The organism is Stenotrophomonas testudinis, from assembly GCF_024499815.1.
Taxonomy (GTDB): Bacteria; Pseudomonadota; Gammaproteobacteria; order Xanthomonadales; family Xanthomonadaceae; genus Stenotrophomonas.
This window is the reverse complement of sequence record NZ_JAMOKY010000009.1, coordinates 1-114,769: the sequence shown is the minus strand read 5'-3', so window position 1 is coordinate 114,769 and position 114,769 is coordinate 1. Positions and strand designations below refer to the sequence as shown.

Below are 114,769 nucleotides of genomic sequence, written 5' to 3'. Positions count from 1 at the left end.
CCGTGGTCGAGCACTGGCTCGCGCATACACCGCTGCAGGCCGAATACACCCGTCGCGCGCGACCGCTCGGCGAAGTCGCCCACCTCGATGAAATGCTGCGCGCCTGCGAGGGACTGGACGTTGCCGTCCTCGCCCCGGACAGCGTGCCCGCGCCCGGTTGGCTGCAGCGGCTGCAGGCCGCGTTCGCCCGCGATGCCGCCATCGCCACCGCCACGCCCTGGTGCAATGCCGGCGAAACCGCCGCATGGCCGCGGCTGGGCGAAATCAATCCCGAGCCGGCCGATACCGCACTGCTGGCCCACACCTGTGCAAGCCTGCCGAACCTGCATCCGGAACTGCCCTCGGCGGTCACCCATGCCGTACTGGTGCGCGGCAACGCGCGGCGCCGTGCCGGTGGCCTCGACACCGACAGCTATCTCGGCTGGAACGCGGCACTGGTCGACCTCAGCCTGCGCATGGCGGGGCTGGGCTGGCGCAACGTGTTGTGCGAAAACGCCTTCGTCAGCCGCGCCGGCGAGGCGGTCAGCCGCGAGGGCGATCTGGAGGCCCTGGCCGCGCGCTGGCCGGGCTGGATGCCTCGGCTGGCCGATTTCCTCATGCACGACCCGCTGCATGCGCTGCGCGATGACCTGCAGCAGCGGTTGCAGCAGGCGATAATGCCGCGAGAGCAGGGCGACCTGTTCGCCACGCCATCGCCGCCGGAGTCGCCTGCTTGAACCCTGCCATCGCCGCCATCGTCGTCACCTACCAGAGCGGCAGCACCATCGATGCCTGCCTGTCGCGCCTGCGCCAGGCGCAGGACGTGGCCGAGATCCGGGTGGTCGACAACGGTTCGCAGGATGACACGCTGGAGATCGTGCAGCGCCACGCCAGTCACGACCCGCGGGTGCGCTTCATCGGCAACCCGGACAACCCCGGCTTTGCCGCCGCCAACAACCAGGGCGTGGCCGATTCAAGCGGCCCCTGGCTGGCCTTCATCAATCCTGACCTGCTGGTGGAGGAGGACACCCTGGCGGCGCTGCGCCTGCGCGCGCTGGAACTCGGTGACTGCCTGCTGGGCGTGGAGCAGGTGGACGAGCACGGCTTTGCCGACGACGCCGTGCGCCGCCGCGATCCCGATTTCCTGGCCATGCTGCGATCGCCCGGGCGCGGTGGACGGCTGGCCATTCCGCGCGACCCGGTGCAGGCGATGCAGCAGGTGCCGGCGCTGTCCGGTGCGTTGCTGCTGATGCCGCGGGCGCTGTTCGACCGCCTCGGTGGCTGGGATGCCGGCTACCGCCTGCACGCCGAGGACCTGGACCTGTGCCGCCGCGTGCGCGAGGCCGGCGGCGTGGTGGCCATCGCCAATGATCTGCGGGTGACGCACGTGCGCGGGGTGTCCAGCCGCTCGCGGCCGTTCTTCGTCGAGTGGCACAAGCACCGTGGACTGTGGCGCTACTTCAGCAAGTTCGAGGCGAAGCAGCGCTCGGCGCTGGTGCGGGTGCTGGTGTGGGGCGCGATATGGGCCCATGCGCTGATGCTGGTGCCGCGGCTGCTGCGCAAGGCGCTCTGACGGCGGGGTGGGGCGGGGCATCCACGCATGGCGTGGATCTACCCGCAGCCGGGCCCGGGAAACGCGGTTCACCCGAACGGGCGCATAATTGCCTCATGGCCATCATCCAGTCCCTGCTCGACACCGACCTGTACAAGTTCACCATGATGCAGGCGGTGCTGCACCAGCACCCCGGCGCCCTGGTCCAGTACCGGTTCAAGTGCCGCACCCCCGGTATCGATCTGGCGAGCTACATCGACCAGATCAACGAAGAAATCGACCACCTGTGCAGCCTGCGCTTCAGCAACGAAGAGCTGGACTACATGCGTGGCCTGCGCTTCGTGAAGCCCGACTTCGCCGATTTCCTCGGCCTGTTCCACCTGGATCGCAAGTACATCCAGCTGAAGCCGTCGACGACGGTGCCGGACGAGATCGATCTGGACATCACCGGCCCCTGGCTGCACACCATCCTGTTCGAAGTGCCGCTGCTGGCGATCATCAACGAAGTCTGGTTCCGCAACACCACCACCGCTGATTTCGCCGAGGGCGAACGCCGCCTGCAGGCCAAGGCCGCGCTGCTGCGCGATACCCCCGGGTTCGAACAGTGCCGCATCGCCGATTACGGCAGCCGCCGCCGCTACTCACGCGACTGGCATGCGCGCCTGCTGCCGCTGCTGCGCGATGCGCTCGGCCCGCAGCTGGTCGGCACCAGCAACGTGCACTTCGCCCGCCTGTACGGCATGACCCCGCACGGCACCATGGCCCACGAATACCTGCAGGCGTTCCAGGCCCTCGGCCCGCGCCTGCGTGATTCGCAGGTGGCCGCGCTCGAATCGTGGGCGCGCGAATACCGCGGCGACCTCGGCATCGCCCTGTCCGACGTGGTCGGCCTGGATGCGTTCCTGCGCGATTTCGACATGTACTTCTGCAAGCTGTTCGACGGCGTACGCCACGATTCGGGCGATCCTTTCGACTGGGGTGATCGCATGCTCGCCCACTTCCAGCAGCGCCGCGTCGATCCGCGCAGCAAGGTGCTGGTCTTCAGTGATGGCCTGGACATCACCAAGGTCATGCGCCTGTACGACTACTTCCGTGGGCGCTGCCAGGTGGCGTTCGGCGTCGGTACGCACCTGACCAACGATCTTGGCCCGACTCCGCTCAACATCGTCATCAAGATGGTCCGCTGCAACGGCCAGCCGGTGGCCAAGCTGAGCGATTCGCCGGGCAAGAGCATGTGCGATGACCCGGGCTATCTCAGCTACCTGCGGCAGGTCTTCGAGCTGCCGCCGGAAACGCCCCAGGGCTGATCCCCGGGTCGGTCTGCCTGGGCGGGAGGCTCAGGGGTAGTCGACGCGCACCAGGTAAGCCCCCTGCAGCGGCTGCTGCGTCGGGGCTTCCAGGCGGTAGCTTTCCGAGAACACCAGATCACCCGCGCGCAGGCTGCGTGCGGCCACGGCCAGCTGCTGGCCCTGGCGCTTGCCATCGCGCAGCACCGCGCCCTGGCCTTCATCCATCGCCACCAGTGCGACCGTCGCGCCCTTGGCCGACAGCGGGCAGCCTTCCAGGCGCAGCTGCTGTGCGTCCACGCGCGCCGAACAGCCCGGATCGACGATGCGACCGCTGAAGCGGATCGTGCCGCCATCGGCATGTGCCAGCGAACTGACACCCATCAGGGCCACGCAGAGCAGGATCGAGGTCTTCATGACGTTCTCTGGTTCGGTATGAGTCTGTTAACGACAGCCCCGAACGGTCTTTAAGGGTCAGAATTCCGATCTGGAAGGCGCGTCACTGAGCAATAGTGATGCGCGTCAAATATTGCGTTTTTGCCTCGAAAACAGCCTCCTCCTAGCTGCGTGACACGCGTGTAAACCACGTTCTTCAGGAGTGTGACGTGCGTCCGAGAGTCGTCGAACGCATGGCGGCGTATCACGCCAAATATTTGGCGTCAATGTGCGTTGCGGCACATCTAATGCGTGAACTGCATCACATTTGTGATCTATACTGTCGACTCGGACCCCAAGGATGGCTTCATCACGGGTCCGGCCACAGGTGAGACGCAAGGATGGGTCTGATGCCCGGCAGTGCTCCTTGCTTCCTCCTCTACGTCCACATTTCTCAGTAGGGTTAGAAAGCAAATGCGCAAGATCAATCTGTTCGCCGTCCTCCTGCTCGCCGCCGCACCGCTGGCCGCCAACGCTGCCGATGGCACGATCAACTTCACCGGCAAGGTCACCGCCAAGACCTGCGAGATCAACGCCGGCACCAGCAAGGACTTCACCGTTGCCCTGCCGCCGGTCGGTACCACCGCCCTGAAGACCGCCGGTGACGTCGCTGGTCGTACCGCCTTCTCGATCAACCTGACCAACTGCGCTGCCGGCAAGGTAGCCACCTACTTCGAGCCGGGCGTCACCGTCGACTCGAGCACCGGCAACCTGGTCAACACCCTCAGCGGCAGCACCAGCGCCACCAACGTGCAGCTGCAGCTGCTGACCGCCAACGGCAGCGCGGTGAAGGTGAGTGGCACCGGCACGCTGCAGGCCGGTACCTGGACCGATGTCGCCGACAAGGGCGCGGCCAAGCTGGACTACGCCGCCCAGTACTTCGCCACCGGTCAGTCGACCGCCGGCGACGTCGCCAGCAGCGTCAAGTACACGATCATCTACAACTGATCGTAGCTGCACCCTCCCTGCCCGATTCAGCCATCGGGCAGGGCTTTGTTCCATTTCCCGGGTCGTCCTTCCGATGAAAGCCATCCTTTCCCGGGCGCTGCTGCTGGCGGCGCTCTCGCTGCCGCTGTGCCAGAGCGCCCTGGCAGGTGTCGTCATCAACGGTACCCGGGTGATCTATCCGGCGCAGGCGCGCGAAGTGACCGTGCAGGTGGAGAACACCGGCGACACGCCGTCGCTGGTCCAGGCCTGGATTGATTCGGGTGATGCGGAGCAGACGCCGGAAACGAGCGACGCCCCGTTCGTGCTGACCCCGCCGATCAGCCGCGTGGAAGCCGGCCGCAGCCAGGCGCTGCGCATCATCTTCACCGGCAAGGCGCTGCCCAGCGACCGTGAGTCGGTGTTCTGGTTCAACGTGCTGGATGTGCCGCCCTCGCCGCAGGCCACCCCGGGTGAAGAACAGAACCTGCTGCAGGTTGCATTCCGCTCGCGCCTGAAGCTGTTCTATCGCCCGCAGGGGCTGGCCGGCACCGCCAACGATGCGCCCGCGCTGCTGCGCTGGAGCCGCACGGGCAACCGCCTGCGCGTGGAAAATCCGAGCCCGTTCCACGTCACCCTGGCCGAAGTGCGTGCGCTGGCAGGCACCCAGGATGCGGTGGTCGAGGAACAGGGAAAAATGCTGGCACCTGGCCAGCAGCTGGAGTTCACCGTGCCGGCCACCACCGCACAGGTGCGCTTCACCACCATCAATGATTTCGGCGGGCGCGTGGAGCGCACCGTCGCCGTCGGAAGCGGGAGCTGATCGGACGGCTGCATGCAGCCAGCGCCCCCCGTCATGGCTGCATCGCGGCCGTCGTCAAGGAATGTCAGTGTGATTGGAAACAGATTGACATTGTCGATTCAGCAGGCCGTGTGCCTGCTGGCTGCGGGTATCGCCTGCCCAGGATGGGCCGTGGCGGCGCCAGCCAACCTCGGCGAGCAGGCGCTGATGGCGCAGAGTGCTGCGGCCACCGCGCGCGTGCCGGAACAGGCCCAGTTCAATTCAAGTTTCCTTTCCGGGCAGGCCGGCAAGGTGGATCTGTCCTCCTTCGCCAACGGCAACCCGATGGTGGCCGGTACCTACCGCGTCGACATCTACGTCAATGGTGCCTGGCAGGGCCGCCGCGACCTGCAGTTCAAGGCTGACGCACAGGGCAAGGTGGACGCCTGCCTCGGCATGCCGCTGCTGGAGGAGTTCGGCGTGGACAGCGAAGCAGTGCTGGCCCAGCAGGATCCTGCACTGGCCATCGATGCCGCTGCCTGCGTGCCGGTACAGCAGCGCATGGCTGATGCCTTCGGCGCCTACGACGGCGGCAACCTGCGCTACGACCTGAGCATTCCGCAGGTGTTCCTGCGCCGCCAGGCGCGTGGCTACGTCAGCCCGGCGCTGTGGGACCGCGGCATCAACGCCGGCTTCGTCGGCTACAGCTTCAACGCCATCAACAGCGACCTGCGCACCGAAGACGGTGGCCGCAACCAGAGTGCCTATCTCGGCCTCAATGCAGGCCTGAACCTGGGGGGCTGGCAGTTCCGCCATGATTCCAACCTGACCTGGAACAGCGGCGATGGCCGTCACTGGCAGAGCATTGCCACCTACGCCCAGCGCGGTATCCCGCAGGTGCGCGGCCTGCTGACCGTGGGCGATGCCTACACCAGTGGAGAGCTGTTTGATTCGATCGGTTTCCGCGGCATCAGCCTGGTCACCGATGACCGCATGCTGCCCGATTCGCTGCGTGGCTACGCACCGGTGGTGCGCGGCATCGCCGAGACCAACGCGCGCATCGAAGTGCGGCAGAACCAGCAGCTGATCTACTCCTCCACCGTATCGCCGGGCAGCTTCGTCATTGATGACCTGTACCCGACCGGCTACGGCGGCGACCTGGAAGTGCTGGTGATCGAGGCGGACGGCCGCCGCCGCGCGTTCAAGGTGCCGTTCGGCTCGGTGCCGCAGATGCTGCGCCAGGGCGTTTCGCGTTACGCGCTCACCGCCGGCCAGGTGCGCAGCGCACAGCTGCTGGATGACCCGTGGATGCTGCAGGGCACCTACCAGCGCGGCCTCAGCAACCGGTTCACCGTGTATGGCGGCAGCGCGCTGGGCAAGGGCTACGGCTCGGTGCTGTATGGCGTTGGCCTGGCCACGCCGCTGGGTGCCTTCGCCGTCGATGTCACCCACGCGCGGACGGAGTTCGATCACATGGCCGGCCGTTCCGGTGCCAGTGTGCGCCTGAGCTACGCCAACCTCATCAGTGAGACCAATACCAACTTCGCGCTGGCCGCGTACCGCTATTCCACCGGCGGCTTCTACAGCCAGCAGGATGCGCTGCTGGCGCGCGAGGACGACGCGCGGGGCATCGATCCTGCCCTGCGTGGGCGCCAGCGCAGCCAGTTCCAGCTGACCCTGAACCAGCCGCTGGGCGAGCATGGCGGCGCGCTGTACCTCACTGGTGCGATGCGCGATTTCTATGATCGCCCCGGTACCAGCAAGCAGTACCAGCTGGGCTACAACAACGCATGGCGCTCGCTGAACTACGGCATCTCCGCGGTGCGGACCGAGCAGGGGGACGGCGGCACGGCCGACACCCAATACCTGTTGTCGCTCAGTGTTCCGCTGGGACGCCGCAGCGGCCAGCCGATGTCCTTCAGTGCCGACCTCGGTGTGCGCGACCGCAGCGGTTACGACAACAGCCGCATCGGCATGACCGGTGCGGCCGGCGCGGATGGCAACTTCACCTATGGCGCAGCGTTCTCGGACAGCCGCAACGGCGCATCCACCGCCACTGCCAACGCCGAGTACCGCAGCCGCTATGCCTCGCTCAGTGGCTCCTACGGCCAGTCCAGCGATTTCCGCCAGGCATCGGTGGGCGCCAATGGCAGCATGGTGGTCCACGCCGGCGGCGTTACCTTCACCCCGCAGCGTGGCGACACCATGGTGCTGGTCGAGGCCAAGGGCGCGCGCGACGCACGCGTCACCAACGCACCGGGCCTGCGCATCGACGGTCGTGGCTACGCGGTGGTGCCCTATGTTTCGCCGTACCGCCTCAATACGATCACCCTTGACCCGCAGGGCATGTCGCAGGACGTGGAGCTGGACGGCAGCAGCCAGTCGATCGCGCCGTATGCCGGTGCCATCAGCTACCTGCGCTTCGATACTCGCCAGGGCCGTGCGCTGCTCATCCAGGTCCGTAATGCCGATGGCAGCACGCTGCCGTTCGGCTCGCAGGTGAAGGACGAGCAGGGCCAGCCGGTGGGCATGGTCGGGCAGGGTGGCCGCGTCTATGTGCGCAGCGAACACGACCGCGGCCAGCTGCTGGTCGAGTGGGGCGTTGCCGCCGACCAGCGTTGTACCCTTGAATACACGGTGCCTGCGGGCACCACGGCCGGCCCTGCCGGATTGATTGCCGTGGAGGCAGCATGCCGATGAAGACGTTCCGCAGGGGCACCCTGGCGATGGGCCTGCTGGCCGCGGGCATTGGCCTGGGCTTGTCGGGGCAGGCGCTGGCGTCGTGCGGGCTCAACAACCCCCGCACCTTCGTGCCGCAGGATGTCCAGATGGATATGGGGCAGGTCGTCATCCTGCCCAGCACGCCCGTGGGCGGAATCATCAAGGAACTTGTGGTTGGCATTGACAGCCGCAACAGCATCGCCAGCTGCGATGGTTCCGGCGGCAGCGCGATCGGCATCTTCAACAACGCTGCCCAGCAACGCGCCGTGGCGAATTTTTCCAACGTCTATGCCACCGATGTGGCCGGCGTCGGCATCCGTGTCTATCGAAATTCAGGCGACATCCAGACCTACTATCCGCATACCCTGCAGCTCAGCCGCAACACGACCCTGTCGCTGAGTGGTGGCTCGTTCCGGGTGCAGCTGATCAAGACGGCCGCCCAGACCGGTTCGGGCAGCATTGCCCCTACCGGGCGCTTCACCACTTACTACTACAACGGCGATGGCGTGGGCCGGCCGGTGCTGACCTCGACATTCCGTGCCACAGGCACCACCGTCGTCAGCCCCACCTGCGAGGTGGATGCCGGCAGCCGCAACATCGTGGTGGATTTCGGCAGTGTGCCGAACTCGTCCTTCACCGGCGTGGGCTCGCGTGCCGTGGATCGTGATTTCAACATCACCCTGCGCTGCCAGGGCAGCAACGTGGCGCAGTACCAGAGCACCATCGGCATCCAGCTCGATGCCACGTCGGCCAGTGGCAACCAGCCCGGCACGCTGGCCATCACCAGCGGCATCAACAGCGCCACCCGCATCGGCATCCAGATCGTGCGCCGCAACGGCAGCAGCGAGCAGAACATCACCTTCGGCGACAGCCTGATGCTGGGTGACACCGTCAGTGGCACCTCGTCGATGAGCCTGCCGCTGCGCGCGCGTTACATCCAGACCCAGGCCGGTACGGTGGGAGCAGGCGAGGCCAACGGCACCGCGACGTTCACCATCACGTACAACTGACCTGCCGCCGGCGCCGCTCATTTTCCGGTAGCGCCGGGCCATGCCCGGCGAGCGCGCAGCGCGGTCGCCTTACTCCAACGCGTAACGCAGCACGAACAGCGTCGCCACCAGCCACACCGCCGGGTGCACCTCGCGCCAGCGGCCGGTGCCGGCCTTCAGCGCGGCATAGGCGATGAAGCCGAATGCCAGGCCATTGGCGATGGAATAGGTGAACGGCATCGCCAGCGCACACAGCGCGGCCGGCACCGATTCGGTCAGGTCGCTCCAGTCCACTTCCACCAGTTCGCGCAGCATCAGGCCGGCCACGAACAGCAACGCTGGCGAGGTGGCATAGGCGGGCACCATCGCTGCCAGCGGCGAGAACAGCAGCGCGGCCAGGAACAGCGCCGACACCACCAGTGCGGTCAGGCCGGTACGGCCGCCCACCTGCACGCCGGAGGCGCTTTCGGCGAAGGCGGTGGTGCTGCTGGTGCCCAGCAGCGAACCGGCCACGATGGCGGTGCTGTCGGCCAGCAGCGCACGGCCGAAGCGCTTCTGCGCGCCCGGCAGTTTCAGCAGGCCGGCACGACCGACCACGCCGTACAGCGTGCCGGTGGCATCGAACACCTCCACCAGCACGAACACCAGCACCACCTGCAGCAGCACCGCGATCGGCGCGCCGCCGTCGTGGTGCAGCAGGCCGGGCAGGTCCAGCTGAAGGAAGGTCGGTGCCAGGCTCGGCGGCAGCGAGACCAGGCCGTGGTACTGCACGTCACCCAGCGCCCAGCCGGCGCCGGTGACGGCGAGGATGCCGATCAGGATCGCACCGCGTACGCGGCGGGCTTCCAGCACCGCGATCAGCAGGAAGCCACCGAGCGCCAGCAGCGGCGGTGCCGTGTTCAGCGGGCCCAGCGCCACCAGGGTGTCTTCGTTGCCGACGATCACCCCGGATTTCTGCAGCGCGATGATCGCCAGGAACAGGCCGATGCCGGCCACGATGGCCGAGCGCAGCGACGACGGAATGCCGGCCACCAGCCACGCGCGCACGCCGGTCAGCGACAGCACCAGGAACACCAGGCCGGAGATGAACACCGCGCCCAGCGCCTGCTGCCACGGCAGGCCGGCCGCGCCCACTACCGTAAAAGCGAAGAACGCATTCAAGCCCATGCCCGGCGCCATGCCTACCGGAAAATTGGCTGCCAGTGCCATCACTGCCGAACCCAGCGCGGCGGCCAGGCAGGTGGCGACGAACACTGCGCCGGCATCCATGCCCGTGGTGCCCAGGATTTCCGGGTTGACGAAGACGATGTAGGACATCGTCAGGAAGGTGGTGACACCGGCCAGCAGCTCGGTGCGCACGGTGGTGCCGTGCTGCTGCAGCTGAAACAGGCGTTCGAACAGGGACATGGGGGATCTCACAACAATTGGGCGTCACCACCAACGGTGGTGACCTGCCGAAAGAGAAAGGCCGCGCGAGCGCGGCCTTTCCGGTTGCCTTATTTCAGCGCCTTGAAGCGCAGGCGCTTCGGCGCGGCGTCGTCGCCCATGCGGCGGCGCTTGTCTTCTTCGTACTCGCGATAGTTGCCCTGGAAGAACTCCACGTGCGAATCACCTTCGAACGCCAGGATGTGGGTCGCGATGCGATCCAGGAACCAGCGGTCATGCGAAATGACGAAGGTGTTGCCCGGGAACTCCAGCAGCGCATCTTCCAGCGCACGCAGGGTTTCGATGTCCAGATCGTTGGACGGTTCGTCCAGCAGCAGCACGTTGCCACCCTGCAGCAGGGTCTTGGCCATGTGCAGGCGGCCACGCTCACCACCGGACAGCGAACCGACCATCTTCTGCTGGTCCTGGCCCTTGAAGTTGAAGCGGCCGATGTAGGCGCGCGACTGGATCTCGATGCCGTTGATGTTGAGGATGTCCAGGCCGCCCGCGATTTCCTGGAAGACGTTGTGGTTGCCTTCCAGCGCGTCGCGGCTCTGGTCCACGTAGGACAGCTTCACGGTCGGGCCGACCACGATCTCGCCGGTATCCGGCTTTTCCTGGCCGGTGATCATCTTGAACAGGGTCGACTTACCGGCACCGTTCGGGCCGATGATGCCGACGATGGCGCCGGCCGGCACCAGGAAGCTCAGGTTGTCGAACAGCAGGCGGTCGCCGAACTTCTTCGAGACGTTCTTGAACTCCATCACCGCGTTGCCCAGGCGCTCGCCCGGCGGGATGAAGATTTCATTGGTCTCGTTGCGCTTCTGGTAATCGACCGACTGCAGCTCTTCCAGGCGGGCCAGACGGGCCTTGCCCTTGGTACGGCCACCCTTGGCGTTCTGGCGCGACCATTCCAGTTCCTTCTGGATCGCCTTCTGGCGGGCCTTTTCCTGGTTGTCTTCCTGCTTCAGGCGCTCATCCTTCTGGGTCAGCCAGTCGGTGTAGTTGCCCTTCCACGGAATGCCGCGGCCGCGGTCCAGTTCCAGGATCCACTCGGCGGCGTTGTCCAGGAAGTAGCGGTCATGGGTGACCGCCACGACGGTGCCGGTGTAGCGCGCCAGGAACTGTTCCAGCCATTCCACCGACTCGGCGTCGAGGTGGTTGGTCGGTTCGTCGAGCAGCAGCATGTCCGGCTTCTGCAGCAGCAGGCGGCACAGTGCTACGCGGCGCTTTTCACCACCGGACAGCTTGCCGACCACGGCATCCCACGGCGGCAGGCGCAGCGCATCGGCGGCCACGTCCAGCTGGTTTTCCAGGGTGTGCGCGTCGCCAGCGGCGAGGATCGCCTCCAGGCGCTCCTGTTCCTTGGCCAGCGCGTCGAAGTCGGCGCCTTCCTCGGCATAGGCCGTGTAGACCGCGTCCAGCGCAGCCTGGGCCTGCAGCACTTCGCCCACGCCTTCTTCTACCGCTTCACGCACGGTCTTGGTCGGGTCCAGTTCCGGTTCCTGCGCCAGGTAGCCGACCTTGATGCCGGCCTGCGGGCGGGCTTCGCCCTCGAAATCGGTGTCCACGCCGGCCATGATCTTCAGCACGGTGGACTTGCCAGCGCCGTTCAGGCCCAGCAGGCCGATCTTCGCGCCCGGGAAGAAGGACAGCGAGATGTCCTTGATGATCTGCCGCTTGGGCGGGACCACCTTGGACACGCGGTTCATGGTGTAGATGTATTGCGAGGACATGAGGTCTCCGTAGGGGCGCGGCCCTGCACCCGTCCGTCAGCGGGAAGATCCCGGACGACAGCGGGCACAGACTGAATGGAATACCGCCAATTATAGCCGGAACCGGTTCGCGGCCGCGCCTGCCGGGGCCCCGTGGGGCTGGCCGAAGGCTGAATACTGAGTTGAACGCGTCAGCGGGAAGCGTTTCCAGCCGGAAACGGTTCAGATCGGTTGCGCAATATGGACATCACCATCCACTTCAACAGAGGTCTGTCATGCGCATCACCCTTATCGTGGCCGGGGCCATGGCCTCTGTGCTGGCGCTGGGCGCAGTCACCCCGGCCTTTGCCGACAACGACCACCGTGACCGCCGCGAGTGGCGCGAAGACCGCCGCGATGATCGTCGCGAGTACCGCCACGACGTCCGCGAGGCGCGCCGCGACTATGAACGCGACCGCCGCGATGCGCGCCGTGACTGGCGCCGCGACCATGACCGCCGCTACTACCATCCGGCACCGCCGCCGCCGCGCGTGGTCTACCGCCCCGGCTATCGCCCGGGCCCGGGCTACGGCTGGCAGGTCGGCCACCGCTACCGCGATTACTACCGCGGCCCGGTCTACGTGGTGAACGACTACCCGCGCTACCATCTGCGCCGCCCGCCCTACGGCCACCAGTGGATCCGGGATGATCGCGGCAACATGCTGCTGGTGGCCATCGCCACCGGCGTCATCGCCCAGTACGTGCTCAGCCGCTGAGCCGGCAACGGGGTCGGATCCCTTCCCGCAGGGAAGGGATCCAAGCCCAGGCCCACCGGCAAAACCATACGGGGCCGGATCTCCTCCACGGGGATCCGGCCCCGTCCCTTTCGGCCCCGGCAGGCCGCCACGGGGCTACAATCAGGGGCTGTGCCGTACCCCCCTTTTCCCTGCCTGCCGGAGTAACCGATGTTCCCGCGTGACGTCCGCATCGAAACCTACGATCCCGAACTGGCCAAGGCCATCGCCGCCGAAACCCAGCGTCAGGAAGACCACGTCGAGCTGATCGCCAGCGAGAACTACACCAGCCCGGCCGTGATGGAGGCCCAGGGCAGCCAGCTGACCAACAAGTACGCCGAAGGCTACCCGGGCAAGCGCTACTACGGTGGCTGCGAATACGTCGACATCGCCGAGCAGCTGGCGATCGACCGCCTGAAGCAGCTGTTTGGCGCGGACTACGCCAACGTGCAGCCGCACAGCGGTTCGCAGGCCAACCAGGCCGTGTACTTCGCCCTGCTGCAGCCGGGTGACACCATCCTCGGCATGAGCCTGGCCCACGGCGGCCACCTCACCCACGGTGCCAAGGTCAACGCCTCGGGCAAGCTGTTCAACGCCGTGCAGTACGGCGTCAACGACCAGGGCCTGATCGATTACGACGAAGTCGAGCGCCTGGCCCTGGAGCACAAGCCGAAGATGGTCGTGGCTGGTTTCTCGGCCTATTCGCAGGTGATCGACTGGGCGCGCTTCCGCGCCATCGCCGACAAGGTCGGTGCCTACCTGTTCGTCGACATGGCCCACGTGGCCGGCCTGGTCGCCGCTGGTGTCTACCCGAGCCCGCTGGAACATGCCCACGTGGTCACCTCGACCACCCACAAGACCCTGCGCGGCCCGCGCGGCGGCATCATCGTCGCCAAGGGCGCCGACGAAGACCTGGTCAAGAAGCTGCAGTCGGTGGTGTTCCCGGGCATCCAGGGCGGCCCGCTGATGCACGTCATCGCCGCCAAGGCCGTGGCCTTCAAGGAAGCGCTGGAGCCGGGCTTCACCGCCTACCAGCAGCAGGTGGTGAAGAACGCCCAGGCGATGGCCAACACGCTCATCGCGCGTGGCTACAAGATCGTCTCCGGCGGCACCCAGAACCACCTGATGCTGGTCGACATGATCGGCAAGGACGTGTCCGGCAAGGACGCGGAAGCCGCGCTGGGCAAGGCCCACATCACCGTCAACAAGAACTCGGTGCCGAACGACCCGCGTTCGCCGTTTGTGACCTCGGGCCTGCGCTTGGGCACCCCGGCCGTGACCACCCGTGGTTACGTCGAACAGGACTGCATGGACCTGGCCAACTGGATCGCCGACGTGCTCGACGCCCCGGCCGATGACGCCGTCATCGCCCGCGTGCGCGACGCCGTCAGCGCGCAGTGCCGCAAGTACCCGGTCTACGGTTGATCGGGGAGTGGGGTCGGATCCCTTCCCGCAGGGAAGGGCTCTGACCCCAGCACCCAGGAAGCGACGCACATGGATGAGCGCCTGCACAAACGCCTGCACCTCGCACTGGTCCTGTTGTTTGGCCTGCCCGGCCTGCTGCTGGGCGGCACCGTGGCCCTTGTCGGCGTGTACTCCGGCCTGATGCAGGAAACCCGCCTGCTGAGCCGGTTGCTGCTGGTCTGCTGGGGCGTTGCCGGGGCACTGGGCATCGTCGTCTGGGTGCGCATCGGCGCCGATTTCCTGCTGCAGGGCCGATTGGGCATGCAGGTCATGGGCCGGGTCTGGTGGGCCCTGCTGCTGCTCGGCGCCTTCGCGGCCATTCCCGCCGTTGTGCTGGGCGTGGTGGTCGGGCTGACCGGACGCGCGCAGGGCTTTGCGCTGTTGCTGTACGGCCCGCCGCTGCTGCTGCCGGCTGCGCATCTGGCGTGGCTGCGCTGGCGGCAACCCCTTGCCGCACAAGGCTGAGCGCCGCCCGTATTTGCTGCAATAGCCCTTCTCAGGTACCTTTGCGACGCTGTCATGACGATGACAGATTGGTATTCCCCCTGAGCCAGGCGTTCCATGTATTGCCCCTTCTGCCAGCATGCCGATACACGGGTCATCGATTCGCGCGTCTCCGAAGACGGCGCGACGATCCGCCGTCGGCGTGAGTGCGAGGCCTGCAACGAACGTTTCAGCACCCTGGAAACGGTCGAGCTGAAGCTGCCGGCCATCGTCAAGAGTGATGGCACCCGCGAAGCCTTCGACCAGCGCAAGGTGCGCGCCGGCTTCGACCGCGCGCTGCAGAAGCGCGCCGTGCCCGAAGAGAAGATCGAAGCCGCCGTCCGCGCGGTCGTCCATCAGCTGCGCATCAGCGGTGAACGCGAAGTGCCCTCGATCAAGGTCGGCGAGTTCGTGATGAACGAACTGCGCAAGCTCGACCACGTCGGCTACGTGCGCTTCGCTTCGGTCTACCGCAGCTTCGAGGACGTGGCCGATTTCCGCGAGGAGATCGAGAAGCTGGAACGCGACCTGCCGTCCAGCACCGAACAGCTGCAGCTGCTGGGCGATGTCATCGCCCTGACCAAGAAAAAGAAGGGCTGACCCCCGGGTAGACGCCAACCTTGGTTGGCGCCGATGGCCCATCCATGGGTGGGTGCCAACCGTTGGTTGGCACGATGGCATGGATCCCCACCAGCGGCGTTACCATGGCCGCATGACCACGCCGTTCACCGTCCTCGACCACCTGCACATGGCCAACGCGCTGCGTCTGGCCGAACGTGCTGCCTACACCACCCGCCCCAATCCCATGGTCGGCTGCGTGATCGCCCATGGCGAACGCGTGGTCGGGCAGGGCTGGCACCAGCGTGCCGGCGGCCCGCATGCCGAAGTCTTCGCCCTGCGCGAGGCCGGCAGCGAAGCGCGGGGTGCCACCGCTTACGTGACCCTTGAACCCTGCGCGCATTTCGGCCGCACGCCACCGTGCGCGCTGGCGCTGATCGAAGCCGGTGTGTCGCGCGTCGTTGCGGCGCTGCGCGATCCGTTCCCGAAGGTCGACGGCGGTGGTTTCGACCTGCTGCGCGACGCGGGCATCGAGGTGTGCGAAGGCCTGATGGCGGCGCAGGCGCGCGAACTCAACAAGGGTTTCTTGTCGCGCGTGGAGCGCAACCGCCCGTGGCTGCGGGTGAAGCTGGCCGTCAGCCTGGACGGTCGCACGGCGATGGCCGATGGCAGCTCGAAGTGGATCACCGGCGCGGCGGCGCGCGAAGACGTGCAGCACTGGCGTGCGCGTGCCGGCGCGATCCTCACCGGTGCCGATACGGTACTGGCCGACGATCCGATGCTGACCGTACGCCTGGCCGACACCGAGGTGATGCCGCCGCTGCGTGTGGTGCTTGATTCCCGCCTGCGCTCGCTGGAATGCAGCCGCGTGCGCGAGGGAGGAGCGCCGACGTTGTATGTGCACGATGCCGCGGTGAGCGCACCGGATGCGGCCGATGCCGAATTCGCCAGCGTGCCGAGTATCGATGGTCGCCTGGATCTGGGCGCGGTGCTGGCACTGCTGGCCGAGCGCGGCATCAACGAAGTGCATACCGAAGCCGGTGCCACCCTGGCCGGCGCGCTGCTGCGTGGCGGCTGGGTGGATGAGCTGCTGCTGTACCAGGCGCCGACGCTGCTGGGGGATACCGGCCGCCCGCTGCTGGCTGGCCTCGGTATTGAAGCGATGGACCAGCAGCGCCGCCTGCGCGTGGTCGACCAGCGCCAGGTGGGCGACGACCTGCGGTTGCTGCTGCGCGCGTGATGCGGTGAAAGTCATCCACGCGTGGCGTGGATCTACCGTGCTCTGGTAGACGCCAACCTTGGTTGGCGCCTTGGCCTGCATCCACGCTGACGTGGATGCAGCTTGCCGTCACCGCCTCACGCGCACTCGTCGGTCCACATCATCTGCGCGATCGGGCGCAGGGCCTTGCATTCCTGCGTCATCTCGTCGGCCGACTTCACCTGCGCCTTGGCCTTCAGCTCGTCGGCCATCGCGTCCACGCCGCTGATCTGCTCCGGTGCGATCTTCGCCACGCAGCTGCGGTGCTGCTGCAGCAGCAGGTCGCAGCCCGGCACGCCGGTCACCTTCGGTGCGCTGGCCGCTTCGGCATCTTCCATCCACAGCTGGAACGGCGCGATGGATTCCAGCACCGCGGTGACCAGCTCATCGAAGCTGCCACTGAACCAGTACGCCTGCTCGGCGCCGGAGTACAGCTTCTGGCTGCCCTTCACCGTGCGCTGCGTGCCGCTCTTCAGCGCCTGCGTGTAGGCCTCGATGAAGCGCGTGCGGCTGGCCGGGTCTTCACTGGTCATGCTGTCGGTGAACAGCGGGCGCACGCTGGCCAGGTCCACCACCTTGCAGGTGAAATCGACCGTGGCGATCTTCTGGTCATCCACGTACTCGTTGTCTTCGATGCTGCTGCCGGTGGCGCGGCAGGTCGATGCCTTCAGCACCTTGGCGTACAGCGCTTCGGTCGCGGCCGCATCGGGCGTCCCGCCGACGCTGGCCTGCAGCGCCATCCACGGTTCGGCCAGCGCCTTGGCCAGTGCGCCCGGCGTGGGCGTCACCGCGTCCTTGCCATCGTGCGCGCTGCGCATGGCGTCGTTGAGCGTGCGTGCGGCAGCCGCATCGTCTTCAATCAGCACGCGCGCGTACAGGTCCAGCGTCTGTTCCGGCGTCAGTGCCGTCGCGGCGGTGGCGAACATAGGGGCGCACAGCAGGGGGGCACCCAGCAGGGCGCTGGCGAGCAGGGTGCGAAGGGGAGTCTTCATGACGGTGTTCCGTTTCCAGTGGGGTAGTGCACAGGCGCGAAAACCTAGCGCATCTGCACGCAGGTTCGATGGCAGGCCGTGCGCGCGCCCATGAAAAAACGGGCCCCTTGCGGAGCCCGTTCGATTACACGACGAGGATCGAGCAATCAGAAGCTGGCGCGGACGCCGGCCGAGAACTGGGTGACGTCGCGGTAGCCGGAGACCTCGCCCACCAGACCCCAAGTCTTGGTGAAGTTAACCTGGCCACCGAGGGTGCCGACCCAGGTGCCTTCGAAATTGTTGCCGCCATCCATGTAACCGGCCTTGATCCAGGCTTCGGTCATGCGCGAGGGCTTGCCACGCAGGCCCATGGTGGCGCGCACCAGGTTGGTGTGGTCCTTGAAGGTTTCATCAGCGAAACCGTCCAGGCGGTCGGTGACCTTGGCCTGCTGACGCACCCAGGCGATGTCGGCGGTGTAGTCGACGCGGTCGCTGAAGGGCATGTGGTAGCCGATGCCCAGCTCCGGCTGGTTCAGTTCCAGCTTCACCGAACCGTCGGAGTAGTGATAAGTCTTGCTGCCGTAGTTCCAGCCACCGAACACGTGCACCTGCTCGGCAAGGGCCACCGAACCGCGCACGTAGCCGCCGTCCAGCTTGGGATCGTTGAGGCCGTCGTCAGTGATCTTGGCCTGGGTCCAGCCACCTTCGACGTAGGTGTAGCTGAGGGCGTCGGCCGAGGCCGAGAACGGTGCGGCGGCCAGCAGAGCGGCCACGATCAGGATCTTGCGCATGGGAATTCCTGTGAATTGCAGTCCATTGGCGGGCCACCCTGTTGGCAGTCCGTGGCGACCTCATGTCGTCCGAGGCTTGAGTTTAATGAAACTTTTACAGATTACGAGCGACTTACGTCACAGCTGGCGCTCGGTTCAGCTGGGGGTCGGATCCGTGCAGGGCAGCGACCCGACCCCGTTCAGTCCGGGCTGGTACACTGGACAAGCCGGTTCGCCGGTACACAAACGTCTTCAGGGCGGGGTGCGATTCCCCACCGGCGGTAGGTGCGCAAGCACGAGCCCGCGAGCGCCCCGGCCCATGGCCGGGGGTCAGCAGATCCGGTCCAATGCCGGAGCCGACGGTCATAGTCCGGATGAAAGAAGACGGTGCCACAGGGCCTTTGCGGCCCTGCGCCCGCCTGTTTGCCTTGCGGCGTTTTTCGCTCACTTTCCGCGGAGAACGTTTCTTGTTTACTGGAATCATCGAAGGCGTCGGCCGTCTGGCCGCACGCGAAGCCATCGGCGGCGATGTCCGCTTCACCTTCAACGTCGGCAACCTGCCATTCGACCACGTGCAGATGGGCGAGAGCATCGCCATCAACGGTGTCTGCCTCACCGTCATCGCATTCGACGCCAGCAGCTTGCAGGCCGATGCGTCCACCGAGACCCTCGGCCTGACCACGCTCGGGCAGCTGGCTGAAGGGGCGGTCATCAACCTTGAACGCGCCATGCGCCCGACCGACCGCCTTGGCGGCCATCTGGTCAGCGGCCACGTCGATGGCCTCGGCCAGGTCCTGTCCATCCACGAAGATGCACGTGCCCAGCGCTGGCGATTCGCCGCGCCGGCCGCACTGCGCCGCTACATCGCCAAGAAGGGCTCGATCTGCGTGGACGGCGTCAGCCTCACCGTCAACGAAGTGGACGACGAAGGTTTCGAAGTCGCCCTCATCCCGCACACCGTGGCCAACACCGCTTTCTCCGCCACCGGCGTGGGCAGCGCGATCAATCTTGAAATCGACCTGGTCGCCCGGTATGTCGAGCGGTTGTTGGGTGAAGGAGCCCGCGCATGAATTTCGCCCCGATCCCCGAGATCCTCGAAGACATCCGCCAGGGCCGCATGGTCGTCATCGTCGATGACGAAGACCGCGAGAACGAAGGCGACCTGATCATGGCCGCCGAGCTGGTAAAGCCGTCGGACATCAACTTCATGGTTACTCACGGCCGTGGCCTGGTGTGCCTGCCGCTGACCCGCACCCGCGCCGCCGATCTCGGCCTGGCGCCGATGGTGCAGGCCAATACCGCGCAGTTCCAGACCAATTTCACCGTCAGCATCGAGGCGGCCGAAGGCGTGACCACGGGCATTTCCGCCCACGACCGCGCCCACACCATCCGCACCGCGGTGAAGCCGAACGCCAGGCCGGCCGACCTGCACCAGCCGGGCCACATCTTCCCGCTGATCGCCCAGCCGGGCGGCGTGCTGACCCGCGCCGGCCACACCGAGGCCGGCGTCGACCTGGCCATGCTGGCCGGGCTGGAACCGGCCGGCGTGCTGGTGGAGATCCTCAACCCCGACGGCAGCATGGCGCGCCGCCCGGAACTGGAAGTGTTCGCCCGCGAGCACGGCCTGAAGATGGGCTCCATCGCCGACCTGATCGCCTACCGCCTGGCCACCGAAAAGACCGTCGAGCGCGTGGACGAGCGCGACATCGACACCGAATTCGGCCCGTTCAAGCTGGTCACCTATCGCGACCGCATCGCCCACGATCTGCATTTCGCCTTGGTCCGTGGCACCCCGGCGGCCGACACCCCGACCCTGGTGCGCGTGCAGGTGGAAAACCCGCTGGCCGACCTGCTGCACTGGCGCCGCGATGATTTCGGCGTGGCCGCCACCGATGCCCTGCGCGCGATTGCCGCCGAAGGGGCGGGCGTGATGGTGGTGCTGTCGGCCCCGCGCGACGGCGAGGCCCTGCTGGCCCGCCTGCGCCAGCAGCCGGCGCCGGTGGTGCCGGGCAAGGACAAGGACGTGGGCCAGTGGCGTCGCAACGGTGCCGGCTCGCAGATCCTGTCCGACCTCGGCCTGGGCAAGCTGCGCGTGCTGGGCACCCCCCGCCGCCAGGTGGGCCTGGCCGGCTACGGCCTGGAAGTGGTGGAGACGGTGGGCTGCTGAGGCCCGCGCCCCGGCCATGAGGCCCCTGTAGAGCCGAGCCATGCTCGGCTTGCGCGCGCAGCGCGGAGGGCAGTCCGGCGGCAGAGAGCAGCCGAGCATGGCTCGGCTCTACAGAAGGCCCCTTGAAGGCCCCCGCCGGTCACGGCCGGGGCCCATCCACGGTAGAATCACCCCCTTATCGAACCCCCAAGCCGCATATGAGCCACTACGAAGGCGATCTTCGCACCCCCGAGTCGGCGCGCTTTGCCATCCTGGCCAGCCGCTGGAACGCCCGCATCACCGATACCCTGGTTGCTGGCGCCCGCCAGAGCCTGGCCGGCAACGGCATTGCCGAAGCCAACATCGACGTGATCCGCGTGCCGGGTGCCTGGGAACTGCCGCTGGTCGCCGCGCGCCTGGCCGCTGCCCATGAACACGCCGCCATCCTCACCCTGGGCTGCGTCATCCGTGGCGATACCCGCCACTACGAACACGTCGCCGACCGCTGCGCCGAAGGCCTGATGCGCGTGCAGCTGGATTTCGGCGTGCCGGTGCTGAACGGCGTGCTGGCGGTGGAACGGGCCGAGGATGCCGAGGCCCGTGCCGGTGGCAGCCACGGCAACAAGGGTGAAGAAGTCGCAATCGCTGCATTGGAAATGGTCAACCTGCTGGAGCAACTGCCATGAACAAGAACACCCAGGGCAAGCCCTCCGGTAAACCTGTCCGCCGTGATGGCATCGACCCGGTGCTGCGCTCGCGCGCCCGCCGTCGTGCCGTGCAGGCGCTGTACGCCTGGCAGATCTCCGGCGGCAACGCACAGTCGCTGATCGCCCAGTTCGCCCACGAGCAGGCCCGCGAAATCGCCGATCTGGCGTATTTCGAAGCGCTGGTGCACGGCGTGCTGGACAACCGCCGCGACATCGACGAAGCCCTCGGCCCTTACCTGGACCGTGGCATCGAAGAAGTGGACGCCATCGAACGCGCCGTGCTGCGCCTGGCCGGCTACGAGCTGCGCTACCGCCTGGACGTGCCGTACCGCGTGGTCATCAACGAAGCCATCGAATCGGCCAAGCGCTTCGGTTCCGAGCATGGCCACACCTACGTCAACGGCGTGCTGGATCGTGCCGCCGTCGAATGGCGCAAGGTCGAATCGGGTCACTGACCCGGTTTCTGTAGAGCCGAGCCATGCTCGGCTCACCGTGCAGCGCACGGTTGCGTCCGGCAGTGCGTCGCGTGATCGAACTGCAGCCGAGCATGGCTCGGCTCTACAAGAAAGCAGAACGCCCCATGTCCCTGGCCGAATTCGCCCTCATCGACCGCATCCGCGCCCGCACCAGCGAGCGCGACGACATCCTGCTCGGCATCGGCGATGACGCTGCACTGCTGCAGCCGCGCCCGAACGAACAGCTGGTGGTCACCGCCGATACGCTCAACAGCGGCGTGCATTTCCCGACCGAAACCCCGGCGTTCGACATTGGCTGGAAGACCCTGGCGGTCAACCTGTCCGACCTCGCCGCGATGGGCGCGCGCCCGGCATGGTGCACGCTGGCGCTCTCGCTGCCGGACACCAGCGAAGAGTGGATCGACGCTTTTGCCGAAGGCTTCTTCGCCCTGGCTGACCAGCACGACATCGCGCTGATCGGTGGCGACACCACGCGGGGTCCGCTGTCGCTGACTGTGACCGCGATGGGCCAGGTCGGCCGCGGCCAGGCCCTGCGCCGCGACCGCGCGCAGGTCGGCGACGATGTCTGGGTGAGTGGCACGATCGGTGATGCCGCCGGTGCGCTGAAGCTGTGGCAGCAGGGCGCGCTGGACGTGGCCACGGCCACCTTGCTGGGTGATTACGAGACCCTGCGCCTGCGGCTGCTGCGTCCCACCCCGCGCGTCACCCTCGGCCTGCGCCTGCGTGCCTTCGCGCATGCTGCCGTGGATCTGTCCGATGGCCTGGTGGCTGACCTGGGCCACATCGCAGCGCGCAGTGGCGTGGCCGCGCAGATCGATGCCGACGTGCTGCCGATCTCGCCGGAGCTGCGTGGCCTGCTGGGCCGCGACGGTGCCCGCGAGTGCGCGCTGCGCGGTGGTGATGACTACGAACTGTGCTTCACCGCCGCCGCCGACCAGCGCGATGCGCTGCTGTACCTTTCTGAGTCGCTGGATGTGCCGCTGACCCGCGTCGGCCGCATCACCGAAGGGCAGGGCGTGCAGGTGGATGGTGAAGCCGCCAGCGGCGGTTACCAGCACTTCGCCGGTTGAGTGCGCGGGCTCATGCCTGCTGCGCGGCGGCATGACGCTCGATGCTCGCCGCGATCATTCCGATAGCCTCAATGATGATCGCCTTCGACGTCGCATCTGTCGCGCCGATGCTGCGCAGGGCCTGCTCGGCCTGTTGGCAGCTGCGCGCCGCCTGGGTCTCTCCCAGAAATGCCAGCGCGCCGGCGAAGCTGTGCAGCTGATCGATCATGGCCGGTGCATCGGCACTGTCCAGCGCCTGGGTCAGCGCCGCGTAGTCGCGATGCGCGGTCTGCAGGAACGCCTCGCGCATCTGCCGCTGAACCGCCGCGCTCACCACCGGAGGTAAAGGTGGCTGTGCCGAGCGATCGAGGTCGAATCCATGCAATGCGGCCTCCAGCGAAGGCAGGTCGAGCGGCTTCAGCAGCAGCGTGGACATGTCGGCCTCGCGGACGCGTCGCGCATCCTCGGGCATCGCATTGGCGGTAAGCGCCACGATCGGAATGGAAGGGTTGTCAGCACGCAGTTTCCGGGCAAGCCCGTATCCGTCCAGGCCCGGCATGTTCAGATCGGTCAGCACGATATCGAACCGGCCTTCGCGCCAGCGCTGCAACGCCTCATCGCCGTCGGCCGCGAGGGTGACCTGCCAACCCAGCGCGTGCAGCTGCCCCAGTGTCACATCACGGCTGATCACGCTGTCATCCACCAGCAAGGCGTGGCCACGCGGGGAATGCGCACGCTCGACAGGCGCCGGCCGTGGCGGCGTGCCTGCCACGGCGGTGGTCCGGCGTGCCGGAATGTCCAGGTGGAAAACGCTGCCGGTACCCGGGGTGCTGCGCACGCCGAGGATGCCGCCGAGCAGTTCGGCGAAGCGCTGGCACAAGGCCAGCCCCAGGCCGCTGCCGCCGTGCTGCCGTGCCGATCCGGCACCGACCTGCACGAACGGCTTGAACAGCTTGTCCTGCGCCTCGGCATCGATGCCCGGGCCGGTATCGCGCACCTCCACGTGCAGCCACTCAGTGCCATCGGGCCGCAGCGAGGCATCAACGCTGACCGCCACCTCTCCGGATGCCGTGAACTTCACCGCATTGCCCACCAGGTTGTTGATCACCTGCGCCAAGCGGCCTGCGTCGGCCACGTAGGCCGGTCCCAGTGCATCGCCGGTGTGCAGCTCCAGGCGCAGGCCCTTCGCGGTGGCCTGTGGTTCGAACAGCGTCGCGGTCTGCTGCAGCAACACACGCGGGTCGAAAGGCGCCGGTTCCAGCGTCATCAGCCCGGCTTCGATACGGGAAAGATCCAAGGTGTCGTTCACCAGCCCCTGAAGCACATCAGCCGCGCTGCGCGCGCGCGTGACATGCGTATGCGACGCCGCCGGCATGGTCTGGCGGGCAAGCAGTTCAAGGTGGCCGAGCACGCCGCTCAGAGGCGTGCGTATTTCATGGCTGATCATCGCCACGAAGGCGGTCTTGGCCTGGTCCGCAGCCTCGGCATCGTGCTGGGCTTGTTCGGCATGCCGGCGTGCATCCAGCAGGCGCTGCTGGGTTTCCTTCTGCGCGGTCACATCGGTTACCGCGCAGACCCAGATCGCCCGCCGCTGGTAGCGCGAGGCGGCCACGATGGATTGCAGATAGCGCGATGGACCGCGCTCATCCGCGGACGGCGCCTCGAACAGCTGCCCGTGCACCTGGCCGTCAACGCGTTGCACCAGGCGGCCGACCAGCGCGTCCATCAGGTTGCCGGTGGTGTCGCCGATCAGCTGCTCCAGTGCCTGGTTGTGCAGGATCACCTGCCCGCTCTGCTGGTCAAGCAGGCACAGGCCGACCGGCGACGTTTCGATCAGCGTGCGGCTCAACGCTTCGCTTTCATGTACCCGTGCTGCTTCCTCCAGCGCCGGCCGCAGCACGCGCCGGTCCACCAGCAGCAACAGCGTCCACAGCGCGGCCAGCAGGCCGGCCAGGGCCAGCCCGCCGCCGAGCAGATAGATCCGCTGTGCCGCCCAGATGTCGCTCCAGCGGTAGAGCCGCAGCAGTGTCCAGTCGATGCCTTGCAAGGGTGTGGATACCACGAAGGCGCGGCCATCAGGCAGCGACACCGCCCTGCGCTGGGTGGAGGGCGCGGCCTGCGGTGCAGGCGCGGGAATGGTGCCTTCTGCAACGCTGCGCAGGACATCGTTTCCCTGCCGGTCAAGCACTTCCCAGGTGCCCGGGCTGGCCTCCTCCAACCGCTCGCGCAGGCCCTGGAGAGGTTCAAAGGTCAGCCGGTTGATGAAGGGGATACCGTTGCTGCGCAGGCGCATCTGGGTAACCAGTGCATCCTCGCCGGTGAAAGGATTGCGGCCAAAGTAGGCGCGCAGCCGGCCGCTGGCCAGTTGCAGTTCGGAGTCCGCCCCCGCCGACCGCCAGCCTTCATCGGCGACCTGGGTGAGCCTTGCCAATGCCTGCTCACGGCTCTGTACCTTCATGAGCCGCAGCAGCTGTGCTTCATCATGCAGCCCGGCAATCGCAAACAGGCGCCCTTCCGGTTCGAAGGCGAAGGAGATCAGTGAGGTGGGCGAATCCTGCGCCGCTACGGTTGCGGCCATGTACGCCGAATAGGTCTGCACCATGCCCAGATACGCGGCCTCCGCCCGGGGCGGAAGGTGGCCACCGCGCGGGGACAACGCCAGCCAAGGGACGGACAGGGCACCGGGTGCCACCACCCCGGTCTGGCCATCCTGCGCTGAAAAGCGGGCAGCAACAGGCGTGCCGCCCGCCACCAGCGCGGCCTGCTGGGTGGCCCATAACGTGGCGTTGGTGTTCAAGCTGGCCACGTAGGCCCGCCTGCGCTCGCCGATGTAGCGATCCACCGTCTGCTGGCCGCGTCGCAGCGCCTCGCGCTCGTTGAGGTGCACGGTCTCCAGCCGCAGCCACAATGCCGCGCAACCTGCGGCCAGCAGCAGCACGGTCAGGGTGGCGCCGCCCCCGAACAGCAGCCGGCGCTGCAACCGTTGCAGGGTGGCAAGCACGGAACCCGAGGGTGACGCCATGGCGCGAACCTGCGAAGTGAGGCTGTAGTCGGCAGCGTGCCGCGTCGGCCACCCTCAGTGCAAGTCGTTGCCGACGCGGTGCGTAAGCGCAGCTTGCGCCTATCCCCCAACGCGCGCTTCGGCGTCGCGGGGTGTGCCGTAATCATCCAGCCACTTGAACGCCACGGTTTCCGGCATCGCGGCGCCCTCCGGCAACGCATAACGCACCTGTGCACCCGGCGCGATCATGTCCACCTCCACGTTGCGGCCATCGGCCAGGGTCAACGAACTCAAGGTCACGTGGTACGCGCTGGGGTTCCGTACCTGCAGGGTATCGCCATCGGCAGACCATTGCAGCGTGGCCGCCGCATCCCGTGCGTTGCCCGGCAGCCCGGTCGGGCGATAAAACAGCTTCACCCGGGTGCGCACCGCGAACTGCAGCAGATTCTTGCCGGCCGCATCACTGGGCTTGGGCGGAATATCCAGCAAGTTGAAGTAGAACAGCGACTCGCGGTTGGCCGGCAGCGGCGCCTCGGACGGACGCGGTGCATAGGTGAGGCGATACGCCTGGCCCTGCTTGGGCTGCAGGAGGCGTGGCTCGGCCGGTGTCAGCCGGAACGGCGTGCGTACGTTCTCCGGACGCGACTGGCTGTCGCCGTCGTCGATCCAGACCTGGGTCATCGCTGGCAGCTCGCCCACGTTGGTGGCCTTGACCGTTACGTCGCGGCCCTTGCTGGCATCGTGCACGATACGCGTGCCCTGCAGCGTCACCGCAGCCGATGCCGGCAGCGCCGCCGACACCGCCAGCAGAGCGTGTATCCACGTCCTGGCACGGAGTTTCATGGTCGACCTCGTTGATAAGTGCAGGCCAGCACCACGTGGCACTGGCCTGCTGGAAGCGGGTTACTTGTAGAGCACGATGAAGTCACCCGAGGCATTGGCGGTGCCCGCCTGCGCGTTCTGGCCCGGGGAGGCATACCACGCGCTGTAGTCCAGCTGGCCGCTGCCACCAGCGGCGATGGTCACCCACACGGCCGGGTCCTCACCGATCTTCTGCTGGTTGCCCGCAGCGTCGTACAGGGCCACGCCAACATTGGCTGCAGAAGACGCCGCCGTCAGTGCCAGGTTACCGGTGCTGCCATCGGGCGTGCCGCCGAAGCGCACGCCCACATCCTGCGATGCACCCGAGCCGGAGCAGTCCAGGGCAATGGTGAAGTTCTTCTGGCCGGCACGGGTGCTGGCGTTGACCGAAGCCAGATCGACCTTGCCCATCGGCACGGTGATGGTGCCGCCGGTGGAGCCCACCGAACAGGTGGAGGTCATCAGTTCGCCGGTGATCTCCAGCGTTTCGGCAGACACCGACGGCGCGACGATGGCGAAGACGGAAAGGGACAGCAGGCGGAGCGTCAGGGACATGACAGTTCTCGGTTGTGGAATGAAGGCACGCAGTGGCCGCCCACGGCAGCCAGCGCGTCCAGTTTCGATGCGCGCGCCAGGCCACGGAATGCAACAAGTTGCAAAAGCGCGTTGACGTTCGCGAACTGCAATTAATCCGATAGGAAGTGACGGCGCCGCTGCCTAGACTGCGCGGCCTCGATCAGTTTCAGAAGACGTTGCCATGCGGATACCTCCGTCCCTTCAACGGCCGATACTTTTAGCCTTCGTGCTGATGGCCTCGCTGACACTGAGCACGAAAAGTGCTGTGGCTTGCCAGCGATTGGTCTTCAACGACATCAACGACAGTGTCGTGCGGGTTGCACAGAATCTTGATCAACCTGGCGTGCGCTTCTGGGGGGTCGGTGCATCGCAGGACCGGACGTATCAATGCCCGTCGGGCCAGGAGGCATTCCTGATCAACATGAATCTCGCCGGGCTGACCTATGAGGGCGAGATCCTGTCCGCCGGTGGGGTGATGGCTCCCGCTTACAGCTTCGGGCCTCGATCACCGCTGCTCACCTTTCTTTTCAGTGTTACTCCTGATGGGCAGACCGGATTGCTGCCCCGCATCGCGCTGCGCAATGGAGAAGTGAATCGCCACCCTGGTGTTGCCTTTACGAGCACCGGATGGGTTGATCACTTCCTGCAGATGCATATCCACTACCGCGGAGGAGCAATGGAGAGCGTACCGAGTACGTTCATAGGGACGATCGAGTTCTGGCCAGAGAATGACGCTTCGAATCCCTATCGTCACTCCTTCACGCTTGAACTCGACATTCCCGTAGTTACCTGCAACCTCGCAGACGTTTCGCATTCTCTGGATGACGCACGGATGGAGGATCTCGCCGCCAGCGGGAGCGACGCAAAGGAATCCAGCTTCGACGTCACGATGAACTGCCCGATGGACAACATCGACGTGCAGCTGTCGCTGGCCGACGCCAATGGCCCGGGCAGCCGCAACGGCCAGCTGGCGCCCGCTCCCGGTGCCACCGCTGGCGGCGTTCAAGTGCAGCTGCTGCGCGGTGGCCAGCCGGTGCAGTTCGGCCAGGCGTGGTCGCACGGCTGGTCCAGCAAGGGGCAACAGGCCATTCCGTTCAGTGCGCGCTATCTGCGTACGGCCGATCCGCTGGTGCCCGGCGACGTCAAAGGCGAGGCGGTGCTGACCGCCGACTACCGATGATGGCTGTCAATCGTACCCGTGCCGCCACGCGATCGTTCTGCGCCGCCATCGGTGGGGTGCTGTCGGCTGGATTCGCACTGGATGCCACGGCAGCCCCGGTCGAGTTCAGCGAAGGCTTCCTGATCGGCGGCGAAGCCATCGACATGGCGCGCTACGCCAACGGCAATCCGTTGCCGGCCGGCGACTACGCGGTGGACGTGCACGTGAATGGCGAGTACCTGCGCAGCCAGGACATCCGTTTCGTCATCCAGGACGACCCGCAGATTGCGGTGCCGTGCCTGTCACCGGCGCTGGTGCGCGGCCTGCCGTTGAAGCCTGCATTCCTGGAGGCACTGCCCGCCGAAGACAGCACCTGTGTGGATCTGCCAGCGCTGGTGGAGGGCGCTAGCACCACTTTCGACAGTGGCGAGCTGCAGTTGTCCCTCAGCATTCCGCAAGCGGCGCAGGCCATCGCCGCGCGCGGCTTCGTAGCGCCTGAACAACGCGATGACGGCATCACCGCTGCCTTCATCGACTACAGCGCCAACCACTACCGCAGCCAGGGCAGCGACAGCAGCCACCTAGGCCTTCAGGCGGGCCTGAACCTGGGCGCATGGCGCCTGCGCCACCGCGCGTCGTTCACCCATGGCAGCCAGGATACCCGTCACCAGGTCATCAGCAGCCACCTGCAGCGCGACATTCCGCGCTGGAACAGCCAGCTGCTGCTGGGCCAGGGCAACACCGGTGGCGAGCTGTTCGAAAGCGTGCCGTTCACCGGCGTGCGCGTGGCCAGCGACGAGCGCATGCTGCCCGACTCACTGCGCGGTTATGCACCGGTGGTGCAGGGCATTGCCGAAGGCAATGCGGTGGTCACCATCCGCCAGAACGGCAGCATCATCCACGAAAGCAATGTGGCGCCCGGTCCATTCACCATCGAGGATCTTTATCCCACCAACTTCGGCGGTGACCTGGACGTCAGCGTCACCGAAGCCGATGGCCGCGTGCAGCGCTTCAGTGTCAATTTCTCCGCCGTGCCGCAGGCGTTGCGTGCCGGGTCGTCGCGCTTTGCGGTCACCGCCGGCGAGCTTCGCGACACCGGCAACACGCTGCAGGCGCTGCGCTTCACCGAGGGCACCTACGCGCGCGGCCTGAACAACCGGCTTACCGTGCTGGGTGGCGCCCAGCTGGGTGAGGACTATCGCGCCCTGCTCGCCGGTGCTGCGGTCAACACGGCCATCGGTGCATTCGGTGCCGATGTCACCCATTCGCGCGCCCGCCTGCGCGGCAACGACACCGCCACCGGCAACAGCTTCCGCGTGAATTACCAACGTTACCTGGCGCGCACCGGTACCAACTTCGGCCTGGCCGCGTATCGCTACAGTACGCGCGGCTTCCTCAGCCTCAACGATGTGGCACGCGCGCAGAGCGACGACTGGGGTTACGGCCAGCGCGCCCGCCAGCGCTACCAGGTGAACTTCTCGCAGAAGGTCGGCCAGCGCAGCAACCTGTATCTCAGCGGCGGCCATGTGTCTTACTGGGACAGCGCCCGACGCCGCAACGATTTCCAGGTGGGCTTCCAGAGCACGCTGGGGCGGGTCAACTACGGTGTGTCCGCGCTGCGCTTCCGCGTGGGCGATGGCCGCCAGGACACCCGCTACGCGTTCACCCTCAGCGTGCCGCTGGGCCGTAGCGCCAACGCACCGCGTGCCAGCACCCAGCTCAGCCACGCCGATAGTGGCAGGCAGTCGCAGCTGGGCATCACCGGCAGCCTGGGTGAGTCACGTGCGCTGAGCTACAGCCTGTCCGGTGCACAAGGCAATGGACAGAACAGCCATAGTGCGTATGCCGCGTGGCAAGGCAGCCGTGGCAATCTCAATGCCGGCTATAGCCGCAGTGGCGACTACCGCAGCCTGTCGCTTGGCGCATCGGGCAGCGTGGCGCTGCACAGCGGTGGCCTGAACCTGGGCGCTCCCGTGGGCGACGGCTTCGTGCTGGTGCAGGCGCCGGGTGCGCAGGGCGCGCGCATCGGCAGCAGTACCGACCTGCGGGTGGCCAGTAACGGTTATGCGCTGCTGCCGCACATCAGCCCCTATCGCTGGAACACCATTGACCTGGATCCGTCCAGCCTGCCGATCGAGGTGGAGCTGCTGCAGACCTCGCAACGTGTGGCGCCCACCGCCGGTGGCATCGTGCGCGTGCCGTTCCAGGTGCGCCGCGAGCGCACGCTGTTCATCGACGCCACTGATGCCCTGGGTCAGCCGCTGCCGTTTGCGGCGGTTGTGCAGAGCGAAGACGGCGCGCCGGTCGGCGCGGTGGGGCAGGGTGGGGTGATCCAGTTGCGCGGTGCACAGGACAGCGGCAGTTTGATCGTCGACCCCGATGGCAAGCGACGCTGCCGCATCGACTACCGCATGCCCGATGCGCCGGATGCCTACGGGCTGTCGTGGAACCAGGCCGTGTGCTTACCGCAGCCGTTGCCGCCGGAGAGCCTGCAGGCGGGCACGCCGGAGCAGGAAGAGGGCACCGCCCCATGAGTTTCGTCTTTCCTTTCAACGTTCACAGGAGTTCAACCATGTCCCGTTCTCTTCTTCAAGTGATCGCGGTGCCGATGCTGTGCCTGATCGCGTCGGCCGCGGGTGCCCAGGCCACCCTCACCATCAGCGGCCGTGTGCTGCCGGGCACCTGCACGCTTGCAGCCCCGGCGATCGCGCTGGACCCTGTGAAGGCCGATGAGATGACGCCTGGTGCCGCCAACAGCGTGAAGGCAGGTGCGTTGAACTTTACCGGCTGCGTGGGCGTCAGCCGCGCGCGCCTGTCGTTCGATGGCACGGCCGCCGACGGCGACCCGGAGCGCTGGAAGAACACTGCCGCCGCCACGCCAGCAAAGGGTGTGACGATCGCGCTGTTGGCCGGCGCGAGCGGCAACACTTACCTGAAGAAAGGCGACGCCGACATTCCGGTGGCTGTCTCTGGTGCGACGGCCTCTTATCCGCTGCGCGCGGGTTACTTCATTCCCAACACCAGTGGTATCAACGCCGGCAATATCTCCACCGAGATCGTGGTGACTGCTGCCTACGATTGAGTGCCGATCAGGCCCTGTAGAGCCGAGCCATGCTCGGCTGCTCTTCGATCAGGATCCAGGCAGGCCGAGCATGGGCTCGGCTCTACAAGTGCCGCTAGGCAGCCCGCAACTGCACATCCACATACTCGGCCAGACCCCGGCACGCCAGCAGCAACCCCTCGCGCGCGTCATCGTTCACCTGCTGGCTGATCTCGCCATCCACGCGCACGCGCTCGGTGGCATGCAGCAGTTCAAGTAGAAATGTCAGCCCGGCATTGGCGCGGTCGATGCGTGCCAGTGCCAGCCGCTGCCCCGGCGTGCGGCCTTTGCCCGGCCACGGCTGCCCATCGGCGGCGTCGCCCTGGCGGATGTGCTGCAGGCAGTGCAGCAGCGTAATGGTGCCGGGCGCTTCGCCTTCCTGCAGTGCGGCGAAGGTGCTTTCCAGCGTGCGTGCCAGATCGTCAGGCAGGCGCGTGGCGGCCTCGCCCAAGGTGGCAAACAGATGGGGATAGTGTGACGTGGTCATGGCGGCGTCCTTGTGTGCGAAGCAAGGGGCCACCCCGCTTAACAGCGAGGGTGGCGGACGGTGCGTGGTTGCAATACCGGTGGTAACTACGCGAAACGCCGGCGGGCACGAGGCCCCCACACACCGCCCGCCATGTAAGCGCGGACAGAATGCCTGCCGACGCCGCCCGATGGATGAGCGACGCCGACAGACAAGCGTAAACAACGTAGTTACCAAACGGGATTGCAAGCCCGTGCCACCCGTTGTCGGTGGCGTTACATGATTTGCATGAAGCGCTAGTGATTCCAATGAGAATGATTTCAAATTTCGAAAGAATCAGAAATTGAGCTTAGTCTTGGAGCGCGGCGTGAAGAAGGGAGCAATGCGACAATTTGCGCGGCTCTGGTGGCGCACTGTACGGTTAGTACTGCGCTTCACGAACATTAATGTCGCATATGCGTCGGAACGTCGTATCTGACATTGCAACTAATTGAATGGTGGGCGTTCAACGCGACATACACTATGCCGGTCTCGACAAAAGGAGACCTCAATATGCGATCCCATCAGATCCAACACTCGGCGCTGGCCCTCGCATTGACGGCTGCACTTGCCGTTGGCATTCCCGTCAAGGCACTCGCACAGCAGGTCATCGCCGACGGTGATGGGCAGACCCCTGCAGCAGGTGATTACAGCGCAACCGGCGTGGGCAATCATGCCTTCCATGCGCTCAACGGCGGCAGCATCGTGCCGTTGGGTGCGGTCAACGTGAGTGCGGATGGCGACGGTGCATCTGCGGCCCGTGCCGAAGGCGCTGGTAGCCGTATCGAACTGAACGGCTCGACCTTGGTCACCACCGGCTTCGGTGCCACCGCAGCACTGGCGACTACGAGCGGTGAGCTGAATCTGACGGCTACCGACGTGATCAACAAGGGGACCGGCATGGGCGTTGTGGCCCATACCGGAAGTCAGGCCACGCTGCAGGATGTGAACATCCGCATGGAGGGCGTGTCGTCAGTTGGTCTCTCCGGCGGCGGTGACATCACGATGACCGGCGGCTCGATCTCGGCAATGGGGCTGGGGAGCCGGGCGGTGTCGGCCACCGGAGCGAACATGAGCCTGACCGGCGTTGAGATTGAGGGTGCGTCCGGCATCTGGCTGGCCGATAACAACCAGCTCGACCTTGCGGGGAGCACCGTGAGGGCCAGCGGCATCGCGCTGGACATCAATGGCCGCGGCAATGCAGTCACTGTGGTGGACTCCAGCTTCCGTAGCACCGGCGATGGGACGGGAACCGTCAAGATGTTCTCCGATTCAACCTTGGCGATGGCACGCAGTTCCGTCATCAGCGAGGGTGATCGCGCTGTCGGCATCGATGTGCGAACCGGTACGGTGGATCTGGACAGTGTGAATGTGACCACGTTGGGCGAGAGCAGCCATGGGTTGTATGCCGACTTCACTGGTATCGGTATCGATCCGACCATCAGCGCACGTGCGACCCAGGTTGTTACGTCTGGCGTCGGGGCCATTGGCGCCGTGGCACGCAAGGGCGGCAGCATCCACCTGGTCGACAGCATCATCCGCACCGAGGGTCGCGAGGCCCACGGTGTACTGGCCGGTGGCACCGGTGCCATGACGTTGACCGGGACCGATGTCCGTACCGAGGGTGAGGGCGCATGGGCCGCCGTCATCAATGACAACGGCAGCCTGGGCATCGACGGTAGTTCGCTGGTGAGCGCCCAGCATGGTGGTGTCTGGGTACGCAGCAGCCGTGACCCTGGTTTGACGCTGTCCAACAACGCTTACGTATCCGGTGGCAACGGCATCGCCATCGCGCTGGATGCGGCGGTGGCCGGTCGCTTCGACGTGGTCGTCCAGGGGGGCTCGCAGATGGTCGGCGATATCGTCATCACGCCCGAAGACGAGGATACCGGTCTGGTGCCGCAGTCTGATGTACACGTGCGCCTGGCAGACGGATCGCTGTGGCAGGGGTCTTCCGGCCTGGTGCAGACCATGGCGATTGAAAGCGGTAGTCAGTGGACACTGACCAGCGACGCCACGGTGGGCGAGCTGGATGTGCGCAACAGCGGCGTGGCGTTGTCCGATGGCAGTGGCCGCTTCAACACGCTCACCGTGGAGGGCGACCTGCACAGCGAAGGCGCCACGTTCCTGTTCCAAGGCGCATTGGGGGGCGATGACAGCGCCTTTGATCGCCTGCATGTGCGTGGCGATACGTCGGGCGATGCAAGCATCGCGGTGAAGAATATTGGCGGCGTTGGCGCTCAGACCACCGATGGCATCCAGCTGATCGAAGTGGACGGTGCATCGCTGGCAACCTATGCGCTGGCCGGCCGCGCCGTGGGCGGCTCCTATGAGTACTTCCTGTTCAAGGGGGGCGTGACTGATCCCACCGATGGCAACTGGTATCTGCGTTCGCAATGGTTTGATGTCTGCAAGGACAATCCGGCCGCGCCGGGCTGTGTGGTGGACCCGGTTGATCCGGTTGACCCCATCGATCCGGTTGACCCGGTTGACCCGGTTGACCCGGTTGACCCGGTTGACCCCGTGGATCCTGTGGACCCGGTGCCGGTGCTGCGTCCCGAAGCCGGGGCGTACCTGGCCAACCAGTCGGCAGCCATCAACATGTTTTCCCATCGCCTGAACGACCGCATCGGTGCCGTTTCGCTGGATGAAGGGCGTGCCGCGTGGGCGCGCGTGGGCCGGCAGCAGGCGGACTTCAGCGCGGTCGGTGGTCAGCTGTCGATTGATGGCAACACCTCGGTGCTGCAGATCGGCAGTGATCTGGTTCGCCGAGGCAATGCAGCGTTCGGCGTGATGCTGGGCACGGGGCGCGCTGACAGCAGTGCAGTGTCCGATCTGACCGGTTACAGCGCCAAGGGTCGGGTGCGCGGCAGCGCGGTGGGCGTGTACGGCACCTGGTTGCAGGTCGCTGACGGCACGCAGGGTGCGTACATGGATGCAAACCTGCAGCACGGCCGTTTCGATAACCGGGTGCAGGGCATCGGCCTGGAGCCGGAGCACTACGATTCGCGCATGACCAGTGCGTCGCTGGAGGCCGGCTACACCTTCAATGTGTGGCAGGGCGCTTCCAGTGCGCTGTATGTGCAGCCTCAGCTGCAGCTGTCCCATGTCAACTATCGTGGTGATCGACACGTGGAAACGAACGGCACGGTGATCGACCACGCCGATGCCGGTGGCCTTACCGGGCGCCTGGGCGTGCGTGTGTTCGGCCATGGCACTGCGGCCGGCAACACCGTGCAGCCATACCTGGGTGTGAACTGGCTGCGTGGCAGCGGTACCAGCACGTTGCAGTTCAACGGTGACACGCTGGGCGCGGATGTACCGCGCAACCGCTACGAGGTGCAGGCCGGCGCCGAGTTGAAGCTGGGCCAGCGCTGGGGCGCATGGGGTGGCCTGACCGTGCAGCGGGGTGATCATGGCTATCGCAACGTGGGTGGCCAGGTCGGCCTGCGCATGGCCTGGTAAGCGACAGTGCCGGGGTCGCCACGCGGACCTCTGGTGAGCCGAGCCCATGCTCGGCTCACCGCGCGAAGCGCGGGTGCATCGTGATCTGGACGGAGAGCAGCCGAGCGTGGGCTCGGCTCTACAGGTGCACGCCTTGGTAGCGCCGGTTTATGCCCGGCGCGCATCACACCGGTGGCAACACCTTGCCCGGGTTGAGAATGCCGTCCGGATCGAGCGCGGCCTTGATCGCGCGCATCGTCGCCAGCGTGGCCGGGGTGAATGCCTGCGCCATGAAATCGCGCTTGGCCAGGCCGATGCCGTGTTCGCCCGACAACGTGCCGCCCAACGCCAGCGTCAGTTCGAAGATCTTCGGCAGCGCCGCATGTGCACGTGCGTTCTCGTCGGCGTCTTCGGGGTGGTAGAGGATGTTGACGTGCAGGTTGCCGTTGCCGGCGTGGCCGAAGGTGACGATGGTGAGCGCGTAGTCACGCGCCAACGCCTGCACGCCAGCCACCAGGTCGGGGATGCGCGACACCGGTACCACCACGTCTTCATTGATCTTGCCGGGCGCGACGGTCCGCAGTGCGGGTGAAAGCGCCTTGCGTGCGGCCCACAGCTGGTCGCGTGCGCGGCCTTCCATTGCCACGTCCAGCTCGATCATGCCTTCACCTTCGGCGGCGCTGGCCAGCGCCTGCAGCAGGTAGGGCAGGGTGTCGTGGTCGCCATCGGCCTCGACCAGCAGCATCGCGCCAGCCTCGGGTACTTCGGCACCATTGAGGCGCAACAGCTCCAGGCTGCGCGCATCCATGAATTCCAGTCGCGTGGGTACCACCGGTTGCGACATCAGGCGCGACACCGCTGCAGCGGCCGCATCGGCATCGCGGTACAGCACGCGCAGTCCGGCCTGGCTGACCGGCAGCGGGGTCAGCTTGAGGGTGGCCTCCACGATCAGTGCCAGCGTGCCTTCGCTGCCCACCAGCAGGTGGGTGAGGTCGTAGCCGGTGGCATCCTTGGTGTAAGCGCCGCCGCAGCGGATCACTTCACCGGTGCCGGTGACCGCCACCAGGCCCAGCACGTTGTCGCGGCTGGTACCGTACTTCACCGCACGTGGGCCACCGGCGTTGCAGGCCAGGTTGCCGCCGATGCTGCAGATCTCGGCACTTGATGGGTCCGGTGCCCAGAACAGGCCGTGCGGCGCCAGCGCCTGCTGCAGCGTGCCGTTCAACACGCCCGGCTGCACCACGGCGCAGCGGTCGCCGGCGCGGATCTCGACGATGCGGTCCATGCGGGTGAACGACAGCACGATGCTGCCCGGCTGCGGTACCGCCGCGCCGGTGGTGCCGGTGCCGGCGCCGCGAGCGACCAGTGCGACGCCCTGTGCACGGCACGCGCGCACCAGCGCCTGTACCTGTTCGATGCTGGCGGGCAGCGCGACGGCGGCAGGACGTTGATGACGCCAGGAATTGTCCTGCGCGTTTGCCTCCAGTGCGTTGTCATCCATGCGCCAGCCCTCCGTGCCCAGCAGGGCGGACAGTTCGGCAACGAGGGCGGTAGGCAGGGCAGTACTCATGAGGGTTCCCGGGGAACGGCAGGGGCAGGTTGGATCAGTTTCCAGGCGACAACGGCGCCGGCCAGCGGCAGCCACACCCAGCGCAGCTCGGACAGCAGCGTGGCCACGCCGCGTGCACTGAAGAACTGAGGAGCGAAGGGCGAGACGCGGATCGGCCGCCACGGCGCGAAGAAGCGATGCTCACTCCACGGCCAGGCCAGGGCAACGCCCAGACCACCGGAGGTCATCGCATCGAGCAGCGGATGGCTGGCCGAGCAGATGAAGACGAACACCGCGGCCTGCACGGTGGATGTCGTAGATGCCAACCTTGGTTGGCTCGAAACCGCCGACCAAGGTCGGCGACTACCAAAGAACGCCAGCACCGCCGCCAACGCGGCCAGCACGCCGGCAAACAACAACGAATGGCTGGCGCCGCGGTGCCCGAACGCATCGGCATAGCGAATATGCAGGGCAAACGCCAGCACATCGGCGTCGGGCAGCATCGCGGCAATCACGCCGGCGGCCAGCACGCGCGGCGGAATGCGGCCGCGGTCAGCGGCACACCACAGCGCCAGTGGCACGGCGGCATGGGTGATGATCGAAGGCATCAGCAGTCATCCAACCGGAACGCATCACGCAGCCAACGCAGCTGCGGCGGATCGCCGGTAGCCTCAACCACATCAAAGCGGCAGGGCGCATCGGCCAGCGCAGGGTGCTCCTGCAGGTACAGCAGCGCGGCATGGGCCAGGCGCCGGCATTTGCGCGCATCCACCGAGGCCGCGCCGCCACCGAAATCCGCGCGTGCGCGATAACGCACCTCCACGAACACCACGGTGCCCGCGTCGTCCATCACCAGGTCCAGTTCACCGCCGCGGTAGCGCACGTTGCGTGCGCGCGGCTGCAACCCGGCCTGTTGCAGGTGCTGCTCGGCGGCGGCTTCCACCGCAGAGCCCCGTTGCAGGTGCTCAGCGACCACCGACGATCGGCATCGTGCGGCCACCACTGAAGGTGGACCACGCCGGCTGGCGCAGGATGTTGCCGTTGCTGTCCAGGTACAGCGTGCCGGTGGCGCCATCGAGGCCGCCCTCGTTCGACAGCTTTTCCAGGTAGGCGCTGATCTTCCACGCATCGGCACCGAAGGCGAACAGGCGGCCGGCGGCACCGCGCGCGCTGGGCAGGGTCTGGCCCACCTGCGCGGCCGACGGCAGGCCGGACACGCTGCGCACGTTCCAGGCTTCGTTCGGGTAGATGATGCCGTCCAGCGCCACGTCTTCCTCGACCTTGCCGCTGCCGGTGGTCAGCTGGCTGGTGCCGACGCGCGTTGCGCCACCGGCACCGGCCAGGGCCAGCTGCGGTGCCAGCAGGCGCGCCTGCGGGGCACGAACGGCCAGGAACACGGCATCGATCTGGCCGGCATTGCGCACCTGTGCGCTGATATCACCCACCGCGTCAACGACGGCGACCGTGGCGGCCACCTGGCCGCCGCGCTGGGCGAAACGCTGCGCAAATGCGGCCGCGGCGCGGCGGCCGGTGTCGTCGTTGCTGCTGACGACCAGGGCGCGGTTGCGCTCGCGGCCACGCAGGTATTCGGCGGCCACGATGCCATCGTCTTCCGGCGCCAGCGAGAAACCAGCGCTGCCCGCCGGCGGCGCATCCTTGCCGCGGTTCAGGGCCAGCACCGGCACCTGCAGCGGCTGGCGGCCGTACACCGCGTCCACTTCATCACGGCCCAGCGGGCCGACCACGAAGTCGACGCCGGACGCCACGGCCTTGTCATACGCGGCCAGCGCACCGGCCGGGGTTCCGGCGGTATCGAAGAAGTTGATCTCCGGGCGGCGGCGGCTTTCGCCGTAATAGGCAGCCAGCAGGCCATCGCGCACCGGCTGCGCGGCGGTGGCCAGGCGGCCGCTCAGCGGCAGCAGCACGGCCATCTTCGCCGGCGGACGGTAGCCATCGCTCATCGCCGGCGGGCGCTTGCTGGTATCGAACTGGGCGGCGCCGTCGCGGTCGAACGGGCGCGGCAGCGGCAGGCCGCGGGCGATCAGCGCACGGCCGGCGAAGTTGTACAGCGGGTCATTGGCCGGCAGCGCGGCGGCGCGGCTGCGCAGGGTAGCGTCGTCCAGCGTGCCGAGCAGGCCGGAAATGGCGGCCTGGTTCTCGCTGCGGGCGGTACCGGCCAGGCTGGCATGGGCACGGGCGCGTTCGGCGGCGGCAGCGAAGCTGTCACCGCTGGCCTGCAGTGCCTCGGCACGGGCCAGGTGCCAGCGCGTGCGCAGGCCGGGGTGCACGTTGTCACCCGCGTCCTTCAGCAGGACCAGCACTTGTGCAGGCTGCTTGTCGGCCAGAGCAAGCTCGGCGCTGGTCAGCTGGAAGCGCTGCAGGCTGGCGCCGGAGAGCTGGCGAGCGGTCAGCTGGCCCAGCAGGCTGCGTGCGCGGGCGCTGTCACCGGCGAGGTGCCAGGCCCAGGCCGCATCGGCCAGGGTGTTGCTGCGGGCACCGCCACGCAGGGTGGCGGCCTGCGCCTCCAGCTGCAGGGCAGCGTCGCGCGGCTTGCCTTGTTCGATCAGCGCCAGCGCCTGGCTCTGGGCCGGCGATTCGGGGGCGCTGGTGAGGCTGGTGGTGGCACAACCAGCCAGGAGCATCAGCGACAATGACAGGGCGGAGATGCGTGCGGCGGGCTTGTTCATGATCGGGTCCATGCGATGAGGGCAGCGGCCTTGGCCAGGTACACGCTAGGATTCTACCCTTGCCCCGTGAGTACCGCTGAAATGAGTGTGCCAACCCTGTATGTCGTCGCCACGCCGATCGGCAACCTGGCCGATCTGAGCCCGCGCGCGCAGGAGGTGCTGCGCTCGGTGGCCGCCATCTGTGCCGAAGACACCCGCCGCAGCGGCCAGCTGCTGTCCCATTTCGGCATCCAGCAGCCGCTGGTGGCCCTGCACGAGCACAACGAAGAGGCCCTGTCGCAGCGCCTGGTGGCGCGTCTGCAGGCCGGCGAGTCGCTGGCCCTGGTCAGCGATGCCGGCACGCCGCTGGTCAGCGACCCCGGGTTCCGCCTGGTCCGCGCCGCGCGCTCGGCCGGCATCAAGGTCAGTCCCATCCCCGGCGCCTGCGCGGCCATCGCCGCGCTCAGCGTGGCCGGCCTGCCCAGCGACCGCTTCAGTTTCGAGGGTTTCCTGCCGGCCAAGGCCAGCGGCCGCCGCGACCGCCTGCAGGCGCTGGCCGGCGAAGTACGGACGATGGTGTTCTATGAATCCTCGCACCGCATCGTCGAATCGCTGGCGGACATGTCGGCGATCTTCGGCGCCGAGCGCCCGGCGGTGCTGGCGCGCGAGCTGACCAAGCTGTTCGAGACCGTGCTGGACGGTGATCTGGCCGGCCTGCTGGCCAAGGTCGAGGCCGACGAGAACCAGCGCAAGGGCGAGTTCGTGGTGATGGTGCAGGGCGCCGGCGATGATGCCGAGGCGCAGCTGGCGCACGGCCGCCACGTCTACGCCAAGCTGAGCGAGCACCTGCCGCCGTCCACGGCCGCCAAGCTGGCCGCCGAGCTGACCGGCGCCCCGCGCAAGGCGTTGTACGGCAGCTGACCGGTAGCGCCGGGCCATGCCCGGCGAGCGCCCGGCGCGGCATGCGGAAAGGCACGGATCCCCGCTGATGTCGCAATCAACATCGACGAACGATCCGCGCCTGACCGCACGAGCCCGGCAGTCCTGGGCATCATCGGACGTCCTGCAGGGCGAGGTTGAGAACAGTCCGGCACGTGCGGATACTCCCGCTCCCGAAGCGTGTTGGCACGGTGACCTGGTCGCCGAGGCCTCTGACGTGAGCGAAGTCCGTGGATCGGCGCCCGTGATGCCCACGCGCCCCTGACGCGTCCGATCTGCGGTTTTCGGCGTCATTCCCATCAGTGAACACCTTGCCGGCGAGTACTTCCGTACCGATTGCGCACGCTGGACGCGCATTGCCGACAGCGCGTCACCTGGGGATGAGCGGGCGGCCGTGGCGGCCGTTCTCCTGCAGGAGCTCGTGGACTACCTGGCGGGCGAACTTGGGGATGCCGACCGGGCGCACGCAAAGGCTGAACTGCTGCTCCCGCACTTCTTCAACGGCACCTTCGGCCTGTGTATTGCAGATCCGTCCACTGGTGCCGGTATTGCCCGAAAGGAGCTGCTCCAGGAACGACTTGTTGCACTCCTCAGTGATGAACAGGCGCCTCTCAGTGCACGTGTCGACACGCAGGCGCTGCTGGCAGTGATCGACGACTACGCGCACGCATCGATGCCATTTTCGCCTGTCGAGTACGATCGCAGCAGCCGAAAGCGATTGGTGGATGATCTTCGCCGGGAGTTGTGTAAGCCATCCTGAGGGACCTGCGCAGGGGCGACATTGACCGTGGGGCGGGGGATGGTGCGCGGGTAGGGCCGGTAGATCCGCGCCATGCATGAACGGACGCGCCGTTCGCCGCGATCAACCGGGCAGGATGGCCGCGCGTAAGCTAGAATGCGCGTTGGCGGAGCCGGCCAGACAGTCGCGTCATCCTTTCGGGGGTGCCGAGGAAAGTCCGGGCTCCATAGGGCAAGGTGCCAGGTAACGCCTGGGCGGCGCAAGCCGACGGAAAGTGCAACAGAAAGATACCGCCTACGTCTTCCTCGGAAGGCCGGTAAGGGTGAAATGGTGCGGTAAGAGCGCACCGCGAGTCTGGCAACAGACCGGCACGGCAAACCCCACCTGGAGCAAGACCAAATAGGGATCCATTGGCGCGGCCCGCGTTGGATCCGGGTAGGTTGCTTGAGCGTTGCGGCGACGTAACGCCTAGAGGAATGACTGTCCACGACAGAACCCGGCTTATCGGCCGGCTCCGCCTCCTCTCTCGTCGTCCCCGCACGTGGCCCGACCACGGCTGCGGGGTCGGATCCCTTTCCGCGGGAAAGGGCTCCGACCCCATCCCGTTCAGCGTGGCGTGCGGTACTGGCCGGCGGAAATGAACTGCGCGAAGCGTTCGCACCACACCACGACCGTGGTGAACTCGTCCACATCCACGGTGGGTGGCACATCCACCAGGAAGCGGTTGAAAGTCTTCACTTCGCCAATGCGCATGGACGTGGCACGGATGCGCTCGAAGTCGGCTTCGGTTTCCACGAATTCCTTGGTCAGATACACCTTGTAGTCCGGCCCGGGCGCAATCTTGCCCTCGAACGCGATCTGGCTGCGGCTGACAGTCACCTTGCCTTCGGCCCAGTGCAAGGCGTCGCTGCCTTTCAGATTGCGCTTGAAGATGCTGCTGTACGCCGCATCGGCCATGGCCGCCTGCACCTGCTCGTGCGGCGGGTCATCGGGTGCAGTCAGGATGGGCAGGAAGTAGACGCCCAGGCCGAAGCCAAGGCCGAGGGTCAGCAGGTGGGTAAGGGTGAGTATCAGTGTCCGGTGCATGCGTTCGGCTCATTCAGAGGGGTGGGGCGCCGGCAAGGGCGCTCTGCATGCTGAACGGGTAGCGGCGGGACAGCTGATATATGGAATGAACGGCCCGATCCGCACCTCGCGGACCTGACGCGATTCCCTCAGTCGTTGCGCGGGATGTGAGTGTGGTAAGCGCTTCTGAGCGCTGGCGAAGCGGTGTTCCGGCCCCATGTGGATGTGAGGGGGGGCAAGGAGCGTGCAGATCACGACAAGCTGCTGCGTAGCGTCGAGCTTGCTCGACGGAACCAGACAGTGGAGCAAGTTCCACTCTACGGAGAGCTTCAGTCGGGCAAGCCCGAATTTACCTGGAAGGAGACGTGGCCTTCGCCCAGGAACACGCCCTGCGCACCAAACCGGCGCTCGTACATCTCACCGTGGCCATCGTGGCCGATCAGCAGCACGGTGCTGGCGCGGGTGCCGTAATCATCGCCGCGGATGAAGGCCGGGCTCAGCCAACGCTCGCGTTCCAGGCCGATGCCGGTGTCGGGCAGGTCGCCGTCGGCGGGGCGGTGTTCGTCGGCCAGGGCATTCCACAGCGGGGTCAGGTCTGGGGTCAGAGCCCTTTCGCTTTGCGAAAGAGATCCGACCCCGTCGGCGTCCAGCCAGGTCGAGAGCGCGGCCATCAGCCTGCGGGTCTTCGGCCAAGGCGCGTCCAGCGCGCCGTTGGACATGCCGTGCACGCCCGGTCCCAGCGTCTGGCGCTCGGCCGGATGGTTGCCCAGGTACTCAAGGCTGTCGCCATCGGCCAACAACAGGTTGAACGGGGCATACGCGGCGGCGATGCCGGCCAGCCGGTCGATGTGCACGGCGGCCGGTTCGCGGCCGCGCAGGAAATCGGCCACCAGCGCGCCGCGCGAAGGGCCGGCCTGAGCGGCGAGCGGATCACGCACGTTGGTGACCACGGCCATGCGCCCATCAGCCCCCGCGCCAGCCCAGCCACCGCCCGAACGCAGGTCGCGCCCACCGATGATGGACGGCTCGTCCTGCCAGGGGGCCAGGGCCGCCGTCGGGCGGGCGTGGAACTCATCGCGGTTGCCGGTCATCACCAGTCGCCAGCGCGGGTGACGTAACCAGCCAAGAGCAAGCAGGCACATGGCGTCATTGTGCCCGGTTTGCGCAATCCGACGCCGCTTTCAGCCCGTTCTGGATGAATGCGCAGGCCATGTTTCACGCCGTCTCCACACCCCTGAACTTCTGTTCAATCTCAAAAATTGAGACGGATCAGCAACTTGTGGATAAGCCTTGAACAATTCTCTAAACATTGCTGCAAGCCATTGATGTGGCTGGCGATTTCCCCGCTGAAAAGTTGTTGACAACCCTAGGGCCGCTGCTAAGGTGGGCATCAGAGGGAAATCCGGGTGTTTTGTGGGTTTTCGTGGTTCAATGTTTCACCGGGCGAAGGAAAGGTGCACGCGTCGTGTTCCAGGGCGAGACGGCCATCACAGTTGACGATAAAGGACGCATGGCGGTTCCCACCGCCTACCGCGACCTCGTCGCGCGTGCCAGCAACAACCGTCTTGTTTTGACCTACAACCCGTTCGAAGCCGGCTGCCTGTGGCTGTATGCCGAGTCGGAATGGGAGCGGGTCCGCGACGACGTGATGTCCAAGCCCAACACCCAGCGCGTCGTGCGCCTGTTGCAGCAGAAGCTGGTCGGTTCGGCCGCCCATCTCGAGCTCGACGGCAACGGTCGTATCAGCATTCCCGCCAGCCACCGCGGTGCGGTGGGCATTGAAAAAAAGGCGGTATTGCTCGGTATGGGCGACAAATTCGAATTGTGGAGCGAGCAGGCGCATCGTGCCCTGATCCAGCAGACATTGTCTGACGAGGATCTGGGTGATGGGTTGCTCGACCTGAAGTTGTGAGCCGGGGTGCCCGGATGCGCCCAGAAGCGCAGACCGGTCACCTTCCGGTGTCGCAGTCGCCGGCGGTGCACCTGCCGGTCCTGTACACCCAGGTCATTGACGGCCTGAGGGTGATCGAAAACGGACGTTATCTGGATGGCACGTTCGGTCGTGGCGGTCATGCACGCGGGGTGCTTACCCAGTTGGGCCCGGAGGGGCGCCTGCTGGTCATGGACAAGGATCCGGAAGCCATCGCTGTGGCCGAGCGCGATTTCGCGCCGGACCCGCGCGTGTCCATCTTCCGTGGCAGCTTCGCCCAGCTGCTGCAGTGGGATGCGACGGCCGAAGGCCTGGATGGCGTGCTGTTCGACCTCGGCGTGTCCTCGCCGCAGCTGGACGTGGCCGCGCGTGGTTTCAGCTTCGGCAAGGACGGCCCGCTGGACATGCGCATGGACCCGGACAGCGGCGAGAGCGCGGCGCAGTGGATCAACCGCGTCGAAGACCACGAGATCGCCGACGTGCTGTGGACCTACGGCGAAGAGCGGCAGAGCCGCCGCATCGCCCGTGCCATCGTCGCCCGCCGCGAGAAGCAGCCGTTCACCCGCACTGGCGAACTGGCGGAGCTGATCGCTTCGGTGATGCCGCGTGGAAAAGACAAGATCCACCCGGCCACACGCAGCTTCCAGGCCATCCGCATCCACATCAACCGCGAGCTGGCCGATCTGGAAGCCGGGCTCGATGCGGCCGTGGAACGGCTCAAGCCGGGCGGTCGCCTGGCGGTGATCAGCTTCCATTCGCTGGAAGACCGCATCGTCAAGCAGTACATGAACCGCCTGGCCAAGGCGCCGCCGGCCAACCGCCGCCTGCCCGAGGCCGTGGCGTTCGTTCCGACCCTGGACCTGATCGGCGGTGCCATCAAGGCCACCGACGAAGAACTGGCCGCCAACCCGCGTGCCCGCAGCGCCGTGCTGCGCGTGGCACAGAAGCGGGAGGCCGATGCATGAGCCGGCTGCTGCTGATCATCCTGTTGGCCTGCACCGTGGCCTCGGCGATCGGCGTCGTGTTCGTGCGTCACCGTCATCGGCAGACGTTCATCGAGCTGTCGCGTGCCGAGCGCACGCGTGATGACATCAACCTGGAGTTCGGCCGCCTGCAGCTGGAACAGGCCACCCTGGCCGAAGCCAACCGCGTCGACCGCGTGGCCCGCGAGAAGCTGGGCATGAAGTTCCCCGAAGCCGCCGACGTGGTGGTGGTGCGCCCATGAGCAAGACCGGCCGCAACCGCCCGCGCAACGCCTTCAACCTGCGCCAGCGCCTGCGCTGGGTCGCGCTGGCGCTCGGCCTGTGCTCGGTGTCGCTGGTCGGTCGCGCGGCCTACGTGCAGATCATCAACAGCGATTTCTACCAGCGCCAGGGTGAGGCACGTTACCTGCGCGAGCTGCCGATCAAGACCTCTCGCGGCATGATCACCGACCGCAACGGCGAGCCGCTGGCGGTGTCGACCCCGGTCGCGTCGATCTGGGTGAACCCGCAGGACCTGCTGCGTGCGCCGGACCGCATCCCCGAGCTGGCCCAGGCGGTCGGCATGTCGGTGGACGAGCTGAGCAGCCGCCTGTCGCAGAAGTCGGACAAGGAATTCATGTACCTGCGTCGCCGGATCAATCCGGACGACGCGGAGAAAGTGGTCGCGCTGAAGATTCCGGGCGTGGCCGCGCAGCGCGAGTTCCGCCGTTTCTACCCGCAGGGTGAGGCGATGGCGCACGTGCTGGGCTTCACCAACATCGATGACCGCGGCCAGGAAGGGCTGGAGCTGGCCTTCGACGAATGGCTGCGCGGCAAGGCCGGCGCCAAGCGGGTGATCCGCAACCGCAAGGGCGAAACGGTGGAGAGCGACCTGCTGCGCGCCGCCGAGCCGGGCAAGGACCTGACCCTCAGCATCGACCGCCGTATCCAGTACCTGGCCTTCAAGGAACTGCGCAACGCGCTGGTGGCCAACAAGGCGGCCGGCGGTTCGATGGTGATCATGGACGTGGCCACCGGCGAGATCCTCGCCATGGTCAACCTGCCGACCTACAACCCGAATTCGCTGAATGGTGCAGTGCCGGACACGCGCCGCAACCGCGCCGTGACCGACCTGGTCGAGCCGGGTTCGACGATGAAGCCGCTGACCATCGCCACCGCGCTGCAGTCCGGTGCGGTGACCAAGGACACCATCATCGATACCAACCCGGGCTACATGCAGGTGGCCCGCTTCACCATCCGCGACGTGCCGCGCAACAACGGCGTGCTCAACGTCACCGGCGTGATCACCCGCAGTTCGAACATCGGCGCAGCCAAGATCGCTGCGAAGATGACCGACCAGACCTTCTACGACGGTGTGCGCCGCTTCGGCTACGGCTCGGTGCCGCACAGCGGTTTCCCCGGTGAATCCGGTGGCGTGGTGCGCCGCCCCGGCAACTGGGATGGCGCCACCAAGACCACCATGTCCTACGGCTACGGCCTGAACGTGACGCCGCTGCAGATCGCCACCGCGTACTCGGCGCTGGCCAACGGCGGCAAGCTGATCGCCCCGACCTTCGTCAAGGGCCAGCGCAACGAAGGCAAGCAGATCATCGACGAGAACGTGGCCAAGGAAGTCGTGGCCATGATGGAGACGGTGGTGACGCAGGGCGGCGCCAAGCAGGCAGCCGTGCTGGGCTACCACGTGGCCGGCAAGACCGGTACCGCGCGCAAGGCCGGCCCCGGCGGTTACGAGCGTGGCCACTACAACTCGCTGTTCGCCGGCGTGGTGCCCGCCACCAACCCGCGCTTCGCCACCGTCATCGTCATCAACGACCCGCAGGGCGGCAAGTTCTACGGCGGCCTGGTGTCGGCGCCGGTGTACCACAACGTGATGGAAGGCACCCTGCGCCTGATGGACGTCCCGCTGGACGACCTGCAGTCGTGGCTGGCTGCCCAGCAGTCCGGAAAGATGGGGCATTCGGCCTCCATCCTGCCGGCGCCGCCGGCCGAGGCCGCGTTGCCGGCCGATGCCGCCGCCGAATTCGACGCCGCGCTGCCCAGCGCGCAGAACCATGTGCCGGCCCCGCCCGCGGGAGGCACGCAATGAGTCCTTCGATGTTGCTTTCGCAGTTGCTTCCGGACGTTGCCCTGGCGGGCAACGATCCCGTTCTGACCGGCCTGGTGCTCGACAGCCGTGCCGTGCGCCCCGGCAATGCCTTCGTCGCCATTGCCGGTTTCGGCGCGCATGGCCTGGGCTTTGTCGAGCAGGCGCGCGCGGCCGGTGCCAGCGCCATCCTGTTCGAGCCGCCGGCCCCGGCCGAGCTGCCGGCGCCGGCCGATGCCATCGCCGTGCCGGGCCTGCGCGCACGCCTCGGCGCCATGGCCGACCAGTTCCATGGTGCGCCCTCGCGTGCGATGACGATGGTGGGCGTGACCGGTACCAACGGCAAAACCTCCACCGTGCAGCTGCTGGCCCAGGCCTGGCACCTCCTCGGTACGCCCAGTGGCAGTATCGGCACGTTGGGCGCCGGACTTTATGGTGCGGTCGAGCCGACCGGATTCACCACCCCGCTGGTGCTGCAGATGCATGCGCTGCTGGCGCAGCTGCGCAACGACGGCGCACGTGCGGTGGCGATGGAAGTCAGCTCGCACGCGCTGGACCAGGGCCGCGTGGACGCCGTGCACTACGACGTGGCGGTGTTCACCAACCTCACCCGCGATCACCTGGATTACCACGGTGACATGGCCAGCTACGGCGCGGCCAAGGCACGCCTGTTCCACCGCCCGGGCCTGAAGGCCGCAGTGGTGAACCTCGATGATGCCTTCGGTCGTGAACTGTTCGCAGGCCTGCCGGCCAGCGTGCAGGCCATCGGCCTGAGCTCGCGCGGTGCCGCCGGTGCCAGCGTGCGTGCCGAAGGCCTGCAGCTGGATGGCCGCGGCATCGGTTTCGAACTGGTCATCGACGGCGCGCGCGCTGCGGTGCAGTCGCCGCTGCTGGGTCGCTTCAACGTGGACAACCTGCTGGCCGTGGCCGGCAGCCTGCATGCACTGGGCGAATCGATCGAGCGCATCGCCGGAGTGCTGTCGGCACTGCAGCCGATCCGCGGGCGCATGAACCGCCTCGGTGGCGAAGACGGCCTGCCCACCGTGGTGGTCGACTACGCACACACCCCGGATGCGCTGGAACAGGCCCTTGAAAGCCTGCACGGCCACCTGCAGGGCACGCTGTACTGCGTGTTCGGCTGCGGTGGCGAGCGCGATACCGGCAAGCGTCCGCAGATGGCCGCCATCGCCGAACGCCTGGCCAACCAGGTCATCGTCACCGACGACAACCCGCGCGGCGAAGACGGCGACGTGATCGTGGCCGACATCCTCGCCGGCTTCGCTGGGCATGGAAGCCCGAGCGGGGCGGTCGCAGGACGCGAAGGAGCACCGCGCGACCTGGCACACGTGACCGTGCAGCGCAGCCGCGCGCGTGCGATCGGCCTGGCGGTTAAGCGCGCCGGTGCAGGCGACATCATCCTGATCGCCGGCAAGGGCCACGAGCCCTACCAGGAGGTCAACGGCGTGCGCCACGACTTCGACGACACCGAAGTGTCGGCTGCCGCGCTGGCTGCCAAGGCCGGTGTGCTGGCAGCACAGGCAGGGGAGGGCATCGCATGAAGCGCACCCTGCTTTCGCTGATCGCGCACTGGGCCGGTGGCGAGATCCACGGCGATGACGTGGCCATCGATGCGGTCAGCAATGACACCCGCAGCCTGGGCGCCGGCACCCTGTACGTGGCCCTGCGCGGCGAGCGTTTCGACGGCCATGATTTCGCCGCCGATGCGCAGGCGCGCGGTGCCAGCGCGCTGCTGGTCGAGCGCCTGCTGCCACTGGACGTGCCGCAGGTGCTGGTAGCCGACAGCGAACTGGCCCTGGCCAGGATTGCCGCCGGCATGCAGCGCGACCGCGACACCGAGGTGTTCGCGATCACCGGCAGCAACGGCAAGACCAGCGTCAAGAGCCTGCTGCTGGCGATCCTGCAGCAGGTGGCCGAGCACGCACACAAGGTGGTCTACGCCAACCCGGGCAACCGCAACAACGAGATCGGCCTGCCGCTGGCGGTGATCGATGCCCCGGAAGATGCCGACTACGCCGTCTACGAGATGGGCGCCGGCAAGCCGGGCGACATCGCCTACCTGACCGATATCGCCCGCCCGCGCTATGCGCTGGTCAACAACATCGCTCCGGCGCACCTGGAACGCATGGGCAGCCTGCTCGGCGTGGCGGTGACCAAGGGCGCGATCTATGCCGCGCTGCCGGCCGATGGCGTGGCCGTCATCAATGTCGACGATGCCTACGGCCGCTGGTTCGAACAGCATTTCGTCGGTACCCCGGCACGTTGCCGGGTACTGCGTTACGGCCTGGACCACAGCGCCGATGTCACCGCGCGCGACATCCGCGCCGGTGCGCAGGGCAGCCAGTTCACCCTGGTCGCGCCGCAGGGCGAGGTCCGCATCGCGCTTGGCCTGCCGGGCCGGCACAACGTCAGCAACGCGCTGGCCGCGGCCAGCCTGGCGCTGGGCGCCGGCATCGACCTGGCCCTGGTGGCCTCGGGCCTGGCCGCGGCACAGCCGGTACCGGGCCGCCAGATCGCCCACCAGCTGCGCAATGGCGCGGTGCTGGTGGACGACAGCTACAACGCCAACCCCGGTTCGCTGGCCGCCGCCATCGATGCCCTGGCCGCCGCCCCGGAAGAGGGCTGGCTGGTGCTGGGCGACATGCGCGAGCTGGGCCCGGACGCCGAAGCCCTGCACGCGCAGGCCGGCATCCGCGCACGTGCCGCCGGCCTCAAGCGCCTGTACGCACTGGGCCCGCTCAGTGCCGCCGCTGCCACCGCCTTCGGCGAAGGCGGCCGTCATTTCGCCACCCATGACGCGCTGTCGCAGGCGCTGAAGGACGAGCTGCACGCCGGCGTGCGCTGCCTGGTCAAGGGTTCCCGTGGCAGCGCCATGGACACGATTGTCAAAGCGCTGCTGGCGCAAGGAGAGGAATCCCCGCATGTTGTATGAACTGGCTCGATGGTTGCAGCAGTTGGAGAGCCTGTTCGGGCTGTTCAACTACCAGACGTTCCGCGCCATCCTTGCCGCGTTGACGGCGCTGTTCCTGTCGCTGTGGCTGGGCCCGGCGGTGATCCGCCGTCTTGCCCAGTTCAAGGGCGGCCAGCCGATCCGTACCGACGGCCCGCAGACCCACTTCGTCAAGGCCGGCACGCCCACCATGGGCGGTTCGCTGATCCTGCTCACCGTCACCCTGTCGGTGCTGATGTGGGCCGACCTGCGCAACCGCTACGTGTGGCTGGTGCTGGCCGTGATGCTGTGCTTCGGTGCCATCGGCTGGTACGACGACTGGATCAAGATCGTGCGCCGCGACCCGAACGGCCTGGCCTCGCGCTGGAAGTACCTGCTGCAGTCGATCTTCGGCCTGGCCGCAGGCATCTTCCTGCTGCAGACCGCCGACGTGCCGGCCGCGCTGACCTTCTACATCCCGATGTTCAAGTCGATCGCGCTGCCGCTGGCCGGCATCAGCTTCGTGGCCATCGCCTACTTCTGGATCGTCGGCTTCTCCAACGCGGTCAACCTGACCGACGGCCTGGACGGCCTGGCGATCATGCCCACCGTGCTGGTGGCCTGCGGCCTGGGCGTGTTCGCGTACGCCTCGGGCAACGTGGTGTTCGCCAACTATCTGCAGATCCCGCAGATACCCGGTGCCGGTGAGCTGGTCATCATCTGCGCAGCCATCGCCGGCGCGGGCCTCGGCTTCCTGTGGTTCAACACCTACCCCGCCATGGTCTTCATGGGCGACATCGGCGCACTGGCGCTGGGCGCGGTGCTGGGCACGATCGCGGTCATCACCCGCCAGGAGCTGGTGCTGGTGATCATGGGCGGCGTGTTCGTCATCGAAACGCTGTCGGTGATGATCCAGGTGGCCTCGTTCAAGCTGACCGGCAAGCGCGTGTTCCGCATGGCGCCGATCCACCACCACTTCGAGCTGAAGGGCTGGCCGGAGCCGCGCGTGATCGTGCGCTTCTGGATCATCTCGGTCGTGCTCGTGCTGATCGGCCTTGCCACCCTGAAGGTGCGCTGAGAATGAACGACCTGTCCCGCCAGGCAACACGCCTCGAAGCCATCGAAGGCAGCTACGACAAGTGGCTGCTGGGCGCGATCATTGCGCTCACGGGCATTGGCGTGGTGATGGTGGCATCCAGCTCGATCGCACTGATGAGCAGCCCGTTCTACTACCTCAACCGCCACCTGATCTTCCTGGCGGTGGGCATCGTGCTGGCGGTCGTGGCCGCCCGCACCGAGCTGAAGTCGATCGAGCAGTACAACCAGATCCTGCTGCTGGGCTGCTTCGTGCTGCTGCTGGCGGTGTTCACGCCGGGCCTGGGCAGCACGGTCAACGGCGCGCGCCGCTGGATCAACCTGGGCATCTCCAAGTTCCAGACGGTCGAAGCGGTGAAGGTGCTCTACATCGTCTGGCTGTCCAGCTACCTGGTGCGTTTCCGCGACGAGGTCAATGCGACCTGGCCGGCGATGCTCAAGCCGCTGGGCGTGGCCGGTGCGCTGGTCGTGCTGCTGCTGCTGCAGCCCGACTTCGGTTCGTCCACCCTGCTGCTGGCGATCACCGCCGGCATGCTGGTGCTGGGCGGGGTGAACATGCCGCGCATGTCGATGCCGGTGATCATCGGCCTGGTCGGCATGAGCGCGCTGGCGATCATCGAGCCGTACCGCATGCGCCGCATCACCTCCTTCCTCGACCCGTGGGCCGACCAGCAGGGCGACGGCTACCAGTTGTCCAACGCGCTGATGGCCGTGGGCCGTGGCGAGTGGACCGGCGTGGGCCTGGGCAACTCGGTGCAGAAGCTGTACTACCTGCCCGAAGCGCATACCGACTTCATCTTCTCGGTCACCGCGGAGGAATTCGGCTTCCTGGGCACCTGCACCATCGTCGCCCTGTACGCACTGCTGGTCGGCCGCACCTTCTGGCTGGGCATGCGCTGCGTGGAAATGAAGCGCCACTTCTCCGGCTACATCGCTTTCGGCATCGGCCTGTGGATCAGCATGCAGACCTTCGTCTCGATCGGCGTGAACCTGGGCATCCTGCCGACCAAGGGCCTGACCCTGCCGCTGATCTCGTCGGGCGGTTCGTCGGTGCTGATGACCTGCGTGGCGATGGGCCTGCTGCTGCGCGTGTCCTATGAACTGAAGCGCGCCGAGCGCCGCCAGGCCGTGCGCATCGGCGGTGGCGAAGAGGCCGCGGGCGCGCCGGCGGCTGAACCGGCTGCACCGGCCGCTGCCACCAGCGCGCCGAAGGCTGCCGGACCGGTGGCTGCCGCTGTACCGGCCGCTGCGCGTGGTACCAGCCGCCTGCAGTCGCGCATCGAACCGACCTTCGGGAGGCTGTCATGAGCACTGCCTCCACGAACAACACCAATACCCGCCCGGTGATGATCCTGGCTGGCGGCACCGGTGGCCACATCTTCCCCGGCCTGGCCGTGGCCCGTGTGCTGCGCCAGCGTGGCGTGCCGGTCACCTGGATGGGCGCCGACGGCGCGATGGAAACCCGTCTGGTGCCGCAGCACGACATTCCGGTCGACACCCTGGCCATCACCGGCCTGCGCGGCAAGGGCAAGCTGGCCCTGCTGGGTGCACCGTGGCGGCTGATGCGCGCCCTGCGTGCGGCCGGCATGATCATTCGCAAGCGCCAGCCGCGCGCCGTGGTCGCCTTCGGCGGCTTCGCCTCCGGCCCCGGTGGCATGGCCGCGCGCCTGCATCGCCTGCCGCTGCTGGTGCACGAGCAGAACCGTGCGCCGGGCATGACCAACCGCATCCTGTCGCGCTACGCGCGCCGCCTGCTGACCGGTTTCCCGGGCACGTTTGCCAAGGGCGAGGAGTTCGTCGGCAACCCGGTGCGCGCGGAAATTGCCGCGATCGCACCGCCGGAACAGCGTTTTGCCGATCGCCAGGGCCCGCTGCGGCTGCTGGTGGTGGGCGGCAGCCAGGGTGCACGCGCGCTCAACACCGGCGTGCCGCAGGCGATTGCCGGGCTGGCCGGCAACGTGCAGGTTCAGGTGCGCCACCAGAGCGGCGAGAAGCTGCATGGCGAAGCCGTGCAGGCCTATGCCGAGGCCGGCGTGCAGGCTGAGATCACTCCTTTCATCGCCGACATGGCCGATGCCTTCGCCTGGGCCGACCTGGTGGTGTGCCGTGCCGGCGCGTCCACCCTGGCCGAGCTGTGTGCGGCGGGCGTGGGCAGCGTGCTGGTGCCGTTCCCCGCCGCCGTCGACGATCACCAGACCCGCAATGCGGAGTATCTGGTCGAGCGCGATGCGGCCGTGTTGCTGAAGCAGGATGGAACGCTGGCCGACGGCATTGCCGCACTGCTGCGCGAACTGTCCGAAAATCCCGCCCGCCGCATGCAGATGGCGCAAGCCGCGCGTGCCCTGGCCAAGGTCGATGCCGCCGAGCGCATCGCCGATATCATTCTCGAGGAAGCTGTATGAAGAAGGCCCGCTACTGCGCCTGCCACGCGCGAGGCCGCGCATGATCCGCCGCCTGCACGACACCAACGACCTGGTGCGCGCGTTCCCGCGCGTGCATTTCGTCGGCATCGGCGGTACCGGCATGAGCGGAATCGCCGAAGTGATGCTGACGCTGGGCTATGAAGTCTCCGGTTCGGACAACGCCGACAACGCGGCCACCCGCCGCCTGGCTGGCCTGGGTGCACGCATCATGCGTGGCCACTCGGCCGCCAACGTGCTGGGCACCGACTGCGTGGTGGTCTCCAGCGCCATCCGCGAAGACAACCCGGAACTGATGGAAGCACGCAGCCAGCGCATTCCGATCATGCCGCGCGCGGCGATGCTGGCCGAGCTGATGCGCTTCCGCCGCGGCATCGCCGTGGCCGGTACGCACGGCAAGACCACCACCACCAGCCTGACCGCGGCGGTGCTGAGCGAAGGTGGCCTGGACCCGACGTTCGTGATCGGTGGCCAGCTGCTGGCCGCCGGTGCCAATGCCAAGCTGGGCGGTGGCCAGTGGCTGGTGGCCGAGGCCGATGAAAGCGATGGCAGCTTCCTGCGCCTGAACCCGCTGATGTCGATCATCACGAACATCGATGCCGACCACCTGGAAAACTACGGCAACGACTTTGCCCGCGTGCAGGCGGCCTTCGCCGAGTTCCTGCAGCGCCTGCCGTTCTACGGCCTGGCCGTGCTGTGCATCGACGACCCGGAAGTGGCCGCGCTGGCCGCCAGGACCCCGCGCCATGTGATGAGCTACGGTATGAGCCCGCAGGCCGACGTGCGCGCCGAGAACGTGGTGCAGGAAGGTTCGCGCATGCGCTTCACCCTGCGCCTGCCGCAGGGCACCAGCCAGGAGGTGGTGCTGGCCCTGCCGGGCAAGCACAACGTGCTGAACGCGCTGGCTGCTGCGGCGGTGGGCTGGCAGCTGGGCGTGGCCCCGGATGCGATCGCCCGCGCGCTGGAAAGCTTCGCCGGCGTCGGCCGCCGCTTCAACGACCTGGGCGAAGTGACCACGGCCAGTGGCGCCAAAGTCCGCATCATCGACGACTACGGCCATCACCCGAGCGAGCTGGAGGCGGTGTTTGCCGCCGCCCGCGGTGGCTGGACCGACAAGCGCCTGGTGGTGGCCTTCCAGCCGCACCGCTACAGCCGTACCCGCGACCAGTTCGACAAGTTCGCCGCCGTGCTGTCCAGCGTCGATGCGCTGGTGCTGAGCGAGGTCTACCCGGCCGGCGAGGAGCCGATTGCCGGTGCCGATTCGCACGCACTGGCCCGCGCCATCCGTGCGCGCGGCCGCAGCGAGCCGGTGGTGGTGGGCAAGGCCGCCGAGCTGGCCAGCGTGCTGCCGGACGTGCTGCAGGACGGTGACCTGCTGCTGATGATGGGCGCGGGCGACATCGGTGCCGTCGCCAGCCAGATCGCCGTGGAAGGTTTCAAGGCGGAGGGCCAGGCGTGAGCACCCTGACCTTCCCGCCGCTGCGCGCCACCGACCCGGCCGTGTTCGGTCGCGTCGCCGTGCTCCTCGGCGGCAGCTCCAGCGAACGCGAGGTGTCGCTGGATTCGGGCCGCAACGTGCTCGAAGCCCTGCAGTCGCGCGGCGTCGATGCGTTCGCCGTGGATGGCATTCCGGCGCTGGCCAAGGCGCTGGCCGCCGGCGGCGTCGACCGCGTGTTCAACATCCTGCACGGCCACAACGGTGGCGGTGAGGACGGCATCGTGCAGGGCCTGATGGACGCTTTCGGCGTGCCGTACACCGGTTCGGACGTGCTGGGCTCGGCGCTGAGCATGGACAAGATCCGCACCAAGCAGGTGTGGCTGTCGCTGGGCCTGCCGACCCCGCAATACCGCAAGGTGACCGCGGAGAACGTGCACGCCAACGCGGCCGAGCTCGGCCTGCCGGTGGTGGTCAAGCCGGCCAACGAAGGGTCCAGCGTGGGCATCAGCCGGGTGACCGACGACGCCGGCCTGGACGAAGCAGTGGCCCTGGCCGCGCGCTACGACGGCCAGCTGCTGATGGAACAGATGGTGGTAGGCGACGAACTGACCGTGGCCATTCTTGGTGACGTCGCGCTGCCGTCGATCCGCATCGTGCCCAAGGGCCAGTGGTACGACTACAACGCCAAGTACATCGCCGAGGACACCCAGTACCTGTGCCCGGGCCTGGAAGGCGCTGACGAAGAAGAAATCCGCCGCATCGCCCTGGCTGCGTTCCGCGCCGCCGGCTGCCGTGGCTGGGGCCGCGTGGACGTGATGCGTGACCGCGCCAGCGGCCGCTTCTTCCTGCTGGAAGTGAACACCGCGCCGGGCATGACCAGCCACTCGCTGGTGCCCAAGGCGGCAGCGCAGGCCGGCATCGGTTTCGAGGAACTGGTGTGGCGCGTGCTGGAACAGACCCTGGAGGCATCGCACGCATGAACGCGGTGCTGCGCATCTTCGTCTGGCTGTTGGCCCTGTCGGTGGTTGCACTGCCGGTGGTGGCCGTGGTCAATGGCTGGGTCGGCGCCGAGCGCTGGCCGCTGGCGAAGCTGCGCGTGCACGGTGAGTTCAAGCGGGTGCCGCCGGAACAGCTGCAGCAGGTGCTGCTGCCGTACGCACATGCCGGCTTCTTCGCGGTCAAGCTGCAGGACGCGCAGGACGCCCTGGAAAAGCTGCCGTGGGTGGAAAGCGCGCAGGTGCGCAAGCAGTGGCCGGACGTGCTGGAAGTGACCCTGGTCGAGCACAAGCCATTCGCGCGCTGGGGCGAAGGCCGCCTGCTTTCCGAGCAGGGCAAGCTGTTCCCCACGCCGAAGAAGCTGGCCGACCTGCAGCTGCCCGAGCTGGATGGCCCGGACAGCCAGACCGAAGAAGTGGTGAAGCTGTACAACGATGCGCGCGCGCTGTTCGCACCGGCCGGTGTGGACGTGCGCCGCCTGACCATGGATGCGCGCGGCAGCTGGTCGCTGCTGCTGAGCAATGGCACTGAAGTGGTGGTCGGCCGTGACGATGCCCGCTCGCGCCTGCAGCGCTTCGTGCGCGTGCTGCCGCAGCTGGCCAACCAGGCTGCGCCGATCGAGCGCGCCGACCTCCGATACACCAATGGTTTCACCCTGAGCTGGGGAACGCCGGCCACGCCGGCCGGCGCACCCGCGACCCCGGCCAGACGAACGCAGGAAAGGACATGAATCGCAAGGGTGACAAATCGCTGATCGTCGGCCTGGATATCGGCACCTCCAAAGTGGTGGCGCTGGTGGGCGAGTATTCGCCGGGCAACCCGATCGAAGTGATCGGCATCGGCTCGCACGAGTCGCGCGGCCTCAAGCGCGGCGTGGTGGTGGACATCGAATCGACCGTGCAGTCGATCCAGCGTGCGGTGGAAGAAGCCGAGCTGATGGCCGGCTGCGAGATCCGCTCGGTGTACGCCTCCATTTCCGGCAACCACGTGCAGTGCAAGAACTCGCCCGGCATCGTGCCGATCCGCGACGGCGAAGTGACCTGGGGTGACCTGGATCGCGTGCTCGATGCGGCCAAGGCGGTGGCGATCCCGGCTGACCAGAAGATCCTGCATGCGATCCCGCGCGAGTACGTGCTGGATGATTCGCAGGAAGGCATCCGCAACCCGGTCGGCATGACCGGCGTGCGCCTGGAAGTGCATGCCCACCTGGTGGTCTGCGCGCAGTCCGCGGCGGCCAACATCAGCAAGTGCGTGCAGCGCTGCGGCCTGCAGGTGGACGACCTGGTGCTGTCCTCGCTGGCCTCCAGCGTGGCGGTGCTTACTGCCGACGAAAAGGAACTGGGCGTGGTGCTGGTCGACATGGGCGCCGGCACCACCGACATCGCTGTGTTCGTGCAGGGCGCGATCTGCCACACCGCCTCGCTGCCGATCGCCGGCGACCACGTGACCAACGACATCGCGCACATGCTGCGCACGCCGACCCCGGAAGCCGAGCAGATCAAGGTGCGCTACGCCTGCGCCCTGGCCCAGCTGGCCACCGCCGAGGAAAGCATCCAGGTGCCGTCGGTGGGTGACCGTCCGCCGCGCCGCATGCCGCGCCATTCGCTGGCGCAGGCAGTGCAGGGCCGCTACGAAGAGATCTTCGAGATGGTGCAGGCCGAACTGCGCCGCTCCGGCTTCGAGGAACTGGTGCGCGCCGGCCTGGTGCTGACCGGTGGTGCCTCGAAGATGGAAGGCGTGGTCGAACTGGCCGAGGAAATGCTGCAGATGCCGGTGCGCGTGGGCATTCCGCAGCACGTCACCGGCCTCGGCGAAGTGGTGGGCAACCCGGTGCATGCCACCGGCGTGGGCCTGCTGCTGATGGGCAGCCAGAACGAGCATCCGCGCCGGCCGTCGCTGCCGACCGGACGTGCGGGCAGCATGTTCAAGAAACTCAAGACCTGGTTCCGCGGCGAATTCTGACGCGGAACCTGCATCACCCGGGTCCGCCCGGTTGCAATACCGGCAACACGACGCAACAACGCAACACACAACCCACACAGCCGCATCGGCAACATGACGCGAAGAGGCAGGAGGCCCCAACGCCCATGCCACCGACAAGCGGATACAACGAGGACACGGACATGGCGCATTTTGAACTGATCGAAAAGATGGCACCCAATGCGGTGATCAAGGTGGTTGGCGTGGGCGGCGGCGGCGGCAATGCCGTAGCGCACATGGTCAACTCGGCAGTGGATGGTGTGGAATTCATCACCGCCAACACCGACTCGCAGGCCATCAAGAATTGCGGTGCCAAGCTGCAGCTGCAGCTGGGTACCAACGTGACCAAGGGCCTGGGCGCAGGCGCGAATCCGGAAGTCGGCCGCCAGGCTGCTCTGGAAGACCGTGAGCGCATCATGGACGCCCTGCAGGGCGCGGACATGGTGTTCATCACCGCCGGCATGGGCGGCGGCACCGGCACCGGCGCTGCACCGGTGGTGGCACAGCTGGCCAAGGAAATGGGCATCCTGACCGTGGCCGTGGTCACCAAGCCGTTCCCGTTCGAAGGCCGTCGCCGCATGCAGGTCGCGCTGAAGGGCATCGAAGAACTGAGCCAGCACTGCGACTCGCTGATCACCATCCCGAACGAGAAGCTGATCACCGTGCTGGGTCGCAACGCGACCATGATCCAGGCCTTCCGTGCCGCCAACGACGTGCTGCAGGGCGCCGTGCAGGGCATCGCCGACCTGATCGTGCGTCCGGGCCTGATCAACGTCGACTTCGCCGACGTGCGCACCGTCATGTCCGAAATGGGCCTGGCGATGATGGGTACCGGCACCGCCCGTGGCGATGACCGCGCGCAGGCCGCTGCCGAAGCCGCCATCCAGAACCCGCTGCTGGACGACGTGAACCTGGCCGGTGCCAACGGCATCCTGGTCAACATCACTGCCGGTGCCGACTTCACCATGGCCGAGTTCGACGAGATCGGCCGCACCATCGATGGCTTCGCTTCGGAAGACGCCACCGTGGTGGTGGGTACCGTGCTCGACCCGGACATGCAGGACGAAGTGCGCGTGACCGTGGTGGCCACCGGCCTGAACCGCGTGTCGGCCAGCAAGAGCCAGCGCCCGGGCGAACGCGCGCCGATCAAGCTGGTGCGCAACGCGACCACCGGCCAGCCGGAATTCGGCGACTTCGACAACGGTGGCGACGCCGTGTCCAAGGCCGTCGGCGGCATGGGCCTGGGCCTGCGTCGTGCCAGCAGCGACAGCGTGGCCGCGTCGACCCCGTCGGCACCGGCCTCTTCGGCCCCGGCGTCGGCTGAACTGCCGAACGATTACCTGGACATCCCGGCCTTCCTGCGCCGCCAGGCGGACTAAGCGGAGCTGCCCGGGGCTTGTCCCCCCCGGGTTGCGCCACCCTGTCCAGAAAATGCGGGCGCCGGGCCAGGATGGGCCCGGCCGCCTTGCTTCACGCGTGTCCCACCGCCAGCCTCCAAGGGTGTTTCAGCCGGGGTATGGGGACGTGCGTGTTAATCTAGCGTGTCACTTCCGGTCTGCCCCCATGATCCAGCAACGCACCCTCAAGAACACGATCCGCGCCACCGGCGTTGGCCTGCACAGCGGTGACAAGGTGTACATGACCCTGCGCCCGGCACCGGTCAACCATGGCATCGTGTTCCGGCGCGTGGACCTGGACCCGGTGGTGGAAGTGCCGGCCAAAGCCGAACTGGTCACCGAAGTGACCCTGTGCACCGGCCTGACCTGCAACGACGCCAAGATCCAGACCGTCGAACACCTGATGTCGGCACTGGCCGGCCTGGGTGTGGACAACATCATCGTCGAACTGTCCTCGGCCGAGCTGCCGATCATGGACGGTTCGTCCGGCCCGTTCGTGTTCCTGCTGCAGTCGGCGGGCATCGTTGAACAGGACGCGCCCAAGCGCTTCATCCGCGTGCTGAAGACCGTGGAAGTGACCGAGAGTGACAAGGTTGCCCGCTTCACCCCGTACGAGGGCTACAAGCTGGGCTTCACCATCCAGTTCGACCACCCGATGATCCCGGCCAAGCAGTCACGCCAGGAAATCGAGTTCTCGACGATGGCCTACACCAAGGAAATCTCCCGCGCCCGCACCTTCGGCTTCATGCGCGACCTGGAATACATGCGTGAGCGCAACCTGGGCCTGGGCGGTTCGATGGACAACGCCATCGTGCTGGACGAGTTCCGCGTGCTCAACGAAGACGGCCTGCGCTACGCCGACGAATTCGTGCGCCACAAGATCCTCGATGCGATCGGTGACCTCTATCTGGCCGGTGGCCAGGTGCTGGGTGCCTACGAGGGCTTCAAGTCCGGCCACGCACTCAACAACAAGCTGGTGCGTGCGCTGATGGCCGATGCCACCGCCTGGGAATGGGTGACCTACGAGTCGCCGACCGCCGAAGATCCGGTGGTGTACGCCGTGCCGGCCTACGCCTGATCATTTCAGGTTGTTGAAATACAAGAAGAAAACGCCGCCTTCCAAGGCGGCGTTGTCGTTTCCGGGCGCAGCTGGCTGAATGGCGCAGCGCGTAAAGCGACGGTCGGCTGGGGGTCACGGTTTTGTGAACCTGACCGCTTTGAAGCCTGAATATAACGATTATTTAACAGCAATCTAACGACTCGACCACCCGGGGCGGCTAGGATGCGACCCGGCCCCCGAAAATGTTTCACGCTGCGGTGACATGCGCGACGGGGATCGGAGCTGGATGCTCCGTTGTCCTCAGGACCCTTGCTTCGGTTTGAGCGGGGCATCCTGCAGGGCCGCCAAGGCGTCGCGTAGCCCTTTGTGCGTGGCGGCTGAAACTGCGTGGGGGCCATTCCGGTTGTCGTGCGCTGGGGAGCGCGTGGGAGTGGGAGACGCAGTCTTGATGGTCACCTTGGTGGCCCTCAGCCCGATGGACCGGGCCGCGTCGAGCAACTGGGCTTCGGCAAGCCGCAACTTGGCATGCCAGACCGGTGATTCGACGAGAAAAACGAGGTGTTCCCCGTCCACATTGGCCAGCCGGCAACGGTTGCGCAACGCGGGCGGTAACTGGGGGCGCAACTGACGGTCCAGCGCATCGAGCCACAAGGCACGACGCAGAGGGTTTCCGCTTTTGTCCCCCATCACTGCATCCAGTGCCGGTTTCGGCCTGGACGCGGGACGAACGCTGGATTTCGGCTCAGACATGAAAACTCACTGATGGCATTCAAAAAGATCGTAATCAAAACGCGTGAAGGGCAGGCCAAATCGCCGATCGCGCGTCTGCGGTTCTATTTCGAGGACCGCCCCCGCGCCCTGCTGGGCAGCGTGCTCGGGGTAGGCTGCATTATCGGCCTTGCCGGCGGCATTGGCGCCAGCGCGCTCAATGATTCGCGCCTGCAGGCCAAGGTCGACCGCCAGGAAGCTGAACTGGCCAAGGTCCAGCGCGATGCGCAGACCCAGGTCAACGCCCTGGCCGCCCGCTTGGGCGAGCTGCAGGCACAGGCCACCCGCCTGAATGCCCTCGGCGAGCGCCTGACCCAGATGGGCAAGCTCGAAGACGGCGAGTTCGACTTCAACGAGACCCCCGGCCTGGGTGACGGCGATGCCGGCGGCCCGACCTCGGACATCCCGGTCAAGGACGTCAACGCCGACTTACAGGTGCTGGAGCAGCGCTTCGCTGCTTCAGGCCGCCAGTTGTCGGTGATGGAATCGCTGATGTTCGACCACCAGCTGCAGCAGAACGCCGTGCCCTCGCGCATGCCGATCCGCAACAGCTACGTGACCTCCGGCTTCGGCACCCGTGCCGACCCGTTCGGCCGCGGTGCCGCCACCCACAAGGGCATGGATTTCCACGCCAAGGTGGGCGACCCGGTGATGTCCGTCGCCGATGGCGTAGTCAGCTTCTCCGGCGTGAAGGGCGGCTACGGCAACGTGGTCGACGTCGACCATGGCAACGGCTACGTGACCCGCTATGCGCACAATTCGCGCCTGGTGGTGAAGGTCGGTGACCTGGTCCGTGCCGGCCAGGAAGTGGCCAAGGCCGGTTCCACCGGCCGCTCGACCGGTGCCCACGTGCACTTCGAGGTCTGGGAAAACGGCAACGTGGTCAACCCGCGCAAGTTCCTCGGCGACGGCGGTAATACCCCGGTCGGCCGCATCAGCCGCGGTTGAACCCCGGTTGGGGGGCAGAGCCCTTTCCCTGTCGCGAAAGGGATCCGCCCCGATCCTGCGCGTGGTCGGATCCCTTCTGCAGCCCGGAAGGGCTCTGACCCCCTCGCCAAAGGGTTGAAACCCCTGGTGCCCGTCCCAAGCTACAATGGGTGTTGCCATCGACAGGGCGCAATGCGCCCTGTTTCGTTTGCGGCGGACGGATCCCCAGGGGGAAGACCGGGCCGCTGTGTCCATCCAACCCGGTTCCTTCAATGATCAACAGCCTGCTTACCCGCGTATTTGGCAGTCGTAATGAACGACAGCTGCGCCAGCTCAACCGCATCGTCGCCAAGATCAATGCGCTGGAGCCGGAGATCGAGAAGCTTTCCGACGAGCAGCTGCGGGCCAAGACGCCGGAGTTCAAGCAGCGCATCGCCGGTGGTGAGGCCCTGGACAAGGTGTTGCCGGAAGCGTTCGCGGTCTGCCGCGAAGCCGGCCGCCGTGTGCTGGGCATGCGCCACTACGACGTGCAGCTGATCGGCGGCATGGTGCTTCACCTGGGCAAGATCGCAGAAATGCGCACCGGTGAAGGCAAGACCCTGGTCGCGACCCTGCCGGTGTACCTCAACGCGCTGGAAGGCAAGGGCGTGCACGTGGTCACGGTGAACGACTACCTGGCCCGCCGCGACGCCGCCCAGATGGGCAAGCTGTACAACTGGCTGGGCCTGAGCGTGGGCGTGGTCTACCCGGGCATGCCGCACAGCGACAAGCGCGAAGCCTATGCCTCGGACATCACCTACGGCACCAACAACGAGTTCGGTTTCGACTACCTGCGCGACAACATGGCGCTGTCCAAGGCTGACCGCTACCAGCGCGGCCTGCACTACGCCATCGTCGACGAAGTCGACTCCATCCTGATCGACGAAGCGCGTACCCCGCTGATCATCTCCGGCCCGGCCGACGATTCCCCGGAGCTGTACATCCGCGTCAACCGCGTCGTGCCGAACCTGGTCAAGCAGGAAGCGGAAGACGGCGAGGGCGACTTCTGGGTGGACGAGAAGGGCAAGCAGGTGCACCTGTCCGAAGCGGGCATGGAGCACGCCGAGCAGCTGCTGGTGGAAGCCGGCATCCTCGACGGCGAGACCGAAGGCCTGTACGCGCCGCAGAACCTGACCGTGGTCCACCACCTCAACGCCGCCCTGCGCGCGCACGCCATCTACCAGCGTGACGTGGATTACATCGTGCGCGACGGCGAAGTGGTCATCGTCGACGAATTCACCGGCCGTACCCTGTCCGGCCGCCGCTGGTCCGACGGCCTGCACCAGGCCGTGGAAGCGAAGGAAGGCGTGCCGGTCCAGCGCGAGAACCAGACGCTGGCGAGCATCACCTTCCAGAACCTGTTCCGCATGTACAAGAAGCTGTCCGGCATGACCGGTACGGCCGATACCGAAGCGTTCGAATTCCAAAGCATCTACGGCCTGGAAGTGGTGGTCATCCCGACCAACCGCCCGACCATCCGCAAGGACAGCCCGGACCAGGTGTTCCTCAACCGCAAGGGCAAGTTCAATGCGGTGCTGGCCGACATCGAAGAGTGCGCCAAGCGCGGCCAGCCGGTGCTGGTGGGTACGACCTCGATCGAAACCTCGGAAATGCTGTCCGAGCACCTGGCCAAGGCCGGCGTGAAGCACGAAGTGCTCAACGCCAAGCAGCACGACCGCGAAGCGACCATCGTCGCCAACGCCGGTCGTCCGGCCGCGGTGACCATCGCCACCAACATGGCCGGCCGTGGTACCGACATCGTGCTGGGTGGTTCGCTGGAAGCGGAAATCCACGAGCTGGGCGAGGGCGCCACCGACGAGCAGAAGGCCGCGGTCAAGGCCGAATGGCAGAAGCGCCATGACGCGGTGAAGGCCGCCGGCGGCCTGCACATCGTCGGCACCGAGCGCCACGAATCGCGTCGTATCGACAACCAGCTGCGTGGCCGTTCGGGCCGCCAGGGTGACCCGGGTTCGTCCCGCTTCTACCTGTCGCTGGAAGACAACCTGATGCGCATCTTCGCCTCCGACTGGGTGCAGAAGGCCATGCGCATGATGGGCATGAAGGAAGACGACGTCATCGAGGACCGCCTGGTCAGCCGCCAGATCGAAAAGGCGCAGCGCAAGGTCGAGGCCCACAACTTCGACATCCGCAAGAACCTGCTGGACTTCGACGACGTCAACAACGACCAGCGCAAGGTGATCTACGCCCAGCGCGATGAGCTGCTGGACGCCGAATCGGTGAAGGACAACGTCGACGGCATCCGCGACGACGTGATCTTCGACATCGTCGCCCGCTTCGTGCCGCCGAACTCGGTGGACGAGCAGTGGGACCTGCGTGGCCTGGAAGCGACCCTGGAGTCGGACTTCGGCCTGCAGATGTCGCTGGTGGACATGGTCAAGTCGCACGAGGAACTGGACGCCGAAGGCATCGCTGCCAAGGTGCTGGAGCGCGTCAACCAGCACTTCGCCGAGAAGGAAGCCGGCGTGGGCGAGGAAACCATGCGTGCGCTGGAAAAGCACGTGATGCTGACCGTGCTCGACCAGAGCTGGAAGGAACACCTGGCCCGCATGGACTACCTGCGCCAGGGCATCTACCTGCGTGGTTACGCGCAGAAGCAGCCCAAGCAGGAGTACAAGAAGGAAGCCTTCGAGCTGTTCTCGGACATGCTGGAGAACGTCAAGCGCGAAGTGGTGACCCTGCTGGCCCGCGTGCGCATCCGCAGCGACGAGGAAGTGCAGGCGCTGGAAGCAGCCGAACGGCAGCAGGTGGAGGCCCGCCTGAGCCAGTCGCAGTTCCAGCACCAGGACGCCGGCAGCTACAGCGCCGACGAGGAAGCCGCGCAGGTGGAAGCCTCGCAGCAGGGCGTGAACCCGCTGCAGCGTGACGAGCCGAAGATCGGCCGCAACGATCCGTGCCCCTGCGGCAGTGGCAAGAAGTACAAGCACTGCCACGGCCAGCTGAGCTGACTCCAGGAAGCCCCGCGAAAGCGGGGCTTCTTCGTTATGGGCTTCACGGCCGCAATGACGCTGTTTATGTGAGCTGTTAGACAGAAGCGCGGAATTCCGAAGCTTCTGACAGACACATCGGAAATTCCCTACTCGGAAGTCAGACGACTTTTATAGGCGCTCCCCCTTCGCCTCCGTATGGTGTGCGTGCGTTTCTACTGCCGGGTTTTTCGCAGGGGCCATTCCCCGGTTGCCGGCAGGCGCACGTCGCGGATCACATGAAGTGGTCCTGCGAGCCACACGACATACACATGGAGCGTCATGAACAGGATCTATCGCCAGGTGTTCAACCACACCACCGGCCAGATGCAGGTCGCCTCGGAACTCACTTCCTCCCACACTCCCGGCCGCACCCGCGTCGGCCACGGCCAGCGTCCGACCGCACTGCGCACCGCGCTGCTGTTCGCACTGGGCCTGGCAGCACTGCCGATGCAGTCCGTGTTCGCCGCGCCCTTCGATTTCACCAACGATGAAACCATCACCGATTCGCGCGTCTACGCCGATGGCTTCCGCGTCGGTCCCAACGGCACCGCCGTGGTCAACGTGCTGGGCGGTGGCAGCCTGACCTCCACCGAAGGCGCTTCGCTGGGCACGCTCGCCGGCAGCTTCGGCACGCTCAACGTGGCAGGTGCCGGCAGCAGCATCACGCTGACCAGCATCTTCGACGACCTGCGCGTCGGTGACGCCGGCAAGGGCCTGTTGACGGTCAAGGACGGCGCCAGCGTCGACGTCACCCGCAACGTGGTGCTGGGCTTTGCCGCAGGCAGTGAGGGCGCGGCAGAGATCAGCGGCGCCGGTTCAACGTTGACCGCGCGCCAGATCGATGTCGGCAACGCCGGCACTGGCAGCCTGCTGATCACGGGCGGCGCCGCCGTGGCAGCCACTGCCGTCAACAGCCCCAGTCTGTCGCAGGGCATGCGTATCGGCGTGCTGGCGGGCAGCAAGGGCGTGGTCACGGTAGAAGGTGGTGGTTCGCTGGTCATCGCCAACAACAACCTGCTGGTCGGCCAGCGCGGCCAGGGCGAGCTGAACATCGGCAGCGGCGGCTCGCTCACCGTCGGCGGCGCGCTGGTTGCTGGCATCGTCGAGAACAGCTCGGGCATCGTGAACGTTACCGATGGCGGCACCGTGGTGGCCGACAGCGTGTTCCTGGGCCAGGACGCCAACTCGGTCGGCACGATGGTGGTCTCCGGCGCGAGCAGCGTGACGACCGATACCTTCGAACTGGGCCGCCGTGGCGAAGCGCTGCTGCGCGTGGAGAACGGTGGCGTCGTGAGGGCGACCACGTCGCTCATCGCCGAATCGCCGGACGGTCCGTCGGGCGACTACGGGCAGACCGGTCGCATCGAAGTGCGCGGCGTGGGTTCGGCCATCGAAGCGGCGCGCGTGGATGCGACGGCGAGCCTGCTGATCGAAGACGGTGGCGCGATCCGTTCGGACGTTGCCAACATCAAGAACTCGTTCGGCGCCGGTACCGGCGACAGCCGCGCCAAGGCTACCCTGACCGGCACCGGCAGCGAGTGGGTCAACACCGGCGCGATGAAGGTCACCACCGACCTGCAGGTGCTGGACGGTGCCAGCATCACCACCGACACGCTGAGCGTGTCCGGTGGCTCGGACTTCCCGCTGGGTACGGCGGCGCTCTATCCCGAGCAGGTGCTGGTCAGCGGTGAAGGCTCGTCGATCACCGCCGCCAATGGCATCACCGTGGGCAAGACCGTCTTCGACCCGCTCGGCGTGCTGACGGTGAACAACGGCGCGAAGCTCAGCGCCGGCACCGGCTACACCCTGGACAACAGCGGCTACCTGGTCATCGGTGGCGGCATGGAGGACTGGACCGCCGCCGATGGCCCCACCTGGGGTGCGGCCACCGCCGCTGGTGAGCTGGACGGTGCACCGATCACCATGAACAGCGGCATCGGCGGGCTGCTGTTCAACCACACCGATGACATCGCGCTGGACAACTCCATCGCCAGCGGTCACGACTCGATGACCTCCGGTGGTCTGCATCAGCTGGCCGGCACCACCACGCTCAACGGCGACCTGACCGCGTTCGGCGGCGGCATCAACGTCAGCGGTGGCACCCTGGTGATCAACTCCGACACCTACACCGGCCAGGGCTACACCGGCACGAGCCAGGCGGTGGCACAGGAGATCCGCATCGATGGCGGCACCCTGGTGCTCAATGGCAGCGCCGGCTTCCAGCAGACGATCAACTACGGCACGGGCCTGGGCAGCGATGTGATCCGCAGCTCGAACGTGCACGTCATCAACGGCGGCATGCTGGCCGGCAACGCCACCGTGGGTGAAACCTTCGTGCGCAATGGTGCGGTGCTGTCGCCGGGCCAGGGCGGCCTGGGCACCCTGGTGATCGACGGCAACCTGTACTTCAACAACCAGGCCCTCACCCCCGAACAGGTGGCCGACAAGGCCTTCTACGACGTCGATGTGCTGGGCAATGGCCAGTCCGACCTGCTGACGGTGACCGGCAAGGCCTATCTGGGCCGGGTCGCCGCGGGCGGCCAGTCCGGTGCCGCCGGCGTGCGCGTGACCGCGCTCGACCCGTCCACCAGCTACCAGAATGGCCAGGTCTACACCATCCTCAGCGCGGCCGAGGGCATCGACGGCCAGTTCGACGATGTCATCTCGCGCTCGGCCTTCATCGACCCGACCCTGGTGCAGACCGGCAACGACGTGCGCCTGGCCATCGCGATCAAGAGTGACCCGGGCACGCCGGGTGAACCTGGCGAACCGGGTACTCCGGGCGAACCGGGCAACCCCGGCAATCCGGGCACGCCGGGTACCCCGGGTGAGCCGGGCGGGGTGAACCCGCCGGTGGTGTTTGGCGCAGTGGCGGCCAACAGCAACCAGCGTGCGCTGGCGGCCGGGCTGGACACGCTGCAGCAGTCCGGTGAGGCGCTGGCGCTGTACAACCAGCTGCTGATGCTCGATGCCGACCAGGCACGCGAGGCGTTCGACCACCTGTCCGGTGAGATCCACGCCAGCAACCGTGCGCTGCTGCTGGACGACCGTTTCCTGCATGAAGGCGTCGGCCAGCGCCTGCGTGGCAACCCGTCCATCAAGGCCCACGGCGGCGGCTTCTGGCTGTCCGGTGGCGGTGCCAGCAACCGCCAGGACGGCCGCAACGACGGCGTGGCCGACAGCCGCCAGCACCGCGAAGGCCTGATGGCCGGCCTGGACTGGACCTTCGGTGAAGCCTGGACGGTGGGCCTGGTGGCCGGCACCGAGAAGGTGCGCCAGAAGACCGATGCACGCAGCGCCCGCTCCGATGTCGATGCCGTGCACGGCGGCCTGTACGCAGGCTTCCGCGCCGGCGAGGCCTGGTTCAATGCCGGTGCCAGCTACGCCAGCTATGACGTCGATACCGACCGCACCGCCATCGTCGGCGATGCCCGCCAGCAGCTGCGCGCCAGCCATGACGCGCACGCCGTATCCGGCTTCGCCGAGGGTGGCTGGGACATCCAGCTGCAGCGCATGACCCTGACCCCGCACGTGGGCGTGGGCTACACCCGCCTGACCATGGACGCGGCCGAGGAAGCCGGCGGCAGCACCGCGCTGGCCATCGAGGCGAGCAAGGATTCGGTGTGGACCGCCACGGCCGGCCTGCGCGCCACGTGGGACATCAGTGCCAACCAGGACGACGGTGCCCAGCTGGTGGCGGGCCTGGCCTGGCAGCACGCTGGCGGCGACGTGCATACCCGCAGCAACCAGCACTTCGTGGTGGGCAGCAGCACCTTCAGCATCGACGGTGTGCCGCTGGCCCGCAACGTCGGCATCGCCGAGCTGGGCGTGGCGGTGAACACCTCCGACAACAGCCGCCTGTCGCTGGGCGCGCTGGGCCGTGCCGGCGGTGGCCAGCACGAGATCGGTGCGCAGATGACCTGGAACGTGCAGTTCTGATCCAGCGTGCATGACGGAGTTGGCAGGGGGTCCCGCAAGGGGCCCCTTGTTCATCCGCACCGAGGTTGCAGCCTGCATGCCGCGTGGGCATGCTCTGGCCATGCCTTCCCCGAAACGATCGATCCATGTCGTGGCCGGCGTCATCACCGACGCCCGTGGCCGCATCCTGCTCAACCGCCGTACCGAGAACCGCGACCTGGCCGGCCTATGGGAATTCCCGGGCGGCAAGCGCGAGGCCGGCGAGAGTGCCGAACAGGCGCTGGTGCGTGAACTGCGCGAAGAGCTCGGCATCGAGGCCGAGATCGGCGAGTGGATCATGGACGTGCCGCAGCATTACCCGGACAAGCACCTGACCCTGGACGTGCGGCACATCCGCAGCTGGAAGGGCACCCCGCGCGGGCGCGAGGGCCAGGCCATCACCTGGGTGGCACCGGACAAGCTGGGCCGTTATTCGATGCCGCCGGCCGATCTGCCGGTGGTGGCCGCGCTGCGCCAACCGGACCGTTACCTGATCACCCCGGCACCGGAGGACGGCGAGCACGGGCCGCAGCGCTGGCAGGACCAGCTGCAGCAGGCGGTGGCCGCGGGCCAGCAGCGCATCCAGCTGCGCCTGCCGGCCGCGCACCCGCAGCGGCAGGTGCTGATCGAACAGGCCCTGCGGACACACCGCCAGGGCGTGCAGTGGCTGCTCAACCGCGATATCGAACTGGCCCGCACGCTGGGCGTCGGCGTGCACCTGGGCAGCGAACAGCTGGCAACCCTGCAGGAACGCCCGCTGCCGGCCGGGCAACTGGTGGCTGCCTCCTGCCACGACCTCGCGCAGCTGCAGGCGGCGCAGCGGCTGGGCTGCGATTTCGCCGTGCTTGGCCCGGTGCAGGCCACCGCCAGCCACCCCGATGCCACGCCGCTGGGCTGGGAGGCGTTTGCCGCGCTGCGGGCGCAGGTGTCATTGCCGATCTACGCGTTGGGCGGGCTGGATGCCGGCCACGTCAGCCAGGCCCGCCGCCACGGCGGCCAGGGCATCGCCGCGATCCGCGGCCTGTGGCCAGGCGGGTAGCGCGGCGCTTCTGGCCTTCCGCCGGGCATGGCCCGGCGCTACCACAGGGTCGGCCGCCCGCTGTCAGTAGATCCACGCCATGCGTGGATGCGGTCCTACAACGTGATCCAGAAACACCCGTACTGCCGCCGCAGCCCCAGCACCGTCGCCGCGCGCGCCGCACTGCCCGGCAGTGTCTGCTCCAGGCGCAGGCCCACGGGGTGGCGGGCCACCGGTGTCCCAGGGTCGGATCCCTGCGCAGCAGGGCTCTGACTCCCATCCGGTTGCACCTCATCATCCTGCTGCGGATACACCGGCACCACGTCCACCAGCGGCCGCCGCACCACCGATTCCAGCTGGCCGAGGATGCGCTGCGCGCCGGCATCGGAGACCGCGCTCCACAGGTACAGCGTGGACAGCCGATTGACGTCCTGGGTGTTCACCGCATCGTGCAGGGCCTGCACCAGTTCGCTCAGGCGACGCGGGCAGCTGGCGCCCAGGCTGTCGCGCTGCAGGGTGCTCCCGGCCGGTGGCGGCGGCGGACGCCGCGACTGCGCGCCCACGCTGTCACAGGGACGGTCGGTGTAGACGCTCTGGCCCTGCGCATCGGTGCAGCGGTTCAAGCGCGTGGATTGGGCATGGGCGTCAATGCTGGCAGCGGACAGCAGCACCAGCAGCAGGGACAGGACAGCTTTCATCGCCACAGGGTAGCGTTGAAAGCGACAACACAGTGCGCTTTCAGCCGTTCAACAGCTTCAGCACCGACACCGTCGGCTTGGCCAGGTTCAGCGTGTAGAAGTGCAGGCCGGGTGCGCCGCCTTCGACCAGCCGCTCGCACAGCTTGGCCACGACTTCGGCACCGAAGGCGCGCACCGACTCACTGTCATCGCCATAGGCCAGCATCTTGCGGCTGATCCAGCGCGGGATCTCGGCGCCGCACTGTTCGGAAAAACGCCGCAGCTGGCTGAAGTTGGCGATCGGCATGATGCCGGGGGTGATCGGCACCTGCACGCCCAGCCGCTGTACCTCATCGACGAAGTGGAAATACGCGTCGGCGTTGTAGAAGTACTGGGTGATGGCCGCATCGGCACCGGCATCGACCTTGGCCTTGAAGTGCTTCAGGTCGGTCAGCGCGTCCGGTGCCTGCGGATGGGTTTCCGGGTAGGCGCCCACTTCGATGCGGAAGGCATCGCCGTGCTCGGCGCGGATGAAGGCGATCAGTTCGGACGCATAGCGCATGTCGCCGGGGAAGCCCATGCCGGAGGGCAGATCACCACGCAGCGCGACCAGGCGCCGGCAGCCGATGGCGCGGTACAGCTTGAGCAGCTCGCGGATCTCCTGTCGGGTGCCACCGACGCAGGACAGGTGCGGCGCGGCGTCCATGCCGTGGTGCTGGTTGAGGTGGCGCACCGTCTCGGAGGTGTAGCTGAGGGTCGAGCCACCGGCACCGAAGGTACAGGACACGTACTCGGGGGCGTACGCCTTCAACCGGGCGGCGGCACGGTCCAGCTGGCCACGCTGCTCATCGGTCTTGGGCGGGTAGAACTCGAAGCTGATGGCGGTCATGGCACGGGCGGTGGCGGCGGGTGCGGTTGAGTATATCTCTCCATCAAGATGGATGTGAAGCTGAGCGACGTGAAGAACTGGTTCGCCCCGGGCGACCGTTCACCCGGGCGCGCGACCGTTGCTCCGCCACTGCAACACGCTGGCAGCCACGGCGGCCAGGCTGGCCGCATCCCCCCACGCACCCGTCCCTGCAAGGAGTACGCGATGAAGATGATGCTGGCGATGTACTACGCGATGAAGGCCCTGGCCCGGCTGGCGATGCTGGGCATGGCGCTGGCCGTCCTCGGCTCGGGCACCGCCCATGCCGCCGGGGCCACCCAGGCCGGCACCGGCAAGGTGCAGGTCGAAGTGGTCGGCCACGGCCGCCCGCTGCTGATGATCCCCGGCCTGAACAGCAGCGCCGAGGTCTGGCGCGAGACCTGTCGGGCACTGAAGGAGGTGCAGTGCCACCTGGTGCAGCTGCCGGGCTTTGCCGGTGCACGCGCCGCCGACCCGCGCCCGGCGGATTTTCTGTCGGCGATGCGCGACCAGCTGCTGGCCTATGTGCATGACCAGAAGCTGGACCATCCGGCGGTGATCGGCCACAGCCTGGGCGGCGTGCTGACGCTGCAGATGGCGGTGAAGGAACCGGACGCACTGGGGCCGCTGGTCATCGTCGATTCGCTGCCGTTCTATGCCGGCATGCAGAACCCGCAGGCGACCGCACAGAGCGTGCAGCCGATGGCCGAGCAGATGCGCACGGCGATGCTGGCGGCGGACCCGGCCAGCTACCAGGCGCAGGCCGAAGCGGCGCTGGCCCCGCTGACCAGCACCGCGCGCCTGCCCGAGCTGAAGCGCTGGGGCCATGACAGCGATCGCGCCACCACCGCCGATGCGATGTACTCGCTGCTGGTGACCGACCTGCGCAGCGAGGTGGCCGGCATCCGTTCGCCCACGCTGGTCCTCGGCGCCTGGGCGTCCTACCAGGCAATGGGTGCGACCGAAGCATCGGCGCGTGCGATCTTCCAGTCGCAGTACGCCGCCCTGCCCGGCGTGCGCATCGCACTGAGCGCGACCGGCCACCACTTCCTGATGTGGGATGATCCGCAGTGGCTGCGTGGGCAGGTGCAGGCATTCCTGGACAGCCACCGCTGATCCTTTCGTCCGCTCCAGCCATGGTCATGCCCGATTCGACTTCCACACTGCGCTTCTGGCTGATCAACACCCTCGGGTGGGCGCTGTTCTGCGTGCTCAGCCTGGCGATGACCAGCACCTTCGGTGGCGGCATCAGCAGTGGTGGCACGCTCATCAGCGTCGGTCTGGGCGTGTTGCTGTGGGGCATCAGTGCAGGCGTGCGTGCACTGGCCCTGCGGCACGGCTGGTGGAAGCGCGAATTCGGTGCGCTGGTGCTACGGCTTGCGCTGGCGGTGCTGCTGGGCGCGCTGCTGGCGCAGCTGCTGCTGACCGCCGTGCTGCAGCCGGCGCTGGCACTGGGCTGGGTGGATTTCGGCGGCCGGGCGGGTGACTTCCGCCCGGTGGCGCGGCTGGCCTATCTGCTCAACACCGTGCTGCTGCTGGGCCTGTGGACCGCGCTGTGGGCCGGCCTGCACAGCCTGCGGCAGGCGCGCCACGCGGAACTCGAACGCCTGCGGGCCGAGGCCCAGCGCAGTGCGCTGGAGCGCGATGCACTGCGCGCCCGCTTGAATCCGCACTTCATGTTCAATGCGCTCAACAACCTGCGCGCGCTGATCCTCGAAGATCCCGAGCGCGCACGGCAGATGGTGACCGATCTGTCGCGCACGCTGCGCCACGCGCTGGAGCACGCGCGCAACGAGGAGGCACTGCTGGCCGACGAGCTCGCCGTGGTGCGCGATTACCTGGCCGTTGAGGCCGTGCACTACGAACAGCGCCTGCAGCTGCACATCGACGTGAGTGACGAAGCGGCGCAGGCACGGTTGCCGGTGATGGCGCTGCAGCTGCTGGTGGAAAATGCGATCAAGCACGGCATCGCCGTGCGTCCTGGCGGTGGCGAGGTACGTATCAGCGCGCAGTGCCGTGATGGCCTGCTGCGGCTGCAGGTCGACAACCCGCTCGGTGTTGCCACGGCCGGCATGGATGCGGCGACTACCGGGCATGGCGTCGGCCTGGCCTACCTGCGTTCGCAGCTTGGCCAGGGCGGCCGCTTCCATCTGCAACCGCTGGACGGCCGCATGCAGGCCATCCTGGAGATTCCGCAATGCGCACGACCCTGAATGTCCTGATCGTCGATGACGCGCGGCTGGCGCGGCAGGAACTGCGCACGCTGCTGGCGGCGCTGCCGTGGGTGCAGTGCGTGGGCGAGGCCGATGATGTACCGGCGGCGCGCGAGGCGATCGCACGGTTGAAACCCGATCTGGTGCTGCTGGATGTGCAGATGCCGTCCGGCACCGGTTTCGACGTGCTCGATGGCCTGGACCCGGCGCCGGCGGTGGTGTTCGTCACCGCCTACGATACCTATGCGGTGCGTGCCTTCCAGACCAATGCGCTGGACTACCTGGTCAAGCCGGTGGAAGCGCCGCGCCTGCATGAAGCGCTGGAACGCGCGCGCCAGCAAGACAGGCCTGCGGCGCCGGCGGTGGTTGCTGGTGGCAGCCTGAACGCGCAGGACCAGGTGTTCGTGCGCGATGGCGAGCGTTGCTGGTTCGTGGCGGTGGGCGAAATCCGCAGGCTGGTGGTGGATGGCAACTACACCCGCCTGTGGTTCCGCGACCAGAACGCGCTGCTGACGCGCAGCCTGAGCGCGCTGGAAGCACGCCTGCCAGCCGAATTGTTCTTCCGCGCGAACCGCAACACGCTGGTGAACCTGCGACGCATCCGCAGCGTTACCCCCAGCATTGGCGATGGCTACGACCTGGCGCTGGATGACGGCAGCGAGGTGGACGTGTCGCGTCGACAGGCGCGTGAGCTGCGCGAGCGGATGGCGTTGTAGCCGGGCGCAGCGGTTACCCTGTGTGCCAGACATTCCAACCACGGCACGCCATGTCCATCGTCCTCACCGAATTCGCCCGTCCCCGCCTGTTCCCGCGCGTGCCGCGCGCCAACACCATCCAGGATGTCAGCGCCGAGCAGTTCCAGGCGCACCTCAATGCGCATGCACCGCTGAAGGTGCTCGACGGCTATGCGCCGTTCTGCAAGCTGTTCGTCTACGAGAACTGGACCAGCACGCGCTGCCTGACCGTGCCGGTCACCGAGGCCAACCGCCACCTGCTGCGCAGCGGCTACGAAGCGCGCAACCGCGAGGAGCTGCCGGTGCTGGTGCGCTGGTTCGAGGGCGTGGAATCGCCGCGCGCGAACTACCTTGTGGTGATCCTGTACAGCGCCGAGCAGCTGGCGAAGGAAGGCTCGCCGATCGACGCGGACTGGGGCATCGTCGGCTGCATCTACACCGCCGAGCCGGAAGAAGTGCCAATGGCGCCGATCACCATGATGCGCAATGCATTGGGTGTGGAGGAGGGTGGTTCCGGCGTGCCGCTGGACCGGGAGACCTACCAGCGCGCCGTGCAGTTCTGGGAGAACAACGCCAACTGGCGGCCGTGATCTGCTGCATGCACGTTGTGGGATTGTGCCCCCACCGTCAATCGGCTTTCCACTCCCACCACGGGTAGTGATATTCGCGGTCGGTCGCCTGCCAGTGCTGGCCGCACCGCGTACAGGCAACGCGGTGGCATTGGCCCCAACCGTCATCGGCGTCGCCTACCGTGAGCAACTGCATCTGCCCCTGTTCGATCAGCCTGCGCGGGTCGAAGAACAGATACGTCGGCGTGAGTGCGCACAGGCAGCCGGCCTGCGCCTGCCAGTAGCGCAGACGTTTCAGTGCGGCCTGCAGATGCACCTGGTTGGCCAGCAGCGCGCCACCCAGCGTGACCCCGGCGCAGGCCCGTTCGATGCGGTCGGCATGCGGCGCCAGTGCATCCAGCAGCGCGGGATCGAACGTCACCGCGACCCGGCAGGCCGAGGCATGGATACGCGTGGCATCACCACTCAGCAGGTCCCGCAGCAGGGCATCGGCTGCGGACATCAGCGGGCCTTCCCGATGGGCGCATAGTGCCCTGCGGTCAGCCGCAGCAGATCGGCCGGGGCCAGCTCTACTTCCAGGCCACGGCGGCCGGCGCTGACGTGCAGCGTCGGCAGCGCCTGTGCGCTGGCATCGAGGAAACTGCGCAGGCGCTTCTTCTGTCCGAGCGGGCTGATGCCGCCGACCAGGTAGCCGGTGGCGCGCTGCGCGGCATCGGCGGCGGCCATCTCGCACTTCTTGCAGCCCGCGGCTTCGGCCAGTGCCTTCAGGTCCAGCTGGCCGGCCACCGGCACGATCGCCACCAGCAGTTCGTGGGTTTCGGTGCTGGCCAGCAGGGTCTTGAACACCTGTGCCGGGTCCAGGCACAGCTTCTCCACGGCTTCGCCGCCGTAGGACTCGGCGTGTGCGTCGTGCACGTAGCTGCGCACGGTGTGGGCGATCTTCTCGCGCTTGAGCAGGTTGATGGCGGGGGTCATGGGCGCATCGTAGCGCGCGTGGGGCGGGTTGCCTTGACCGAGGCTACTGGGGCTGCTGCGCTCGATACCCTTTATGCGTAGGCCTAACGCGGTGCTTAACGTTCCCGCTGAGCATTTAGAATCGGGTCGGCTGAATTTTGGTGCAAGGGAGAGGACGGTCGAGCCATGCTCCTCGGCAAGCCAAGGACGGTTTTCATTTGAGAATCTACGACGAGCAGCGATGCCTTCTTGGTCTGTCAAAAATTTGACGATTTTGGCATTTCCTACCGCTGAGACTTTGTCAGTCGCGGCGGATTGACAATTGCCGATTGCTTGTAGGACTATTCATGTAAGGACTAGGTGAAGGGTGATTTGGCAAAGCAGTGAAAGGCGATCTTCGTTCCGAAGTTCGCTGCGGGGGGAAACCCCCAAAACGTTTAGAGCGCGTCCCGGCCCGTCGTCCTTTCGACGATGTCCGACGAGCGAATCTGACGACATAGACCGTCTTCCGACAAGAAGACGGGGTTGGTTGTGAGGGGATGGCTTGCGGTTTTCCCCATTAAACGTAGATCTGTGGTTGATGCCGACAGCACCTCTGCTTGAGCGAATTTCTCGCTTCGGCAAGTGCTTCAACTACGGAGAATTTTATGTTTAATACTCGTTTTACTAGTTCCAATCGCAAGCTGCTCAAGATTTTTAGGAAAATTCGCATTGCTACTGATGTTGTTTTTTGGGCTTGCAAGCTCAAAGTGATTGTATCGGTAGTCTGTGATTCCATTTCTAGCTTGAGCTAACCCTCATTGCCTCTGCTTTTAAAATGCGCCCGTTAGGGCGTTTTTTGTTTATGTTGCAGGGAGAGCAAGAGATGGTCCGAAAGAAGGAAGAAAAACGGTACTCAATTACCAGTTCGCCATTGTATGGGCTGTCCTCAAAAAAGAAATTTGCAGAGCTTCTCAAGATTGATCTCGCTGACTTGAGGTTCCTCGCAAAATTTGGTGATTCGAATTTTAAGGTGTGGTCCACTGCTCAAAAATTGGTGGATGAGGTTGCAGGACTTCCAGCTAAAAAGTCGAGAGTTGTTCAGCAGCCGAAGATTGTTCTCTCCGTCGTTCATCGCCGAATAGCTGAATATCTTTCGCGTATTGAACGCCCAGAATTTCTTCACTCGGCAACTAAGGGTCGGTCTTACCTTACCAATGCGATGGTGCATGCCTGGAACATGCCAGGGTGCAAGATTGACATTAAGGAGTTCTATCCGAGTGTCAAGCGTAATTTGGTAAAGTCTTTCTTCGAGAATCGCCTGAAATGCACTCATGACGTGGCGTCATTTGCGGCGGATCTTTGTACCTATAATGGCGCTTTGCCTACAGGTTCTGCGGTAAGCCCAATACTGTCATTTTTCGCTTGTTTGGAAATGTTTGAGCGAATTGATTTGCTTGCGAGGCAGCGTGATCTAAGGTTCTCACTTTATGTTGATGATATGTTCTTTTCTGGCGATAAAGCAGACAAGGGTATGGCAAAGAGTGTCGTAGATTTGCTTTCTCGACACGGATTTGTGGGACATAAGGTAGTTTGTTTTTCCGCTAACGAGACGAAGCTGATAACTGGTGTTGCGATTAATGGATGCGAGACATCTATTCCCAATGCCCGGCAGAATAAGATGCGTTTGTTTAGCAGGGCGCTGCGCCGCGAGCGCAACCGTGAAAGAGCGATCCTTCTCGCCCAAGCTCTTGTGGGGCAGTTTCGTGAGGCTGAACGACTTCAGCCAGGCACCAAGGCGCGTGCGCTGCCGTTTGAGCGTCGGCTAATTAAGCTGAAGGGCGCGGAAAAGAAGACTGTTTCTGTCGTCAGGCGACGTCGACGCCGATCACGACCCAAGGTGCTCACATCGACACTGTTGCGTGCAATAGCTTTGATGAGGGCAGCTCCGAAAATAGTGAATGTCTGAAGCCCGGTTTTTCGGATAGAGCCGCGCGTCGTTGAATGATAGAAAAATCCCAGCCCAGTCAAATGCAGTGCGGCAGAGGTGTTTCAAATAGGGGTGTAGCTTCCGCTCTGTACGCGGTCGACCCGAGCGCCTTAAGGCTCCAGTATCCAGAAAAAAAGAAACTTGTTCCCGACGTTACCCGATTTGCTTGCGCGACCATGGGTCCCGCGCTTCGCGGTTGCCGGGCATAGCAAGGGGATACCGGTGCGCAAACGCAGAACGGGCGCCCGAAGGCGCCCGTTCCGTTTGCATCCGTTGCCGGGGTCAGAGCCCTTTCCTGCGGAAAGGGATCCGACCCCGGGCACGGCATCAGTAGCGGTAGTGGTCCGGCTTGAACGGGCCTTCCACCGGCACGCCGATGTAGTCGGCCTGTTCCTGGGTCAGGGTGGTCAGCTTCACGCCGATCTTTTCCAGGTGCAGGCGGGCCACTTCTTCGTCCAGGTGCTTGGGCAGCAGGTAGACCTTCTTCTCGTAGCTGTCCTTGTTGGCCCACAGGTCGATCTGGGCCAGGGTCTGGTTGGCGAACGAGTTGGACATGACGAAGCTCGGGTGGCCGGTGGCGCAGCCCAGGTTCACCAGGCGGCCTTCGGCCAGCAGGAAGATCGCATTCCCGTTCGGGAAGATGTACTTGTCCACCTGCGGCTTGATGTTCACGTGCTGCACGCCCGGGAACGCCACCAGCGCATCGACCTGGATCTCGTTGTCGAAGTGGCCGATGTTGCAGACGATGGCCTGGTCCTTCATCGCGCTCAGGTGCTCGATGCGGATGATGTCCTTGTTGCCGGTGGTGGTGACGTACAGGTCGGCACGGCCCAGGGTCGATTCGATGGTGTTGACTTCATAGCCTTCCATCGCCGCCTGCAGGGCGCAGATCGGGTCGATCTCGGTGACGATGACGCGCGCACCGTAGGCACGCAGCGACGCGGCGCAGCCCTTGCCCACGTCGCCGTAACCGCAGACCACGGCGACCTTGCCGGCCAGCATCACGTCCATCGCGCGCTTGAGGCCATCGGCCAGCGACTCGCGGCAGCCGTACAGGTTGTCGAACTTGCTCTTGGTGACCGAGTCGTTGACGTTGATCGCCGGGATCAGCAGGGTGCCGGCCTGGGCCAGCTGGTACAGGCGGTGCACGCCGGTGGTGGTCTCTTCAGAGACGCCCTTCCAGTCCTTGACCACGCGGCCCCAGTAACCCGGGCGCTCGACGGCGACGCGCTTGAGCAGGTTCTTGATGACCTGTTCTTCGTGCGAGGACGAGGCGGTGTTGACCCAGTCGCTGCCGTTTTCCAGCTCGTAGCCCTTGTGGATCAGCAGGGTCACGTCACCGCCGTCGTCCACCACCAGCTCCGGGCCGGTCAGGGTGCCGTCGGGCAGGGTGAAGGTCAGCGCGTCCAGGGTGCAGTCCCAGTACTCTTCCAGGGTTTCGCCCTTCCAGGCGAACACCGGGGTGCCGGTGGCGGCGATGGCCGCAGCGGCGTGGTCCTGGGTCGAGAAGATGTTGCACGAGGCCCAGCGCACGTCGGCGCCGATGTCCTTCAGGGTCTCGATCAGCACCGCGGTCTGGATGGTCATGTGCAGCGAGCCGGTCACCCGCACGCCCTTCAGCGGCAGGCTGGTGGCGTGCTTGCGGCGGATCGACATCAGGCCCGGCATCTCGTGCTCGGCGATGTCCAGTTCCTTGCGACCCCAGTCGGCCAGGGTGATGTCGCGGATCTTGTAGTCACCTTCGGTGGAGAAGGTCTTGGCAACAGCGTTCATGCAGTAGCTCCGGTTGTGGGCGAGCGGGTACTCGCATCTAGCCGGGCGCCGTTGTTACAAAGCCACCTTACCGAGCCTGGCCGGGCCTCAGGGCATCCGGTCGCAGCGCCCCTCGGCAGGGGAGAACGCCCAGTATATCGCGGCCCCGGGCCGGAACCGGAGCGACCCAACCATCGGCAGATGGGGCGCGGGTCGGCGCCTGTTAAGGTCGAGGGTCTTCACGCATCCAAAACAGGAAGAACGATGAGCAAGCACGCGCGCCGCAGCCGGCGCTGGACCGGCCTGGTCCTGTCCATGGCCCTGCTGGCGGTGGTCCCGCAGGCGTGGTCGGCCGACAGCCCGCCGGTGGCCGCCGCCAGGGACGTGGCCGGTTATGAGCTGCCCTCGGCCGCGCTGCAGGCGGTGGTCGATGCGCCGCGTGCGCCCGGCCTGTTCCTGTCGCCGCGTCGCGACGTGGCCGCGCTGATGCAGATGCCGTCGCTGCCGTCGATCCAGGTGGTGGCGCAGCCCGAACTGAAGCTGGCCGGCATGCGCATCAACCCGCGCACGTTCTCCGACAGCCGCTTCAGCTTCGGCGAGAAGCTGTGGCTGATGAATGTGGCCGACGGCAAGGAACGGCAGATCAGCGGCCTGCCGGCGCAGCTGTCGATCGCCGGCCTGGCCTGGTCGCCCGACCAGAAGTGGCTGGCCTTCAACCAGGTCGACGCCGCCAGCGGTGCCAACGAGCTGTGGCTGGTGGATGTGGCCAACGGCAGTGCGCGCCGCCTGCAGGCCAACCTCAACACGGTGTTCGGCGACGGTTACCAGTGGCTGCCCGACAGCCGCGGCCTGATCGTGATGACCCGCTTGGCCAATGCCGGTGATCCGCCGCCTGCCGATGGCATCCCGACCGGCCCGGCCGTGCAGCAGACCGGCAAGAGCAGCGGCGTGGTTTCCATCCGCACCTACCAGGATCTGTTGAAGAACGAAGCCGACGCGCGCCTGTTCGATTACTACGCGCGTGCGCAGCCGATGCAGGTCGGCCTGGACGGCCAGGCCCGCGCCATCGGCATGGCCGGCATCTACCTGGGCCTGTCGGCCTCGCCGGACGGCAACTACCTGCTCAGCCAGACCGTGCAGCGCCCGTATTCCTACGTGGTGCCGGTGGGCAGCTTCCCGCGCCGCATCGACGTGCTCGACCGCAACGGCCAGCTGGCCCACAGCGTGGCCTCGCGCCCGCTGGTGGAGGGCCTGCCGACCGGCAACGATGCCGAGGTGACCGGTGTGCGTGACATCAGCTGGCGCGCCGATGCGCCGGCCACCCTGGTCTGGGCCGAAGCGCAGGACGGCGGTGACCCGAACCGCGACGCCAAGGTGCGCGATGCGGTGTTCATGCAGGCCGCGCCGTTCGAGAAGCCGCCGGTGACCCTGGCCCAGCTGGGCAGCCGTTTCGGTGGCATCACCTGGGGCCGTGGCGATCTGGCCCTGCTCAGCGAATCGTGGTGGAAGACGCGCAACACCAAGACCTGGCGCATCACCCCGGACGACGCGACGCAGTCGCCGCAGCTGCTGTGGGACCGCGATGCACAGGACCGCTACAACGATCCGGGCCGCGCCGGCGTGGTGCGCGACGTCAACGGCCGCAGCCGCCTGCAGACCACCGCCGATGGCCGCAGCATCTTCCTGTACGGGCAGGGCGCGTCGCCGGAAGGTGACCGTCCGTTCGTGGACCGCTTCGACATCGAAAGCCGCAAGGCCACCCGCCTGTTCCATTCGCAGGCACCGGTCTATTCGGCACCGGTCGCGCTGCTGGACCAGGAAGGCGAGTCGCTGCTGCTGACCCGCGAAAGCCCGGACGAGCCGACCAACTTCTACGTGCAGTCGCTGGCCCAGGCCGATGCCGCCCCGCGCGCGCTGACCCACTTCGCCCACCCGCTGCCGCAGCTGAAGGGCGTGCAGAAGGAACAGATCCGCTACAAGCGTGCCGACGGCGTTGATCTGACCGCGACGCTGCTGCTGCCGCCGGGGTACGACCCCAAGCGTGATGGCCCGCGGCCGCTGCTGATGTGGGCCTACCCGGGTGAGTTCAAGAGTGCCGCGGCCGCCAGCCAGGTGACCGATTCGCCGTACCGCTTCAACGCGATCAGCTACTGGGGTCCCCAGGCGTTCCTGGCCAAGGGCTACGTGGTGCTGGCCAGCCCGACCATGCCGATCATCGGCGAGGGCGACAAGGAACCCAACGACACCTATATCGAACAGCTGGTGGCCAATGCACAGGCAGCGGTGGATGAAGTGGTGCGTCGTGGCGTCACCGACCGCGAGCACATCGCCATCGGCGGCCATTCCTACGGTGCGTTCATGACCGCCAACCTGCTGGCGCACACCCGCCTGTTCAAGGCCGGCATCGCCCGCAGCGGCGCCTACAACCGCACGCTCACCCCGTTCGGTTTCCAGGCCGAGGAGCGCAACTACTGGCAGGCGCAGGACGTCTACCAGAAGATGGCGCCGTTCAATTACGCCGACAAGATCAAGGATCCGATCCTCTTCATCCACGGCGTGGACGACAACAACTCCGGCACGTTCCCGATCCAGAGCGAGCGCATGTTCGCCGCGGTGAAGGGCCTCGGCGGTACCGCGCGGCTGGTGATGCTGCCGAACGAATCGCACGCCTACCGCGCACGCGAATCGATCATGACCATGCTGGCCGAGAGCGAGCGCTGGCTGGAACAGACCATCGGCCCGGTGCAGCAGGGCAAGGCGAAGAAGAAGCGCTGATCGCGCACGTGATGATGGCGGCCCCTGCAACGGGGGCCGCCTGTGCGGCTTCGCCGCCGCCCGAGCACGGGCTCGGGCGCTACACGGTGTCACGCACCGTGACGTCGGTAGAGCCGAGCCGACGCTCGGCTGCTTCAACTGCGGATGCGTGCAGATGAAACCATTCCTGCAACGCAGCAACGGCTTCGAATTGGGATAGGCTTGGCGACGGATCATGCCCCGAGGTTCGTGCGTCGCCGATGAACGAGTACCGCAGCAGCATCGAATTCGCTTCCCCCGATCTTCCGCTTCGCGATGATGTGCGCCGACTGGGCGCACTGGTCGGCGACCTGCTGGTCGAACAGGTTTCCGCCGCGTTCCTCGACGACGTCGAGGACGTGCGCACCCGCGCGATCGCGCGCCGCGAGAACCAGGCACCGCTGTCAGAGCTGGCCGATGGCCTGGCCGGTCGCACGCCGGAGCAGGCCGAAACCATGGTGCGTGCGTTCAGCACGTACTTCCAGGTGGTCAACATCGCCGAACGCGTGCATCGCATCCGCCGCCGCCGCGATTACCAGCGTGCCGGCACCGCAGGCGCACAGCCCGATGGCCTGCAGGATGCGCTGCAGCACCTGAAGGCGCAGGGCGTAGGCCTGGACGAGCTGGCGCAGTGGCTGCCGCGCATCGACATCGAACCGGTGTTCACCGCGCACCCGACCGAGGCGGTGCGCCGCGCGCTGCTGGAAAAAGAACAGTTGATGGTGGCCAGCCTGGTGGACAACCTGGATGGCCAGCGCACGCCGGGCGAGGCTGCTGCCGATGCCGCGCGCTTCCGCATGGCGCTCACCGCGTCGTGGCAGACCACCGATTCCTCGCCGGTGCGGCCCACCGTAGATGACGAACGCGAGCACGTCGGCTTCTATCTGGTGCAGGTGCTGTACCGGGTGATTCCGGTGCTGTACGAGTCGCTGCAGCAGGCGCTGCGCGATACCTACGGCGAGGAGCTGCCGCTGCCGCGCCTGCTGCGCTTCGGCACGTGGGTGGGCGGAGACATGGACGGCAATCCGAACGTGGATGCCGGCACCATCCGCAACACGCTCGATGCACAGCGGCAGGCGGTGCTCGGGCGCTACCAGAAGGAACTGCTGCAGCTGGCCAGCCTGCTCAGCCAGTCCACCGAACGGGTGGGGGTGAGCGAAACCCTGCAGGCACGCGTGGCGCACTACCAGCAGCTGCTGCCGCAGGTGCAGTCGCGCCCGCGCCACGCCGACATGCCGTACCGCCTGCTCAACGACCGCATGCGTGCGCGCCTGCAGGCCACGCTGGATGATGGCCACGGTGCCTATGCCGGCCCGGATGAACTGATCGACGATCTGCAGCTGATCCTCGACAGCCTGCGTGCCCATCGTGGCGAGCACGCCGGTGGCTTCGCCGTGCAGCGCCTGCTGTGGCGGGTGAAGACCTTCGGCTTCCATCTGGCGCGGCTGGACGTGCGCCAGGAATCGAGCGTGCATGCACGCGCACTCGCTGCGGTGCTGGGCGGCGAAGACGCCTGGCAGGCGTTGGATGCGCTGGGCCGTGCGCGCCTGCTTGGCCCGCATGCCAGCGGCGAAACACCGCTGCCCAAGGGCGATGACGAGGCCAACCAGCGTCTGGATGCGGTGTTCGCGGCGTTGGCCGATGCACGTGCACGCCATGGCGGCGATGCACTGGGCAGCTACATCATTTCGATGGCGCACGATCGCGGCGACGTGCTGGCCGTGCTGGCACTGGCGCGACGCGGTGGCCTGGTCGATGCCGATGGCGGCGTGCCGCTCGATATCGCGCCGCTGTTTGAAACCGTGGACGACCTCAAGCGCGGCACCGCCACCCTGCGTGATCTGCTGGAGGATCCGGTGTACCGCGCGCACCTGCGTGCACGCGATGACGTGCAGATGGTGATGCTCGGCTACTCGGACAGCAGCAAGGACGGCGGCATCGCAGCGTCGCGCTGGGGCCTGCAGCGTGCGCAGGTGGAACTGCTGGATGTCGCGGCCGAGACCGGCATCCGCCTGACCTTCTTCCATGGCCGTGGCGGTTCGATCAGCCGTGGCGGTGGCAAGACCACCCACGCCGTGGATGCATCGCCGCGCGGCAGCATCGATGGCCGCCTGCGGGTGACCGAGCAGGGCGAGGTGATCCACCGCAAGTACGGCATCCGCGCGCTGGCCCTGCGTTCGCTGGAACAGGCCACCGGGGCGGTGCTGCGCGCCAGCCTGCGACCGCGTGCGCCGGAGCCGCGCGAAGACGGGTGGCGGCCGGTGATGGACACCGTCTCCGCGGCCAGCAGCGAGGTGTATCGCGCCTTCGTCGGCCAGTCCGGCTTCATGGACTACTTCCGCACGGCCACGCCGATCGACGTGATCGAGCGGATGACCCTGGGCTCGCGGCCGTCGCGCCGCCTTGGCCAGGATGCGGCATTGGGCAACCTGCGGGCGATTCCGTGGGTGTTCGCCTGGAGCCAGGCGCGTGCGGTCATTCCCGGCTGGTACGGCGTGGGCAGCGGCCTGCAGGCGGCGGTGGACGCCGGCCATGAACAGACGCTGCGCGAGATGGCGCGTGACTGGCCGTTCTTCCGCACCTTCCTCGACGACATCGCGATGGTGCTGTCGAAGGGCGACATCACCATCGCCGAACAGTTCTCGCAGCTCTCTGGTGATCTGCACGTTCGCTTCTTCCCGCAGGTCGAGAAGGAGCTTGAGCTGACCCGGCATTGGCTGCTGGCGCTGATGGGCCAGCAGACCCTGCTGGATCATGATGCGCGGCTGGCGCTGTCGATCCGCCTGCGCAATCCCTACGTGGACCCGATCAGCGTGCTGCAGGTGGATCTGCTGCAGCGCTGGCGGGCCAGCGGGCGCGAGGATGATGACCTGCTGCGCGCGCTGGTGGCCTGCGTGAACGGTGTTTCGCAGGGCGTACAGAACACCGGTTGACCCGTGTCCGCCGGGCCATGCCTGGCGAGCGCGGTCAATCTTCCGGCGACGGCGGGTTCGACGCCAGCAGCTCCAGGTGCCGCTGTTCCATTTCCTGGCGCAGCTGGCGGCGGATCTGCGCAGCGGCCTGGCGGCGCTTCTCGTCCGAGCTGGCCGGCTGCAGCGGCGGCACCGCCGTCGGCCGGCCGTCCTCGTCCACCGCGACCATGGTGAAGAAGCAACTGTTGGCGTGGCGCACGCTGCGCTTGAGGATGTCCTCGGCCACGACCTTGATGCCGATCTCCATCGATGAGGTGCCGGTGTAGTTCACCGAGGCCAGGAAGGTGACCAGCTCACCCACCGCGATGGGCTGGCGGAACATCACCTGGTCCACCGACAGGGTGACCACGTAGCTGCCGGCGTAGCGGCTGGCGCAGGCGTAGGCCACCTGGTCGAGCAGGCGCAGGACGGCGCCGCCGTGGACCTTGCCGGAGAAATTGGCCATGTCCGGCGACATCAGCACGGTCATGGACAGCTGATGGGTTTTCAGTTCGGTCGACATGCGGCGATTGTATCGGCGTGGCGTAGCTCTTGTAGAGCCGAGCCCATGCTCGGCTGCTCTTGGCGCAGGCAAAAGAAAGCCGAGCGTCGGCTCGGCTCTACAGAAAGCAGAAGGGCCGCTTGCGCGGCCCTTCGCGTGTCTTACTTCAGCTTCGCATCGGCGCGCAGGGCGGCGGCGCGGTCGGTCTTCTCCCAGGAGAAGGCCGTGGCGTTGACGGTCTCGCCTTCGCCGTTGAGGTAGCTGAATTCCTTCGGCTTGCGGCCGAAGTGGCCGTAGGCAGCGGTCTGCTGGTACATCGGGTGCACCAGGTCCAGCATCTTGATGATGCCGTACGGGCGCAGGTCGAAGTGCTTGCGGATCAGCTTCTCGATCTTGTCGTCGCTGATCTTGCCGGTGCCGAAGGTGGTGACCGAGATCGAGGTCGGCTCAGCCACGCCGATGGCGTAGGAGACCTGCACTTCGCAACGGTCGGCCAGGCCGGCGGCAACCACGTTCTTGGCGACGTAGCGGGCAGCATAGGCCGCCGAACGGTCGACCTTGGACGGGTCCTTGCCGGAGAAGGCGCCACCACCGTGACGCGCCCAGCCACCGTAGGTGTCGACGATGATCTTGCGGCCGGTCAGGCCGCAGTCACCCACCGGGCCGCCGATCTCGAACTTGCCGGTCGGGTTGATGTGGAACTTGGTGCCCTTGTGCAGCCACTTGGCCGGCAGCACCGGCTTGATGATCTCTTCGCGGACGGCCTCGATGAGGTCCTTCTGCTTGATGCCCGGGGCGTGCTGGGTGGACAGGACCACGGCGTCGATGGCCGAGACCACGCCGTTTTCATAGCGCAGGGTGACCTGGCTCTTGGCGTCCGGGCGCAGCCAGGACAGCGGCGAGTTGCGCTTCTTGCGGATCTTGGCCTGCTGTTCCACCAGGCGGTGCGACAGGTGGATCGCGGCCGGCATGAAGCTGTCGGTCTCGTTGGTGGCGTAGCCGAACATCAGGCCCTGGTCGCCAGCGCCCATTTCTTCCGGCTTCTTGCGGTCCACGCCCTGGGCGATGTGCGGCGACTGCTTGCCGATCAGGTTCAGCACGCCGCAGGTGGCGCCGTCGAAGCCGACGTCGGAGCTGTCGTAGCCGATGTCCGTGATGACCTTGCGGGTCAGGGCTTCCAGGTCGATCCAGGCGCTGGTGGTGATTTCACCGGCGACGATGGCAACACCGGTCTTGACCATGGTCTCGCAGGCCACGCGGGCGCGCTGGTCCTGGGTCAGGATCGCGTCCAGCACCGCATCGGAGATCTGGTCGGCAACCTTGTCCGGATGGCCTTCGGAGACCGACTCGGAGGTGAAGAGATAGCTGGACATCAGGCGGTATATCCCTTGATTCGGATGGAAAGATGGGCGCGCATCATACACGGGGTGCGCCGCCTGTGCATTGTGAACCCGTATGGGTTGCCGGTGGTTAAGGTGTTGTGCCCACCACGACAAGGCTTGGCGGAGCCCCGGGGCCCATCGTGCGCAGACAGTGTTCCACTGGCGTGACCATTGGCGGGCGGCCTTCACGGCCCGGGCCCACTGGCCGGGGCCGTCATCGTTCTGCCGCCAAACCGCCATCTGGCTGCCGCGTGGCGGGCGCAGGCTCTCGGCCAATCCGGCCGCCGGGCATCAGTGAGCACGCCATGCAGGAACTCGAGCAGCGCTTGCAGCAACATTTCCCCGATTGGTTCCGCGGCCGCCGCGGGTATCTGGCGCGGCCCCTGCTGCGCAGCGTGGGCCGCTGGTCGCGGCTGGACCGGGTGGAGTCCTTCCTGCAGCGCAGCGCGGATCTGCGCGGCTTCGACTTCGTCGCCGCCGGCCTGGAGTTCCTCGAAAGCGGCTACCAGGTCGATCTGCTGGACCTGTCCCGGATCCCGGCCAGCGGCCGCCTGTTGATCGTGGCCAACCATCCTTCCGGTGCGCTGGACGCGCTGACCCTGCTGGACGCGGTCGGCCGGGTCCGGCGCGACGTGCGCATCGTCGCCAACGATCTGCTGGGCGCCATCGGCCCGCTGCAGGACCTGCTGCTGCCGGTGCGCATCCTCGGCGGCAAGGTCCAGCGTGGCAGCCTGCACGCGGTGGAAGAGGCGCTGGACGCCGAGCAGTGCGTCATCGTGTTCCCGGCCGGCGAAGTATCGCGGCTGTCGCTGCAGGGCATCCGCGATGGGCGCTGGCAGCGTGGCTTCGTTCGTTTCGCCCGCGCCGCCGGGGCGCCGGTGCTGCCGGTGCGGGTGGAAGCGCGCAATTCGGCGCTGTTCTACGGTGCCTCGACCCTGTTCAAGCCGGCCGGCACCGCCCTGCTGGCCCGCGAGATGTTCGCCCGCCGTGGCCGCCCGCTGCGCCTGCGCATCGGCCAGCCGATGCAGCTGGGCCAGGGCGACCCCGGCGCGCAGCTGCTGGCCGTGCGCCGCGCGCTGTATGCGCTGGGCCCCGCGGACAGTGCCACCGGCAGCCTGCTGGCCGGCCCCGAGCCGCTGGCCGCCCCGGTGCCGCCGGCGCAGGTGGCCGCCGACATTGCCCGGGCCACGGTGCTGGGCCAGACCGGCGACGGCAAGCAGATCCTGCTGGCCACCTGCACGGCCGACTCTGCGCTGCTGCGCGAGCTGGGCCGGCTGCGTGAACTGACCTTCCGCCAGGTGGGCGAGGGCACCGGCCGCAGCCGCGACCTGGACGACTACGACCTGCAGTACCAGCACATCGTCATCTGGGACGGCAGCGCACAGCGCATCGCCGGTGCCTACCGCATCATGCGCGGCGCACAGGCGCTGGCCCGCCGCGGCCTGGCCGGGCTCTACAGCGCCTCGCTGTTCCGCTATTCCGACGATGCCATCACCCGCATCGCCGAAGGCCTGGAACTGGGCCGCAGCTTCGTGGTGCCCGATTACTGGGGCAGCCGCAGCCTGGATTACCTGTGGCAGGGCATCGGCGCCTACCTGCAGTGCCAGCCGGGCATCCGCTACCTGTTCGGCGCGGTGTCGATCAGCGCCGCGCTGCCACGCGAGGCACGCGAGCAGCTGGTGGCCTACTACCAGCGGTATTACGGCGGCCGCAGCGGCCTGGTCGAATCCAACCAGCCGTTCCAGTATTTCGCCGCACCGCCCAGCTTTGGCGAACTCGACACGGGCGCCGCCTTCGACGTGCTGAAGGCCAACCTGGCCGCACTGGGCACGGGTGTGCCGACGCTGTACCGCCAGTACACCGATCTGTGCGAACCCGGCGGCGCGCGCTTCCTGGCGTTCGGCGTCGATCCGGATTTCAGCGATTCGATCGACGGCCTGATCGAAGTGGACCTGCAGGCGATCCGGCCAAACAAACGCAAACGCTACCTGCGCGACGCGGGGATGCCGGCATGAGCGCGCTGGCGAACCTGTCGCCGCACCGGCGTTCAGTGTTCGTCTCCGATGTGCACCTCGGGTCGCGCCACTGCCACGCCGCCGAACTGGCCGCCTTCCTCGGCCAGCTGCGCTGCGAGCGGCTGTACCTGGTCGGCGACATCATCGACCTGTGGTGGATGGCGCACCGCCGTGCCAACTGGCGCGCTTCGCACAGCGAGGTGATCCAGGCACTGCATGCGTTGCGCCGCGCTGGCACCGAGATCATCTACATCCCCGGCAACCACGATGCCTCGCTGCGCCATGTGTGCGGGCTGATGCTGCCGGCGATGCAGGTGCGCCGCCGCGCCATCCATGTGACCGCCGACGGCCGCCGCCTGCTGGTGGCGCACGGTGATGACTACGACGGCGTGACCCAGTTCGGTGGCCTGCAGGAGCGCTTCGGCGACTGGCTGTACTACCGCATCCTCACCGGCAACCAGGCGTTGAACGCGGTGCGGCGCCGGCTGGGCATGCGCTACTGGTCGCTGTCCGAATTCCTGAAGAAGCGCAGCGGCGCCGCCGAGCGCTACATCGAGCGCTTCGTCCAGGCCGGCCTGGATGATGTGCGCCGGCGCGGGCTGGACGGCATCATCTGCGGCCACATCCACCGTGCGGCGCTGGTCGAGCGCGATGGGCTGGTCTATGCGAACGACGGCGACTGGGTGGAAAGCCTGACCGCGCTGGCCGAGGATCATGATGGCGCGCTGCGCCTGCTGGACCACCATGGGCAGACCCTGGTGGAACTGCCCGGCGTGCGGATGTCGCAGGCGGCGTAGCGCCTGCCTTCTGTAGAGCCGAGCCCATGCTCGGCTGTCGTGGCGCCAAACGAATAGCCGCCGAGCATCGGCTCGGCTCTACATACACCACGCGCAAGCGGCTAGCATCAGCGAATGGACTCGTTGACCCAGATCGTTCTCGGTGGTGCCGTCGCTGCCGCCATCGCTCCGCCCGGCCACCGCCGTGCGGCCCTGCTGGCCGGTGCCGCACTCGGCACGCTCCCCGACCTCGATGCCCTGTGGCTCGGCTTCGCCGCGGCCGACCCGGTGGCCAACATGGTCGACCACCGCAGCTTCAGCCATTCGCTGCTGGTGCTGCCGTGGGTGGCGGCGCTGATCTGGTGGCTGTTCAAGCGCTTCGGCAAAGGCCGCGTGGCGCAGTCACCGGCGCGCTGGTTCTGGGCGATCCAGCTGGCCCTGGTCACCCATCCGCTGCTGGATGCGTTCACCGTCTACGGCACCCAGCTGTGGTGGCCGCTGCGGCCGCATCCGACCATGGGTTCCAGCGTCTTCATCATCGATCCGGCCTACACCGTGTGGCTGCTGCTGGGCTGCGTCGTGGCCTGGTTCGCGCGCGCACGGCCCTGGGCGGGCAAGGTGCTGGGCGTCTCGCTGCTGGCCAGCACGGCCTACCTGGGCTGGGGCCTGGTGGCCAAGGCCCAGGTCGACCGCGCCGCACAGCAGAGCCTGGCCGCGATGGGCCTGGGCGATGCGCCGCGGTTCTCGGTGCCGATGCCCTTCAACACCTTGTTGTGGCGGGTGGTGGCGATGACGCCCAGCGGCTACGTGGTGGGCGACCGTTCGCTGGTGGCCGACCACGGGCCGATGCGGTTTGAAGGCTACCCGTCCAACGTGCAGGCGCTGCGCGAAGCGTCCGCGATTCCGGCCGTGCAGCGGCTGCAGTGGTTCAACCGCGGCTTCATGCGCGCGCAGGTGGTGGACAACCAGCTGGTGCTGAGCGACCTGCGCATGGGCCTGGAGCCGGACTACACCTTCAACTTCGCGGTGGCCGAGCAGGTGGACGGGCAGTGGCGGGCGATCGTGCCGCAGCAGCAGCGCATGGATTACAGCAGCCCGGCCGCACGCGCCGATGCCGGGCACCGGCTGGCGGTGATGTGGCAGCGGATCTGGCAGGCGCCGCCGGCGGCGACCCTGCACATCGACCCGTGAACCCGCGCATCGCGCGGGCGGTACATCAGTACACCGTCGCGCGGCCCTGCACGAACGAATAGAAGAACACCGCGTTCGGGTCGTTCTGCACCAGACGGAATTCGCGGCGCATGCCCTCCACGGTTTCCTCGTCGACGGCGCCGGCCTGCAGCAGCTGGTCGGCGGCCGACAGCAGCAGCTGTTCCCAGAACGCGATCATCGTCTTGCGGCGTGCCGGTTCGCGGTTGTCCAGGTGGATGGTCTTGATCTCGGTGTGCACGTCGCGGAAGCCACCGGCCAGCAGCAGGTTGCCGAGCTTGGCGCCGACGAACGGGTCGCCGCCGTGGTCGTGCTGGAAATCGTTGAAGGCCATCCAGTAGCGCCAGATGTGCGGCGAATACGGATCCAGCAGGAACGAGGCATTCATCACCTCGGTGATGTAGACCGGCGAGCCCGGGGCCAGCACGCGGCGCACTTCGCTCAGCACGCGGGCAGGGGAGGGCACGTGTTCCAGCACCCAGCACAGGAAGGCCGAATCGAAGCTGCGCGCCTCGAACGGCAGTTCGCCGGCATCGGCCTGCTGCAGGGTGTAGCGGTCGCTGCACCACGGCGTGCGCGCCAGGTTCTCACGCGCGGTGGCCAGCTGCGCCTCGCTCAGGTCCACGCCGGTGACGTGCAGCTCGGGGAAACGGCGCAGCAGGATTTCAGTCTGCGCACCGACGCCGCTGCCGACTTCCAGCAGATGGCGCGCACCGGTGTAGTCGATCTGGCTGAAGATGCTCGATTCCAGCAGGCGCGCCTGGGTCATCAGGCGCTGCTGTTCGGTGCCGGAAAAACCGTGCAGGTAGGTCGGGGAAGAGATCGGCGGCGTCATGGTCGTGGCATCAGGCAGCGGAGGGCATCGCCGGTTCCCCGGCAATCAGGCGGTCGAAATACTCGGTGGTCAGCGCGATCTGGCTGGCCGGGTCCTCGGCGCGGTTGACCACCGCGCGGAAGGCGGCGTTCTCCGGCCGGTCCTTGGCGTACCAGCCCAGGTGCTTGCGGGCGATGCGCACGCCCTGCGGCTCACCGTAGAACGCGTGCAGCGCATGCAGGTGGCCCAGCAGGATGTCGCGCACTTCCTCCAGCGAGGGCGGCGGCAGTTCCTGGCCGGTGGCCAGGTAGTGCGCCACTTCGCGGAAGATCCATGGCCGGCCCTGCGCGGAACGGCCGATCATCACCGCGTCCACGCCGGTCTGCTGCAGCACATGGGCGGCCTTCTGCGGCGAATCGATATCGCCGTTGGCGATGACCGGGATGCGCAGCGCGGACTTGATCTCACCGATGGTGCCGTACTCGGCCTGGCCGGTGTAATGCTGGTCGCGGGTGCGGCCGTGCACGGCCAGCGCGGCGATGCCGCTGTCCTCGGCGATGCGCGCGATCACGGGCCCGTTGCGATGGTCGCAGTCCCAGCCGGTGCGGATCTTCAGGGTGACCGGCACGTCCACCGCGTTGACCACGGCTTCGAGGATGCGCGCCACCAGCAGTTCATCGCGCATCAGCGCCGAGCCGGCCCAGGCGTTGCACACCTTCTTGGCCGGGCAACCCATGTTGATGTCGATGATCTGAGCGCCGTGGTCGACGTTGTAGCGCGCCGCCTCGGCCAGCTGCTGCGGCTCGGTGCCGGCAATCTGCACGCTGATCGGCGCCGGCTCGCCCTCGTGGTCCATGCGGTGGATCGACTTGCGCGTGGTCCAGAAGCGCGGGTCGCTGATGGTCATTTCCGAGGCGGCCAGACCCGCGCCCAGCCGTTTGCACAGCAGGCGGAAGGGCTTGTCGGTGACGCCGGCCATGGGGGCCAGCACGACGTTGGGGGCAATGGTGTACGGGCCGATCTGCATGTGCACATTGTAGGCCGCAGGGCCCGCCGCCGCGCCGCCAAGGGCGGCCCTGTTCAGGCCAATCCGGACCGACCTCATGCCACACCGGCATCAGCAGATGCTTGATGGTCGCTTCCGCCGCCCCCATGGGCCGGTCATGGTGGGCGGCTGGGCACAAAAAAGCCCGGGCATCTGCATGCCCGGGCTTCTCATCCACGCATGGCGTGGATCTACTTCAGCAGCGAAGCGTTATTTGACTTCAGCGTCGGCCGGGGTGAAGCGCGGCATCGCCGCAGCGGCGCCTTCCTTCTCGGTGGATCGGCCGGCGAACTGGTTGGCGAAGCGCACGTGGCGGGCAAACGGCGCGTCCGGCACCTGGGCGATCGAGGCCGCCAGCGCACCGTTGAAGGCATCGCCGGCACCGGTGGTGTCGATGGCCTGCACCTGTTCGGCGCCCACGCGGTAGTACGGCTGGGTGTCGCCACGCAGATTCTCGTCGGCGTGCGAAACGAACACGCCCACCGCACCCAGGGTGACCACCACGGTGCCGTTGCCAACCAGCTTGCGGCACAGCGCGTGCAGGCTGGCGCCATCCAGCGCAGCCACGTCGTCGGCATCCACACGCTCACCCACATGGCGGCCGAGCAGCGAAGCGAACTCGGTCTCGTTCGGGGTCAGCACGTCGGCCAGCTTCAGCAGGCCGATGCTGGACGGGGCGTCGGCCGGTGCGGCGTTCAGCACGGTGGTGACACCGGCTTCGCGCGCCGCAGCCAGCGCGGCTTCGATGGTCTGCACCGGCGATTCCAGCTGCACCAGCACCACCTTGGCACCGGCCAGCAGCGCCTGCTGCTGTTCCAGGAACGCGGTGCTCAGCGCGGCATTGGCGCCGGGGCCGATGACAATGGTATTGCGGCCACGGGCATCGACGTAGATGCCGGCGGTGCCGGTCGGCTCGCTGCTGGCCTCGGCGATCAGCGCGAAGCCATCCTGCGCGGCCAGGTCACGCGCCGTGGCGCCACCGACATCATCGCCGAGCGCGCACACGAACGTGGTGTCGGCGCCGGCCCGGCAGGCAGCCACGGCCTGGTTGAAGCCCTTGCCACCCGGGCCGGTGCTGTAGCGGCCGGCAATGGTCGCGCCCGGCGCCGGCAGCGCTTCGCACCGCCACACGTGATCGACATTGAAGGAACCGACGACAACGACACTGCTGCTCATAGGGGATTTCTTCTCAAACAAGGGTTCAACTGAAGTGCGTCAGCACGCCGGCGATGGTCGCGGTCATGAAGGTGGCGATGGTACCGCCCAGCACCGCGCGTAGGCCGAACTTGGCCAGGTCGTGGCGACGTTCCGGGGCCAGGCCGCCGATGCCGCCGATCTGGATGGCGATCGAGCTGAAGTTGGCGAAGCCGCACAGGGCGTAGGTCGCGATCAGGCGGCCTTCGTCGGACAGCGACACGCCGGCGATCTGGCCGTTCACGATCTGCGACAGCTCGGTGTAGGCCACGAACTCGTTGATGACGACCTTCTGGCCGATCAGCGAGCCGACGGTGGTGGCATCGGCCCACGGGGTGCCGATGACCCAGGCGATCGGGGCCAGCACGTAACCAAAGATGGTCGACAGGTTGGTCGGCTTGCCGATGGCGGCGGCCAGGCCGGTGACATCACCGATCCAGGTCAGCGGGGCGTTCAGCAGGGCGATCAGGGCGATGAAGGCCAGCAGCATCGCACCGATGTTCAGCGCCAGCTTCAGGCCGTCGCCGGCGCCGGCCGCAGCCGCGTCAATGATGTTGCTGGAGGTCTTCTCGACTTCCATCTTCACCGTGCCGCGGGTCAGCGGGGTGCCGGTTTCCGGGATCAGCAGCTTGGCCACGACCAGGGTGGCGGGGGCCGCCATGATGCTGGCCGCCAGCAGATGCTTGGCGTAGAAGGCCTGCTGCGCCGGGTCACCGCCGCCAAGCATGCCCACGTAGGCCGCCAGCACGCCGCCGGCGATGTGCGCCATGCCGCCGATCATCATGGTCAGCAGCTCGGACTGGGTCATCTTGGCGATGTACGGGCGAACGGTCAGCGGCGCCTCGGTCTGGCCGATGAAGACGCTGGCGCAGACGCTGGTGGTTTCCGCACCGGACACGCGCATGACCTTGGTGATCGACCACGCCATCACGCGGACGATGCCCTGCATGATGTTCAGGTGGTACATCACGCCCATCAGCGCCGAGAAGAAGATGATGGTCGGCAGCACCTGGAAGGCGAAGATGAAGCCGTAGTTCTGGGTGTCCATCAACGAGCCGAAGATGAAGCCCGAGCCCTCGTTGACGAAGCTGAGGATCTTGACGAAGCCCTTGCCCAGGGCATCGAACACGTCACGCCCGCCCGGTACCAGGATCACCAGCGCCGCGAAGGCGATCTGCAGGGTGATGCCGGTGATGACCAGCTTCCAGTCCACCGCGCGCTTGTTGTTGGAAAACAGCCAGGTGATGCCGATCAGCACCGCCAACCCGAAAAGGCCGAAGCCGATCCTGCCCAAACCTTCGACCATGAGAGCTCCCCCCGGGGGCGCGCGAAAAACGGGAAGCCTAGTGCAGGGCCGGGGCTGGGGCAAGGAAAAGCGGCGTGCGCGGGCCCATCGGCACCGATCAGGCCAGCAACGGCAAGGGCTTGCCGCCGACGGGGGCGGGTAGAATGGGGCTCGATCCCGGCCCGTATGCGGGCCTGCAACAGGAGAATCGCATGCTCTACCGTCGCCTTGGCTCCACCGGCCTGCCGGTGTCCGCCCTGTCCTTCGGCGCCTGGGTGACCTTTGGTGACCAGGTGCCGCGTGACGAGGCCCGCAACCTGGTAGCCGCCGCCTGGGATCACGGCATCAACTTCTTCGACAACGCCGAGGGCTACGCCAACGGCCGCGCCGAGCAGGTGATGGGCGACGTGATTGCCGACCTGCGCCTGCCGCGCGATGGCTACTGCGTGTCCAGCAAGGTGTTCTTCGGCAGCGCCAAGGACCCGCGCCCGACCCAGCGTGGCCTGTCGCGCAAGCATGTGACCGACGCCTGCCATGCCGCCCTCAAGCGCCTGCGGGTGGATTACCTCGACCTTTATTACTGCCACCGCCCGGATCCGGACGCGCCGATCGCCGAGACCGTGCATGCCATGGACACGCTGGTCCGGCAGGGCAAGGTGCTGTACTGGGGCACCTCGGAGTGGTCGGCCACGCAGATCGAGGAGGCGGTGGACATCGCCGCCCGCCACAACTGGCAGGCGCCGTCGATGGAACAACCGCAGTACAACCTGCTGCACCGCGAGCGGGTGGAAGTGGAGTACGCCCCGCTGTATGCCAGCGCCGGGCTGGGCACCACCATCTTCTCGCCGCTGGCCTCGGGCCTGCTCAGCGGCAAGTACGACCAGGGCATTCCCACCGATGCCCGGCTGGGCCGCGAGGGCATGGGCTGGCTGCAGGACCTGGTGCTGGGCCCGAACGCTGCTGTGCGCCTGGCCCAGGTGCGCCGCTTCAGCGAGGTTGCCGCCGAGCTCGGCCATGCCCCGGCCAGCCTGGCCATCGCCTGGTGCCTGCGCAACCCGAATGTCTCCAGCGTGATCCTCGGCGCCAGCCGGGTCAGCCAGCTGCTGCAGAACCTGCAGGCGCTGGACGTGCTGCAGCAGGTGGACGATGCCGGCTGGGCGCAGGTGGAAGCGGCCTTCGCCTGAGGGCCTGGCGGTGCGGATCGGCTTCCGATCCGCACCTTCCATTGATGTGATCTATCGAAATTGAGAAATCGATCATAAATCTCATCAATGGAATTGAGAATGGTTGTTGATTGTTAACTGAGAATCATTATCATCTAACGTGTCCCTCGCACGAGTCCAGATGCTCATGAATGCTCAACCTGTACTGCTGCGCCCCGAAACGCTGACCCTGCGCGACCGTCCGGTGCGTGTCGTTCCGCCGGAAGAAGTGATCGACAGCGAAGCCCTGCTGAAGGGCCGCCGCGAAATCCTGATCCAGCACGGCGACCGTTTCTACCGGCTGCGCCACACCAGCAACGACAAGCTGATCCTGACCAAGTAACGCGGTCTGGTCGCCCGCCTCCCTCCCTCCTGCCAGCAGCGCTGGCAGGGTGGGCGACCCGTCCGCTCCCGCTCTCTCCCCCTCGGCTGTCCGTGCACGCCTGGCGTGCCGGTGGCCGGGGGCTCCCCCTCTGCCTGGTCAGGCCCTTGCCGATGACCTGCTGCCTCGCCGCGCGTCCAAGCGACGCGTACGCCACCGGTCCGACCCTGTCGGCCACCCCTGCCGTGTCCTGGTGAATCCCATGAGCCGAGCCCTGTCCGCCCGTCGCCTGTCGTCCTTCCTGCCGCACCACGCGCTGCAGGCCTGGCCCACGCCGGCGCAGCTGGCCGCGTTGGGCACCGTGCTGTGCCTGTACCACGCCGACAGCAGTGAGCTGGGTGGCTGGCGACAGGCCGTGTCGGTGCATGCCTGCCAGGGCGTGGACAGCGAAGGCCTGCGCGAAAGCCTGTGCTTCCTCGATGGGCGTGGTCGCTGCGTCTGGCGCCTGTACCTGCTGCCGGACAGCGATTTCCTCGCCTGGGACCGGCTGGTGGCGTCGCTGCCGCCGGGCCCGGAACACGATGCCGAAGGCAGTGTCGGGGAGCGCCTGTGGCGGCGCCTGGCCGGCCACCTGGGCGGCCAGCGCTGGCGCCTGTGCGCGCTGCGCCTGCATGCCGCCGACGATGGCAGCACCCTGGCCGCCAGCCTGTCCACGCTGTCCTCGCTGGGAGCGGCCACCGCGCGCCGCATCGCACGGCTGGAGGGTGCCGAGGGCGAACTCTCCATCGATGACTGCTGCTGCGCCGACGCCGCCCGCCGGCCCGCGCCGCGTCTCACCGGCGACCTGCCGCTGGTGCGCCTCTGAAACCGGTTTGATGGAACCCTGATGGATCGATCGCGGCCACGGATGGCCACCCATCGAACCTGATACTCCCCAAGGAACTCCCTGATGAAGTCGCACGCCGCCAGCGTGATGCTGCTGTTTGCCGTCGCCGGTGCCGCCCGCGCCCAGCCCACCGATATCGCCCGTGACCACGCCAGCGTCCTGGCCATGCAGGGCGAATACACCGTGGATTTCGCCTTCGATGAAACCGTGCTGCTGAAGCCCGGCTATGAGCGCGCGCCGGCCATGCGCAGTGCCGGCAACGAAGTGGTGATCGTGGTCGAGGACAGCCCGCTGCGCATCGTCCTGCAGCACCTGCTGGTGGACGCGAAGAGCGGCCACGTCACCAAGCACTGGCGGCAGGACTGGGTGTATGAAGCGCGCAACCGCTTCGAGTTCAGCGCCGACCAGACCTGGCAGGTGCGCACGATTCCGGCGGCCATCAACCAGGGCGCGTGGACCCAGTGCGTGTACGAGGTGAGTGACGCGCCGCGCTACTGCGGCACCGGCACCTGGAGCTACGACAACAACGTGCCGACCTGGACCAGCGACATCAGCTGGCGCCCGTTACCGCGCCGCGAATACACCAAGCGCAGCGACTACAACGCACTGGCCGTGGTCAACCGCCACACGCTCACCCCGAACGGCTGGACCCACGAGCAGTTCAACACCAAGGTGCAGCGCAACGCCGACGGCAGCCAGGTCGAGATCGCCCGCGAGTTCGGCTTCAACGATTACCTCCGGACCACCGAGGTCGACTTCAGCCCCGCGCGCGATTACTGGAAGGGCACCGCCGGCTACTGGGCCAGGGTGCGCCAGCGCTGGGACGGCTTCCTGACCCAGGCCCCGGGCGTGCACCTGAAGAGCAAGATCGATGGCATGGCAATGATCATCCCGCTGTTCACCCAGGCCGACGACATCCAGTCGGGCAAGAAGGTGAAGGACGCGCAAATCGACGCCGTGTTCGCCGAGTTCGTGCAAAAGGCCCGGTAACGCCGGGCCGCAGGAAGCGGGCGTCGGTAGATCCACGCCACGCGTGGATGCCCTTATTCCCTGAACATCAAAAACGCGGCCAGCACGATCCCTTCAGCTGCGGCGCCGAATACACCGCACTGCCCAGGCGGTTGCCGGGCACCTGCAGGCAATACTCGAAGAAGGCGATGCCCCAGCTGACCATGATGACCATCATCAGCGGCGCGCTCTTGTATTTGAAGTGGCCGTACCAGGCGAAGGTCATGAAGCTGTTGCTGCCAAGCAGCAGCAACACCGGGTACAGGTCAGCAGCGAACGACGTGCCGGGCATCCGGGCGATCTCACCGGGTGGGGCGCGCAGCATACCGCCGGCCCCACCCGGCGCGTATCACGGCCGCGTCAGGCCTCGCGCAGGGCCAGCGCTGGCGGCGTGTGCAGGATCGCCCGCGTGCCCCACCAGCCAGCCAGCAGGCTCAGCCCGATGCCCACCAGCCCGCCCAGCAGCAGGCCCGGCCACGGCGGCAGCAGCGGCAGCTCGAACACCTTTTGCGATACCGCCACGCCGATGCCGGCCGCCGCACCCACGGCCAGCAATGCGGCCAGCGCACCCAGCGCGCCGAACTCCACCAGCACCGCACCGCGCAGCTGGCGCCGGGTAGCACCCAGGGTGCGCAGCACTGCGCTGTCGTAGCGGCGCTCGCCGGCGGTGGCCTGCAGTGCGGCGAGCAGCACCAGCACGCCGGCCAGCAGGCTGAACACCATCACCAGCTGCACCGCCTGCGCGACGCGGTTCATCACCTCGCGCACCTGCGAGATCACCGCGTCCACATCCAGCAGCGACAGGTTCGGCTGTTCGCGCACCAGCGCACCCAGACCCGCGGCCTTGCCGGCCGGCAGATGGAATGCCGACAGCAGGTTGTGCGGCGTATCGCCCACCGCGTTGGGATTGAGCAGCACGAAGAAGTTCGGGCGGAAGGTATTCCAGTCCGCCTTGCGCACGCTGGTGACGGTGAACTCTCGTTCCTGCTCGCCCACGGCAATGGTGATGCGATCACCGGGGTATACGCTGTAGCGCTTGGCCCAGCCGATCTCCACCGAAGCCTCCGGCGCGGTGCTGTCGGCCTTCCAGAACGTGCCGTTGAGCAGCGTGTTGGCCGGCGGGAAGGTGCTGCGCCAGCTGAAGTTCAATGGCCGGTTCTCGTCATCGTCATCGCGCTGGCCATCGCCCTGTGCCGTCTGGCCGTTCTGCCCCGGCGCACGGTCCACGCGCAGCGGTGGCTTGCCGTTGATCGCGATCAGGCGGCCGGTGGCCATCGGTTCAACGTTGGCATCGGCCGCGCCCAGCCCCTGCAGCGCGGCCAGTACGCTGTCGCGCTGCTCGGGCTGGATGTTGATCAGGAAGTAGTTGGGCGTGTTCTCCGGCAGGCGCTCGCGCCACTGCTGCAGCAGGCCGGGGCCGGTCACCGCCAGCAGCAGCAGCGCGCACAGCGACAGCGACAGGCCCACCAGCTGCATCACCGCCAGCATCCGCCGCCGGGTCAGCGCGGCCAGGCCCAGCCGCCAGTTGCCATGCAGTCGGTGCTGCACACCGCGCAGCAGCTGCAGCAGGCCGAAGCCGACCACGCCGGCGGCCAGCGCCAGCGCAGCCAGGCCGCCCAGCACCCACAGCGCAAGTTTCAGGTCACCGGTGACCTGCACCGCCAGCACCAGGCTGGCCGCCAGCGCAGCTACATAGGCCAGCAGCGAGGCCGGCGGCAGGGCGGCGAAGGAGCGGTTGAGTACGCGCATCGGCGGCACCCCGCGCAGGCGCAGCAGCGGCGGCAGGCCGAAGCCGAACAACAGCAGCAGGCCGATGCCCGCGCCGGTCAGCGCCGGGGTGGCCTCGGGCAGCGGCAGGCGCTGCGGCACCAGGCTGCCCAGCACCTGCACCAGGCCTTCCTGCGCGGCCATGCCCAGGCCGATGCCGAGCGCGCAGGCCGGCACCGCCAGCATCAGCAGCTGCAGCGCCAGGCCAGCGAGGATGTCGCGCTGGCGTGCGCCGATGCAGCGCAGGATCGCCACCTGGTCAATGCGGCGCAACGCGAAGCGGTTAGCCGCCAGCGCGGTGGCCACGCCGGCCAGCAGCACCGCCAGCAGCGCGCTCAGACCGAGAAAGCGGCCGGCCAGATCAAACGCCTGGCGCACGCCACGCTGGGTGTCGTCCACGCTCAGCAGGCGCATGCCCTTCACCTGCGGCAGCAGCCATTGCCGGTACGCGGCCACCTGGTCGGGTGCACCGGCCACCATCAGCCGGTAGTTGATGCGGCTGCCCGGCCCGAGCAGGCCGGTGCCATCGACGTCGGCGCGGTTGACCAGCAGGGTGGGGGAGAGCGTCAGCAGGTCGCCACCGCTGTCCGGCTCGGCCTCGATGATGCCGGCCACGCGCAGCGTGCCGGCACCAAACTCGAGCGCGTCACCGACCTTCAGGCCCAGCGCCTGCAGAAGGCGCGGGTCGGCATAGGTCTGGCCCTGCGGCGGCATGCCGGCATCGGCGATCAGCGCGCCGCCCGGCGTGGCCCGCACCCGCAGCGTGCCGCGCAGCGGGTAGCCGGCCTGCACCGCCTTGATGCTGGCCATCTGGCTGGCATCACCGTTGAACAGCACGCTGCCGAAGCCGGCGATGCGGGTATGCGCCAGGCCGCGCCGCTGCGCTTCTTCGGCGAAGGCCGCGGGCGGATCGCTGCGCCCGGCCACGCCGAGGTCGCCGCCCAGCATCTCGGCCGCGCTGCCGGTCAGGGCCAGGTTGACCCGGTTCACCAGGGTGCCGACGGCGGTCATCACCGCCACGCCCAGCACCAGCGCGGCGAACACGGTCAGCAGGTCACCGGCCAGGGCTTCGCGGCGCAGCGCGCGCCAGGCGTGCCACAGCAGGTTCATGCCTGTGCCCCGTACTCGACCGCCTGCAGGCGACCGCTGTCGATGCGGTGGATGTACTGGCAGCGCTGGGCCAGGCGCAGGTCGTGGGTAACCAGCACCAGGGTGGTGCCGCTGCCGGCATTGAGTTCGAAAAGCAGGTCGCTGATGTGCTGGCCGGTGGCCTGGTCCAGCGAGCCGGTGGGTTCATCGGCGAACAGGATGCGCGGGCGGGTGACGAAGGCGCGGGCCAGGGCCACGCGCTGCTGCTCGCCGCCGGACAGCTGCCGCGGGTAATGGCGGGCGCGGTGCGAGAGGCCGACCTGGGCCAGCACCTCATCGACCCGCGCGCGGTCCTCGCGGCCGGCCAGTTCCAGCGGCAGTGCGACGTTTTCGGCCGCCGTCAGCGCCGGCAGCAGGTGGAAGCTCTGGAACACGAAGCCCACTTCGCGTGCGCGCAGCTGCGCCCGGGCTTCCTCGTCCAGTGCGCCCAGCGCCTGCCCGGCCAGGGTGATACCGCCACGGCTGGGCAGGTCCAGCCCGGCCAGCAGGCCGAGCAGGGTGGTCTTGCCGGAACCGGAGGCCCCGACAATCGCCACGCTGGTGCCTTCATGTACCGTGAGGGTGATGTTGTCCAGTATGTGGACTTCACCCTCCGGGCCATGCACGGATTTGCCGACCTGGTCGACGGCGATGGCGACGGACGCGCTGCGGGGGGACAGGCTGTCGATGAGGAGACTCCAATGCGCATTACAGGATGGAGCCGGCAAGCCGGCACGATGATGGTGCTGCTGCTAGGGTTGCTGCTGTGGTCCGGGCTGGCGTGTGCCAAAGGTCCGGCCGGCACGGTGCTGGTGCTCGGTGACAGCCTCAGTGCTGCCCACAATATCCCGGCCGACGCGGGCTGGGTCACCCTGCTGGACAAGCGGGTCAGGCAGCAGTCGAAAACGCCGCCCCGCATCGTCAACGCCAGCATGAGCGGGGAAACCACCGCCGGCGCGCTGACCCGCCTGCCGGGCCTGCTGGCCAAGGAGAAGCCGACCGTCGTGGTCATTGCCCTGGGCGGCAACGATGCCCTGCGCGGGCTGACCCCGGCGCAGGTGCAGGGCAATCTGGAAAAGATGCTGCTGGCCAGCCGCGCCGCCGGGGCCAAGGTGCTGCTGCTGGGCATCGACGTGCCGCCCAACTACGGCCCGGCCTACCGCCAGCGCCTGGCCGCCGCCTACCGCGCGCTGGCCGACAGGTACAAGGTGCCGCTGCTGCCGTTCCTGCTGGAGGGCGTGGCCCTGCAGCCGGGGCTGATGCAGGCCGACGGCCTGCACCCCACCGCGCAGGCCCAGCCGAAGGTCCTGGACAACGTCTGGCCGCTGCTCAAACCCCTGCTGTGAAAATTTTTTCTGCGTCTTGACGGAACTTCACATCGCGTCCACCGTCGATCGGGCATGTTTCACAAAGCTGAAGAAAGAGGTACTCACATGCGTCAGACGAAGGAGACTTCCGGCTTGGTGCTGGTGGTCGAGGACAACCGCAACATCTCCGAGATGATCGGCGAATACCTGGAAGGCCGTGGCTTCGAGGTGGACTATGCGCAGGATGGCCTGGACGGCTACCGTCTGGCGGCTGAGAACAGCTACGACGTTGTCGTGCTGGACCTGATGCTGCCGCGCCTGGATGGCATCGAAGTGTGCCGCCGCCTGCGCAACGATGCCCGCAAGTCGACCCCGGTGCTGATGTTGACCGCGCGCGACACGCTGGACGACAAGCTCACCGGCCTGGGGTTTGGTGCCGATGACTACCTGACCAAGCCGTTCGCCATCCAGGAACTGGAAGCCCGCCTGCGCGCGCTGATCCGCCGCGAACGTCGCCAGGTCGGTTCGGAAGTGCTCAAGGTCGCCGACCTGGTGCTCGATCCGGTCAGCATGCGGGCCACCCGCGCCGGTACCGAACTGCAGCTTTCGCCGATCGGCCTGCGCCTGCTGACCATTCTGATGCGGGAATCGCCCCGCGTGGTCACCCGCCAGGAAATCGAACGCGAGATCTGGGGCAACGGGCTGCCGGATTCGGACACCCTGCGCAGCCATCTGTACAACCTGCGCAAGATCATCGACAAGCCGTTCGACCGTCCGCTGCTGCATACCGTGCAGAGTGCCGGTTACCGCATCGCCGACATTGCCCAGCCCATGGCCTGAGCAGTGCCGGTACAGGAACAGGCCCGCCCCGGCTTCGGCCGGGTCGCGGGGCAGGGGACGGGCCGTCGGCCGCAGGGGTGGTCATCCACCGTGCACGTCGCCGGCACGGCGCGCTGCCTATAATCGCAGCGCTTCAACCGGGACCCCGCAATGCCGCACGGCCTGCCGCGCAAGATCCGTATCGCTTTCATCCTGCAGGCAGTGCTGGCCAGCGTAGGCATCCTGCTGGGCGCCTGGCTGGTCTCGCTGGTGATCAAGCACAGCCTGGTGGGCGCCGCCCTGCGCGAAGAGGCCGCCTACTACTGGACGCTGCACGAGGCCTCGCCCGCGCAGCCGCCCCCCAATACCCAGAACATCCGCGGGTACCTGCTCGAGCGCGGGCGCTCCAGCCTGTCGCTCCCGGCCAACCTGCGAACGCTGGAACCCGGTTTCCACGAACTGCCCGGCGATGACCAGCTGGTGCTGGTCGATGCCCGGCCGCAGGGCCGCCTGTACTTGGTGTTCCTGCGCTCGCGCGCGGAAATGCTGGCGTTCTGGTTCGGCATCGTGCCGGTGCTGCTGACCCTGCTGGCCGTCTACGGCGCCAGCTGGGTGACCTACCGCGCGTCCAAGCGCCTGGTGTCGCCGGTGAACTGGCTGGCGCGGCGCGTGTCGCGCTGGGACCCGGGCCACCCCGAGGCGGCCGACCTGGAGCCGGACAAGCTGCCGGGCGACATGCAGGGCGAGACCCGCCAGCTGGCGGCGGCGCTGCATTCACTGGCCAACCGGGTCACCGACCATGTGGCCCGCGAGCGCAACTTCACCCGCGATGCCAGCCACGAACTGCGCACGCCGCTGACCGTGATCCGCGTAGCCAGCGACATGGCACTGGGCGACGAGACCCTGGAACCGCGCCTGCGCCGCAGCCTGCAGCGCATCCAGCGGGCCGGGCGGGACATGGAGGCGGTGATCGATGCGTTCCTGATCCTGGCCCGCGAGGCCGACATCGAGCCGCAGATCGAGCTGTTCGATGTCAACGACATCGTCCGCTACGAGGTGGACAACGCCAACGAACTGCTGGGCAACCGCCCGGTGGCGGTGCACCTGCACAGCGCCGGCCCGGTGCAGCTGCACGCGCCGCCGCGGGTGCTGCAGGTGGTGGTCAGCAACCTGGTGCGCAACGCCTGCAACTACACCGACGAAGGCCGCATCGACGTGCAGGTCGAATCTCACCGGGTGGTGGTGCGTGATACCGGCATCGGCATGTCGGCCGAGGCGCTGGCCCGTGCGTTCGAGCCGTTCTACCGCGCGGAACCGGATCGTCCGCAGGGTACCGGCCTGGGCCTGTCGATCGTGCGCCGGCTGTGCGACCGCTTCGGCTGGAAGGTCAGTCTCGCCAGCGAGCCCGGCAAGGGCACCGAAGCGACGGTCGTTTTCCGCTGATCCCGACGCCGGGCATGGCCCGGCGCTACCGGGGTCGGATCCCGTTGCAACGCAACGGGCTCTGACCCCATGCCTGCCGCGTCGCCGGGCATGGCCCGGCGCACGCTTTGCTCAGTTGCAGTTGACCTTCGGTGCCACGGCCTTGGTCCAGATCGCATAGCCGGCCGGGGTCATGTGCAGCATGTCCTCGCGGAACAGCTTCGCGTCCGGCTGGCCATCGGCGCCCAGCATCGGGGTGTAGATGTCGGTGTAGCCGGCATTGGGCAGCTTGGCCAGGGCGGCCTTGATCATCGCGTTGGCCTGATTGATCGCCGGCAGCAGGTGCGCGCGCGACGGGCTGGGCTTGATCGACAGGTATTCCACCTTGGTCTTCGGCAGGTCGCGGTGCACGCGCTGCACGAAGGCCACCACGTCATCGCGCACCTGGGTGGCGCTGCGGCCGCTGTTGAGATCGTTGTCGCCGGCGTAGAAGAACACCTTGCACGGCGCATAGGGCACCACGATCTTGTCGGCATACCAGGTGCTGTCGCGCACTTCCGAACCACCGAAGCCGCGGTTGAACACCGGCTGGCCCGGGAAGTCCTGGGCCAGGCTTCCCCAGAAGCGGATCGAGGAGCTGCCGATGAACTCGATGCCACCGCGCGGCGGCGGGTTGCCCTGGTCGGCCTTGAGGAAGCTGGCCATGTCGCCTTCCCAGGCCACGTTGGACACCTGGTCGGGCACGCGCGGCGCGGCCGGCGGGCTCAACGCCTGGGCCAGCGGGGCCAGGGTCAGCAATCCAAGCGACAGCAGACAGGTACGGGCGAGTGTCATCAGCGGCTCCAGTAGGGACAGGGGACACCCATCATAGGAGTTCGCCGCCGTGCTGCGCTTGCCCATGGCGGGTGGTTGGCCGGCCGCCGCGGGGTGCCGCTGCCGCCCTTGTGGCAAAATGGGGGCTGTCTGCCCATTCCTGTGCACCCATGATTGCCTGCCGTGCGTCTGAGCGGTCGCTGCGCCGCGCCCCTGTTGGTGGAAAATTCCTCCGTGGCTGATCAGTTCGGTCACATGCCCCGCGGGCCGCGCCGCATCTTCCAGGCCGCCCGCTGGTCCTGGCAGGGCCTGCGCGCCGCCTGGCTGCACGAGTCCTCGTTCCGGCTGGAGGTCTACCTGCTGGTAGTGCTGGCCCCGCTGGCGCTGTGGCTGGGCCAGACCCCGGTCGAGCGCGCGCTGATGATCGGCTCGATGCTGCTGGTGCTGGCGATGGAACTGGCCAACTCGGCCATCGAAGCGGTGATCGAGCGCTACGGCGCGGAGATCCACGAGCTGGCTGGCCGCGCCAAGGACATGGGCTCGGCAGCGGTGTTCGTGCTGATGATGAACGTGCTGCTGTGCTGGGCACTGGTCGTGGTGCCCCACCTGTTGGCCGGCACGTACGCCTGAACCCCCATTCCCCCACTGTCCTGAAGAGTTTCCATGTCCTTTGAGTTTCTCGCCGACCCCAATGCCTGGGTAACCCTGTTTACCCTCAGCGCCCTGGAAATCGTGCTCGGCATCGACAACCTGGTGTTCATCTCCATCGCCGTCAGCAAGCTGCCGGAAGAGCGCCGTCCGTTCGCACGCAAGCTCGGCATCGCCGTGGCCTGCATCACCCGTATCGGCCTGCTGGTATCGCTGGCCTACCTGGCGCACATGGCGGCGAACCTGTTCACCGTGGCCGGCATGGGCATCTCCATCCGCGACCTGGTGCTGATCGTCGGTGGCCTGTTCCTGATCATCAAGGGCTTCATGGAGATCAAGGAACTGATCACCGGTGGCGAGGACGAAGACCCCAGCACCACCAAGGCCTCGGCCGTGTTCGGCTACGTCATCGCGCAGATCGCGGTCATCGACATCGTGTTCTCGCTGGACTCGGTGATCACCGCTGTCGGCATCGCCGACCACATCCCGGTGATGGTCGCCGCCATCCTGCTGTCGGTGCTGGTGATGCTGCTGGCTGCCAACCCGCTGGGCCGTTTCATCGATGCCAACCCGACAGTGAAGATGCTGGCCCTGGCCTTCATCCTGCTGATCGGTGCGGTGCTGATCCTGGACGGCCTGGACGTGCACGTGCCCAAGCCCTACATCTACGCCGCGATGGGCTTCTCGGTGCTGGTGGAATGGCTGAACCTGCTGATGCGCCGCCGCGCACGCGACCACCACGTGCCGGGCGCCGGCAACTGGTAAACGATCCATCCAGGACCCCCGGCATTGCCGGGGGTTCTGCGTTGTGGGGGCCGCTGCGCTCGCCGGGCCATGCCCGGCGGAATCACGCCGCCACCTGTGAACCGGGGTCAACACTGTTTTCCCGCGGCGAGGCTTAATCGGCGGCGGCAAAGCGCGCAGGCTACGCAGCTTCCCGTTTCCTCCCCACAGGAACCCCCATGAATTCCCGAGCCGCACTGCTGGCCCTCGCCGTCGGCGCCTTTGCCATCGGCACCACCGAGTTCGCCCCGATGGGCCTGTTGCCGGTCATCGCCGATGGCGTGGGCGTGAGCATTCCTTCCGCCGGCATGCTGATCACCGCCTATGCCGTCGGCGTGATGCTGGGCGCACCGGTGATGACCCTGTTGATGGGGCGGTTCGGCAAGCGCACCGCGCTGATGCTGCTGATGTCGATCTTCGTGGTCGGCAACCTGCTGTCGGCGCTGGCGCCGAACTATGGCCTGCTACTGCTGTCACGCCTGGTCACCAGCCTCAACCACGGTGCGTTCTTCGGCATCGGTGCCGTGGTCGCCGCCAGCCTGGTATCGAAGGAGAAGCAGGCCGCCGCCGTGGCCACCATGTTCATGGGCCTGACCATCGCCAACATCGGTGGGGTGCCGCTGGCCACCTGGGTCGGCCAGCAGCTGGGCTGGCGCCTGTCCTTCGCCGGCACGGCGGTCCTGGGCCTGGTTGCGATCACCGCATTGGGCCTGGCACTGCCGGCGTCGGCGCCGGATGCACGCCCGGACGTGCGTCGCGAGATACGCGCGATCCTGCAGCCGCAGGTGCTGCTGGCGATGGCCACCACGGTGCTGGGTGCCGGTGCGATGTTCACTCTCTACACCTACGTGGCGCCGGTGCTGAGCGAACTGACGGGCGCGTCGAATGCATTCATTGCGATGTCGCTGGCGCTGATCGGCATTGGCTTCACCGTCGGCAACGGCATCGGCGGGCGCATGGCGGACTGGTCGCTGGATGGCGCCACGCGCATCCTGTTGGCCGTGCTGGCGGTGCTGATGTTCGTGCTGCCGCTGGCCTTCATGAGCCACGCCACGGCGGCGCTCGGTGTCCTGCTGTTCGGTGCGGCGACCTTTGCCCTGGTGCCGCCGCTGCAGATCCGGGTGATGCAGGTGGCCAGCGAGGCGCCGGGTCTGGCGTCGTCGATCAATGTCGGTGCGTTCAACCTGGGCAACGCGGTGGGTGCGGCGCTGGGTGGCGCGGTGATCAGCGCGGGCCTGGGGTATGCGGCGATTCCGTTCGCCGGTGGGTTGCTGGCGGTGTCGGGGTTGCTGCTGGCGTGGCTGGGGCGGACGCGCGCGCCGGTGGCTCAGGCCTGTTGAGGGGGGTGGGGCTCCGGCAGGGCTTGCAGCCCTGCACCCGCAGAATCAACGTCAACGTCAACGTCAAAAGCGGTGCTGGTTTTCTGCTGGTTGGGCGGGGCGGTGTGGGCTTGCAGGACACGCCGTAAACCCGTCCATGGGGGCTCGTAGGCGCCATCCATGGCGCCTGCGGTCCTGCAAGCCCACACAGCCCCACCCCCGACAGGTCCACTCGGCTGTTGGTGGGTGCCGACCGTTGGTCGGCACGAATGCCTGAAGCATGGGCTTTGGCTTTTGCTCTTGCTCTTGCTCTTTTTGATCTTTCCCGCGGTGCCGATAAACCGTCCATGGTCGGGAGGGTGGGTTGGCTGGGGGCGTGAGCCGCATGGATGCGGCGACCGAGCTTACAGGGACGTACTTGCAGCGTCCCCCAGCCAACCCACCCTCCCGACCAACCCCGAGATGCACTAGCCCCACCGCGGAGGGGGCCCAGCCCGTTGGCCGACACCCCGACCTCCACGCCGGCGTTAACGCAAACCATGGCATGCTCGGCAGCCAGTCCACCCGGAACTCCCGCCATGCGCCTGCTCACCCGCGTCCTGCCCCTGCTGCTGATGGCCTCCCTGCTCTCCGGCTGTGGTTACAACGCCATCCAGCAGAAGGATGAGGCGGTCAAGGCCAGCTGGTCCGAAGTGCTCAACCAGTACAAGCGCCGCGCCGACCTGGTGCCCAACCTCGTGCAGACCGTCAAAGGTTTCGCCAGCCAGGAAGAGCGCGTGCTGACCGAAGTCACCAACGCCCGCTCGCGCGTCGGCCAGATCAACGTCAACGCCGATGACCCTGCCTCGCTCAAGCAGTTCCAGCAGGCGCAGGGCGAACTGGGCAGCGCGCTGTCGCGCCTGCTGGTGGTCACCGAGAACTACCCCACGCTGAAGTCCGACGCCAACTTCCGCGACCTGCAGGCACAGCTGGAAGGCACCGAGAACCGCATCACCGTGGCCCGCGGCCGCTACATCCAGCAGGTGCAGGACTACAACACCTACATCCGCTCGTTCCCGCAGCTGGTCACCGCGAAGATCTTCGGCTACCAGCCCAAGCCCAACTTCAGCGTCGAGAACGAAGCGCAGATCTCCAACGCGCCGGTGGTCGACTTCGGCACCACGCCGCAGCAGCAGCCGGCACCGCAGCCGGCGCACTGACCGATGCGCCTGGCCACCGCACTGCTGCTGGCGTTCCTGCTGTGGCTGCCGCTGGCGTCGCAGGCGCAGTCGCTGGCGCCGATTCCCGCGCTGGATTCGCCGGTGGTCGATACCACCGGCACCCTCGATGCCGCGCAGAAGCAGGCGCTGGTGCAGCAGGCACTGGACCTGCAGCAGCGCAAGGGCAGCCAGCTGCAGGTGCTGGTGGTGCCCAGCACCCAGCCCGAGGACATCGCCCAGTACACCACCCGCGTTTTCGACCAGTGGCAGATCGGCCGCAAGGGCGTGGATGACGGCGTGCTGCTGGTGGTGGCCAAGGACGACCGGCGCGTACGCATCGAACCGGGCTACGGCCTGGAAGGCGCGATTCCCGATGCCATCGCCAACCGGGTCATCCAGGAGTACCTGGTGCCGCGCTTCCGCAGCGGCGATTACGCCGGTGGCATCACCGACGCCACGGCGGTGCTGGTGAAGCTGGTCGATGGCGAGCCGTTGCCGGCGCCGGTCAGCGGCCAGCGCGGCCACGAACCGGGCGGTGGTGGCGATATCTGGATCCTGGCGCTGTTCATCGGCGTGTTCGCGGGCAGCATGCTGCGCGGGGTGTTCTCGCGGGTGCCACGCCCGCTGCGCGGCCTGCTCGGCGGCGGCGGCGCGGCGCTGGCCGCGTTCCTGTTCACCTCCACCCTGCTGGCCAGCGGCGTGGCCGGCATCGTCGGTCTGGTCGTGGCGATGTTGTCCGGCCACCCCGGGCGCTATGCCGGCGGGGGTGGCTGGGGAGGCGGCAGCTGGGGTGGGGGCGGTGGCTTCGGCGGCGGTGGCGGTTTCGGCGGCGGCTGGGGTGGCGGTGGTGGCCGCTCCGGCGGCGGCGGCGCCTCGGGGGGCTGGTGATGATCCGGCGCCTGCTCCGACATGTGGTCGCGCCCTCGGTGCGGCGGGCCTTCCCGCCGGACACCCTGCAGGCCATCACCGAGGCCATTGCCGCCGGCGAGGCACGCCATGGCGGCCAGGTCATGTTCGCGGTGGAGGCGGACCTGCCGCTGCACGCGCTGTGGCGGGGCACGACCCCGCGGCAGGCGGCCGAGCAGGCCTTCGCCCAGCTGCGCACCTGGGACACCCACCACAACAACGGCGTGCTGATCTACCTGCTGCTGGCCGACCACGCCATCGAGATCGTGGCTGACCGCGGCCTGCACGGCCGGGTCAGTCCAGCGCAGTGGCAGCGGGTCTGCACCCACCTGCGCGAGGGCCTGCGCGGGGCCAACCCGGCCGAGGCGCTGCGCAGCGCCATCGATGAAGTCTCCGCGCTGGTGGAAGGGCACTTCCCGGCGGCCACGCGGTCCGATGATGACGGCCTGCCCGACACCCCGCAGATCCTGGGTTGAGCCGTAAAATACCCGTACTCCCGCAAGGCAGCTTCCATGATCTATTTCCACGACATCGACCCCATCGCCCTTTCGCTGGGGCCGATCAAGGTGCACTGGTACGGCATCATGTACCTGCTGGGCTTCACCGCGGCCTGGCTGCTGGGCCGCAAGCGCATCGCCGAGGGCCGCCTGCCGGGCGTCGATGCCAACGGTTTCTCCGACCTGCTGTTCTACGCCATGCTCGGCGTGGTGCTGGGCGGGCGCATCGGCTACATGCTGTTCTACGCGCTGGGCGACTTCCTGCACAACCCGCTGCTGCTGTTCAAGGTGTGGGATGGCGGCATGAGCTTCCACGGCGGCCTGCTCGGCGTCATCGCCGCCTGCTGGTGGTGGTCGCGCAAGCACGCGCTGCACTTCTTCGACACCATGGATTTCATGGCGCCGCTGGTGCCGCTTGGGCTGGGCTTCGGCCGCATCGGCAACTTCATCGGCGCAGAGCTGTGGGGCAAGTACACCGATGGCAGCTGGGGCGTGGTGTTCCCGTCCGGCCTGCCGGCCCCGCTGAACCAGCTTGACACCGCCACTCTGCAGGCGCAGTTCGCCACCGGCGCGCTGAACCAGTACGCCCGCCATCCCTCGCAGCTGTATGAAGCGGCGCTGGAAGGCCTGGTGATGTTCGTGGTGCTGTGGGCGGTGTCGGCCAAGCCGCGCCACCGCTACCTGATCGGTGGCCTGTTCGCCCTGCTGTACGGCATCTTCCGCTTCGCGGTCGAGTTCGTGCGCATGCCCGACAACGGCATCTACATGGCCTTCGGCTGGCTGACCAAGGGCCAGATCCTGTGCGTGCCGCTCATCGCCTTCGGGCTGGTGCTGCTGGCCCTGTCGCGCCGCGCACCGGTGCTGCAGCCGCAGCCGATGGTGGCCGCGGAGGGCAAGGCATGAAGGCCTACCTCGACCTGCTCTCGCATGTGCTCGAGCATGGCACCGAGAAGAGCGACCGCACCGGCACCGGCACGCGCAGCGTGTTCGGCTGGCAGATGCGCTTCGACCTCAACGAAGGCTTCCCGCTGGTCACCACCAAGAAGCTGCACCTACGCTCGATCATCCACGAGCTGCTGTGGTTCCTGAAGGGCGATACCAACATCGGCTACCTGAAGGACAACCAAGTGCGCATCTGGGACGAGTGGGCCGACGAGAACGGCGACCTCGGCCCGGTCTACGGCAAGCAGTGGCGCAGCTGGGCCACCGCCGATGGTCGCGAGATCGACCAGATGCAGTGGCTGGTGGACGAGATCAAGCGCAACCCCGATTCGCGCCGGCTGGTGGTCAGCGCCTGGAACGTGGGCGAGCTTTCGCAGATGGCGCTGATGCCGTGCCACAACCTGTTCCAGTTCTACGTGGTGGACGGCAAGCTCAGCTGCCAGCTGTACCAGCGCAGCGGCGACATCTTCCTCGGCGTGCCGTTCAACATTGCCAGCTACGCGCTGCTGACCCACATGGTGGCGCAGGCCACCGGCCTGGGCGTGGGCGATTTCGTGCACACCCTGGGCGATGCGCACCTGTATTCGAACCATTACGAGCAGGCGCGCGAGCAGCTGTCGCGTGAACCGCGCACGCTGCCCAAGCTGTGGTTGAACCCGGAGGTGAGCGACCTGTTCGGTTTCCAGTTCGACGACATCCGCATTGATGGCTACGACCCGCACCCGGCGATCAAGGCGCCGGTGGCGGTATGAGGCGGCGTATGTCTGCACCGGCGCTGCTGGTGCTGGCGGGCCTGTTGCCGGCCATGGCGCAGGCTGCCCCGGCGGATACGCTGGCGCTGGCCCGGCAGGTCAATGCGCAGATCGTGCACCGGCATGTGCAGGAAGAGATACAGGCCATCACCGAGGCGATGAACGGCGGCGCCGGGCAGAGCCTGGTCAAGGATTCGCCGGCCGGTTGCCAGGCGCAGATGGGCGAGGCAGTGACGACCCTGTACGCGGCAATGGCCGCACAGGTGAGGTCGGGCATCGAAGAGCCGGCGTACCTGGCAGCCATGGACAAGCAGCTCGCGGCGGTGTATTCCGCCGAGGAATTGAAGGCCTTCCTTGCGCAGAGTGCCGACGCGGACACCGACCCCGGCGGGCTGTACCGGCAGGTGATGTCCGGGCCGGGCCTGCAGGAGATCGACGACGCGCAGAAGCAGAAGGTGTTTGCTGCAATGGATGAGAACGCTCCCGCCACGCCAGCACTGGCTGCTGCATTCCAGGCCGCGCAGGTGGCGAAGGATGCCTGCCAGCGCCTGCAGATCGATGCCAGCTGACAGGGGTGCTCGGATGAAACTCTCGATGATCGTGGCGCTGGACCGCAACCGTGGCATCGGCCAGGGCAACGCGATGCCCTGGCACCTGCCGGACGACTTCAAGCACTTCAAGGCGCTCACCCTGGGCAAGCCGATCCTGATGGGGCGCAAGACCGCCGAATCGATCGGCCGCGTGCTGCCGGGGCGGACCAACCTGGTGCTGACCCGCATCGGCCAGGTGCCGTTCGAGGGTATGCGTGCGGTGGCGTCGCTGGATGAAGCAAAGGCCATTACCGAAGGCGAGGGCGCCAGCGAGCTGTGCATCATCGGCGGCGGCGAGATCTTCCGCCAGCTGCTGGACCAGGCCAGCGACCTGTACCTGACCTGGGTGGATGCCGACGTACCGGCCGACACCCATTTCCCCGAGGTGGATCCGGGCGTCTGGGAGGAAACCAGCAGCGAGCCGCATCCGGCCGATGCGCGCCACGCGTACGCGTTCCGGTTCGTACACTACGTGCGTCGCTGACCGTCGCTGTCTGTAGAGTCGGGGGGGGGGGGGGGGGGGGGGGGGGGGGGGGGCGGGGGGGGGGGGGGGGGGGGGCGGCGCCCCCCCGCCCGTCAGCACCCCGGGAGGGGGGCGGGGGGGGGGGGGGGGCCGCCCGCCCCCCC

At 67.2% G+C, this 114,769-nt stretch carries 99 protein-coding genes, 1 other RNA gene, 1 pseudogene and 2 riboswitches (1 of these 103 cut by a window edge); of the genes and pseudogenes, 70 read left to right on the top strand and 31 right to left on the bottom strand.

The genetic code is table 11. From position 1 onward, the window contains the following. The 3 genes from NQ204_RS08075 to pncB all read left to right on the top strand — a co-directional run. Positions 1–716, top strand: the 3' portion of a protein-coding gene (locus NQ204_RS08075) for a glycosyltransferase family 2 protein (protein WP_256643543.1). Its footprint begins 139 nt before the window's first position; 716 of the gene's 855 nt are visible here — the last part of the coding sequence; its start codon lies off the left edge, out of view; the stop codon is at positions 714–716. Next, positions 713–1,552 carry a glycosyltransferase family 2 protein gene (locus NQ204_RS08070; RefSeq protein ID WP_256643542.1) on the top strand — a complete coding sequence of 280 codons (840 nt, stop codon included), beginning with the start codon at positions 713–715 and terminating at the stop codon, positions 1,550–1,552. Before NQ204_RS08075 ends, NQ204_RS08070 begins: the two co-directional genes overlap by 4 nt. A gap of 95 nt (positions 1,553–1,647) precedes the next feature. After that, positions 1,648–2,838: a nicotinate phosphoribosyltransferase gene (pncB, locus tag NQ204_RS08065; protein ID WP_256643541.1), complete on the top strand. Its 1,191-nt coding sequence runs from the start codon at positions 1,648–1,650 to the stop codon at positions 2,836–2,838. 30 nt (positions 2,839–2,868) lie between these two features. Here the strand turns inward: pncB and NQ204_RS08060 are convergent, their stop codons facing one another. Then, a complete protein-coding gene (locus NQ204_RS08060) occupies positions 2,869–3,234 on the bottom strand; it encodes a type 1 fimbrial protein (protein ID WP_116862617.1) in 366 nt (121 codons plus the stop codon). A gap of 432 nt (positions 3,235–3,666) precedes the next feature. Between NQ204_RS08060 and NQ204_RS08055 the strand changes: the two genes are divergently transcribed. The 4 genes from NQ204_RS08055 to NQ204_RS08040 all read left to right on the top strand — a co-directional run bounded on the left by NQ204_RS08055 (position 3,667) and on the right by NQ204_RS08040 (position 8,688). Beyond that, a complete protein-coding gene (locus NQ204_RS08055; RefSeq protein ID WP_116862616.1) occupies positions 3,667–4,200 on the top strand; it encodes a fimbrial protein in 534 nt (177 codons plus the stop codon). 73 nt (positions 4,201–4,273) lie between these two features. Further along, positions 4,274–4,999 carry a fimbrial biogenesis chaperone gene (locus NQ204_RS08050; RefSeq protein ID WP_116862615.1) on the top strand — a complete coding sequence of 242 codons (726 nt, stop codon included), beginning with the start codon at positions 4,274–4,276 and terminating at the stop codon, positions 4,997–4,999. An 84-nt stretch (positions 5,000–5,083) separates the two neighbouring features. Then, a complete protein-coding gene (locus NQ204_RS08045) occupies positions 5,084–7,657 on the top strand; it encodes a fimbria/pilus outer membrane usher protein (RefSeq protein WP_256643540.1) in 2,574 nt (857 codons plus the stop codon). After that, a complete protein-coding gene (locus tag NQ204_RS08040) occupies positions 7,648–8,688 on the top strand; it encodes a fimbrial protein (RefSeq protein WP_116862613.1) in 1,041 nt (346 codons plus the stop codon). Before NQ204_RS08045 ends, NQ204_RS08040 begins: the two co-directional genes overlap by 10 nt. Positions 8,689–8,757: 69 nt before the next feature. Here NQ204_RS08040 and NQ204_RS08035 read toward each other — a convergent pair whose 3' ends face one another. Then, a complete protein-coding gene (locus NQ204_RS08035; protein ID WP_079220602.1) occupies positions 8,758–10,074 on the bottom strand; it encodes an NCS2 family permease in 1,317 nt (438 codons plus the stop codon). An 89-nt stretch (positions 10,075–10,163) separates the two neighbouring features. Further along, positions 10,164–11,828, bottom strand: a complete 1,665-nt coding sequence (gene ettA, locus NQ204_RS08030; protein WP_079220603.1) for an energy-dependent translational throttle protein EttA — start codon at positions 11,826–11,828, stop codon at positions 10,164–10,166. Between the two features lie 254 nt (positions 11,829–12,082). Here ettA and NQ204_RS08025 point away from each other — a divergent pair, with 254 nt between their 5' ends. From NQ204_RS08025 to ribD, 5 genes are all read left to right on the top strand, one after another. Then, complete coding sequence (locus NQ204_RS08025; RefSeq protein WP_108767700.1) at positions 12,083–12,562, top strand: RcnB family protein; 480 nt, start codon at positions 12,083–12,085, stop codon at positions 12,560–12,562. A 189-nt stretch (positions 12,563–12,751) separates the two neighbouring features. Beyond that, positions 12,752–14,005, top strand: a complete 1,254-nt coding sequence (gene glyA / locus NQ204_RS08020; RefSeq protein WP_256643539.1) for a serine hydroxymethyltransferase — start codon at positions 12,752–12,754, stop codon at positions 14,003–14,005. A 69-nt stretch (positions 14,006–14,074) separates the two neighbouring features. Continuing rightward, positions 14,075–14,509 (top strand): hypothetical protein, encoded by a 435-nt coding sequence (locus NQ204_RS08015; protein ID WP_256643538.1) that lies wholly within the window; start codon positions 14,075–14,077, stop codon positions 14,507–14,509. Positions 14,510–14,605: 96 nt separating this feature from the next. Next, on the top strand, positions 14,606–15,127 hold the full coding sequence (gene nrdR, locus NQ204_RS08010) for a transcriptional regulator NrdR (protein ID WP_108767702.1): 522 nt from the start codon (positions 14,606–14,608) through the stop codon (positions 15,125–15,127). Between the two features lie 79 nt (positions 15,128–15,206). Next, on the top strand, positions 15,207–16,325 hold the full coding sequence (gene ribD / locus NQ204_RS08005) for a bifunctional diaminohydroxyphosphoribosylaminopyrimidine deaminase/5-amino-6-(5-phosphoribosylamino)uracil reductase RibD (protein ID WP_488192349.1): 1,119 nt from the start codon (positions 15,207–15,209) through the stop codon (positions 16,323–16,325). A 116-nt stretch (positions 16,326–16,441) separates the two neighbouring features. On the opposite strand, the gene NQ204_RS08000 is transcribed toward ribD, so the two are convergent. Together NQ204_RS08000 and NQ204_RS07995 are read right to left on the bottom strand one after the other, a co-directional pair. After that, positions 16,442–17,335, bottom strand: coding sequence for a hypothetical protein (locus NQ204_RS08000; RefSeq protein WP_256643537.1), 894 nt, complete (start codon positions 17,333–17,335; stop codon positions 16,442–16,444). A 146-nt stretch (positions 17,336–17,481) separates the two neighbouring features. Next, positions 17,482–18,105 (bottom strand): outer membrane beta-barrel protein, encoded by a 624-nt coding sequence (locus NQ204_RS07995; protein ID WP_116862608.1) that lies wholly within the window; start codon positions 18,103–18,105, stop codon positions 17,482–17,484. Positions 18,106–18,328: 223 nt separating this feature from the next. Further along, positions 18,329–18,474, top strand: a riboswitch (FMN riboswitch). Positions 18,475–18,551: 77 nt separating this feature from the next. Here NQ204_RS07995 and NQ204_RS07990 point away from each other — a divergent pair. The 5 genes from NQ204_RS07990 to thiL all read left to right on the top strand — a co-directional run bounded on the left by NQ204_RS07990 (position 18,552) and on the right by thiL (position 22,483). Continuing rightward, positions 18,552–19,154: a riboflavin synthase gene (locus NQ204_RS07990; RefSeq protein WP_256643536.1), complete on the top strand. Its 603-nt coding sequence runs from the start codon at positions 18,552–18,554 to the stop codon at positions 19,152–19,154. Further along, positions 19,151–20,251, top strand: coding sequence for a 3,4-dihydroxy-2-butanone-4-phosphate synthase (gene ribB, locus NQ204_RS07985; protein WP_256643535.1), 1,101 nt, complete (start codon positions 19,151–19,153; stop codon positions 20,249–20,251). Before NQ204_RS07990 ends, ribB begins: the two co-directional genes overlap by 4 nt. A 197-nt stretch (positions 20,252–20,448) precedes the next feature. After that, entirely contained in the window at positions 20,449–20,916 is a 468-nt protein-coding gene (gene ribH / locus NQ204_RS07980; protein ID WP_079220615.1) for a 6,7-dimethyl-8-ribityllumazine synthase, read from the top strand. Beyond that, complete coding sequence (nusB, locus tag NQ204_RS07975) at positions 20,913–21,392, top strand: transcription antitermination factor NusB (RefSeq protein ID WP_116862605.1); 480 nt, start codon at positions 20,913–20,915, stop codon at positions 21,390–21,392. The genes ribH and nusB overlap by 4 nt, the downstream gene beginning before the upstream one ends. A gap of 125 nt (positions 21,393–21,517) precedes the next feature. Continuing rightward, complete coding sequence (gene thiL, locus NQ204_RS07970; RefSeq protein WP_116862604.1) at positions 21,518–22,483, top strand: thiamine-phosphate kinase; 966 nt, start codon at positions 21,518–21,520, stop codon at positions 22,481–22,483. Positions 22,484–22,493: 10 nt separating this feature from the next. On the opposite strand, the gene NQ204_RS07965 is transcribed toward thiL, so the two are convergent. The 3 genes from NQ204_RS07965 to NQ204_RS07955 form a co-directional block, all read right to left on the bottom strand. Next, positions 22,494–25,484, bottom strand: a complete 2,991-nt coding sequence (locus tag NQ204_RS07965; RefSeq protein ID WP_256643534.1) for an ATP-binding protein — start codon at positions 25,482–25,484, stop codon at positions 22,494–22,496. 99 nt (positions 25,485–25,583) lie between these two features. Then, positions 25,584–26,306, bottom strand: a complete 723-nt coding sequence (locus tag NQ204_RS07960) for a fimbrial biogenesis chaperone (RefSeq protein WP_116862602.1) — start codon at positions 26,304–26,306, stop codon at positions 25,584–25,586. Positions 26,307–26,366: 60 nt separating this feature from the next. Next, positions 26,367–26,879, bottom strand: a complete 513-nt coding sequence (locus NQ204_RS07955) for a fimbrial protein (protein WP_256643533.1) — start codon at positions 26,877–26,879, stop codon at positions 26,367–26,369. A gap of 253 nt (positions 26,880–27,132) precedes the next feature. Here NQ204_RS07955 and NQ204_RS07950 point away from each other — a divergent pair, with 253 nt between their 5' ends. From NQ204_RS07950 to NQ204_RS07940, 3 genes are read left to right on the top strand one after another with little or no spacing between them, the layout of a single operon-like run. Next, on the top strand, positions 27,133–28,080 hold the full coding sequence (locus tag NQ204_RS07950) for a fimbrial protein (RefSeq protein WP_256643532.1): 948 nt from the start codon (positions 27,133–27,135) through the stop codon (positions 28,078–28,080). Beyond that, positions 28,077–30,593, top strand: coding sequence for a fimbria/pilus outer membrane usher protein (locus tag NQ204_RS07945; RefSeq protein WP_256643531.1), 2,517 nt, complete (start codon positions 28,077–28,079; stop codon positions 30,591–30,593). The genes NQ204_RS07950 and NQ204_RS07945 overlap by 4 nt, the downstream gene beginning before the upstream one ends. Before the next feature lie 38 nt (positions 30,594–30,631). Beyond that, positions 30,632–31,141: a fimbrial protein gene (locus NQ204_RS07940; protein WP_256643530.1), complete on the top strand. Its 510-nt coding sequence runs from the start codon at positions 30,632–30,634 to the stop codon at positions 31,139–31,141. Positions 31,142–31,235: 94 nt separating this feature from the next. On the opposite strand, the gene NQ204_RS07935 is transcribed toward NQ204_RS07940, so the two are convergent. Next, complete coding sequence (locus tag NQ204_RS07935) at positions 31,236–31,646, bottom strand: hypothetical protein (RefSeq protein ID WP_256643529.1); 411 nt, start codon at positions 31,644–31,646, stop codon at positions 31,236–31,238. A 531-nt stretch (positions 31,647–32,177) separates the two neighbouring features. Between NQ204_RS07935 and NQ204_RS07930 the strand changes: the two genes are divergently transcribed. After that, a complete protein-coding gene (locus NQ204_RS07930; protein WP_256643528.1) occupies positions 32,178–35,129 on the top strand; it encodes an autotransporter family protein in 2,952 nt (983 codons plus the stop codon). 163 nt (positions 35,130–35,292) lie between these two features. On the opposite strand, the gene NQ204_RS07925 is transcribed toward NQ204_RS07930, so the two are convergent. From NQ204_RS07925 to NQ204_RS07910, 4 genes are read right to left on the bottom strand one after another with little or no spacing between them, the layout of a single operon-like run. Further along, complete coding sequence (locus NQ204_RS07925; RefSeq protein WP_256643527.1) at positions 35,293–36,678, bottom strand: FAD-binding oxidoreductase; 1,386 nt, start codon at positions 36,676–36,678, stop codon at positions 35,293–35,295. Beyond that, positions 36,675–37,265 (bottom strand): metal-dependent hydrolase, encoded by a 591-nt coding sequence (locus NQ204_RS07920; RefSeq protein ID WP_116862592.1) that lies wholly within the window; start codon positions 37,263–37,265, stop codon positions 36,675–36,677. Before NQ204_RS07920 ends, NQ204_RS07925 begins: the two co-directional genes overlap by 4 nt. Then, the gene (locus NQ204_RS07915; RefSeq protein WP_488192348.1) at positions 37,265–37,633 is read right to left on the bottom strand and encodes a YraN family protein; all 369 of its coding nucleotides are present in this window, start codon (positions 37,631–37,633) and stop codon (positions 37,265–37,267) included. The genes NQ204_RS07920 and NQ204_RS07915 overlap by 1 nt, the downstream gene beginning before the upstream one ends. Beyond that, a complete protein-coding gene (locus NQ204_RS07910) occupies positions 37,623–39,344 on the bottom strand; it encodes a penicillin-binding protein activator (RefSeq protein WP_116862624.1) in 1,722 nt (573 codons plus the stop codon). Before NQ204_RS07910 ends, NQ204_RS07915 begins: the two co-directional genes overlap by 11 nt. Before the next feature lie 81 nt (positions 39,345–39,425). Here NQ204_RS07910 and rsmI point away from each other — a divergent pair, with 81 nt between their 5' ends. The 3 genes from rsmI to rnpB all read left to right on the top strand — a co-directional run bounded on the left by rsmI (position 39,426) and on the right by rnpB (position 41,521). Then, a complete protein-coding gene (rsmI, locus tag NQ204_RS07905) occupies positions 39,426–40,244 on the top strand; it encodes a 16S rRNA (cytidine(1402)-2'-O)-methyltransferase (protein WP_116862590.1) in 819 nt (272 codons plus the stop codon). Positions 40,245–40,683: 439 nt separating this feature from the next. Then, on the top strand, positions 40,684–41,022 hold the full coding sequence (locus NQ204_RS07900) for a DUF6058 family natural product biosynthesis protein (protein ID WP_133249378.1): 339 nt from the start codon (positions 40,684–40,686) through the stop codon (positions 41,020–41,022). Positions 41,023–41,169: 147 nt separating this feature from the next. Further along, an RNA gene (gene rnpB, locus NQ204_RS07895) (RNase P RNA component class A) lies at positions 41,170–41,521 on the top strand. 86 nt (positions 41,522–41,607) lie between these two features. On the opposite strand, the gene NQ204_RS07890 is transcribed toward rnpB, so the two are convergent. Both NQ204_RS07890 and NQ204_RS07885 read right to left on the bottom strand, forming a co-directional pair. Then, the gene (locus NQ204_RS07890; protein ID WP_116862588.1) at positions 41,608–42,087 is read right to left on the bottom strand and encodes a DM13 domain-containing protein; all 480 of its coding nucleotides are present in this window, start codon (positions 42,085–42,087) and stop codon (positions 41,608–41,610) included. Positions 42,088–42,395: 308 nt separating this feature from the next. Next, positions 42,396–43,208: an NRDE family protein gene (locus NQ204_RS07885; RefSeq protein ID WP_116862587.1), complete on the bottom strand. Its 813-nt coding sequence runs from the start codon at positions 43,206–43,208 to the stop codon at positions 42,396–42,398. Between the two features lie 323 nt (positions 43,209–43,531). Here NQ204_RS07885 and mraZ point away from each other — a divergent pair, with 323 nt between their 5' ends. From mraZ to lpxC, 15 genes are all read left to right on the top strand, one after another. Beyond that, positions 43,532–43,978 (top strand): division/cell wall cluster transcriptional repressor MraZ, encoded by a 447-nt coding sequence (gene mraZ, locus NQ204_RS07880; RefSeq protein ID WP_004143635.1) that lies wholly within the window; start codon positions 43,532–43,534, stop codon positions 43,976–43,978. Positions 43,979–43,992: 14 nt separating this feature from the next. Further along, the gene (gene rsmH, locus NQ204_RS07875; protein ID WP_116862586.1) at positions 43,993–44,961 is read left to right on the top strand and encodes a 16S rRNA (cytosine(1402)-N(4))-methyltransferase RsmH; all 969 of its coding nucleotides are present in this window, start codon (positions 43,993–43,995) and stop codon (positions 44,959–44,961) included. Then, entirely contained in the window at positions 44,958–45,221 is a 264-nt protein-coding gene (gene ftsL, locus NQ204_RS07870) for a cell division protein FtsL (protein ID WP_079220624.1), read from the top strand. The genes rsmH and ftsL overlap by 4 nt, the downstream gene beginning before the upstream one ends. Next, complete coding sequence (locus tag NQ204_RS07865; RefSeq protein ID WP_108767747.1) at positions 45,218–47,065, top strand: peptidoglycan D,D-transpeptidase FtsI family protein; 1,848 nt, start codon at positions 45,218–45,220, stop codon at positions 47,063–47,065. Before ftsL ends, NQ204_RS07865 begins: the two co-directional genes overlap by 4 nt. Further along, complete coding sequence (locus NQ204_RS07860; RefSeq protein ID WP_116862585.1) at positions 47,062–48,621, top strand: UDP-N-acetylmuramoyl-L-alanyl-D-glutamate--2,6-diaminopimelate ligase; 1,560 nt, start codon at positions 47,062–47,064, stop codon at positions 48,619–48,621. Before NQ204_RS07865 ends, NQ204_RS07860 begins: the two co-directional genes overlap by 4 nt. After that, a complete protein-coding gene (locus tag NQ204_RS07855; RefSeq protein ID WP_116862584.1) occupies positions 48,618–50,012 on the top strand; it encodes a UDP-N-acetylmuramoyl-tripeptide--D-alanyl-D-alanine ligase in 1,395 nt (464 codons plus the stop codon). Before NQ204_RS07860 ends, NQ204_RS07855 begins: the two co-directional genes overlap by 4 nt. Continuing rightward, positions 50,002–51,087, top strand: coding sequence for a phospho-N-acetylmuramoyl-pentapeptide-transferase (gene mraY, locus NQ204_RS07850; protein WP_079220628.1), 1,086 nt, complete (start codon positions 50,002–50,004; stop codon positions 51,085–51,087). The genes NQ204_RS07855 and mraY overlap by 11 nt, the downstream gene beginning before the upstream one ends. 2 nt (positions 51,088–51,089) lie before the next feature. Beyond that, a complete protein-coding gene (gene ftsW / locus NQ204_RS07845; RefSeq protein ID WP_256643526.1) occupies positions 51,090–52,412 on the top strand; it encodes a putative lipid II flippase FtsW in 1,323 nt (440 codons plus the stop codon). Next, a complete protein-coding gene (gene murG / locus NQ204_RS07840; RefSeq protein WP_116862582.1) occupies positions 52,409–53,506 on the top strand; it encodes an undecaprenyldiphospho-muramoylpentapeptide beta-N-acetylglucosaminyltransferase in 1,098 nt (365 codons plus the stop codon). The genes ftsW and murG overlap by 4 nt, the downstream gene beginning before the upstream one ends. A 40-nt stretch (positions 53,507–53,546) precedes the next feature. After that, positions 53,547–54,983: a UDP-N-acetylmuramate--L-alanine ligase gene (gene murC / locus NQ204_RS07835; RefSeq protein ID WP_116862581.1), complete on the top strand. Its 1,437-nt coding sequence runs from the start codon at positions 53,547–53,549 to the stop codon at positions 54,981–54,983. Continuing rightward, the gene (locus NQ204_RS07830) at positions 54,980–55,942 is read left to right on the top strand and encodes a D-alanine--D-alanine ligase (RefSeq protein WP_116862580.1); all 963 of its coding nucleotides are present in this window, start codon (positions 54,980–54,982) and stop codon (positions 55,940–55,942) included. Before murC ends, NQ204_RS07830 begins: the two co-directional genes overlap by 4 nt. Further along, positions 55,939–56,688 carry a cell division protein FtsQ/DivIB gene (locus NQ204_RS07825; protein ID WP_108767754.1) on the top strand — a complete coding sequence of 250 codons (750 nt, stop codon included), beginning with the start codon at positions 55,939–55,941 and terminating at the stop codon, positions 56,686–56,688. The genes NQ204_RS07830 and NQ204_RS07825 overlap by 4 nt, the downstream gene beginning before the upstream one ends. After that, entirely contained in the window at positions 56,685–57,920 is a 1,236-nt protein-coding gene (gene ftsA, locus NQ204_RS07820) for a cell division protein FtsA (RefSeq protein ID WP_079220634.1), read from the top strand. Before NQ204_RS07825 ends, ftsA begins: the two co-directional genes overlap by 4 nt. Positions 57,921–58,081: 161 nt before the next feature. Further along, positions 58,082–59,317, top strand: a complete 1,236-nt coding sequence (gene ftsZ / locus NQ204_RS07815) for a cell division protein FtsZ (RefSeq protein ID WP_079220635.1) — start codon at positions 58,082–58,084, stop codon at positions 59,315–59,317. Between the two features lie 184 nt (positions 59,318–59,501). After that, complete coding sequence (gene lpxC / locus NQ204_RS07810) at positions 59,502–60,413, top strand: UDP-3-O-acyl-N-acetylglucosamine deacetylase (protein ID WP_256643525.1); 912 nt, start codon at positions 59,502–59,504, stop codon at positions 60,411–60,413. A 282-nt stretch (positions 60,414–60,695) separates the two neighbouring features. On the opposite strand, the gene NQ204_RS07805 is transcribed toward lpxC, so the two are convergent. Further along, complete coding sequence (locus NQ204_RS07805) at positions 60,696–61,145, bottom strand: DciA family protein (protein WP_256643524.1); 450 nt, start codon at positions 61,143–61,145, stop codon at positions 60,696–60,698. Positions 61,146–61,157: 12 nt separating this feature from the next. On the opposite strand from NQ204_RS07805, the gene NQ204_RS07800 reads away from it, so the two are divergent. From NQ204_RS07800 to NQ204_RS07785, 4 genes are all read left to right on the top strand, one after another. After that, on the top strand, positions 61,158–62,111 hold the full coding sequence (locus NQ204_RS07800) for a M23 family metallopeptidase (RefSeq protein ID WP_108767756.1): 954 nt from the start codon (positions 61,158–61,160) through the stop codon (positions 62,109–62,111). A 251-nt stretch (positions 62,112–62,362) separates the two neighbouring features. Continuing rightward, positions 62,363–65,095: a preprotein translocase subunit SecA gene (gene secA, locus NQ204_RS07795; protein ID WP_256643522.1), complete on the top strand. Its 2,733-nt coding sequence runs from the start codon at positions 62,363–62,365 to the stop codon at positions 65,093–65,095. A 300-nt stretch (positions 65,096–65,395) separates the two neighbouring features. Then, complete coding sequence (locus NQ204_RS07790) at positions 65,396–69,055, top strand: autotransporter domain-containing protein (RefSeq protein ID WP_256643521.1); 3,660 nt, start codon at positions 65,396–65,398, stop codon at positions 69,053–69,055. Between the two features lie 100 nt (positions 69,056–69,155). Continuing rightward, complete coding sequence (locus NQ204_RS07785) at positions 69,156–70,112, top strand: Nudix family hydrolase (protein WP_256643520.1); 957 nt, start codon at positions 69,156–69,158, stop codon at positions 70,110–70,112. A gap of 95 nt (positions 70,113–70,207) precedes the next feature. Here NQ204_RS07785 and NQ204_RS07780 read toward each other — a convergent pair whose 3' ends face one another. Together NQ204_RS07780 and metF are read right to left on the bottom strand one after the other, a co-directional pair. Continuing rightward, positions 70,208–70,789 (bottom strand): DUF4124 domain-containing protein, encoded by a 582-nt coding sequence (locus tag NQ204_RS07780; RefSeq protein ID WP_256643519.1) that lies wholly within the window; start codon positions 70,787–70,789, stop codon positions 70,208–70,210. A gap of 40 nt (positions 70,790–70,829) precedes the next feature. Then, positions 70,830–71,657 carry a methylenetetrahydrofolate reductase [NAD(P)H] gene (gene metF / locus NQ204_RS07775; protein ID WP_116862575.1) on the bottom strand — a complete coding sequence of 276 codons (828 nt, stop codon included), beginning with the start codon at positions 71,655–71,657 and terminating at the stop codon, positions 70,830–70,832. A gap of 204 nt (positions 71,658–71,861) precedes the next feature. Between metF and NQ204_RS07770 the strand changes: the two genes are divergently transcribed. The 4 genes from NQ204_RS07770 to NQ204_RS07755 are packed head-to-tail and all read left to right on the top strand — an operon-like array spanning position 71,862 to position 75,212. After that, positions 71,862–72,791, top strand: coding sequence for an alpha/beta fold hydrolase (locus NQ204_RS07770; RefSeq protein ID WP_256643518.1), 930 nt, complete (start codon positions 71,862–71,864; stop codon positions 72,789–72,791). A 26-nt stretch (positions 72,792–72,817) separates the two neighbouring features. Continuing rightward, positions 72,818–73,888: a sensor histidine kinase gene (locus tag NQ204_RS07765; RefSeq protein WP_116862621.1), complete on the top strand. Its 1,071-nt coding sequence runs from the start codon at positions 72,818–72,820 to the stop codon at positions 73,886–73,888. After that, positions 73,873–74,604: a LytR/AlgR family response regulator transcription factor gene (locus NQ204_RS07760; protein WP_116862574.1), complete on the top strand. Its 732-nt coding sequence runs from the start codon at positions 73,873–73,875 to the stop codon at positions 74,602–74,604. Before NQ204_RS07765 ends, NQ204_RS07760 begins: the two co-directional genes overlap by 16 nt. Before the next feature lie 50 nt (positions 74,605–74,654). Further along, positions 74,655–75,212, top strand: a complete 558-nt coding sequence (locus NQ204_RS07755) for a DUF3228 family protein (protein WP_256643517.1) — start codon at positions 74,655–74,657, stop codon at positions 75,210–75,212. 37 nt (positions 75,213–75,249) lie between these two features. On the opposite strand, the gene NQ204_RS07750 is transcribed toward NQ204_RS07755, so the two are convergent. Further along, a complete protein-coding gene (locus NQ204_RS07750; protein WP_256643516.1) occupies positions 75,250–75,693 on the bottom strand; it encodes a hypothetical protein in 444 nt (147 codons plus the stop codon). After that, entirely contained in the window at positions 75,693–76,166 is a 474-nt protein-coding gene (gene ybaK, locus NQ204_RS07745) for a Cys-tRNA(Pro) deacylase (protein WP_256643515.1), read from the bottom strand. The genes NQ204_RS07750 and ybaK overlap by 1 nt, the downstream gene beginning before the upstream one ends. 844 nt (positions 76,167–77,010) lie before the next feature. Here ybaK and NQ204_RS07740 point away from each other — a divergent pair. Continuing rightward, positions 77,011–78,093: a reverse transcriptase family protein gene (locus NQ204_RS07740; protein WP_256643514.1), complete on the top strand. Its 1,083-nt coding sequence runs from the start codon at positions 77,011–77,013 to the stop codon at positions 78,091–78,093. 348 nt (positions 78,094–78,441) lie between these two features. On the opposite strand, the gene ahcY is transcribed toward NQ204_RS07740, so the two are convergent. After that, on the bottom strand, positions 78,442–79,887 hold the full coding sequence (ahcY, locus tag NQ204_RS07735) for an adenosylhomocysteinase (RefSeq protein ID WP_256643513.1): 1,446 nt from the start codon (positions 79,885–79,887) through the stop codon (positions 78,442–78,444). A gap of 36 nt (positions 79,888–79,923) precedes the next feature. Beyond that, positions 79,924–80,007, bottom strand: a riboswitch (S-adenosyl-L-homocysteine riboswitch). A gap of 123 nt (positions 80,008–80,130) precedes the next feature. On the opposite strand from ahcY, the gene NQ204_RS07730 reads away from it, so the two are divergent. Continuing rightward, positions 80,131–82,641: a S9 family peptidase gene (locus NQ204_RS07730; RefSeq protein ID WP_256643512.1), complete on the top strand. Its 2,511-nt coding sequence runs from the start codon at positions 80,131–80,133 to the stop codon at positions 82,639–82,641. Between the two features lie 239 nt (positions 82,642–82,880). Next, the gene (gene ppc, locus NQ204_RS07725; protein ID WP_256643511.1) at positions 82,881–85,592 is read left to right on the top strand and encodes a phosphoenolpyruvate carboxylase; all 2,712 of its coding nucleotides are present in this window, start codon (positions 82,881–82,883) and stop codon (positions 85,590–85,592) included. 34 nt (positions 85,593–85,626) lie between these two features. Here the strand turns inward: ppc and NQ204_RS07720 are convergent, their stop codons facing one another. Further along, positions 85,627–86,133, bottom strand: coding sequence for an acyl-CoA thioesterase (locus NQ204_RS07720; protein WP_116862566.1), 507 nt, complete (start codon positions 86,131–86,133; stop codon positions 85,627–85,629). Between the two features lie 140 nt (positions 86,134–86,273). Then, positions 86,274–87,485, bottom strand: a complete 1,212-nt coding sequence (gene metK, locus NQ204_RS07715; RefSeq protein ID WP_079220656.1) for a methionine adenosyltransferase — start codon at positions 87,483–87,485, stop codon at positions 86,274–86,276. Between the two features lie 314 nt (positions 87,486–87,799). Between metK and olsF the strand changes: the two genes are divergently transcribed. From olsF to NQ204_RS07700, 3 genes are all read left to right on the top strand, one after another. Further along, a complete protein-coding gene (olsF, locus tag NQ204_RS07710) occupies positions 87,800–89,509 on the top strand; it encodes a bifunctional ornithine lipid synthase OlsF (protein WP_256643510.1) in 1,710 nt (569 codons plus the stop codon). Further along, on the top strand, positions 89,506–90,306 hold the full coding sequence (locus NQ204_RS07705) for a UDP-2,3-diacylglucosamine diphosphatase (RefSeq protein WP_116865454.1): 801 nt from the start codon (positions 89,506–89,508) through the stop codon (positions 90,304–90,306). Before olsF ends, NQ204_RS07705 begins: the two co-directional genes overlap by 4 nt. A gap of 114 nt (positions 90,307–90,420) precedes the next feature. Next, positions 90,421–91,476 (top strand): metal-dependent hydrolase, encoded by a 1,056-nt coding sequence (locus NQ204_RS07700; RefSeq protein ID WP_256643509.1) that lies wholly within the window; start codon positions 90,421–90,423, stop codon positions 91,474–91,476. A gap of 25 nt (positions 91,477–91,501) precedes the next feature. On the opposite strand, the gene NQ204_RS07695 is transcribed toward NQ204_RS07700, so the two are convergent. The 4 genes from NQ204_RS07695 to NQ204_RS07680 form a co-directional block, all read right to left on the bottom strand. Further along, positions 91,502–92,329, bottom strand: coding sequence for a methyltransferase domain-containing protein (locus tag NQ204_RS07695; protein ID WP_108764083.1), 828 nt, complete (start codon positions 92,327–92,329; stop codon positions 91,502–91,504). A gap of 10 nt (positions 92,330–92,339) precedes the next feature. Then, the gene (gene dusB / locus NQ204_RS07690; protein ID WP_116865113.1) at positions 92,340–93,335 is read right to left on the bottom strand and encodes a tRNA dihydrouridine synthase DusB; all 996 of its coding nucleotides are present in this window, start codon (positions 93,333–93,335) and stop codon (positions 92,340–92,342) included. 228 nt (positions 93,336–93,563) lie between these two features. Continuing rightward, positions 93,564–94,529, bottom strand: a complete 966-nt coding sequence (locus tag NQ204_RS07685) for a ribokinase (RefSeq protein WP_116865112.1) — start codon at positions 94,527–94,529, stop codon at positions 93,564–93,566. Between the two features lie 25 nt (positions 94,530–94,554). Next, a complete protein-coding gene (locus NQ204_RS07680) occupies positions 94,555–95,853 on the bottom strand; it encodes a NupC/NupG family nucleoside CNT transporter (protein WP_116865111.1) in 1,299 nt (432 codons plus the stop codon). 191 nt (positions 95,854–96,044) lie between these two features. Between NQ204_RS07680 and NQ204_RS07675 the strand changes: the two genes are divergently transcribed. The 4 genes from NQ204_RS07675 (at position 96,045) to NQ204_RS07660 (ending at position 99,232) form a co-directional block, all read left to right on the top strand. Further along, positions 96,045–97,016: an aldo/keto reductase gene (locus tag NQ204_RS07675; protein WP_116865110.1), complete on the top strand. Its 972-nt coding sequence runs from the start codon at positions 96,045–96,047 to the stop codon at positions 97,014–97,016. Between the two features lie 166 nt (positions 97,017–97,182). Then, positions 97,183–97,377, top strand: a complete 195-nt coding sequence (gene hemP / locus NQ204_RS07670) for a hemin uptake protein HemP (RefSeq protein WP_005412278.1) — start codon at positions 97,183–97,185, stop codon at positions 97,375–97,377. A 241-nt stretch (positions 97,378–97,618) separates the two neighbouring features. Next, positions 97,619–98,221, top strand: coding sequence for a ChuX/HutX family heme-like substrate-binding protein (locus tag NQ204_RS07665; protein WP_256643508.1), 603 nt, complete (start codon positions 97,619–97,621; stop codon positions 98,219–98,221). Between the two features lie 84 nt (positions 98,222–98,305). Next, positions 98,306–99,232, top strand: a complete 927-nt coding sequence (locus NQ204_RS07660; protein WP_256643507.1) for a DUF6607 family protein — start codon at positions 98,306–98,308, stop codon at positions 99,230–99,232. 88 nt (positions 99,233–99,320) lie between these two features. On the opposite strand, the pseudogene NQ204_RS07655 reads toward NQ204_RS07660, so the two are convergent. From NQ204_RS07655 to NQ204_RS07645, 3 genes and pseudogenes are all read right to left on the bottom strand, one after another. Next, positions 99,321–99,542: pseudogene (locus tag NQ204_RS07655) on the bottom strand (DMT family protein); the annotation flags it as partial. A gap of 68 nt (positions 99,543–99,610) precedes the next feature. Continuing rightward, positions 99,611–102,127 (bottom strand): ABC transporter permease, encoded by a 2,517-nt coding sequence (locus tag NQ204_RS07650; RefSeq protein WP_256643506.1) that lies wholly within the window; start codon positions 102,125–102,127, stop codon positions 99,611–99,613. Continuing rightward, complete coding sequence (locus NQ204_RS07645; protein ID WP_116865243.1) at positions 102,124–102,771, bottom strand: ABC transporter ATP-binding protein; 648 nt, start codon at positions 102,769–102,771, stop codon at positions 102,124–102,126. Before NQ204_RS07645 ends, NQ204_RS07650 begins: the two co-directional genes overlap by 4 nt. 75 nt (positions 102,772–102,846) lie before the next feature. Here NQ204_RS07645 and NQ204_RS07640 point away from each other — a divergent pair, with 75 nt between their 5' ends. The 3 genes from NQ204_RS07640 (at position 102,847) to NQ204_RS07630 (ending at position 105,714) form a co-directional block, all read left to right on the top strand. Then, positions 102,847–103,491 carry an arylesterase gene (locus NQ204_RS07640; protein ID WP_116865244.1) on the top strand — a complete coding sequence of 215 codons (645 nt, stop codon included), beginning with the start codon at positions 102,847–102,849 and terminating at the stop codon, positions 103,489–103,491. Positions 103,492–103,578: 87 nt separating this feature from the next. Further along, the gene (locus tag NQ204_RS07635) at positions 103,579–104,292 is read left to right on the top strand and encodes a response regulator transcription factor (protein ID WP_002811889.1); all 714 of its coding nucleotides are present in this window, start codon (positions 103,579–103,581) and stop codon (positions 104,290–104,292) included. Between the two features lie 150 nt (positions 104,293–104,442). Then, complete coding sequence (locus NQ204_RS07630; protein ID WP_256643505.1) at positions 104,443–105,714, top strand: sensor histidine kinase; 1,272 nt, start codon at positions 104,443–104,445, stop codon at positions 105,712–105,714. 111 nt (positions 105,715–105,825) lie between these two features. On the opposite strand, the gene NQ204_RS07625 is transcribed toward NQ204_RS07630, so the two are convergent. Continuing rightward, positions 105,826–106,527, bottom strand: coding sequence for an SGNH/GDSL hydrolase family protein (locus NQ204_RS07625; RefSeq protein WP_256643504.1), 702 nt, complete (start codon positions 106,525–106,527; stop codon positions 105,826–105,828). A gap of 213 nt (positions 106,528–106,740) precedes the next feature. Here NQ204_RS07625 and NQ204_RS07620 point away from each other — a divergent pair, with 213 nt between their 5' ends. From NQ204_RS07620 to NQ204_RS07575, 10 genes are all read left to right on the top strand, one after another. Continuing rightward, positions 106,741–107,136, top strand: a complete 396-nt coding sequence (locus NQ204_RS07620; protein ID WP_108767788.1) for a diacylglycerol kinase — start codon at positions 106,741–106,743, stop codon at positions 107,134–107,136. 33 nt (positions 107,137–107,169) lie between these two features. Beyond that, positions 107,170–107,919 (top strand): TerC family protein, encoded by a 750-nt coding sequence (locus NQ204_RS07615; RefSeq protein ID WP_108767789.1) that lies wholly within the window; start codon positions 107,170–107,172, stop codon positions 107,917–107,919. Between the two features lie 197 nt (positions 107,920–108,116). Next, positions 108,117–109,277: an MFS transporter gene (locus NQ204_RS07610; protein ID WP_256643503.1), complete on the top strand. Its 1,161-nt coding sequence runs from the start codon at positions 108,117–108,119 to the stop codon at positions 109,275–109,277. Positions 109,278–109,834: 557 nt separating this feature from the next. After that, on the top strand, positions 109,835–110,455 hold the full coding sequence (locus NQ204_RS07605) for a LemA family protein (protein WP_256643502.1): 621 nt from the start codon (positions 109,835–109,837) through the stop codon (positions 110,453–110,455). Positions 110,456–110,458: 3 nt separating this feature from the next. Next, positions 110,459–111,343, top strand: a complete 885-nt coding sequence (locus NQ204_RS07600; RefSeq protein ID WP_256643501.1) for a TPM domain-containing protein — start codon at positions 110,459–110,461, stop codon at positions 111,341–111,343. Then, positions 111,343–111,837 carry a TPM domain-containing protein gene (locus tag NQ204_RS07595; RefSeq protein ID WP_116864536.1) on the top strand — a complete coding sequence of 165 codons (495 nt, stop codon included), beginning with the start codon at positions 111,343–111,345 and terminating at the stop codon, positions 111,835–111,837. Before NQ204_RS07600 ends, NQ204_RS07595 begins: the two co-directional genes overlap by 1 nt. Positions 111,838–111,873: 36 nt before the next feature. Further along, positions 111,874–112,761: a prolipoprotein diacylglyceryl transferase gene (gene lgt, locus NQ204_RS07590; RefSeq protein ID WP_108767794.1), complete on the top strand. Its 888-nt coding sequence runs from the start codon at positions 111,874–111,876 to the stop codon at positions 112,759–112,761. Further along, a complete protein-coding gene (locus NQ204_RS07585) occupies positions 112,758–113,552 on the top strand; it encodes a thymidylate synthase (protein WP_256643500.1) in 795 nt (264 codons plus the stop codon). Before lgt ends, NQ204_RS07585 begins: the two co-directional genes overlap by 4 nt. 8 nt (positions 113,553–113,560) lie before the next feature. Beyond that, on the top strand, positions 113,561–114,121 hold the full coding sequence (locus tag NQ204_RS07580; protein ID WP_116864534.1) for a hypothetical protein: 561 nt from the start codon (positions 113,561–113,563) through the stop codon (positions 114,119–114,121). 13 nt (positions 114,122–114,134) lie between these two features. Then, positions 114,135–114,626 carry a dihydrofolate reductase gene (locus NQ204_RS07575; RefSeq protein WP_256643499.1) on the top strand — a complete coding sequence of 164 codons (492 nt, stop codon included), beginning with the start codon at positions 114,135–114,137 and terminating at the stop codon, positions 114,624–114,626. The last annotated feature ends 143 nt before the right edge of the window (positions 114,627–114,769 follow it).

Coding starts and splice junctions, on each gene's coding strand:
- NQ204_RS08015 (WP_256643538.1), top strand. CDS start 14,075: ATGGATGAGCGCCTGCACAAACGCCTGCACCTCGCACTGGTCCTGTTG.
- NQ204_RS07605 (WP_256643502.1), top strand. CDS start 109,835: ATGCGCCTGCTCACCCGCGTCCTGCCCCTGCTGCTGATGGCCTCCCTG.
- NQ204_RS07740 (WP_256643514.1), top strand. CDS start 77,011: ATGGTCCGAAAGAAGGAAGAAAAACGGTACTCAATTACCAGTTCGCCA.
- NQ204_RS07800 (WP_108767756.1), top strand. CDS start 61,158: ATGGCATTCAAAAAGATCGTAATCAAAACGCGTGAAGGGCAGGCCAAA.
- NQ204_RS07665 (WP_256643508.1), top strand. CDS start 97,619: ATGAGCCGAGCCCTGTCCGCCCGTCGCCTGTCGTCCTTCCTGCCGCAC.
- NQ204_RS07960 (WP_116862602.1), bottom strand. CDS start 26,306: ATGAAACTCCGTGCCAGGACGTGGATACACGCTCTGCTGGCGGTGTCG.
- NQ204_RS07920 (WP_116862592.1), bottom strand. CDS start 37,265: ATGCCTTCGATCATCACCCATGCCGCCGTGCCACTGGCGCTGTGGTGT.
- ftsW (WP_256643526.1), top strand. CDS start 51,090: ATGAACGACCTGTCCCGCCAGGCAACACGCCTCGAAGCCATCGAAGGC.
- thiL (WP_116862604.1), top strand. CDS start 21,518: ATGTCCCTGGCCGAATTCGCCCTCATCGACCGCATCCGCGCCCGCACC.
- NQ204_RS07640 (WP_116865244.1), top strand. CDS start 102,847: ATGCGCATTACAGGATGGAGCCGGCAAGCCGGCACGATGATGGTGCTG.
- NQ204_RS08040 (WP_116862613.1), top strand. CDS start 7,648: ATGCCGATGAAGACGTTCCGCAGGGGCACCCTGGCGATGGGCCTGCTG.
- nusB (WP_116862605.1), top strand. CDS start 20,913: ATGAACAAGAACACCCAGGGCAAGCCCTCCGGTAAACCTGTCCGCCGT.
- NQ204_RS07720 (WP_116862566.1), bottom strand. CDS start 86,133: ATGTCGACCGAACTGAAAACCCATCAGCTGTCCATGACCGTGCTGATG.
- NQ204_RS07965 (WP_256643534.1), bottom strand. CDS start 25,484: ATGGCGTCACCCTCGGGTTCCGTGCTTGCCACCCTGCAACGGTTGCAG.
- NQ204_RS07700 (WP_256643509.1), top strand. CDS start 90,421: ATGGACTCGTTGACCCAGATCGTTCTCGGTGGTGCCGTCGCTGCCGCC.
- lgt (WP_108767794.1), top strand. CDS start 111,874: ATGATCTATTTCCACGACATCGACCCCATCGCCCTTTCGCTGGGGCCG.
- NQ204_RS07825 (WP_108767754.1), top strand. CDS start 55,939: ATGAACGCGGTGCTGCGCATCTTCGTCTGGCTGTTGGCCCTGTCGGTG.
- NQ204_RS07910 (WP_116862624.1), bottom strand. CDS start 39,344: ATGAACAAGCCCGCCGCACGCATCTCCGCCCTGTCATTGTCGCTGATG.
- NQ204_RS07780 (WP_256643519.1), bottom strand. CDS start 70,789: ATGAAAGCTGTCCTGTCCCTGCTGCTGGTGCTGCTGTCCGCTGCCAGC.
- NQ204_RS07730 (WP_256643512.1), top strand. CDS start 80,131: ATGAGCAAGCACGCGCGCCGCAGCCGGCGCTGGACCGGCCTGGTCCTG.
- NQ204_RS07890 (WP_116862588.1), bottom strand. CDS start 42,087: ATGCACCGGACACTGATACTCACCCTTACCCACCTGCTGACCCTCGGC.
- metF (WP_116862575.1), bottom strand. CDS start 71,657: ATGACCGCCATCAGCTTCGAGTTCTACCCGCCCAAGACCGATGAGCAG.
- secA (WP_256643522.1), top strand. CDS start 62,363: ATGATCAACAGCCTGCTTACCCGCGTATTTGGCAGTCGTAATGAACGA.
- mraY (WP_079220628.1), top strand. CDS start 50,002: ATGTTGTATGAACTGGCTCGATGGTTGCAGCAGTTGGAGAGCCTGTTC.
- NQ204_RS07995 (WP_116862608.1), bottom strand. CDS start 18,105: ATGCGCAAGATCCTGATCGTGGCCGCTCTGCTGGCCGCCGCACCGTTC.
- NQ204_RS08055 (WP_116862616.1), top strand. CDS start 3,667: ATGCGCAAGATCAATCTGTTCGCCGTCCTCCTGCTCGCCGCCGCACCG.
- NQ204_RS08000 (WP_256643537.1), bottom strand. CDS start 17,335: ATGAAGACTCCCCTTCGCACCCTGCTCGCCAGCGCCCTGCTGGGTGCC.
- NQ204_RS07950 (WP_256643532.1), top strand. CDS start 27,133: ATGGCCTCGCTGACACTGAGCACGAAAAGTGCTGTGGCTTGCCAGCGA.
- NQ204_RS07765 (WP_116862621.1), top strand. CDS start 72,818: ATGCCCGATTCGACTTCCACACTGCGCTTCTGGCTGATCAACACCCTC.
- glyA (WP_256643539.1), top strand. CDS start 12,752: ATGTTCCCGCGTGACGTCCGCATCGAAACCTACGATCCCGAACTGGCC.
- NQ204_RS07600 (WP_256643501.1), top strand. CDS start 110,459: ATGCGCCTGGCCACCGCACTGCTGCTGGCGTTCCTGCTGTGGCTGCCG.
- NQ204_RS07790 (WP_256643521.1), top strand. CDS start 65,396: ATGAACAGGATCTATCGCCAGGTGTTCAACCACACCACCGGCCAGATG.
- pncB (WP_256643541.1), top strand. CDS start 1,648: ATGGCCATCATCCAGTCCCTGCTCGACACCGACCTGTACAAGTTCACC.
- murG (WP_116862582.1), top strand. CDS start 52,409: ATGAGCACTGCCTCCACGAACAACACCAATACCCGCCCGGTGATGATC.
- ppc (WP_256643511.1), top strand. CDS start 82,881: ATGAACGAGTACCGCAGCAGCATCGAATTCGCTTCCCCCGATCTTCCG.
- NQ204_RS07945 (WP_256643531.1), top strand. CDS start 28,077: ATGATGGCTGTCAATCGTACCCGTGCCGCCACGCGATCGTTCTGCGCC.
- ftsA (WP_079220634.1), top strand. CDS start 56,685: ATGAATCGCAAGGGTGACAAATCGCTGATCGTCGGCCTGGATATCGGC.
- NQ204_RS07755 (WP_256643517.1), top strand. CDS start 74,655: ATGTCCATCGTCCTCACCGAATTCGCCCGTCCCCGCCTGTTCCCGCGC.
- NQ204_RS07680 (WP_116865111.1), bottom strand. CDS start 95,853: ATGGTCGAAGGTTTGGGCAGGATCGGCTTCGGCCTTTTCGGGTTGGCG.
- NQ204_RS07685 (WP_116865112.1), bottom strand. CDS start 94,529: ATGAGCAGCAGTGTCGTTGTCGTCGGTTCCTTCAATGTCGATCACGTG.
- ftsZ (WP_079220635.1), top strand. CDS start 58,082: ATGGCGCATTTTGAACTGATCGAAAAGATGGCACCCAATGCGGTGATC.
- ahcY (WP_256643513.1), bottom strand. CDS start 79,887: ATGAACGCTGTTGCCAAGACCTTCTCCACCGAAGGTGACTACAAGATC.
- NQ204_RS07630 (WP_256643505.1), top strand. CDS start 104,443: ATGCCGCACGGCCTGCCGCGCAAGATCCGTATCGCTTTCATCCTGCAG.
- nrdR (WP_108767702.1), top strand. CDS start 14,606: ATGTATTGCCCCTTCTGCCAGCATGCCGATACACGGGTCATCGATTCG.
- ribD (WP_488192349.1), top strand. CDS start 15,207: ATGGATCCCCACCAGCGGCGTTACCATGGCCGCATGACCACGCCGTTC.
- NQ204_RS07930 (WP_256643528.1), top strand. CDS start 32,178: ATGCGATCCCATCAGATCCAACACTCGGCGCTGGCCCTCGCATTGACG.
- NQ204_RS07650 (WP_256643506.1), bottom strand. CDS start 102,127: ATGAACCTGCTGTGGCACGCCTGGCGCGCGCTGCGCCGCGAAGCCCTG.
- NQ204_RS07660 (WP_256643507.1), top strand. CDS start 98,306: ATGAAGTCGCACGCCGCCAGCGTGATGCTGCTGTTTGCCGTCGCCGGT.
- NQ204_RS07805 (WP_256643524.1), bottom strand. CDS start 61,145: ATGTCTGAGCCGAAATCCAGCGTTCGTCCCGCGTCCAGGCCGAAACCG.
- hemP (WP_005412278.1), top strand. CDS start 97,183: ATGAATGCTCAACCTGTACTGCTGCGCCCCGAAACGCTGACCCTGCGC.
- NQ204_RS07705 (WP_116865454.1), top strand. CDS start 89,506: ATGAGCGCGCTGGCGAACCTGTCGCCGCACCGGCGTTCAGTGTTCGTC.
- ribH (WP_079220615.1), top strand. CDS start 20,449: ATGAGCCACTACGAAGGCGATCTTCGCACCCCCGAGTCGGCGCGCTTT.
- NQ204_RS07785 (WP_256643520.1), top strand. CDS start 69,156: ATGCCTTCCCCGAAACGATCGATCCATGTCGTGGCCGGCGTCATCACC.
- NQ204_RS07925 (WP_256643527.1), bottom strand. CDS start 36,678: ATGAGTACTGCCCTGCCTACCGCCCTCGTTGCCGAACTGTCCGCCCTG.
- NQ204_RS08035 (WP_079220602.1), bottom strand. CDS start 10,074: ATGTCCCTGTTCGAACGCCTGTTTCAGCTGCAGCAGCACGGCACCACC.
- rsmH (WP_116862586.1), top strand. CDS start 43,993: ATGCGCCCAGAAGCGCAGACCGGTCACCTTCCGGTGTCGCAGTCGCCG.
- olsF (WP_256643510.1), top strand. CDS start 87,800: ATGCAGGAACTCGAGCAGCGCTTGCAGCAACATTTCCCCGATTGGTTC.
- NQ204_RS07610 (WP_256643503.1), top strand. CDS start 108,117: ATGAATTCCCGAGCCGCACTGCTGGCCCTCGCCGTCGGCGCCTTTGCC.
- NQ204_RS08060 (WP_116862617.1), bottom strand. CDS start 3,234: ATGAAGACCTCGATCCTGCTCTGCGTGGCCCTGATGGGTGTCAGTTCG.
- NQ204_RS07615 (WP_108767789.1), top strand. CDS start 107,170: ATGTCCTTTGAGTTTCTCGCCGACCCCAATGCCTGGGTAACCCTGTTT.
- dusB (WP_116865113.1), bottom strand. CDS start 93,335: ATGCAGATCGGCCCGTACACCATTGCCCCCAACGTCGTGCTGGCCCCC.
- NQ204_RS07855 (WP_116862584.1), top strand. CDS start 48,618: ATGAAGCGCACCCTGCTTTCGCTGATCGCGCACTGGGCCGGTGGCGAG.
- ribB (WP_256643535.1), top strand. CDS start 19,151: ATGAATTTCGCCCCGATCCCCGAGATCCTCGAAGACATCCGCCAGGGC.
- NQ204_RS07580 (WP_116864534.1), top strand. CDS start 113,561: ATGTCTGCACCGGCGCTGCTGGTGCTGGCGGGCCTGTTGCCGGCCATG.
- NQ204_RS07695 (WP_108764083.1), bottom strand. CDS start 92,329: ATGACGCCGCCGATCTCTTCCCCGACCTACCTGCACGGTTTTTCCGGC.
- NQ204_RS07585 (WP_256643500.1), top strand. CDS start 112,758: ATGAAGGCCTACCTCGACCTGCTCTCGCATGTGCTCGAGCATGGCACC.
- ftsL (WP_079220624.1), top strand. CDS start 44,958: ATGAGCCGGCTGCTGCTGATCATCCTGTTGGCCTGCACCGTGGCCTCG.
- murC (WP_116862581.1), top strand. CDS start 53,547: ATGATCCGCCGCCTGCACGACACCAACGACCTGGTGCGCGCGTTCCCG.
- NQ204_RS08050 (WP_116862615.1), top strand. CDS start 4,274: ATGAAAGCCATCCTTTCCCGGGCGCTGCTGCTGGCGGCGCTCTCGCTG.
- rsmI (WP_116862590.1), top strand. CDS start 39,426: ATGAGTGTGCCAACCCTGTATGTCGTCGCCACGCCGATCGGCAACCTG.
- metK (WP_079220656.1), bottom strand. CDS start 87,485: ATGTCCAGCTATCTCTTCACCTCCGAGTCGGTCTCCGAAGGCCATCCG.
- NQ204_RS07675 (WP_116865110.1), top strand. CDS start 96,045: ATGCTCTACCGTCGCCTTGGCTCCACCGGCCTGCCGGTGTCCGCCCTG.
- NQ204_RS07625 (WP_256643504.1), bottom strand. CDS start 106,527: ATGACACTCGCCCGTACCTGTCTGCTGTCGCTTGGATTGCTGACCCTG.
- lpxC (WP_256643525.1), top strand. CDS start 59,502: ATGATCCAGCAACGCACCCTCAAGAACACGATCCGCGCCACCGGCGTT.
- NQ204_RS07760 (WP_116862574.1), top strand. CDS start 73,873: ATGCGCACGACCCTGAATGTCCTGATCGTCGATGACGCGCGGCTGGCG.
- NQ204_RS07935 (WP_256643529.1), bottom strand. CDS start 31,646: ATGACCACGTCACACTATCCCCATCTGTTTGCCACCTTGGGCGAGGCC.
- NQ204_RS07575 (WP_256643499.1), top strand. CDS start 114,135: ATGAAACTCTCGATGATCGTGGCGCTGGACCGCAACCGTGGCATCGGC.
- NQ204_RS07865 (WP_108767747.1), top strand. CDS start 45,218: ATGAGCAAGACCGGCCGCAACCGCCCGCGCAACGCCTTCAACCTGCGC.
- NQ204_RS07750 (WP_256643516.1), bottom strand. CDS start 75,693: ATGTCCGCAGCCGATGCCCTGCTGCGGGACCTGCTGAGTGGTGATGCC.
- NQ204_RS07860 (WP_116862585.1), top strand. CDS start 47,062: ATGAGTCCTTCGATGTTGCTTTCGCAGTTGCTTCCGGACGTTGCCCTG.
- ettA (WP_079220603.1), bottom strand. CDS start 11,828: ATGTCCTCGCAATACATCTACACCATGAACCGCGTGTCCAAGGTGGTC.
- NQ204_RS07635 (WP_002811889.1), top strand. CDS start 103,579: ATGCGTCAGACGAAGGAGACTTCCGGCTTGGTGCTGGTGGTCGAGGAC.
- NQ204_RS07955 (WP_256643533.1), bottom strand. CDS start 26,879: ATGTCCCTGACGCTCCGCCTGCTGTCCCTTTCCGTCTTCGCCATCGTC.
- NQ204_RS07595 (WP_116864536.1), top strand. CDS start 111,343: ATGATCCGGCGCCTGCTCCGACATGTGGTCGCGCCCTCGGTGCGGCGG.
- NQ204_RS07940 (WP_256643530.1), top strand. CDS start 30,632: ATGTCCCGTTCTCTTCTTCAAGTGATCGCGGTGCCGATGCTGTGCCTG.
- NQ204_RS07770 (WP_256643518.1), top strand. CDS start 71,862: ATGAAGATGATGCTGGCGATGTACTACGCGATGAAGGCCCTGGCCCGG.
- NQ204_RS08025 (WP_108767700.1), top strand. CDS start 12,083: ATGCGCATCACCCTTATCGTGGCCGGGGCCATGGCCTCTGTGCTGGCG.
- NQ204_RS07885 (WP_116862587.1), bottom strand. CDS start 43,208: ATGTGCCTGCTTGCTCTTGGCTGGTTACGTCACCCGCGCTGGCGACTG.
- ybaK (WP_256643515.1), bottom strand. CDS start 76,166: ATGACCCCCGCCATCAACCTGCTCAAGCGCGAGAAGATCGCCCACACC.